This is a genomic window from Arthrobacter sp. efr-133-TYG-118 (genome assembly GCF_030209755.1).
In the GTDB taxonomy this organism is placed as follows: Bacteria; Actinomycetota; Actinomycetes; order Actinomycetales; family Micrococcaceae; genus Arthrobacter.
Genome location: NZ_JARVRH010000022.1, coordinates 1 through 115,343 on the forward strand (window position 1 = coordinate 1; position 115,343 = coordinate 115,343).

Consider the following 115,343-nt stretch of genomic DNA (forward strand, 5'->3'; position numbering starts at 1 on the left):
CACCACAACACCCACCAATCACTCAGGTGTTGCAACGACCCCTTGAACCCGCCGGCGACCCTCATGCACTAAGGAAGGTTCAGGCTTTCCCACCAGGGTGAGCGAGCGTCGCCCCGGAACCGGGCCGCATCCATTCCGCGAGCATCCGCGGGAGTTCTACGGGGTCGCGCCTTAGTCCGCCGGAACGAACTGTCCGTGCCCGGCGGCGACAAGGCCGGCCCGGAGCTTGGCTGCATTGGCATCAAGCCGGGCAGGATCCGGGTGGTGTTCTACGGTTCCGAAGTCGAAGTCGGCCAGGGACGTTGCCGGGAACACATGCACGTGGAAGTGCTCCACTTCGAAGCCGACAACGGACAGGCCTGCCCGGGGTGCGCCGAACGCCTTCACCTGGGCCTGTCCGATTGTTTGCGCAACGGCCATGACTTTGTTGAGGAGCTCAGTGGCGACGTCGGTCCAGCGGTCCACCTCCTGGCGCGGCACCACGAGCGTGTGGCCGTCGGTCAACGGTGCGATGGTCAGGAAGGCCACCACGTCGTTGTCCTTCCAGACAAAACGTCCGGGAATCTCGCCGTTGATGATTTTGGTGAACAGGGTGCTCATACGTCTGCCTTTTCCGAAGCGGGCTGAAGGGTCTTGGTATCGAGGACGAAACGGTATTTGACGTCGCCGGCAACCATGCGGTCGTAGGCTTCATTGAGTTGCCGCGCAGTGACGACTTCGACATCGCTGACTACGCCGTGCTCGGCACAGAAGTCCAGCATTTCCTGTGTCTCGGCAATGCCGCCGATCAACGAGCCTGCGTAGGAGAGCCGGCGTCTGATCAGCGCGCCGGGACTGACAGGCGGCATGTCGGTAGGAGGGAGCCCCAATTGGAAGAGGGCACCGTTCAGCCGCAAGGTGCGGAAGTACGGGTTCAGGTCATGCGGCGCCGCTACGGTGTCGATAATGACGTCGATGGAGCGGTTGGCGCCTTCCATGGCTTCGGGATCCTTCGAGAGGATCACGTCGTCGGCGCCAAGTTCTATTGCCGCCTCGAACTTAGCCTCCGAGGTGGTGAAGACCACGACGTGCGCCCCCATGGCCTTCGCAATCTTGACCGCCATGTGGCCCAGTCCGCCGAGTCCGACGACGCCCACCACGTCCCCCTCCTCGACGTCGAAGTAGCGCAGCGGCGAGTAGGTGGTGATGCCCGCGCACAGCAACGGCGCCGCCGCGGCCGGGTCAAGGCCGTCGGGCACGCGCAGCACGAAGCGGCGGTCAACCACCACTGACGTCGAGTAACCGCCCTGGGTGATGGAGTCGCCGTTCCGGGCATCCTTCACCCCGTAGGTGCCCACGTTTCCGCGTTCGCAATACTGCTCCAAGCCTTCGAGGCAGCTATCGCACTCGCGGCAGGAATCCACCAAGCAGCCGACGCCGACCAGGTCTCCCGGCGCGAAGTCGTCGACGGCGGAGCCCACGCTGCGGACCCGGCCCACGATTTCGTGGCCCGGGACCAACGGATAGCTCTGTGCACCCCATTCGCCCCGTGTCGCGTGGACATCGGAGTGGCAGAGGCCGCAGAAATCGATCTCGATCTCGACGTCGTCTTCCTTGGGGGCCCGGCGGGCCACGGTCAGCGGGACAAGACCGCTGACAGCGGAAGTGGCGCCATACGCAGCCGCGAGCGTCGGCGGGCCCTGCGCGGCCGCGGGTGCTGATGGCGCGGGGTCCGCTGTCTCCTCACTCACGACGAGCGGCTTGCCAAGGGGCGGAGGAACGGGGCGTCCGGGAGTCATGCCTCGACGCTACCCCTGCGGGCTGATTCTTTGCCACTCGGGGCTGCCACGTCTGCCGGCTTCGCCGCAGCCAATGCTCACTGGCCCGAAGTACCTTGGGGCGCTGCTCCGGTGACCACCCGGTTGGAGTCGAGCGAGGACCATTGCGAAAAGGAGCCCGGGAAGAGGGCTGCCCTGAATCCTGCGATTTCGAGGGCAGCGATCTCGTGGGCTGCCGTTACCCCGGAGCCGCAGTAAACCGCTACCTTGCTGCCCTCGTCGATTCCCAACGCAGCAAATCTATTGCGGAGCTGGGCCGCGCGGAGGAACGTGCCGTCCGGTCCGAGGTTTCCGGCTGTGGGGGCGCTCAGCGCGCCCGGAATATGCCCGGCGCGGGGATCAACGGGTTCGATTTCGCCACGGTAGCGCTCCCCGGCCCTGGCATCGAGAAGGATTCCGTGGTGGTGCCAATCCTCTGCCTCGTCCATGGCGATGGCATCCATATGGCCGTGTCCGAGCACCACGTCGCCCGGAACCGGCGGTTGTTCGTCCTGCGCCAACGGGTAGCCGGCCGCGCGCCAGGCACCCAATCCGCCGTCGAGCAGGAAGACGGAATGGAAACCGGCGTCGCGGAGCAGCCACCACAACCGCGCCGCCGCCGTGCTGCCGCTGTCGTCGTACGCAACCACGGTGTCGCCGTCGTTGATGCCCCAGGCCCGGGCGCTCCGCTGCAGCGCAGCGGTGGACGGCAACGGGTGCCTACCCTGGCCCTCGGCCGCGGGATCCGCGAGTTCGTTATGCAAGTCCACATAGACTGCACCCGGAATGTGGGCCTGGCGGAAGTGCGAGTGGCCGTGCGGATCGCCCAACACCCACCGAACGTCGAGCAATACGGTCCGCTTGCCCGCATCCATGCGGTCCTTGAGTGCGGTGACGTTCATGATCGTGGCCATCAAATCTCCTTCGTTTTGCCGTGTCTACCGAACGACGTCGAAGCTGCCGCCGTGCAGCTGCCAACCGGCTACCAGCCTAGCCTTGGGCGGCAGCCGACGCCGGTAGGCTGGATCGGTGAGCACTCTACGCAACCAGGACCGGGCATGGGCCAGCGAGGCAATCCGACGCATCGAAGCCGAGAACAACCGCTCGGCGGATACGCATCTCTACGCGGTGCCGCTCCCTGAACACTGGGGTGTCCAGCTCTACCTCAAGGACGAATCCACGCACCGTTCGGGCAGCCTCAAGCACCGCCTCGCCCGCTCGCTCTTCCTTTACGGCCTGGTCAACGGATGGATCACGGAAGGGACCACCATCGTGGAGGCTTCCAGCGGGAGCACCGCGGTGTCCGAGGCCTACTTCGCCAGGCTGATCGGGCTTCCGTTCATTGCCGTGATGACCCGGACCACCAGTCCTGAAAAGATCGCCCTCATCGAAGAGTTCGGTGGCGCTTGCCTCCTCGTGGACCACGCCTCGGAGGTCTATGCGATGGCGGAGGACGTTGCCCGGACATCGGGCGGTTACTACATGGACCAATTCACTTTTGCTGAGCGCGCCACCGACTGGCGGGGCAACAACAACATCGCGGAATCGATCTTCGAGCAGCTCTCCCTCGAAGAGCATCCGGTGCCCGAGTGGATCGTGGTGGGCGCCGGCACGGGCGGAACCAGCGCCACGATCGGCCGCTACCTGCGGTACCACTGCCACTCAACCCGGCTGGCTGTTGTCGATCCGGAAAATTCCGCGTTCTATCCCGGCTGGCGCGACGGCGTCCCCGACTACTCCACGGGGATGCCGTCCAGGATCGAAGGCATCGGACGGCCGCGCATGGAGCCCAGCTTTGTCCCGGCCGTTATCGACACCATGATCCAGGTTCCCGATGCGGCCTCGGTGGCCGCCATGCGGCACCTCCATCGGCTTGCCGGGCTGCACGCCGGGCCCTCCACGGGCACCAACCTTTGGGGTGTTTGCCAACTGCTTGCCGGGATGGTGGCCCAGGGAAAGCGCGGCAGCATTGTGTCACTTATGTGCGACGCCGGCGATCGCTACGCCGGAAGCTACTACAACCCGGACTGGATTGCCGAGCGTGGCCTGGATCCGGCCCCGTACGAGGCCGTGCTGGCTGACTTCTTCGAGACAGGCACGTGGCCGCTCAGCATTTAGACGGAGCAGGACCCAGGCCACACAGCAAGTTGACGGCGCGGCCGACTCAGCTAGACCTCCACCGATTCTCGCGGCGACAACCTCGCGTAGCTGGTACCGTATTTCGCGCCGATCCGGGTCACGTGGCCTTCCACCAATCCGCGTCCGAGTTCGTTGAGCAGGCCATCGTGGACCGGGTAGGCCTTTGGTGCGCGGACCGCGATCACGAAGTCAACCACCTCGCCCACCTTTGACCAAGGCGCGTGAATGGGCACCAGCAGGGTTTGTACGGCAATACCATCCGGGACAACGAACGAGTCCCCCGGGTGGAAGACGTTTTCGTCCACGAGGTAGCCGATGTTGGCCACTACCGGAATCTGCGGGTGGATGAGGGCATGCTGCCCTCCGAAGGAACGTATCGCGAAGCCCCCGGCTTCAAAGGACGTGCCGGGTTCGACGGCGTGTACCCGATCGCGGTCGTCGCCCGCCTTGGCCGCCAGTTGGGAAGCGACCCCCGAGGGTGCGTGCACCTGGAGTCCGGGGTTTCCCTTGAGGGCCCCGACGACGGCGTCCGCGTCCACATGGTCGGCGTGCTCATGGGTGATCAGCACCGCGTGGGCGCCTGCGAGGGCTTCCTCGGACTCGGAAAAAGTCCCGGGGTCGATCACAAGGACCTGGCTGTCCTTTTGCAGGCGGACACAAGCATGGGTGAACTTGGTGAGCTTCATGCAGCCAGCCTAGGGCGGGCCTCCAATGGTGTCCACGAACCGGCGTCCAAGCGTGGCCGGCTGGTAGCCTTGGTACTTGCGAACATCCACATCGAAATGAGTCCACGAATGTCACAGGGCGCCAATGCCGCCACGTCCGGGCCTGCAGCCCAGTCGCTTCCGGATGCGAAGGATCCCGCCGTCAAGGAGCAGCGCGTCACGAAGCAACGCTTGGCCGTCAGCGCCGCCCTGGACGAACTTGACGATTTCGTGAGCACCCAGGAACTGTACCGGCTGCTCCAGAACCAGGGCGTCTCGGTGTCCCTGGCCACGGCGTACCGCATTCTGCAGTCACTTGCCGACGACGGCCTTATCGACGTGCTGAGGAATGCCGATGGCGAAGCCGTCTACCGCCGCTGTGCGGTCACGGGCCACCACCACCATTTGCTGTGCCGCAATTGCGGCAAGGCCGTCGAAGTGGAGGCTCCGGCGGTCGAGACGTGGGCAGCCCGGGTGGCTGCCGAGAACGGTTACACCGAAGTGGCGCACACCGTGGAGATTTTCGGGCTCTGCCCTGAGTGCACTGCCAAGAAGGCAGCCGGCCGGCTTTAGCCGGCTACCGTCTGGTCTTCCACGGCTTGGCCCACGGCAGCGTGGGGACGGACTATCCTGCCGTTGATTCCCCGTTTGGCGCGCACGTTGCCGATGATCCGGCACACCACATAGATCAGGAACGACAACGTGGTGACATAGGGACTGATGGGAATCCTGCTCCCGAGCGCCAGGAGGATCCCACCTACGGTGGCAGTGATCGCAAAGACCACGCTCAACAAGACCACGAGCCGCGGCGAAGTAGTCACACGCAGGGCGGCAGCCGCGGGGGTGATCAGCAAGGCCAGCACCAGAAGCGCGCCGACTATCTGGATGGACAAGGCAACGCTGACGCCGAGCAACACCATGAAGGCAATCGCCAAGCCACGGACAGGCACTCCCCTGGCTTCCGCCATCTCGGGGTCCACGCTGGCAAAGCTGAGCGGGCGCCATATTCCGGCCAGTGCGAGCATGACCACCACGGCCGTGCCAGCCAGGACCTGGAGCTGGACAGTGTCCACCGAAACGATCTGGCCGGTCAGTAGCCCGAACTTGTTGGCCGCCCGGCCTTGGTAGAGGGCCAGGAACAAGATGCCAAGGCCCAGCCCAAACGGCATGATGACGCCAATGATCGAATTCTTGTCCCGCGCCCGGACGCCCATGAGTCCCAGAAGCAGCGCAGCCGCGACGGATCCCGCGAGCGAACCGAAAATGATGTCCGCCCCGATGAGCAGGGCGAAGGAGGCGCCGGCGAAGGACAACTCCGAAATGCCGTGCACCGCGAAGGCGAGGTCCCGCTTCATGACAAAGGTGCCTATGAGACCGCCGAGCAGGCCGAGGACTGCGCCGGCCCAGATGGAATTCTGGACCAGCGCCAGCAGTTCGCCGTAGTTTTCAAAGTTGAAGATGGTGTGCAGGATGCTGCCGAGATCCATTTAGTGACCTTCCTCCACACCGGCGTGGGCGTCATCGTGGTAGTGGGTCGTCGCGTCCGGAAGGCCGACGACGACGATCCTGCCGTTCGCGCGGATGACCTCAACGCGGCTGTTGTACAGCTCGGACAGGACCTCGGTGGTCATGACCTCCTCGGGTGTTCCCACCCGGAACCTGCCGCCGGCAAGGTAGAGGACGCGGTCTACGTAGTCGATGACCGGGTTGATCTCGTGGGTCACGAACACCACGGCGCTGTTCCGCTCGTGGCACTGCTGGTTGATGAGGGAACTCACGGCCTGCTGGTGGTGCAGGTCCAAGGACAGCAGCGGTTCATCACAGAGCAGGAGGTCAGGCTCCGCGGCAAGGGCTTGCGCAACACGGAGCCGCTGTTGCTCACCGCCGGACAATTGACCAAGCGGCACGCGGGCGTAGTCACTCGCCCCCACTAAATCAAGAAGGGCGTCGACGCGCTCATTGACGGCCTTGGCCTTGATCCGCAGGCCCCAGCGGTGGCCGTCGACGCCGAGGGCAACCAAGTCCCTGGCACGCAAGGGCGTATCGGGAGCAAAGGACTTCTGCTGCGGTATGTAGCCGATCTTCCGGCTGCCACGTTCCACTGCGCGTCCGGCCACAGTCACGGTCCCCGAATGAAGCTGCTGCAAACCGAGGAGGACTTTGAGGAAGCTGGTCTTGCCGCTGCCGTTTGGGCCGAGCACAGCGAAGAACTCACCCGCCTGGATGTCCACGTCGAGGTCCTTCCAGAGGGCCCGTTGGCCAAACTGGAGGCCCGCGCCGCGAAGGCTCACTACCGGTGTCAAAAAGATTCCTCGATCCATGGGGTTAGCGAAGCTATGTCGCTGGTGGCCTGCTCTTGATTGAACAGAGAGGGCCCCGCAGCCGCCCTGTACATCTTAGGACGATTGCGGGGCCCATCTATTTTTTATTGCCGGCGCCGTTTACTTGTTCAGGGCAGCAGCAACGTTGCCCACATTGTCCGTCATCCAGGCGACGTAGTCCTTGCCCTCGGGAAGTGTCTCGGTGAAGCCGATCACCGGAACGCCGGCGGCGCTCGCCTGGGCCTTCAGCTTTTCCGTCTCGGCGCTGGCGGTCTGCTCGTTGTACGCGAGGAAGCGAACGGACTTTGACGTCATCAAATCGCTCGTTTCCTTGACTGCTGCCGGCGGAACGTCCGAGCCGACCTCAATGGCATGGCTGAATTCCTCGGGCGTCTTGTTCTCCAGGCCGGCAGCTTGAAGCAAATAGCCCGGGACGGGCTCGGTGATGGCGACCGGAGCGGAGCCCTTGGATGACTTGATTTCAGCGACTTTGGCGCTGAGTCCGGTCAGCGAGGACTTGAACTTGTCGGCGTTGGCAGTAAAGGTCTTGGCATCGGCCGGGTTCAGGCTTCCGAGCTTCGCAGCGACAGCATCGGCCACTTTCGCCATGGCGGCGAAGTTGTACCAGACGTGCTCGTTGAACCCTTCCGGCACCCCTGCGGGAGATGCGCTGGTTGTCGCCGCTGGAAGGAGCCCCGAAACGTTAACGGCGGTGATGGTCTTGTCCGCAGCGACCTTGCTGTCCTCGGCGAGCTTGCTGAAGAAGTCGTCGTAGCCAGCGCCATTGTCGATCACCAGTTGGGCCTTGGAGACGGCCAGCTTGTCCTGGGTGCTTGCCTCGTAGGAGTGCGGATCCTGGCTGGTCTTGCTGATGATGGACGTGACGGACACCTTGTCACCGCCGATGCTCTTGGCGATGTCGCCGTACACGCTCGTGGAGGCGACCACATCGATCACTCCGGAGGACGACGACGGCGCCGTCGCGGCGGGTGCCCCGCATGCGGCAAGCAGGACGGCGAGGCCGACGGAGGCGGCAAGGGGCGGAACTGCGGCAAGGGAAGGACGGGCGGCGCTACGACGCACGGGAAACCTCGGATCTACCGAATCAAACACAACAGGGGACTCACATGAGTGTACCCACAAATGGGAATGATTCCTATTTAGAATTCCGGGCGGCTCCTGCTGGCTTCCTGGGCCAGCAGGAGCTTACGCTGACTGCGGTCCGCCCAGCCGCCGGATCCCCCTGGCCTGGGTGGCGTCACGGATCTCGCCCACGAGCTGTTCGATGACGTCCTCCAGGAACAACACGCCCAGGGTCGCACCGCCTGTCCCCACAACCCGGCCGAGGTGCGAGCCGGTCCGCTGCATCACGGCCATGGCATCTTCAATCTCGTCCTCGGGTGCAAGGTTCACGAGGGACCGGATCCGGCTCTCCGCGATCGGATGGCGGCGTCCTTCTTCGGGGATGGAAAGCACATCCTTGATGTGCAGATAACCCGTCAGCTCGCCGTCGTCGTCCAACACGGGGAAACGGGAGAAACCGGTACGGCTCACCGCTTTCTCCAGTTCGCGTGGCGTGGACCCGGGCTTGAGCATCACGAGCTTGTCGAGCGGCACCATGATGTGCGCCGCAGTGTGCTCGGAAAACTCCAATGCGCCGCTCAACAGGCCGGCGTCGTCGTCCACGAGCCCGTGACGGGTCGATTCCTGCACGATGGACTGCACTTCTTCGAGCGTGAAGGAAGAGGTCACCTCATCCTTGGGCTCAATCTTCATCAGGCGAAGGATGCGGTTGGCCAGCCAGTTCAGGGTCCAGATAACAGGTTTCACAAATCGGGCGACGTGGACCAACGGCGGCGCCAGCAGCAAGGCCGCCTTGTCTGCGACCGAAACAGAGATGTTCTTGGGAACCATCTCGCCAAATGTCACATGCAGGAAGGTGACTGCCAGCAAGGCAACCGCAAAAGCGATGATGTCTGCCAATTCACCAGGGACGCCCACGGACTCCAGTGGCGCCCCCAGCAAATGGTGGATGGCAGGCTCGGCCACGAGGAGAATCAGCAAGGAACACACGGTGATGCCAAGCTGGGCACACGCCAGCATCAGCGAGACGTGCTCCATCGCATACAGGGTGGTCTGCGCGCGCTTGGACCCGCGTTGCGCCAAAGGCTCAATCTGGCTGCGGCGCGCAGACATCACGGCAAACTCGGCGCCCACAAAGAAGGCGTTGCCGATCAACAGCACCACGAGCCACAGGATTCCTACCCAGTCGCTCATGCGGCACGTCCTTTGCGGCTGGTTTTGGCGACGGGGTTGCCAACGGCATTGCTTGCCGAACCGCCGGAGCCCTTACTCAACCGCTTGCTGGCTTGCTTCGTGCTTTGCCATCCGCTCCCATCGCTTTCCGCGGTGCCTTTATCGTCGTCGCCGCCATCGGGGGTGTCGGGCGCCGTAGGGCGGAAGCAAATGCGGTCGATCCGGCGGCCGTCCATTCGGGTGACGGCCAGGGCGCCGCCGCCGGCCTCGACGACGTCGCCGACCGTCGCGATCCGTCCAAGTTGGCTCATGACGTAACCACCCACGGTTTCGTAGGCGGGGTCGTCGGGAACCGTCAGTCCCGGGATTTGTTCGCTGACCTCGTCCGGACGCAACAGTCCGGGGAAATACCAGTCCCCCGAGGCGCTCTGCAGCAATCCGGGCCGGACCTTGTCGTGCTCATCCGCCACTTCGCCGACGATTTCCTCCACCAGGTCCTCAAGGGTCGCGATACCCGCGGTTCCGCCGTACTCATCAAGCACGACGGCGAGTTGCAGGTTGCCCTCGCGGAGTTCCAACAGCAGGGCGTCAAGATGGATGGTCTCGGGAACGCTCAGGACCTCGGACATAATTGCTCCGGCCTCGAGCCGGCTCCTGCGTTCCGACGGGACGGACACGGCCTTCTTGATATGCACCACACCGCGGATGTCATCAGCCGATTCGCCGATGACCGGGAAACGGGAATATCCGGTCCGCCGGGCCGCCTCGATGATGTCCGATACCGGCTGATCGGCGTCGATCGTTTCCATCCGGATGCGCGGGGTCATGACGTCGGCCGCCGTGCGCGCTGAAAAGTTCAGGGTCCGGGCAACAAAGTTGGCCGTCCCGGCGTCGAGTGTTCCCAGCTCTGCCGAACGGCGCACCAGGGAGGCCAGTTCAGAAGGCGAACGGGCACCCGAGATCTCTTCCTTGGCTTCGAGTCCCACGAGGTTGAGCATCTTGTTCGAGAAGCCATTGAGCACAACGATTGCGGGCTTGAAGACGGCCGTGAACATCAGTTGAGGTCGGGCCAACGCCCTGCCCAGCGGAAATGCCAACGCCAGCGCCATGTTCTTCGGGACGAGTTCGCCGATCAGCATCGACAAGCCGGTGGCGAACGTCATGGCAAGGATGAGCGACAAGGACTGCGCAGCAGCCTCAGGCAGCCCGGCCCAGAGCAGCGGTCCGTGCAAGAGAGAGCCAACGGACGGCTCCATGACGAAGCCGGTCAGCAAGGTGGTGAGGGTGATCCCCAATTGGCAGCTTGAGAGCTGGGTGGAAAGGGATTTCAGGCATTTGAGCAACGCCGCGGCGGCGTGGTCGCCGCCGTCGACCGCCCTTTGGACTGTTGACTGGTCGAGTGCGACGAGGGAGAACTCGACCGCGACAAAGAAGCCAGTGCCCAGAACCAGGAGTACGCCGGCGAGGAGGAAAAGCCACTCCATTAAAGGCCGCCGGACGGTGCGAACGGCTGGAAAAGGGCCTCAGGACGACTATGGGCTGATTGACCCGGCGGGGGTTGGTCGGACGCAGCGGATGAAGGATCCGCCGACCGGCCGGCCTGGAGCTCCGGGGTGCGATGGGCATGTGTACGGGCATTGCCGGCTCGGCGGGCGCGTTGCGCGGAGACTGCCGAACGGCTTCCCCCGCAGCTCCCAGGCCGGCACCTAGAATTACTGTCCATAAGAATTCAAGTCTACAGTCCGGCCGCGGGGCGGCTTCACGCGACTTCACCGGCCGGCGTCGAGGTTTGCGACGCATCAAAACGGCAGGAAAATCCCGCGAAAGAATAGCCCCTCAGGGCGCGGAAGCCGAGGCATATCGCGATTGGCATGATTTAGATCACCACTATTGGCAGATAGCCGCCGCTCGTCACTAGACTGGCTAGGGTCTGAGTTCGCGGGACCCAGACCCTGGCTCGCCTTTGCACCCCCTGCAGTTCCCCGGGCCAGCTGGAAATCAACACTCATGGAAGAGGCGTATTTCAAGTGCCAGAGCAGCCAAGCCACCGTCTACCCGAGGAATTTGGCGGAAACGAGTGGCTCGTTGACGAACTGTACGAGCGGTACCAACAGGACAAGAATTCGGTCGACGCCAAGTGGTGGCCGCTTTTCGAGTCCTTCGACACCGCTGACGGCACTTCTTCCAACGGAACATCCGCAGCCCCTGCAAACCCTCCCACTCGCGAAATTCCTGTCGTGGCACAGGCGGCAGCAACGGCAATGACGCCGGCCGCGCCCGTGGTTGCCCCGGCAGCTGCACCTGCAACCCCCGCACCTGTTCCGGCTGCTCCTGCAGCACCGGTCAAGAAGGCTCCGGCCACTGTCGCCAAGGACGGCGCGCAGAAGCCAACCGACGGCAGCCAGTCCCAGCCGATCCCGGCACAGCTTCCCAAGAGCACCAAGGCTCCCACTCCCCCGGAAGAGGACGTCGTCTCCGTCCTCCGTGGTCCGGCCAAGGCCATTGCGTCCAACATGGTCTTGAGCCTTGAGGTTCCTACCGCCACGAGCGTCAGGGCCGTTCCCGCCAAACTCCTGATCGACAACCGCGTTGTCATCAATTCCAACCTTGCCCGCGCCCGTGGCGGCAAGGTCTCCTTCACCCACCTCATCGGCTACGCAGTGGTCCGCGCCCTGTCCCAGTTCCCGTCGATGAACGTGTACTACGACGAAGTGGATGGCAAGCCCGTTGCCGTGCAGCCCGCGCACGTCAACTTCGGCATCGCCATTGACATGCCCAAGCCCGATGGCACGCGCCTCCTGATGGTTCCCAACATCAAGAAGGCCGAGACCATGAACTTCGCGGAGTTCTGGCACACCTACGAAGACCTCATCAAGCGCGCGCGCAACGGCAAGCTCACAGCGGACGATCACGCGGGCACCACCGTGTCCCTGACAAACCCGGGTGGCATCGGCACCGTGCACTCCGTGCCCCGGCTCTCCAAGGGCCAGGCCGCCATCATCGGCGTCGGAGCCCTCGACTACCCGGCTGAGTGGCAAGGGGCCAGCGAGAAGATCATCGCCCAGAACGCCATCAGCAAGATCCTCACGCTGACGTCCACCTATGACCACCGCGTCATTCAAGGCGCAGGAAGCGGCGAGTTCCTCAAGCTCGTCCACCAGCTCCTCCTCGGCGCCCAGAACTTCTACGACGAGATCTTCGAAGCGCTCCGCATTCCCTACGAGCCCGTCCGTTGGAGCCCCGATCTCCAGGTCGACCCCGCTGACGAGATCAACAAGGTTGCCCGCATCCAGCAGTTGATCCACTCGTACCGGGTCCGCGGCCACCTCATGGCAGACACGAACCCCCTCGAATACGTCCAGCGCAAGCACCCGGACCTCGACGTGCTGACGTATGGCCTCACCTTGTGGGACCTGGACCGCGAGTGGCCCACCGGCGGCTTCGGCGGCAAGCCGATGCTCAAGTTCCGCGACATCCTGGGCGTCCTCCGCGACGCTTACTGCCGCACCACGGGCATTGAGTACATGCACATCCAGGAGCCTGAAGAACGCAAGTGGTTCCAGGACCAGGTGGAGCACCCATACTCCAAGCCGAGCCGCGAAGAGCAGCTGCGCATCGTTTCCAAGCTCAACGCAGCTGAGGCCTTCGAAACCTTCCTGCAGACCAAGTTCGTCGGCCAGAAGCGCTTCTCGCTCGAAGGCGGGGAATCCCTGATTCCGCTGCTGGACACCATCATTTCCGACGCCGCCGACGACGGGCTCGACGAAGTCGCGATCGGCATGGCCCACCGCGGCCGCCTCAACGTGCTCACCAACATCGCGGGCAAGACGTACGCCCAGGTGTTCCGCGAATTCGAAGGCACCCAGGACCCCCGCTCCGTGCAGGGCTCGGGCGACGTCAAGTACCACCTCGGCACTGAAGGCACGTTCACGTCGGACAACGGCAATGAGACCAAGGTCTACCTCGCCGCCAACCCGTCCCACCTTGAAGCGGTCGACTCCGTGCTTGAAGGCATTGTCCGGGCCAAGCAGGACCGGCTGGACCAGGGCGAGGCATTCCCCGTATTGCCCATCATGGTCCACGGCGACGCCGCGTTTGCCGGCCAGGGCGTTGTGGCGGAAACGCTCAACCTGTCCCAGCTGCGTGGTTACCGTACCGGTGGAACCATCCACATCATCGTGAACAACCAGGTCGGCTTCACCACCGCACCGTCGTCGTCGCGCTCCTCGACCTACTCCACCGACGTGGCCAAGATGATCCAGGCCCCGATCTTCCATGTGAACGGTGACGACCCCGAGGCCGTGGTGCGCATCGCGCAGTTGGCCTACGAGTTCCGCCAGCGCTTCCACAAGGACGTCATTGTGGATATGGTGTGCTACCGCCGCCGCGGACACAACGAGGGCGACGACCCCTCGATGACGCAGCCGCTCATGTACAACCTCATCGAAGCCAAGCGCTCCGTCCGCAAGCTCTACACGGAATCCCTCATCGGCCGTGGCGACATCACCGAGGACGAAGCCGAGCAGTTGCTGCGCGACTACCAGGAACGCCTCGAGCGCGTCTTCGCGGAGACCCACGCCGCACAGACTTCGCCCATCCCGATCATTACGGCTGACTCCGCCGCGGTTTCGGACATCGAGCGTCCCATCGCCCAGCAGGCGGACTTCGGCACCAACGCGCCCGCCACCACCGCCATTTCAACCGAAATGCTGCAGAGGATCGGCCAGGCGCACCTCGATATTCCAGAAGGCTTCACGGTCCACTCCAAGCTCAAGCAGCTCCTCGAGAAGCGCGAGCAGATGTCCCGTGAAGGCGGCATCGACTGGGGCTTCGGCGAGATCGCGGCCTTTGGTTCGCTCGTCATGGAGGGCGTACCGGTCCGCCTCGCCGGCCAGGACTCCCGTCGTGGCACGTTCGTGCAGCGTCACGCCGTCTTCCACGACCGCGCGAACGGCAGCGAATGGATGCCGCTGGGCAACCTGAGCGACGAGCAGGCCAAGCTGTGGATCTACGACTCCTTGTTGTCCGAATACGCGGCCATGGGCTTCGAGTACGGCTACTCCGTGGAACGCCCGGACGCCTTGGTGTTGTGGGAAGCCCAGTTCGGTGACTTCGTCAATGGTGCACAGACCATCATCGACGAATTCATCTCCTCGGCCGAACAGAAGTGGGGCCAGCGTTCCTCCCTTGTGCTCATGCTGCCTCACGGCTACGAAGGCCAGGGACCGGACCACTCGTCCGCACGCATCGAGCGCTTCCTGCAGCTTTGTGCCGAAGACAACATGATCGTGGCGAACCCCACCACGGCTGCGTCGCACTTCCACTTGCTGCGCCGTCAGGCCTACAGCCGTCCGCGCAAGCCGCTCATCGTCTTCACCCCGAAGCAGCTTTTGCGCCTCAAGGGTGCGGCTTCCGCGGTGGAGGACTTCACGACAGGCGGCTTTAAGCCGGTCATCGGCGAACACGAGCCCCTCCAGGCCCAGAGCGTTGACCGAGTGATCCTGGTTTCCGGCCGTCTCTACTACGATCTCCTGTCGAACCGCCAGAAGACCGGCGACACCTCGACGGCAATCATCCGCCTGGAGCAGCTGTACCCGCTGCCCCAGGCCCAGATCGAGGCGGAACTGGCCAAGTACCCGAACGCCGACATCGTCTGGGCACAGGATGAACCCGCGAACCAGGGTCCGTGGCCGTTCATCGGCTTGAACCTGCCGCAGGCACTGGACCGCAAGGTCCGACTCGTTTCGCGTCCGGCATCGGCCTCCACGGCAGCAGGTTCCATGAAGCGCCACAGTGCCGAGCAGGCCACGTTGCTCAAGCAGGCATTCGAACGCAAGTAAGACGGCGGCTGCCCGGCTGGAGGTTCAATACCCGCTTCCAGCCGGGCAGTTCTGTTTAATGGGACAAGTGTCCGGTGATCCAGCCGCCCGGCCGGGCACAGTGCAAGGACCGCAACGTTTGGTGAAGAGGTAACTGTGGAAGACAGGAAGCTGCGCATCGCAGCTGTTGGTGATGAACTACTCGCCGGGCTCGGTGACCCCAGGGCCTTGGGCTGGCTCGGAAGGGTTCTTGCGCGGACCCCCCAGGACTCCGTTCTTGTGGAGAGCTACTCCCTTCCCTGCCCTATGGAGGGCACAGAAGGCCTTGCCGCGCGCTGGCTCGACGAAGCCGGGAGACGCTTCAGCAACGTCCACGAAAACCGCTTGGTGATTGGCCTGTCCGGCCGCGACATCGAATTCGGCGTCTCCACAGCACGCAGCCGCCTCAATCTGGCCAATATCCTGGACGGGGCGTCGCAAAGCAACATCGAAGTGTTTGTCGTCGGACCGCCACCCACGCTGGACCCGGCCAAGAACCGCCGGATCGGGGAACTCAACGCCGCATTTGCGGACGTCACCACCCGCCGCAACCACCAGTACGTCGACACATTCTCCCCGTTGCTCAACCACGAACAATGGCGCACGGACCTCTCCGCAAATGGCGGCACCCCGGGCCAGGCGGGTTACGGGCTCATGGCCTGGCTCGTGTTGCACCGCGGCTGGTTCCAGTGGCTGAGGATCGCCCAGCCGGAATAGCCGGGGCAGGAGACGCCCCCATCTCGCATGCGGAACCCATTGCCAACGTCAATATCGCGATATATCGTGAGTACATCAACGCGATATATCGCAATAGTTGTAACGCAGCAATGGAGGGGTCATGTCAGAAGAAAACTGGACCGTTACCGGCCCGCAGACCATCGACGTCGACGGCGTCCGCTCACTCAAGCTGGGGATCGTCAAGGGCCGCTTCGACGTTGTCACGCACGACGACGCAATCACCAGGATCGAAGTCTCGGAAATCGGCGGCGATCCACTGAGCGTCAGCCTCGTTGATGGCCGGCTCGAAGTCCGCCACCAGTTGCACGGCCCCCAAGGCTGGTTCCGCAACCTCATGGGGACCGTCAACAACACCAGCACCAACACGATAGTCATCAGCATTGCGCTGCCTGCCGGCGTCGACGTCGAAGCAGGAACCGTGGGCGGTGACGGCATGGTGTCGGGCGTCACCGGTCATATCCGCCTCAACACGGTGTCCGGGTCAGTTCTCGCGGATGGCACGCGGGGCGAGCTTCACATCAACACCGTCAGCGGCGAAGTCATCGCCCGCAACCACGACGGCGTCATGACCGCCAAGAGCGTCTCGGGCGAAGTCACGGCTTCGGGCCGCTTCAAGAACATCCGGGCCAATACCGTCAGCGGCGACCTCAGCTTCGACCTTCACGGCTACACCCAGGATTTCGGAGCCAATTCCGTTTCAGGCGACGTCACCATCCGCCTGCCGCACGACGTTGGCGTGGACATCGTGGCCAAGACGGCCAGTGGCACCGTGATGATCGATGACCAGCTCTACGCCCAGTCGGGCGGCAGGGTCCAGACCATCGTTGGGCCCGACGAGCGGCTCATGGTGGCGCGTACCAATTCCGTGTCCGGAAAGACCTCCATCATCCATGGCAGTGCGCCAACACCCGGAGCAACCCACTCAGTCCCCGGAGAAGAGGAAGTCTAATGCCGCCCGTCTTTGCCCACGGAGCCCTCAGGCTCTATCTGCTGGCACTCCTGGAATCCGGCCCCAAACACGGCTACGAGCTCATCAAGGCCCTCGGCGAACGCTTCGGCGGGACCTACTCCCCCAGTGCCGGAACCATCTACCCGCGCCTTGGAAAACTCGAGGAAGAAGGACTGGTCGCCACCACCAGCGACGGGCGCCGCACCAACTACTCCATCACCCCGGCCGGGCTGGCGGAGCTCAACAGCCGGCGGCAGGAACTGGCCGACGTCGAGGACAACATCTCCGCCTCCGTGCGGCGGTTGGCCGACAATCTCCGCGACGACATCCGCAGCAACATGCGCGGCCTGCGCGCAGACCTGGCCGCAACCGCCGAAGCCGCACGAGCCAATGCGAAGTCCGCGGAATTCCAGTCATGGGCTGGAAGCTACTCGCCGGAGGGACACCGCATCCTGAAGGAAGCCGAGATGATGGTCCAATCCTTCCGCGATGACATCCGCGTGGAACTGCGACAGCACGCCGGCGCCAAGGCCCTGACCCCGATCGCGCTTGAAACCGTGCGCACCGTCCTGGACCAGGCCAGGATCTCCATCCGGAATTCCCTGCGCGACTGAGTCCGAGTCCCTGCGGGGCTGGCCGGCACGGTTCGCGGGGCGGCCCCGTGATGTGGGAGACTGGAGGGCAGCTTTATTGAGTATCAAGAATCTAAGGAGGCCAGCTATGAGCAAGCGTGCACGTAAGCGTCGTGACCGTAAGCGCGGCGGCGCAAACCACGGCAAGCGTCCCAACACCTAAGCCAGCGGCTTAGCGTAAGACTTAATGCGGAGGGCCCCGGAAACCATCAGGTTTCCGGGGCCCTTGCCGTTCCAGGCTCTTAGACGTCCACGGACTTCATAGCGTGGATCCTGTCCAGGATCGAGTTCTTGAGATTCTCAGGAGCCGCTTCCGTACAGGAGCGTTTGACCACGGTGCGGATGACGCACTCAAGGTCGTATTGCTCGGTGCACTCCGGGCAGTCTTCCAGATGCACTTTGATCTCTGCGATGTCTTCGCGGGTCAACGCACCATCGAGGTATTCGTAGATACGCTGCATCCGAGCATCGTCGCAGTCACCCAATCCTTGGCAGCTCATTTCCTTTTCTCCTGTTTTTTGCTTGTGGCCGCGCCCACGGCCAAGACCTTTTCTTCCGCGCCGGCGCTGATTCCCCGTTCTGCGGCATAGTCCGCCAGCAGATCGCGCAACATTTTCCTGCCGCGATGAAGCCGGGACATGACCGTCCCGATCGGGGTATTCATGATGTCTGATATTTCCTTGTATGCGAAGCCTTCGACGTCAGCGAAGTACACCGCGAGCCGGAATTCCTCCGGAATGGACTGCAGGGCGCTCTTCACGTCTGAGTCCGGCAAATGATCCAGTGCCTCCGCCTCCGCAGAGCGCAGCCCCGCGGACGTATGGGATTCCGCCCGCGCCAGCTGCCAGTCTTCGATGCTGTCCGAGTTCGACTGCAACGGTTCGCGCTGCCGCTTCCGGTAGAGGTTGATGTACGTGTTGGTCAGGATGCGGTACAGCCACGCCTTGAGGTTGGTTCCCGGCTTGTACTGGTGGAAGGCGGAGAAGGCCTTGGTGTAGGCCTCCTGGACCAGGTCCTCGGCATCGGACGGATTCCTGGCCATGCGCATGGCAGCCGAATAGAGCTGGTCGACATACTGCATTGCGTCGCGTTCGAAGCGCGCCCTCCGTTGCTCGGGGGTCTCGGTTGCGAAGTCGACTGCAATCTCGACGTCGGCCTCAACAGTTGCGTCGCCGCCGGACGTTGCGTCCGTGACTTCCGTCGCTGCTTTGTACATGGCCGCTGCGGCCGGATCCATGGTGCTCATTGCATCCAAGTCTACTGTCACCCTCCGGGAGTCCCTTGGCAGCTCCCGCCCAAGCGCCAAGTGTCCCTCACGGTCCTTAACCAAGGCCAAAAAACCATCTCCACTCAAACGACATGAGATGGCGCGGCACAACGCACGCGCCACAACCCAAGGTCCAGCCCACACCGCACCTTCTTCTGACAACGGCAAGCTTCGGGCAAATATTCCGCAAAGATGCAAGACTAGATCCGACTGCACCCCGTGAACACCGCACCACTTGAACGCAGCACCACCTGAACACCGTGGCACGCCATCCAGGAGGCAAAACATGTCCCTCGTCCGTTTTCTCGCAAGGCCAATGTTGGCTTCCAGTTTTGTCGTCGCAGGGCTGGACAAGCTCAAGAACGCGGATGACACTGCCAAACAGCTCTCTCCGCTGCTCCGCCGCGCTTCCGAGTCACTGCCTTTCCCGGCGGACGAGAAGATGCTGGCGCGGGTCATCGGAGGCGCGCAAGTGGGCGCCGGCGCCCTGCTGGCCCTCGGCAAATGCTCCCGGTTCTCGGCAAGCCTGCTTGCCGGCATCTCGGTCCTGAATACCTTTGTTGAGTGGCGTTCAGCCGACATCAGCACCAAGGAAGGCCGGCTCGCCCGCCGAGCCCAGTTGCTCAAGAACATTTCGCTGACGGGCGGCGTTTTCCTTGCCGCCGTGGACACCGCGGGCAAACCGAGCCTGGCATGGCGTGCCGAACACCTCGCCATGGACGCAAAGAAAGCCACGGGCAAGCAGTTCAAGAAAACAGACCGGGCCGTCCGCAAGGCCGTAGACAACGCAGTTGGAGCATAAGGAAGCATGCCAGGAACCCCCGCCACGCAGACAGACGATTCAGGGAGCACCACAGCCTCCGCACTCCCCCTGTGGCCGGCGCCCTTCGCCAGCCACCCTGTGGATGCCACGGTTACGGTTCCTGGTTCGAAGTCCCTGACCAACCGTTATCTGGTCCTGGCGGCATTGGCCGACGGCCCAAGCAGGCTGCGGGCACCCTTGCATTCGCGGGATTCCGCCTTGATGGTCGAGGCCCTGCGCCAGCTTGGCGCCACCATTACCGAGGTTCCCGGCGATGGACACTACGGCCCGGATCTTGAAGTCACCCCCATCGACCCGGTGGCTGCCGCGTCAGAGACCGCCATCGACTGTGGCCTGGCCGGCACGGTCATGCGCTTCGTGCCGCCGCTCGCGGCCCTCCGCAACGGCGCTTCGGTGTTCGACGGCGATCCGCACGCTCGCAAACGTCCCATGGGCACCATCATCGAAGCCCTCCGGACACTCGGAGTGGAAGTCAGCGCCGTGGACGGGCACACTGCGAGCTCCCTGCCGTTCAAGGTTTCCGGCACGGGCTCGGTCCGCGGCGGCCATTTGGTGATCGATGCGAGCGCTTCGTCGCAGTTTGTCTCCGCCCTCCTGCTGGTCGGTGCACGCTTCGAAGAGGGCCTTCATCTGGAGCATGTCGGCAAGCCCGTGCCGAGCCTGGACCACATCAACATGACCGTCTCGGTCCTGCGCGGCGTCGGAGTGCAGGTGGATGACTCCGTGCCGAACCATTGGCGCGTTGCCCCGGGCACTATCCAGGCTTTTGACGAGAGGATCGAGCAGGATCTCTCCAACGCTGGTCCCTTCCTCGCCGCGGCGCTGGCCACAAAGGGAACTATCCGGATCCCGAACTGGCCTGCCAACACTACGCAAGTCGGGGACCTCTGGCGGGACATCCTCGCCACCATGGGTGCCACTGTCACACTGGACCACGGCACGCTGACAGTCACAGGCGGACCGGAGATCCTGGGCGCGGACTTCGACGAAACCAGCGAACTCGCCCCTACGGTGGCGGCTTTGTGCGCCCTGGCTACCGGCCCTTCCCGGCTCACCGGCATCGCGCATTTGCGGGGACACGAAACGGACAGGCTGGCCGCGCTCGTCGCGGAAATCAACCTGCTTGGCGGCGACGCCGAGGAAACCAGCGACGGCCTGGTAATCCGGCCCGCAGCGCTGCACGCCGGCGTCGTGCACAGCTACGCCGACCACCGCATGGCCACCGCGGGCGCCATCCTGGGTCTCGCCGTCGAGGGTGTCGAGGTTGAAGACATCGCGACGACTTCCAAGACCATGCCCGAATTTCCGCAAATCTGGGCATCGATGCTCAGTGCGGGCCAAGCGGCCACGGACACCGCTTCAACGGAGACAAGCAACTGACGATGGCTCGCGACGCAAGCTCCTGGGATGAGTCCGACGTCCGGATCCGCCCCAACAAGAAGGGCACACGCCCCCGTACGAAGGACCGCCCCAGCCACGACGACGCCGTGATCGGGCGCATCATCACAGTTGACCGCGGCCGCTACACCGCGATCGTGGGCGAAAGCTCGGACAAGGAGCGCATCGTCATCGCGGCCCGCGCCCGGGAACTCCGGCGCTCCCCTGTGGTTCCCGGAGACTTCGTTGCCCTCGTCGGCGATGTGTCCGGAGCCCCGGACACCCTCGCGCGCCTCGTGCGGGTCGAGGAGCGCAGGACCCTCCTACGGCGAAGTGCCGATGACACGGATCCGATCGAACGGGCCGTCGTCGCCAACGCCGACCAGCTCGTGGTGGTGGTCGCGGCCGCCAACCCGGAGCCGCGCACCGGATTCATCGACCGCGCGTTGGTGGCAGCGTACGACGCCGGAATCGAGCCGCTGCTGCTCGTCACCAAGGCCGATGTCAAGGATCCGACGGAATTGCTCGCCAACTATGTGAGCCTGGGTTTCCCCATCATCATCAGCCGCACCGCGGACGCAGGGGCCTCCGGCATCGACGCCCGTTCCGACGACGGCCTGTCCGCCCGCCTCGATAGCGACGCGGTCAGCCAATTGCGGGACTACCTCGACGGCAAGGTCACCGTGCTCCTGGGCCATTCCGGCGTCGGGAAGTCCACCATGGTGAATGCCCTCACCGGCGCCGAACGCGCCACGGGCGGGGTCAACGCCGTGACGGGGCGCGGACGCCACACCTCGTCCTCCGCCCTGGCCTTGAAACTCAGCGACGCCCCCGGCGGCAGCTGGATCATCGATACGCCAGGCATCCGCTCCTTCGGCCTCGCCCACGTGAACCCTGACCGCATCCTGCACGCCTTCCCGGATCTGGAACCTGGAACGGAAACGTGCGAGCGAGGCTGCAAGCACGATGCCTCCGCGGTTCGATGCGGACTGGATTCCTGGGTCGCCGACGGCCATGCCGGCGAGGCAGGCCCGGCCCGCTTGGCGTCGTTGCGCCGGCTCCTCGGCGCGGACCCGCGCATGGAAGCCCAAGAGGCGAAGGAACTGGGCACGGTCAACTAACTGCGCGCTTGCCGTCCTACCTCCCCGGCTCACCCGCGAATAGACGGTAGTTTGGAACCATGACCCAACCCGATTCGAGCTACAACGACGACCTGCGGCTGGCACACGTCCTGGCCGACTCCGTCGATTCCCTGACAATGGAGCGGTTCAAGGCACTGGACCTCCAGGTCGAGACCAAACCCGACCTGAGCCCCGTCACCGATGCCGACAAAGCCGCCGAGGAAGCAATCCGCGGGCAGCTCTCCCGTTCCCGTCCCCGCGACGCCGTCCTTGGGGAAGAATTCGGCAGCACGGGCCACGGCTCGAGGCGTTGGATCATCGATCCCATCGACGGGACCAAGAACTTCGTTCGTGGCGTACCCGTCTGGGCTACGCTCATCGCCCTCGTGGACGAGGGCGAGGTGGTAGTCGGGCTCGTGAGCGCTCCGGCGCTCGGCAAGCGTTGGTGGGCGGCAAAGGGCTCGGGCGCCTACATGGGCCGATCGCTGGCCGCAGCCACCCGGCTGAAGGTTTCCAACGTGTCGCGGCTTGAAGATGCGTCGCTTTCCTACTCCGAGCTGTCCGAGTGGAGGCAGCATGGTTCGCTGGACAACTTCCTGGGCCTCGAGAACGATGTCTGGCGCAGCCGGGCGTACGGTGATTTCTGGTCCTACTGCCTGGTGGCCGAGGGCGCCGTGGACATCGCCGCCGAGCCGGAACTCCAGATCTACGACATGGCGGCCTTGGTGCCGATCGTGACCGAGGCCGGGGGACGCTTCACGTCCCTGGACGGCGCGGACGGCCCCTTCGGCGGAAACGCCGTCGCCACTAACTCGATCCTGCACTCCGAGGTCCTCAAGAGGCTCAACCCCGAACTCGACGACCTCCTCTAATCCGTTCTCTTCACTGAATAAACGACGGCGGACGCCCCCTTTTGGTGGCGTCCGCTGCTTTTTCTTCGGCGGAAGGCACATTTTTCCGGCCGTGTAACAATCCGCTTAACAATCCGGGTCACATTGGAACCAGCCTTCCCGGTGTCCTACGCTCTTTACAGGTCACGAGTGCCAGCGCGAAACCCCGGTTTGCTGGCCGGCAACCCTCCATCGCGGCGGGGTGCCCCGGGTGACGACCCGGCCGGTCCGGAACGGATGCGGCAAGCGCGGACCCCCTGCACGCAGGGGTCCCTCTTGAGTGAGGTCCCATGAGCACAGCCACATTTACTTCCCCGGCTCTTTCGCTGAACAACGAATCTGCACAGCAGCGCGCTGAATCCCTGCCCCGGGCATCACGCCCACTGGCCGCGGTCACCGGCGCCGAGTTGCAGGCACCCTTGATCCAGGGCGGCCACATCCGCTACGCCAACCTCGACTACGGCGCGTCCGCACCTGCCCTGACCGTGGTTTCCGCGTACCTCAACGAGATCCTGCCGTACTACGCGAGCGTCCACCGCGGCGCAGGCTATGCCTCCCAAATCAGCACCTCGGTCTACGAAAACGCCCGCAACATCGTCCGTGACTTCGTTGGCGGGCGGCCGGACGATTCGGTCATTTTCACCCGCAACACCACCGATTCCCTCAATCTGCTGGCCGGGTGCTTGCCGGTTGAGGACGGTCGGCATACTGGCGAAGTCCTCTACCTGGACATCGAGCACCACGCCAATCTCCTGCCGTGGCAGGGCGTCCCCCACCGCAGCATCGTTGCCGCGGGAACGTTGTCCGAGACGGTGGCCACCGTCCGCACGGCACTCTCCCACGGTGGCGTCAGCCTCCTGGCAGTCACCGGGGCGTCGAACGTGACCGGCGAGATCCTGCCCATCAAGGATCTCGCTGCCCTGGCCCACGAATTCGGGGCGCGGATTGTGGTGGACGCGGCGCAACTCGCCCCGCATCGCCGGATCGATATCGCCGCCGCGGATGTTGACTACTTGGTTTTCTCGGGGCACAAGCTTTATGCACCGTTCGGCGCCGGTGTCCTGGTGGGCCGTCCCGACTGGCTCGACGCCGGAACGCCGCACCTGGCAGGAGGCGGCGCCGTCCGCGAGGCGCGCCTCGATTCAGTCAGCTGGGCCACGGGACCGGCGAGGCACGAAGGAGGCTCACCGAACGTGCTCGGCGCGGCCACGCTCGCCCGGGCCACGCAGGTCATTGCAAGCCTCGACCACGATGAATGGCACGCCCACGAGGCCGCCATCCGCTCGCATCTGGTCGAGGGCCTCAAGGAAATCGACGGCGTGACCGTGCACCAGATCTTCAGCGACACCGATCCCCAGGACACCATCGGCGTCGTGAACTTCTCGCTCCAGGGCTACGACGCCGGACTCGTCGCGGCCTACCTTGCGGCCGAGCACGGCATTGGCCTGCGCGACGGACGTTTTTGCGCCCACCCGCTGCTCAAGCGCCTCGGCCTTCCCTCCGGATCCCTGCGCGCCAGTTTCGGCGTGGGGTCGCGCTTGGAAGACGCCACCCGGCTCATCGCGGGCATCCAGGCGCTCAAGAACAATGGCCTCGGCTGGGACTACGTGGTGGATGCCGGCCGGTGGGTGCCGGCGAACGACCACCGAAGCTACCCGGAGTGGGCTCCCAACACTCCCGGGACCGCGGGCGCCGCTCCCTGCAGCACCGACTGATTGCGGTAGATTCGTAGGGTATTTTTCCTGTCCTACGAAGGAGTTCCCGCGTGGCCCCGCGACCCCCCAAAGGCACGTCAGCCGGCCCGAAACTCTTTGAGGAACGGCGCCTTGAACTCGGCCAGAGTTTCCAGGACGGCGGAGAACACTATGACCGTGTCCGGCCCGGCTATCCTGCGGATTCGGCTGACTGGCTGCTGCCTGAAGGCGCGCGGGACGCGGCAGACATCGGCGCCGGCACCGGAAAGTTCACCTCGCTCCTCGTCGAGCGAGGGCTCACCGTGTCCGCGGTGGACCCTTCCACGGACATGCTCACTCAGCTTCGCAAAACATACCCACAAGTAATCGCCTTGGAGGGCACGGCCGAGGCAACTGGACTGGCGGACTCAGCATTCGACGTCGTCAGCGTTGCCCAAGCCTGGCACTGGTGCAATCCCCTCGCCGCCAGCACCGAGATCGCCCGGATCCTTCGACCCCACGGCGTTATCGGCTTGATCTGGAACCAATTGGACACTTCAGTGCCCTGGGTCCATCGCTTGTCCCGCATCATGCATGCCGGCGATGTCCACAAACCGGACTTCCGGCCCGTGGTGGGCCCGGAGTTCGGCGGCCTCGAAAGTCACCTGACGCGCTGGGAGGATCCCGTGACTCCGGCCGACATTCTCGAACTCGTGAAGTCGCGCAGCTACTATTTAAGGGCGAATGACCCCACACGGGCCAAGGTCATGGGCAATCTTCAGTGGTACCTCTTCGAACATCTGGGGCATGCCGAGGGCGAGGTCATCCCCTTGCCCTATCTGACGCAGAGCTGGCGGGCGTGGAAAGTCTGATTCGATCGGTTCACGATAGGCTTGGAACCGTGAAGACCAGTGCGCCCTCCTCCTCGATCGAGGACTACGTCAAGGTCATCTACTCCTTCACGGAGTGGCAGGACAAACCCATCACGTCCTCGCAGCTCGCGCAGCGGCTCGGTGTCGCCAATTCCTCCGTCTCGGAGATGGTCCGCAAGCTCAAGGACCAAGGCCTGGTGGACCACCAGCCCTACAGCGCGATTACCTTGACCCCCCAGGGAATGCAGCTTGCCCTGGGCATGGTCCGCCGACACCGCCTGATCGAGACCTACCTCGTGAGGGAGTTGGGCTACAGCTGGGATGAAGTCCACGACGAGGCCGAGATGCTCGAGCACGCCGTCTCGGACACGTTCATCGATCGCATGGCCGCGAAGCTGGGCAACCCCGGACGCGATCCCCATGGTGACCCCATCCCCGCTGCGGACGGTTCGGTGAGCCTGCCGCATGCGCACCGCATGATCGAGCTCGACGACGGCCATTCCGGGAAGATCACCCGGATCAGCGACGAAAACCCGGAGCTGCTGCGCTACCTGTCCGCCGAGGAAATCGACCTTGATGCCAGCGTCCAGGTGATTGGCCGCAAACCGTTCGGCGGTGCGCTGGTGGTCCGGATCGGAAAAGGTCCGGGCAGCCGTGACTACGATCTCGCCGATGAGGTCACCTCGGCGCTCTGGGTAGCCACGGACACCATCCACGAAGGGTGCGTCCTCGCGGAACGCTGACGAAAACCGTCAGGCGCGCTGGGCGGCCGTCCCGCCGTCGTCGGGTGCTGGACCTTCCGGAGAGTCCACCACTGCAGCGCCCAGCACCGGGTTCCGGATCCCGACGGCGGATGCCGCCGCTCCGAGGAAGAACAACACGGCGGTGACCACCACGGCATTCATGAGACCTTGGCGGGTGAAGACCGGGCCGATGATGAGTCCGGCAAATGCTATGCAGATCAAGCCGGCGATGCGGGCCACTGCGTTGTTCACTGCGGAGCCGATCCCCGCCTCCTCGGTGGGTACTGCCCCGAGGATGGCCGCGGTGAGGGGCGCCACCAAGGTGCTGAGGCCGATCCCGAAAACGATCTGCCCGGGCAGCACTTGGGTCCAGTAGTTCAGGGGCTCTTGGACGGCCAAGGTCATGAGAAAACCGATTCCACAGATGAACGGCCCGGCCGTCATGAACCATCGCGGACCGTACTTGCCCGCCAGTCCACCGAAGAATGAGGCCGTGAGCATTAGCAGGACCGTCGCGGGGAGCAACGCGATGCCCGCAGTTGTGGCCTTCATCCCTCCCACTTGCTGCAAGTAGATGCCTACGGCGAAGAAGCCGAGGGACAGGGCGCCGTAAATAGCCAGCGTGGCGATGTTTCCCCAACCGAAATTACGTATGCCGAAGAGCCGCAGGGGCAACATTGGCTCGGGGGTCCTGGCCTCGTGGATCAGGAAGAGGATTAGGCCACCGGCCCCGACGGCGAGCGGCATCCAGACCACCATGTTGTCCCAGCCCATGCGCCCTTGTTCGATGAAAGCGTAGACCGGGCCACCGAGTCCCACCATGGCGAGGAATGCGCCGAGGTAGTCGATCTTCTTGCTCGTGTCCGTCGCGGCATCGGACCTCCGCAGCCCGGCGAGGATCGGCCAGACGGCAACGGCAGGAACCACATTGATGAAGAAGATGACGCGCCAGGACAGCAGGTCGACCGATGCCCCGCCGATCAGCGGGGCGACGATGGCAGCCGCGCTGGTCCAGCCGGACCATTGGCCGATTGCCTTGGACTGCGCGGGCCCTGAGAAGAACGTGACGATCATGGCGAGCGAACTCGGGACAAGCAAGGCACCGGCGATCCCTTGCAGGGCACGCGATACCACCAGCACCTCCCCGTTCCAGGCGAGCCCGCACGTGACGGAGGTGAGGGTGAAGCCGGCGAGTCCCCATTCCAGGATGCGCGCGCGGCCGAAGTGGTCGGAGAGGGATCCGGCGACCAGGATCAGTGCGCCGAGGGTCAAGAGGTAGGCATCCACCACCCATTGCTGGATGACAAGGCCACCACCCAGTTCGCGGCCGATCGCCGGGAGTGCGAGGTTCACCACGAAGCCATCTAAAATGGCGATGAAGGAAGCCACAATAGCCACAACAAGGACCCGCTTTTGAAGCGGAGTGCTTGGCAGCAGGGCCGCTGCGTCGGTCATGAGCACAGCCTACGCCTGCTTGTCCGCTCCCGTCGGGATTCCGGCCCGCTCCTGCCAGGACGAAAGTCCCGTATCGTTGAATGGTGATTAGCAGACGTGACGCCGCACTGGCCCTTGATATTTCGATGGAAATGGCCCAACGCCACGGCATTCCCTCCAGGCTTTCAAAAGCCGAGCTGAGCGAACTGCAAGACAATCCACCGCAGTGGCTCGTCCAATCCCGCGCCAACCGCACCGGCAAACGTCCTGTGTGGGTGCACCTGAGCTGCGTCGTCTGCGGTTACACCGAGGCTGCCCGTCCCAAGAAATGGTGGCCGGAGTTCACCTACGTTTTCTGTGGCCACCACCGGAACAGCGAGGTTCCCGGAATCCTGCCCGGAGAGGTCCGCAGCGAGTACGAAGGAATCGGCTCGCGGTTCGTGGGCATAGTGGACGTCCCCGCTTCCGAGGCCTGATTACTTGAGCGTTTCGCAGCCGGTTGCTTTCGCCTGAAACAGGCGTAGCTTACAGAGAGAGGGCCTTTCAGGACCCTCTTTGCAGGATCTTCACGGAAGATCCGGAGTTAGGGAGCATGACATGCCTGACAAAGCGCCGCACCAGCACGAGACGAAGAAAAGTATCAAGTCCATCAAGGAAAAACGGGCAGTGAAGCGTGCCAAGCACGAATCCGATGCCGCTGTGGATCCGGTGGCCCATTTGAGGATGAGGAAGAAGTAGCAAAAAGCCGGAGCCGTCTTGGCCCCGGCTTTTTAGCGGACTGGTTCCGTCGTGATCCGGGCCCCTCATGAATCCGCATCAGTCATTTCACTGGGCACGGCGACAATCGCGTGGATCTTGCCGTCCCGGAGGACCGTCAGGAGGAACGGCTCCCCTATGGCCTGCGAGAACAAGAGTTTTTGAAGGCTCTCGGCACTGGATACGGCCCGCGATTGCGCACTGAGGACCAGGTCGCCGGCGAGCAGTCCTGCACGCTCCGCCGGAGATCCGGCGATGACTTCCACCACCCGGAGCGCTTCCTTCTGGCCGGTCCGGATCACCGCACTCGCGTCCAGCGGAATAGGGGTGCTCACCAAGCCAAGGTATGCCCGGCGGACCCGGCCGTCCTTCAGCAGGGCGGCGATGATCCGTTGGGTGGTGGTGTTGATGGGCACGGCGAGTCCGAGGCCCAAGCCAGCGACGGCGGTGTTGATCCCCACAATCCGCCCTTTGGTGTCGGCAAGGGCTCCCCCGGAATTGCCCGGGTTCAACGCTGCGTCAGTCTGGATGACGTCCTCGATGACCCTGCTGTGCCGGCCGGACCTGACCGGGATGGAACGTCCGAGCCCGCTGACGACGCCCGCGGTCACTGATCCTGCCAGTCCTAGCGGGTTACCCACGGCGATCACCAGTTGGCCTACGTGCAGTGACTCCGCGTTGCCCAAGGTGGCCGGCGGCGGCGTGTGGTGCCCGCGGACGATTGCGAGATCGGACAAGGGATCGGCACCGACGAGTTCGACGTCGGTATGGGTTCCGTCGGCAAAGATTGCCTGCCCGGAGCGGAGACCCGAGACTACGTGGGCGTTGGTCAGCATAAAGCCATCCCCCGTGAACACGACGGCCGATCCACTTCCGATCCTGACCTGGCCGTTTCTGCGGGCGCTGCTCATCTCCAATGCTGCAACATGCGGCGTGACCGTTTCTGCGACGTGCATCACTGTCCGCGAGTAGGCGTCCAAGGCTTCGTCATCCGACGGGGCGTCGGGGATGTCCTCGGGAAAAACTTGTTCCGGCAACGTACTCATCGTGCACCTCCTGTAACCGGTGGTGTCTATATCAACGAATACGCTGCTGCGGTTAGTCCGTTCCGTCCTACGCCGTGGGTGAACTCTGTCGCGCCACTGATGATTGGGAAACTAACCCCGCAACGCCTAACCCCACAACGCTTTGCGCAGCAGTGCCTTGAGTCGGACGGCTTCCCCGTCGTCCAACGCGGCCAGCACTTCGGATTCTGCGTGGCGGGCCGCAATGGCTGCTTGGGCGAGCAGCTGAGCCCCCTTCGACGTTGCAGTCACCGTCTTGGCCCGGCGGTCCTGCTTGCCTGGTGCCCTGGCCACGAGCTTCCGCTTTTCAAGCTCGTCCACCAAGGCGACGATCTGGCTGGGGTCAAGGCTGAGGAAGTCCGCCAATTCCCGCTGGGTAGGCTCCAGGCCGCTGTTGGCCAGGATCAGGACCGAGTAAGACCTCTCCTTGAGGTCAAACTCAGCAAGCGCCCGGTTATTCAGGACCGAGCCGCCGGCATGGAGCTTGGCCAGGAGGAAACCCACGTCCTGGCTGATAGGAGCGGCGAGCAGCCGGTCCTTCGTGGCAGCCTGTTGCTCGTCCTGCGCCTCGATCGTCATAACAAACTCCAATAATCTTCAAAATCAATCGTTGACATATTCAACTATACGTATTTTCATGGATACAGAACAGCATCCCACGCCGAAGGCTTGGATGCACGGGGATCGAGCAAAGGAGCAGCGATGAGCCTGTCAGGAAAAGTAGCGATTGTCACCGGAAGCGGCCGGGGACTGGGGCTCGCTTACGCCCGGGAACTCGCCCGTCAGGGCGCGGCGGTGGTCATCAACGACGTCGACGCCGGGGTGGCCGGCGAAGCGGTCCGGACCATCGAGGCCGACGGCGGCCGGGCAGTCGCCGTCGTCGCTCCCGTTGGCAGCACAGAAGCAGCGAAGCAGCTGGTGGAGGCGGCCGTCACGGCATTCGGCCGCCTGGACATCCTCGTCACCAACGCTGGCATCCTGCGGGACAAGAGCCTGCTGAAGATGACGGACGAAGACTTCGACCTGGTCATCAACGTCCACCTCCGCGGCACCTTCACGTGCGCCCGCGAGGCCTTCGGCTACTTCAAGGAAAACCGGATCGGCGGCCGCATCATCGCCATCGGCTCCCCGACCGGGCAGCGCGGCAACTTCGGGCAAACAAACTACGCCGCCGCGAAGGCCGGAATCGTGGGCATGGTCCGGACCTGGGCACTGGAAATGAAGAAGGCGGGCGTCACTGCCAACGCCGTCATCCCGGTCGCCGCAACGGCGATGACCAAGACCATCCCGTACTTCCGGAAAGCGGTGGAGGCGGACGAGCGCGGCGAGGCCATGCCGCATTTCTTCCGCCACGAGCTCGGCTTTGGAACGGCCGACGACGTCTCCGGGCTCATTGCCTTCCTCGCCTCCGACGAAGCGGCCGGAATCACCGGCCAGGCCATCGGCGCCGGCGGGGACCGCCTGCAGCTCTGGACCCACCCCGAAGCCGCCGCCACCGAATACCGTGAAGGCGGTTGGGGTTACCAGGACCTCGTGGAGAACTTCGAGCTGTTGTTCGGAGACAAGCTCCAAAGCGTCGGCGAAGAATTCCTGCCGCTCCCGGCGGAACTGCAGCCCGAAGCCGCCCCCGTTGCACAGGTACGCTGACATGGCCGCGCCCCGGCGTTACGAACTCGGCATCGACGCCGCAAAACTTGACGCGATCGACATGCACGTCCATCTCGAAGTGGACGGCCACGGCCACGAATCCCTGCCACCGGCCCTGACGGAAGCTTCAGCCAAGTACTTCAAGGCCGAGGACCGCACGCCCTCGCTGGACCGGATCGCCGAGGTCTACCGCGGACTGAACATGGCCGCCGTCGTCTTCACCGTGGACGCCCGCACGCAACTCAAGCACGAGCCCAACAGCATCCCCGAGCTGATCGCGGGAGCCGCCAGGAACAACGACGTGCTGATCCCGTTCGGCAGCGTGGATCCCCGCACCGGTATCGAAGCCATCCAGGGTGCCAAGCACCAGGCAATTGACCTTGGCGCCCGCGGCTTCAAGTTTCACCCAAGCCTGCAGGGCTTCGATCCTTCCAACGAGCAGTTCTATCCGCTCTGGGAGACGCTGCAGGAACTGGGCCTCCCTGCCATCTTCCACACCGGGCAGAACGGTATGGGCGCCGGCCTGCCCGGCGGCTACGGGATCAAGCTGGCGTACTCCAACCCGCTCCTGCTCGACGCCGTGGCCGCTGACTTCCCCGAGCTGCAGATCATCATGGCCCACCCCTCGGTGCCTTGGCAGGACGAAGCCAACTCCATCGCCACCCACAAATCCAACGTGTTCATCGACCTTTCCGGCTGGTCCCCCAAGTACTTCCCGGAGTCATTGGTGCGCATGTCCAATTCGGTGCTGCAGGACAAGGTCCTGTTCGGCACGGACTTCCCGCTCATCACCCCGCAGAAGTGGCTGGGCGCGTTCGCCGAGCTCCCGCTCAAGGACGAGGTCAGGCCCAAGATCCTCAAGGAGAACGCGGTGCGCCTGCTCGGGCTGGACGGCTGAGATGAGCCTGGAGATCCGCGTGGAGACAGCGGCGGCGGAGCGCCTCTATGGCGTCTGCGACTACTACGATGCCGAGTCCCTCCTCACCGAGGACGAGCGCCGGGTCCTGGGGCGCTTGCGCGACTTCCTGGACCGCGAAGCGAAACCATTGTTGGCCGACTACTGGGAGCGGGGCGAGTTCCCTGCCCAGCTGGCCCGGCCACTCATCGATCTCGACCTGATGGAACCGGCAGAGCTGACTGTTCACGGTCCCGCCCGGGGTATCTACCAAGGCTTCAGGATCTTCGAACTCGCCCGCACGGATGCTTCGCTGGCCACGTGGTACACGGCGCAAGCCGGCCTGTTCCGCACCGCCATCCGGGTGGGCGCCTCGGAGGAGCAGCAGCGCGAGTGGATGCCGCGCGTCATCGATTTTTCGCTCAAGGGCGTCTTTTCCCTGACGGAACCGGAGTCCGGATCGGACATTGCCGGCGGACTCTCCACCACCGCGCGGCGTGATCCCGGGGGTAACGGCGACACCTGGATCCTCAATGGTGCCAAACGCTGGATCGGAGGCGCCTCGACGGCGGATGTCCTGGCCGTGTTCGCCCGGGATGTCGCGGACGGACAGGTCAAGGCGTTCCTGGTGGACCGCGAGGCAGCGGGGGTCACCTTGGAGAAGATCCACCGGAAAACCTCCTTGCGGATGATGCAGAACGCCCACATAACGCTCGACGGCGTGCGGGTCCCTGAATCCATGCGCCTGCACAACGTGAACTCCTTCAAGGACGTGGCGGCGATGCTGAAGGCCATGCGCTCCGATGTCGCCTGGATCGCCACGGGTATCCAGGCAGGTGCCTTCGAAGCAGCCCTCCGCTACGTCCGCGAGCGCCAACAGTTCGGCCGCCCGCTGGGTTCCTTCCAACTGGTGCAGGAGAAGCTGGCCCGCATGCTTGGCAATCTCACGGCAAGCTTGTCCCTCGTGGTCAGGCTGACCGAACAGCAGGCCCACGGGGTCTACCGCGACCAGGACTCCGCGCTCGCCAAGATGCAGAGCTGCCTGGCCATGCGGGAAACAGTCGCCCTGGCGCGCGAGCTGGCAGGTGGCAACGGAATCACACTCGAGAGTGACGTTGCCCGGTTCCACGCCGACGCCGAAGCCGTCTATTCCTACGAAGGAACGCACGAAATCAACGCCCTGATCGTCGGGCGCGCACTTACGGGCGAAAGCGCCTTCGCACGCTAAGCCACACTCTCTTTACCCACCATCATCACAGGAGGCACTAATGCCCAATCTCGTCGTCGACTTCGACAAACTGCTCACCCTCGCCGGAACCGATCTCGGCGTCACCGAATACCGCGAAATCACCCAGGAACAGATCAACAAGTTCGCGGAGGCCACCGGGGATGACCAGTGGATCCACGTCGATCCGGAACGCGCCAAGGACGGCCCGTTCGGCGCCCCGATCGCCCACGGCTTCCTCACGCTCTCGCTCATCATCCCGTTCTGGGGCGAGCTGTTCGACGTCGAAGGCGTCACCACCAAGGTGAACTACGGCCTGGACAAGGTTCGTTTCACGTCCCCGGTCAAAGTGGGCGCGCGGATCCGCATGCAGGCCACCATCGCCGAAGTCACCGAGGTCAAGGGCGGCGCCCAGATCAAAGTGTCCAACACCATCGAAATCGAAGGCCAGGAACGCCCCGCCGTCGTGGCCGAATTCCTCGCCCGTTTCTACAAATAGGCCCGACAAGGCACTCTCCCCCACCCCCTGCTTTAAGGAACAACGATGTCCCAAATATCGCAGCTTCAATCCATGGACGTGGCCACCAGACGCAAGGAAGCACGCACCGTCATTGCTTCCAGCTACCTGGGCAGCACCATCGAGTACTACGACTTCCTGCTTTACGCCACAGCCGCGGCCGTGGTCTTCCCCAAGGTCTTCTTCTCGGGAATGGACGATTGGGTGGGCGTCGTGGCCGCCTACGGAACTTTCGCCGCAGGATATGTGGCGCGCCCGTTGGGTGGGGTCATCTTCGGTCACTTCGGCGACAAGCTGGGACGCAAGGGAATGCTCATTGTCTCCATGTTGGTCATGGGCTTGGCTTCCGCGCTGATCGGCCTTGTCCCGGGCGCCTCCGTGGCCGGTCCGTGGGGCGCCGTGATGCTTGTGGTGCTCCGGGTCTTCCAGGGCATCGCGGTGGGCGGCGAGTGGGGCGGAGCCGCCTTGATGGCGTTGGAGCATTCGGAATCGGGGAAGCGCGGCTTCGCGGCCTCGTTCGTCAATGCCGGCGCGCCGTCGGGTGCCGTGCTGGGCACCCTCATCATGGGCGCCTTCTCGGCGCTGCCAAACTCCCAGTTCCTTGCCTGGGGCTGGCGCGTTCCTTTCCTGCTCTCGTTTGTCTTGCTTGCAGTGGGCATGTTCGTCCGGCTCAAAGTTTCGGAGAGCCCCATCTTCAAAGCCGCCATTGAACAGGAGAGGATGGCCCGGAACGCTGACAACCGTGCAGCCGCGAAGCCCGTCATCCCGCTCCTCCAGGTGCTGCGCCGGCCCAAGACGTTGATCTTCACGATGCTCGCGGGGGCCGCCGGTTTTGCTCTCCAAGTGGTGCTGGCAACGTTCGCGGTCACCTTCGCCGTCTCCAAGGGAGCCGACCGCCAGGGCGTGCTGTACGCCTTCGCGGCCGCTTCTTTCATTTCCATCGCCTTCGTGGTCCTTGGCGGGAGGCTCTCCGACAAACTGGGCCGGAGGCCCGTGATGATCGGCGGGCTCGTACTCTTCATCGCCTATCTCATCCCGATGTTCCAGCTCTTGTCCTCGAACAACATCCTCCTGGTCTTCGTCGCCTTCACCGTCGGCCTGATGATCCACTCAACACTCTTCGGACCACTGGCAGCCTTCGTGTCCGAGCAGTTCGGCACCACCTCCCGCTATACGGGAGCCTCGCTCGGCTACCAGCTCGCGACGCTCCTCGGCGCGGGCTTCACGCCGGGGATCGTGGCCCAGATCTTCAAGGATTCGGGCCAGAACACCGGCTCGGTGGTCTTCTACCTGGCTACGATGTCCGTCGTCTCCATCATCTTCATCCTGTTGACCCGGGAACCGAAGAACAACGATTTGCAGACCGTCCGGCCTTGAGGCCGGGAAGGGTCTAGCTTGGGAATCAGAAAGGAACGTCATGGAGAATTTTGGCATCGGTTCGTGGCTGCAGCGCCGCCGCCCGAAGTCCGGAAGCAAGGTTGCGCTGATCTCCGGAGACCGCCGACTCAGCTATGAGGAATTTGCGGAACGATCGGACAGGCTCGCCAACGCCCTCACATCCGGGGGCGTGGCAAAGGGCGACAGGGTGGCCTATCTCGGGGAAAACCATCCCGCTTTCCTGGAAACGCTTTTTGCTTGTGGGCAGCTCGGCGCGATCTTCGTACCCCTCAACACTCGACTGGCGCCGCCGGAGATCAACTTCCAGCTTGAGGACTGCGGTGCCGTTGCGCTGATCCACTCAGCGAGCCTCAACGGCCTTGCGGCCAGCGGCGCGGAAGGCACCCGTGTGGGCCGGCGGATCGTCGTCGGCGATTCCTTCCCAGGCGAGACCACCGCCGCCCCCGGCGGCACCGGAAGTGAAACCCCGACGGCGGCGGAAGACTACGAGGATGTCGTCGCCTCGGGAGCTTCCCGGCATCTGGACGAGGAAGTCGGGCTCGATGACGGGGCCATGATCCTCTACACGTCCGGAACAACGGGACGCCCCAAGGGAGCACTCCTGACCCACGGAAACATCACCTGGAATTGCATCAACGTGATTGTCGACTTCGATTTCTCCTCCAGCGACGTGGCCCTCATGATCTCGCCGATGTTCCACGTCGCCTCGCTCGACATGGGAGTGTTGCCTACGCTGCTCAAGGGCGGGACCGTGGTCCTGGAGTCGAGGTTCGATCCCCAACGCACCCTCGAGCTCATCGAGCAGCACCGGGCCACCACCATCAGCGGGGTGCCCACCACCTACCAGATGCTCTGCGAGCACCCGGCCTGGCCGACGTCGGACCTTGGCTCCCTCAACAAGCTGACCTGCGGCGGATCGGCAGTTCCCATGCGCGTCCTCGAAGCGTACGAGGCGCGCGGACTGCGCTTCTCGAACGGCTACGGAATGACCGAGACGGCGCCCGGCGCCACCACGCTGCCCGCCGCCAGGTCCCGCGACAAAGCGGGCTCTTCCGGACTCCCGCACTTCTTCAGCGACGTCCGGATCGCCGACATCGCAGGCGGCGTTGCCGGGCAGGGCACGGTGGGCGAAATCCAAATCAAAGGCCCCAACGTCATCCACGAATACTGGAACCGGCCCGACGCCACTGCCGAATCATATGCAGACGGCGGCTGGTTCAAGTCCGGAGACATGGGCTACAAGGACGCAGACGGATTCGTCTTCGTCTCGGACAGGCTCAAGGACATGATCATCTCGGGCGGCGAGAACATCTACCCCGCCGAGGTAGAACAAGCGATCAGTGAACTCGACGCCGTAGGCAGCGTGGCAGTCATCGGCGTGCCGGACGAGAAGTGGGGAGAGGTGCCACGCGCCGTGGTGGTCCTCCGCGAAGGAGCCCTTTTGACCGAGGACGAACTCAAGGAGCATCTGGCCGGCAGGCTGGCACGCTACAAAATCCCTAAGACTGTGGTGTTCGTCGACGACATGCCGCGAACGGCCAGCGGAAAGATCCGCAAAAGCGAGCTCCGCCGAAGCACCGTTTCCTGAGGGATCGGCTTCTAAACGCCGTCGTGACCTTCTTTGAACTGGTTAACAACCACACTCGACGGACCGGAACAGCGGGGGCGTAGGAATCCCCAAAAACAAGTAGGGACTACTCAAGACAGCAATCGCCCGCAGTTCTATCGTGTCGGACAGCGTCCATGCGACAACAGCTGGGCGGATTGCAACGACTGGGCCCGGACCGGCGAGGGGCCGCAGCCAATAAGCAAGGGGGCTTGCTGAATGGACTACCGACAGTTCAAAAACCGGGGTCGGTGCATCGCCTACGCAAAACATCAGGAGAAAGACTGACTCCTTACCAGGCCCGCCCTCCCAGCCTCGGCGGACGGAGCGAGGGCCTTTCCCAGCACAATGCCGGACCCAGCCGAGGGGCTGAGATTGGGGCGAACGTGGACGGGCAACAATGGATATGGGTCGTGATGGTCCTTGTCGGGGCCGCATTGGTAGCCGTTGTGATGGTCTTTGGACACCAGCGGCGGAGGCTGGTTGATCCCAAACGCGCCGCCAAACATCGCGACGGGGAAGCCGGAAGTCCCGCGGACAACGTCGACAGCTCGGATGACGAGCCTGCAACCCGGAGTCCGAACCACTAAGACCGCCCAGGTATTCGCCACCCGCACTCACAGGTGGTCGCCGTCGTCACCCTCAACGATGACAACACCAGCTCGCTCGAAATCGTCCCCCTCACCGGCGGCACTGTTCCATTGCCAAGCCTGGGAACAGTGGCGAACCTCCCGTGCGGCAGGATCCAAGCACCTCATAGGCTTCACCTTCACCGCTCCTTCGGCCACCGGCCAGTACTGGAAAACACTCTTCGTCTAACGCTGCCGGGTCGCACATCCTGGACACCTGCGTATCTCCTGCCGGCGAGGTCCTCGCCGTCAGGAGAGACGCAGGTGAAACAGCAGCACCGCAATACACGGGAGACTAATATCCCGTCCTCCCCGAACCGACCCCCATGCGGACAGACATCGTGGACTTGAATTCGGGCACCGTCCTGAAGAGCGTTCCTGGTTTCCGCCCCAGCTGGTGCGGTTGAGCGAACCGGGCAACGGCTGGTTCCGGAGGCCCGATGCTCCCACCCTGACAAAGAAAAACACCCCGGTCCGAAGACCGGGGTGTAACCGATGACCCGACGCATCCGTGATGGATGTCTGGCCAACAGGCAAAAAGATAACCCCCAGATCTCAAGGATCTAGGGGTTATCTTAGGTGGAGATGGGGGGAATTGAACCCCCGTCCGATGTCGTGTTGTCAGGGCTTCTCCGGGCGCAGTTCGCGTCGGATTTTCTCGGCCCCAGCTATCCTGTGAACAAGTAGCTGATCCGGGCCCAGTCATCTAAGAGTCCCGTTTGCCTCGATGACGAAGGCAAGCAGCAGTGGCTATCTAAATGACGCCAGGATCCGGGGCAATAGCAACCTCGGGCTGACGGACTGTCTTACTGCTTAGGCAGCAAGAGCGAAGTCAGTGCGCTTAGAATTGGCACTTATTGGTTTGCAGACAGCGTTTACGAGATAATTCTGCATCCTCGGCCCGCTTCACCTGTCGCGACTAACATCGTCGAAACCGATCATCCCCGTATTCTGTTATCAATCCCAGCATGACGACCGCCCGAAAACGACCATCCAAAAAAACCTGCCGGGTTAATCATCATAACGCACCGCGGCGCCCGAACATTCCAGGACACGCTTTGGCTGCCGACCCACTTGGCGGCGCTTTCCGCGCAAGTCAGCGGCGGTTGCGCTCGCGCAGTTCACGCAGCGATTCGCGCTTGTCCTGCTGCTCGCGCAAGGTCTGCCTCTTGTCGTAATCCTTCTTGCCTCGAGCCAAAGCAATCTCGACCTTGGCGCGTCCGTCCAGGAAGTACAGCTGGAGCGGGACCACCGTCAGTCCGGTCTCGCGGATCTTGCCGGAGATTTTGTTGAGTTCCTCGCGGTGAAGCAACAGCTTCCGACGGCGGCGCGCGGCGTGGTTGGTCCAGCTCCCCTGGTTGTACTCAGGGATGTGGATGCCCTCCATCCACAACTCGTCATTGTAGAAAGTACAGAAGCCATCCACCATGGAGGCGTGGCCTTCACGCAGCGACTTTACTTCGGTTCCCATGAGGGCAATGCCGGCCTCATAGGTATCCAATATGTGGTAGTCATGCCGAGCCTTGCGATTGGTGGCCACTACCTTACGGCCACTTTCCTTGGGCACGGTAGAACTCCTTGGTTGTCGAAGAATCACACTAGTCTACGCCAGCAGAACCCTGTCGTGTGGGCTACAAAAGGTTCATCGGGTCAACAGCCTGCCCATTCACCCAGGTTTCAAAATGCACGTGGCAACCAGTTGAGTTACCCGTGGTACCTGAATACGCAATGAGCTGACCTTGACTCACCTGCTGTCCGGACGAAACCACCACGCTGGTGTTGTGGTAGTAAACCGTGGTCAGTGAATCGCCATTGATGACTCCATGCGATATTTTGACACGGTTGCCACCGCCATCGTTGCCCCAGCCTGCCGAAAACACGGTGCCGGCAGCAGCTGCGTATACGGGCGTTCCACAGGGAGCACCGAAATCGATACCCGTGTGCATGTAGCCGCCCTGGCCGTAGAAATCGATGGTTCCAGGCGGCGTCGCACGCCAACCGAAGCCTGAGGTGATCGGGATGTTCGCAGGAACCGGGTGGATCAGGCCGAAGTTGGAGCGCGGGTTGCTCGCTGGTGGAACAAAGGGTTGGGAGGCCTGGCCCTGGGCTTGGGCGGCTGCCGCAGCGGCCGCTGCCAGCCGCTGCTGTTCGGCCAACCATGCTTCGCGCAGCTTGCGGTCGCGCTCCGAGATTTCCGCAGCGACCGCGTCCTGATTCGCCTTCACTTGTTGGAGCTGGGCTTGGATCCCGGGCTTGGCTGCTTGAAGCTGGCTGTTGAGACGGGTGGTGTCGGAAATGAGCTTGTCTACCTCCGCCTTTTTGGCAGCGGCATCATCGCGGGCAGCTTTCTCACGCTCAAGTGCCGCGTCCGCTTTCGCCTTGAGATCGCGGATTTCCTGTTCGACGGAAGCGAGCCTGGCTTGCGAGTTCACGTTCGTGGCGCTCTGCTGCGTCAATTTCGTCATCGTGGCGTTCTGGCTGCGCATCGCCTGGTTGGCGAGGTCCATGGTTTCCGTGAGGTTGCCGCCGTCGTTCGCTCCGAACAACAAGGCAACGTTCGTGGGAACGCCACCGGATTTATATGCCTGAGCCGCGATCTGGCCGATGAGCTTCTTGGTGTCGGTGATCTTTTGCTTGTCGTTTTCCAGTTGCTGGGTGATCTGGGCTTTACTTTGCTGCGCCAGATCCACGCGGGCCGCCAGGGCATCAGCTTCCTTCACCGCTGTGGCAACCTTGCCCTGGGCTTCGAGAAGTGCCTGTTGCGCTCCCGGAAGCTGTCCTTGGTAGACCACCAGGTCGCCGGCCGCCTTGGCAATGTTGGCATCAACGAATTCCAAGGACTGCTGGACCCGCGCCGACTCCGCGTTGAGTGCGGCCTGCTGGTCATCGAGGTTGTCAGCGTGTGCCACGGGCGCGGTGCCAAGGCTCGCGGCGAGTACAATGGCCAGCACGGAGCCGGCAACCTTCGCGCGGCCACTAACCATGCGCAGCTGCAGGATAGCCTGGTACTTCCGGGGCATCGGCTGTCCTGTTCGCTGGGGTTCAGTGCTTTTCATGACTACACCTTGAGATATCGACGGAGGGTCAGGAGTGAAGAGATCCCTGCCAGGCCGCCGCCCAACGCTATCAGGACCGGAGCAATCACGAGTACCTGGGCCGAGGAAATGAACGGAGTGTTCAGGAACTGCTTCGACAAGTCTCCATTAAGCCAGAACTGTGCCACTAGCCATAGTGTGCCGGAGGCCAGGACTGCACCCACGACCGCGGCGATGACGCCTTCGAGGATGAACGGCAGTTGAATGACGGTCTTCGACGCTCCAACGAGGCGCATAATGCCGGTCTCCCGCCGCCTGCTAAACGCGGACAACCTGATGGTCGTGGTGATGAGCAGGACCGCGCAGAAGATCATGACTCCCGCGACCACCATTGCCGCCACAGAGGCGCCATTCATCCACTCAAAGATCCGTTCAAGGACCTGGCGTTGATCGCTCACGGTCTCCACCCCGGCCTGGGACGAGAATGTCTCGCTGATGATCTGGTACTTCTGGGGGTCCTTCATGTTGATTCTGAAAGACGAAGGAAGCTGGTCCTGGGTTACCGAATCAACAATCGGAGAGTTGGAGAACTGTTCCTTGAAGTGCTTGAACGCATCCGCCTGCGATTCGAATTGGTAATCGGTGATGTACTGCTTGACTGTCGGCGAATCGAGCATTTTGGCCAGGTTGTCCTGCTGCTCTTTGGTCACCGCACCCGAAGCACATCCCGTCGACGTCGAGGAATCGTTGCAGAGGAAGATGGCGACCTGGACTTTGTCGTACCAGTAACCCTTCATCTGGTTGATCTGCATCTGCAGCATGCCGGCCGCGCCAACAAAGGTGAGGGAGACAAAGGTCACCAGGACGACGGAAATCACCATGGACAGGTTCCGGCGCAGGCCGCTGCCGATCTCGCCCAGGATAAAGGCGAGCCTCACTGCTGGACCCCCTGTGCGCGGTCGATTTCCGCATCGCTCGCGTCCTTCATTCGCCGGGACTCTCCCACCACCGGAATCATCGAGGTGTAGAGGGCCCTTGCCTCATCACGGACCACAACTCCGTTCCGAAGCTCCACCACGCGTTTGCGCATCTCGTTCACAATGTCGTCGTCGTGCGTTGCCATGACCACAGTGGTGCCGTTCTGGTTGATCTTGTCGAGCACGCCCATGATTCCCATCGAGGTAATGGGGTCCAGGTTTCCGGTGGGTTCGTCCGCCAGCAGGATGCCGGGGCGGTTGACGACGGCGCGGGCGATGGCCACGCGCTGCTGCTCACCACCGGACAGCTCGTGGGGCATGCGGCGTTCCTTGCCTTCAAGCCCAACCGTCTTCAGCACCTCCGGAACTGTCTCGCGGATGATGCTGCGGCTCTTGCCGATCACCTGCATGGCGAAGGCCACGTTGGCGAAGACACTCTTCTGCGGCAACAAGCGGAAGTCCTGGAAAACGACGCCGATTCCGCGGCGAAGCTTGGGGACCCGCCAGCTTGAAATGTTGGCTACGTTCTGGCCTGCGACGTAGACAGAACCGGATGTTGCCCGGTCTTCCTTCAGAATGAGCCGTAGGAACGTCGACTTGCCGGAGCCCGAGGCCCCGACGAGGAAGGTGAATTCTCCACGGTCAATCTCAAGGTTGACAGCATCCAGCGCCGGACGGGCATTGGGGTCGTAGACCTTGGTGACATTCTCAAATCGGATCATGACTCTTCAGAACCCCGCCGGACATGCCACGTTCGGCCAGTCCAACCGCCAGCGCACGGGCTTTCGTTGGGGGAAGTTGAGCGCCGGCTCTTCGACTATACGCACGCTCCGCAATGGAATCGCGGGCTTGGAGCGGTGTGTCGCCCAATCAGGCAATCAGCGGGGTGGCCGTTATCCCTCGGCGTTGCGGTTGCCCGTGCGCCAGCGAATGCCGGCGTCGATGAAGTCGTCGATGTCGCCGTCGAACACCGCTGACGTGTTGCCCACTTCGTGTTCAGTCCGCAAGTCCTTGACCATCTGGTACGGATTGAGCACGTACGAACGCATCTGGTCACCCCATGATGCCTTCACGTCACCTGCGAATGCCTTCTTCTCAGCATCTTCCTGCTCCTTTTTCAGGAGGAGGAGCCGCGATTGGAGCACGCGCATTGCGGCTGCGCGGTTCTGCAGCTGGGACTTCTCGTTCTGCATGGAGACGACAATCCCTGAAGGGATATGGGTCAAACGTACTGCGGAGTCCGTCGTGTTGACGGACTGGCCGCCAGGGCCGGAAGAGCGGAAGACATCGACGCGGATCTCGTTGTCCGGAATGTCGATCGAGTCGGTCTGCTCGATGAGCGGGATGACTTCGACGGCGGCAAAGGACGTTTGCCGCCGGCCTTGGTTGTCAAAGGGGCTGATACGGACAAGTCGGTGCGTCCCGGCTTCGACGCTGAGGGTACCGAACGCGTACGGCGCTTTGACCTCGAAAGTGGCTGATTTGAGGCCGGCCTCTTCGGCGTACGAGGTGTCCATGACGGTAGTCGGGTAGCCGTGGCGTTCCGCCCAGCGAAGGTACATGCGCATGAGCATTTCGGCGAAGTCCGCCGCATCAACACCGCCGGCGCCCGCACGAATCGTGACGACCGCTTCGCGTTCGTCGTATTCGCCCGAGAGCAGGGTTACTACTTCAAGTTCCTTGAGGGCCTTGCGGATGGAGTCGAGTTCCGTGGCGGCTTCGACCATGGAGGCGTCGTCGTCCTCGTCCTGGCCGAGCTCGACAAGAACCTCAAGGTCGTCGATACGGCCCGTCAGCCTGTTCAACCGTTCAAGTTCCGACTGCCGGTGGGACAACTTGGACGTAATCACCTGTGCGGCAGCTGGATCGTCCCAGAGGTTCGGTTCACCGGCTCGCTCGCTCAGTTCTGCGATCTCTTCCTTGAGCTTCTCGACATCGGAAACCTGTTCGATGGAGCGGTAGGTGGAGCGAAGCGCGCGGATTTCTGCGGGAAAGTCAATCTGAGCCATGGTTGTTCCAGAGTACGCCATCCGTTGACGGCCTTGGCACGGGGTCTTGACGTGTGACGCTTTGAACTAGCGTGCCAGCCGGGAACGCGCAGTGGAACGGGCCTCGATCGGAACACCGTCGGGAAGCAAAAAACTGACCACAGGCGGATGGGCCACCGCGCTGAGCACCACTTCGGCCGTGGCGCTGTCCGGACTTCCAGTACCCCGTGCGACGGCAAGTTGATCGAACCGTGAATGGGCGCCGTTTTGGCTGAGGTATGACTCGGTGACGCTCCGTACCCGCTCGCTATTGAGGACGGCCCATGGCGTTTCGGCGCCACTGTCCACTTGGCCAAGGGTATAGCTGTCCGCAGCTGCCACCGAAGCTCCGTCCGCCACGGAGAGGAGCTTCTTATGTTCGATGTAGATGGCGGAGGCGGCAGCAACGACCGTTGCCAGCAACAACGCGATCACGACATAACCGATGGTCAAGACCATCAAATGGCCCTCTTCCCCCTCCGATTTCAGGGACCTCTGCATGTCCCTCCTCGCGGGAAGGTCCCTCACCTGAACCGCCCGACGATTTGCGTAGCCGACGCACTCAGATTCGCGGCGTCCAGATTCAGAGTGTCCCCAAAGGGCAGCATGGGCAACGGCACCGTGAGCTTGACCGTCACCGTGACCGCAGCACCCGCCGACAGGCAATCGCCGCGGTCGCACGCGACGTCGACAAATGCCCGCTCCGCGGAATGGCCATAGTCGGCAAGAGTCAGAAGGGCAGCCTGTTCGGCGGCGACACGCCCCTGGGAGGTGTCCTTCTGCATGACGTAGACCTTGGCAGCTTGGTCCGCTGCCCCCACGACGGCGAAGGAACCGCCCTGGATCTGTCCAATAGTGACGATGAAATAGACCACCGGAACCATGAGCAGGAGGGACAAAAGGATGAACTCGACCACAGCGCTTCCCCGCTCAGAGGCACACCGCGGGCCGGTGGATTGCCGGCCCTCAGCGGGTGGCAGGCAGACCGCCTTCCGGAAGCGGGAAAGCGCTGCACGGCCAGGATCAGCCAGGAGTCGCAGCATGCCCCCTCACCTCCAGCGCCGCTCCGGGTCCTATCAGCCCGATGACGGGCAAGGGTGCCCGGACTGTCACTTCCAAGGTGCGGATTCCCTGGAAGCTAGCCTCCGACGTCGAGATATCCCGGGCAAAGTCCGCGTTCAGCGCCGTTCCGATCAGGTCTGCCGTGCGCTCACGTGCATCGGCCGGTGTCCGATCGGCGAGAGTGCCGTAACGGGCTCCGGACGAGGCCGCATCAAGGAGGGTATTGCGTACGTGCATCACCAGGGTCAGTTGAATGACGGCGAGGAAGAACACCGTCAACAGACCGCCGACCAGCACAAAATCCACGACGGCGGAGCCTTGTTCATCGCTGCCACGCACGCCACCGCCATCTTCCGCTCCCCGGCTGCGGAACGGCATGGACTTACTTTCCGACCTTGCTCATGGCCTGGTTGAAGAGTCCCTCAAGAGCCGGGCCGGCCAGCGCCAGGAGGCCCGCCACAAGTGCGGCGGACATCAATGTGATCATGACCCAACCGGGTACGTCGCCCCGCTCGGAATGATCGTCGTCGGGGACCAAACTTTCGTTTGGGGTGGTTCTCAGCGATGGTCCGGACGGCGGGAGAGTCCACAGGTGCCACAGCAAAAGTCCTGAAGCAGGCAGGCTTTGGCGTCCGAGCTTCTTCATTTTTCCCCATTTCATTTTTCACCCATTTCGTTGTGCAGGAATCCGTTGTGGTCCTTGCAGTTTTTTGCTTTGGCATTCAGGCGGATGCCCATGTGATGAATGCGGACAGGCTCTGTGGGAGACCGCCATCAGAAGCCAAGTTCCAGCGCGGCCAAGCCCGGATAGACGGCGAAGATCACGGTGAGTGGAAGGACGCCGAAAACCAGCGGCACCATCATGGCGATTTCCTTGCGGCCCGCCGCTTCCATCAGCTCCCGTTTGGCGGAATCGCGCACATCCGCAGCCTGGGCCCGCAAAACGTCGGCCAAGGGAGTACCGCGTTCGACGGCAACGACAATTCCATCCACGAACCGAACAAGCGGGCCGAGCTCGGTTCGTCCCGAAAACTCGTGCAGGGCTTCGACCAAGGGCGTGCCGGCCCGGGTGGCGGCCAATACCAGGGCAAACTCCTTCGCCAGTTCGCCGCGGGCTGTGCGACACACCCGATCGAGGGCGCCGCTGGCGTTCTCCCCGGCGCCCACCGCGAGGGCCATCAGTTCGGCAAGGCTGGGGAATTCCGCCAGCATCCGCCTTTGCCTTCGTTTGATCCGCACCCCCAGCACGTAGTCGCGGAATAGAAACCCTCCCAGTGCACAAACCAGGACCGAGGCAACTGCGAGCCCCGGACTGAACCGCCCCCCGGTCGCACTCACGACCACCACGACAACCGCTGTGGCAAATCCCGCCGCCGCCCATAGCAACTGCTCCGCGCGGAAGTCCAGCGCGGACTTTCCAGAACCGGCCTTTGCCAGCCTCTTGTTGAGGGACGTGGTACCGAGGTTGAACTTCGCCACATAGCGGAGGGCGTCCCGGAACACCGGCCGCAGAATGCGCTCCAAGGGGCCGAACGGTGCGATGTCCGGGGTTGTGGACAGCAGGCGCGATTCGAGATTCTGGGACCTGAGTTGCGGCTCGATGCGCTCCACGAAGGGAGTGGCCCGCATAAAGGGCATGCGAACAAAGATGAGCCACAATCCGGCTCCCAACAGAAGTCCGCAGAACACGGTCAGGGCAGTCATCGAAGCACCCTTTCATCTTCAGGAAGGGCGGCGATGCGCAGCATGACCCAGTAACAGAAACCCGAGACCAGCAATCCGCCTCCAAGAACGCTGACTCCGGCCGCCGAGTTGTACGCGGCAACCGCTTCCGGCCTGCTGGCCAGCAGCATCAGGACGATCCAGGGGGCGGCAACGGCCAGGCGCGCCCCATTGATGGTCCATGATTGTCGTGCCTCGAGTTCACTGCGGGTCCTCGCGCTCTCACGAAGGAACTCGGCAAGAGTTCCCAAAAGGCGACCGAGATCGGATCCGCCCACATCGCGGGTCAGTCTAAGCGCCTCAATGATCCGGTCGGCAACGGGATCGGCCAAGCGGTCCTTTAACTTGCTCAACGCCGCATCGAAATGGCCACCGGAACGGTAATCCGCACCAAACTCCCGGAAGAGGGATCGCAGCTCTTCAGGGCCCTTGTCCCCGAGCTGGACAAGTGCCTCGGGCAACGAGAGTCCCGCGCGGATTGCCGAGCGCAAATGGTCGACCACATCGGGCCAGAGCTCCCGGAGCATGGCGGTCCGCTTGCGCGCACGCCAGCTCACAATTGCCAAGGGAAGCCACGCACCGAACAGGCCGAAGCACGCTGCGATCGAAAAGGACGCCGTCACGATGTAGATCACCAGAGTGGTGAAAAGACCCAATCCGAGGCACGACGCGATGAATCCCCCGCCGCTCACTTTTTCGATCCCGGCCGTGAGCAACAAAGACTCAAGGCGTTTCTGTTTGGGCTCCTTGCCGGCAAATGGGTGTTGTTCCCATGCCGACCACCAGATGAGGAAAACCCCCAGCCCGCAGAGAACGCCCAGCAGCGGCGCCATCAGGAGCGCTCCAGGAGCGCGGCGACGTCAAAACCTGCCCGGGTGAATTTCTCGGCGGCCGGCATGGAATTCGAAGTGGCTTGGAGTTTGCCGTCCGGCATCGCGAATACCTTGGACGACTCAATGATGCCGTTCTCCACGCGGCGCCCGAGCGAAAGGATCTCGGTGACTTGCCGGCGTCCGTCCGCGTGGCGGCTGCAATGGACCACGAGGTCGATGCAGGATGCCACGGTTGGAACGACGAACGCACTCGAGATGTTGCCGCCAGCCAGCAGCGGCAGGGTGCAAATCTTGGTCACGGCGTCATGGGCAGAGTTCGCATGGACGGTACACATACCGGGAAGGCCGGAATTCAACGCAATAAGCATGTCCAGGCTTTCGGCTTCCCGGACTTCGCCGACCACGAGACGATCCGGCCGCATGCGAAGAGCCTCTTTGACGAGTCGGCGTAAGGGAATTTCCCCGTGACCCTCGAGGTTTGGCTGGCGGCACTGGAGGCCAACGACGTCTCGCAGCGGGAAATGGAGTTCAAAGATCTCTTCGACGGTGATGACCCGCTCCCGGGAGCCGATGTTGGCCGCCAGGCAGTTGAGCATTGTGGTCTTTCCTGCCTGGGTGGCTCCTGAGACGAGAATGTTCAATCCGCTGGCCACCGCGGCTCCCAGGAATCTGGCCGACTCGGGCGTCAACGTTCCCAGCTCAACCAGATGCTCGAGCCGGGTCGCCTTGACCACGAATTTGCGGATATTCACGGCCCAATGGCGGCGGGTGACGTCAGGAATGACGACGTGGAGCCGAGAGCCATCGGGGAGGGCCGCGTCCACAAAGGGTGAGGACAGGTCCAGCCTGCGCCCGGAACTCTTAAGCATCCGCTCAACGAGGTCGCGAACCTGCTGCTCGGTGAGGCTGATCGAGGTAAGTTCGGATTCGCCATTCCGGGCAACGTAGACCTCGTTGGGCGCGTTGAGCCAGACCTCTTCGATGGTGGGGTCATCCAGGAGTGGCTGGAGCTGCCCGAAGCCAGCAACGGCGTCGAACACGTACTTGCGTGCTGTTTCCAAATGTCCCAAAGGAGGCAAGGGGCCCAGAAGCGCCCGCTCGTCGTAGTCATTTACGGCGGCCTCGACGAGCCGGTGAACTTCGACTGCTTGACTCAAAGGATCCAGTCCACGCCGACGAATCAGCTCGCGGACTTCATCCTCGACGATGCGCAAAGCCTCCATGTTCCCCCCAATGCAGCATGCGCCCAGGCGCTGCGGAAACCTTCAACAAGGTCAAGGCTAGGGGAGGTTACAACATGGGACCAAGTCATTTTGGCGGACCTGTGGATAATTGTCTTATCTGCAAGTCACACCAGAAACATGTGAATCTCTGGCCACTCCAGACCCCAAATATCCGGGCAAAGAAGGATCTCATGCCGAAAACACCGCGCGGATATCCCCGCGGCCGCTGGTTCAGCAGGCCCCGCTTGGTGACCGGTGCCGCGGTGCTGATGCTACTGTCCTGGATTGTCACGCCTGCGCAAGCAGAAGAAGGTTCAACCGATCCCCTTCCTGGAACATCGTCGGCATCGGTCTCGCCCCCTCAGCCCACGCCGGCTGCCCAGGCCATGGCACGGTTGAAGGGTCACCGCCATTCGAAGGTATGCGGGGGCGCACCCCCAGGCTATGCATCGTGCCATGCGGAAATCGACGATGAAGTCGCAGGTCCCCTGGCCGCCGGGCAGCTTCTCCCTGCCGGGTACGGGCCCGCGGACCTGCAGTCCGCCTACAGGCTGCCCTCACTCACCGCCGGCATCGGCAGAACCGTAGCGGTAGTCGATCCGTACGATGCACCGACTGTCGAGGCGGATTTGGCTGTCTACCGGACGAGGTACGGGCAGACGCCCTGTTCCTCGGCCTCAGGGTGCTTCCGGAAAGTGGACCAGGACGGCGGAAGCTCCCTGCCGCCCGTCAACGCGGCCTGGGCGCAGGAAACGTCCCTCGATGTCCAAATGGTCTCGGCGGCCTGCCCCAACTGCAGCATCCTGCTCGTCGAGGCCAGGTCGAATTCCCTCACCGATCTGGGCACCGCGGTCAATACCGCGGTCAATCTAGGTGCCAATGCTGTGTCGATGAGCTTCGGCGGCCCCGAGGTCGGCGGGGTCACACGGTTCGACGGCGCTTACTTCAATCACCCAGGGATCCCCCTCGTGGCCAGCTCCGGCGACAACGGCTACACGAACGCCACCGCCCCGCCTACGGTGAACTATCCTGCGTCCTCCCCCAACGTCGTCGCGGTTGGCGGCACCACCCTGACACTCGACACAAGCAAAGTCCGGGGGTGGACCGAACGCGCTTGGGGAGGCGCGGCATCCGGGGCACCTGGACCTGGCAGCGGCTGCTCCGCCTACGAGCCCAAGCCGGCCTGGCAGCATGACACCGGCTGTCCCAACCGCACCGTCGCTGACGTCGCCTCAGTCGCAGACCCGAGCACCGGCGTCGCCGTCTACGACAGCACCCCGAGCAACGGGATGAGCGGGTGGATGGTCTTTGGCGGAACCAGCGCTGCGGCCCCCGTCATTGCAGCCACGTACGCCCTCGCCGGCCCTACGCCTGCGGGAATCTCCCCTGCCCAGCTTGCCTACAGCTCACCCTGGGCGCTGAATGATCTTGCCAACGGTGCGAACGGCACGTGCGCAGTGCCCTATCTGTGCACCGCCGGCTACGGATACGACGGTCCGACCGGGCTCGGGACCGCGCAAGGACTGACAGCATTCACTCCCTCGAGCCCGCCTTCGTTCACCGATATCCCCGCCAGCTACCCCTTCTACGTAGAAGTGACGTGGATGGCCTACAACGGCATCACCACGGGCTACCCCGACGGTACGTTCCGCCCCGTCCAACCCGTCACACGCGAGGCAATGGCCGCTTTCCTCTATCGTCTCAAGGGGAGCCCCACCTACATTCCCCCGGTCATCTCTCCGTTCAGGGACATCGGGCCACTTTCATCGTTCTACAAAGAAATCACCTGGCTGGCCTCCACCGGCATCACCACCGGATACCCCGACGGCACCTACCGTCCCTTGGATCCTGTCAATCGCGACGCCATGGCTGCATTCCTCTACCGACTTGCCGGGAAACCCTCATATACTCCGCCCGGCGCCTCACCGTTCACCGATCTCACACCAGCGAGCCCGTTCTACCTCGAAATCACCTGGCTGGCCTCCACCGGCATCACCACCGGATACGCCGACGGCACCTACCGGCCGCTGAACCCGGTCAACCGCGACGCCATGGCTGCGTTCATGTACCGCTACAACGCCAAAATCGGACGCTGAGGACTGCAGCCAGGTGCAGCTGAATGTGGCGCCAAAGTTGGCGTAGCCGTTGGATAACTGTTCAACCACAAGTCACACCAGCAACACATAAAACTCTGGCCACTTCTGCCACCGAATGCTATGGTGTCCCGGTTAGGAGCTGGCTTTATGGTGCGCTGCAGAGGTGTTCGTTATTGGAGCTGCAGGCGAAGCTTTCACCATGTGCCCTCACAGAGCGGTACCTTGCCGGAATTGAAAATGAAACGAACCACCGCTGTAAAGGCATCTCGATTCCCTGTCGCGCGTGTTGGCGTCGCACTGGGAATCGCGCTCGGCTTGACTCTCACCGTGGCCGGGGCCACCCCGTCGGAAAGCGCGATACCCGCTGCTTCAGAACAGGCGCAGGCTGCGAAAGCGGGAACACCCGCGAGCACGAAACCGGGCCTATCTCCGACGGTTCCTGGCGGCTCCCCTGCTTCTGAAGAGTCTGCACCAGCTAATGCGCTGGGTCCGTTGACCGTTCCCACCGCAGAGACCACGGCGCCAGTCACCACGCCAGCGCCTGTCCCGATGCCAGCGATGCCCGGCAGCGCTCCCATCGTCGGCGACGCGATGAAGCGCGCCATGCTCCAGGCGATTCCGAGCGGTGGAGCCGAAATGGGCCAGCGGTCACCGCGGGTCTTGGCCAACAAAAACCTTCCGTTGAGCGCGGCTCCCACCGGATCGCGCGCAGTGGCAGGGACGCTCGCCATGGCACTTGACACCGGACACTGGTCTCCTTCGATAGGTGTAGCCGGGCAGGATGTCAGCGCGTATCAAGGAAACGTCGACTGGGCGTCCCAGTGGAACCAAGGTTCACGTTTCGCCTATGTGAAGGCCTCGGAGGGCAACTACTACGTCAACGGGAACTTCTCTCAGCAATACGACGGTTCACGCAATGTCGGCATGATTCGTGGTGCGTACCACTTTGCCATTCCGAACTGGTCTTCGGGGGCCGACCAGGCGAGGTACTTCGTCGCAAATGGTGGAGCGTGGAGCCCGGACGGCTACACACTCCCGCCGGTTCTGGACATCGAATACAACCCCTATGAAGGCCAAACGATAGGCGGCTTCTACTTCGGCGACGTATGCTATGGCATGTCGGGTGCGCAGATGAGCAGTTGGATCGCGGATTTTGGTAACACCGTACAAGCTCTGACCGGCCGGTACCCCGTTATTTACAGCACTACCGATTGGTGGGCTCGATGCACGGGAAACTCGGCTTCCTTCAGTGCATACCCACTGTGGATTGCTTCCTACCCCTCTTCCCCAGGCAATTCGCCGGGTGTTTTGCCGGCCAGCTGGAACCAATTCAGCATGTGGCAATACAGCAGCACCGGCCCGTTTCAAGGGGATTCGAACGTGTGGAACGGCTCATACGCGTCGCTCTCCGTCTTTGCCGGCACGATACCGCAGGGTTCTTTCGATTCGGCAGCAGTGGAACGAACGGATACTACCGTTTCAATCAGGGTCAAGGGCTGGGCTGCGGACACGGCACTTCCCCAAAATACGACAGAAGTACATGCCTACGTCACGGATCCGAATAATGTCCAGACCCTTTACAAGATCCCGGCCACCGCGTATCGCCCGGATGTAAACCAAGCCCTTGGACTTGGCGACTACCACGGATTTGACCAGCAAATTCCGGTGACTGTGTCAGGCAACTACAAAATTTGCGTTTATGCGATCGGTAAATTTATCAATCCTGGAATTGGGTGCAAAACTCTCACCGTCCAAGGCGCGGAGCCTCCTCTGGGTTCGTTCGACGAAGCAGTCGAACTCCGAGCTCCGAGTAGCGACTCCATCAAGGTCCGCGGCTGGGCTGTCGATATGAACAACACCGCCAGCACGGCCGAAGCCCAGGTCACCTTGTATGGACCCGACGGAAGTAGCACGCTCTACAAGATTCCGGCGAATTCCTACCGGCCGGATATCAACAAGGTGCTATCGGTTGGTGACAACCATGGATTCCAAACGCAAATGAATATCACCAAAGCGGGGAACTACCGGCTGTGTGCGTCTGCCGTCGGTCAGTATCTTCGTGCAAATCTCGGTTGCAAATCCATCACCATCGCGTCCGCCAGCTCCCCTGTCGGGACGCTGGACGCCGCACAAGTGAAAAAGATCCCCACACAGGCAACGATTGAGGCTCGCGGCTGGGCGGTCGATTTTGGTGACTCGAATGCGCAAATCGCGGTGCACATCTACGTGCAGTCCCCCGACGGAACAACTTCGATTTATCAATTCAACGCAAACCAACCGCGGACTGATGTCAACCGAGTTCTCGGAATATCCGGAAATCACGGATATGAAGCGAGCATCCCAATAAGCAAGCCCGGCAAGTATCGCGTGTGCGCCTACGGAATTGCCCTTAGTCCTGTGTCGGCTGGCAATTCGTTACTCGGATGCAGCGCTGTCGATGCCGGTATCAGTGCGAGCCCTATCGGATATCTGGACTCGATCAAGATCACGTCGTCAAGCGGGCAAACCTCCCTTGTCGGGAGCGGCTGGGCGCTCGACCCCGACATGCCGGCAACATCGATCGGCGTACATGTCTATGTAACGTATCCGGACGGAACGAGGACGAACTATCCCGTGACAGCCGATCTCCAGCGTCCAGATGTCAATCAGGCTCTATCGGTCGTCGGCAATCATGGCTTCACCGCGGCGATTCCTATCACGCAACGAGGCCGCTATACCGTCTGCGCCTTTGGAATCGCGGTCTCCCCGTTCACCACAGGCAATTCGCTATTGGGCTGCCAAGGGCTTACTTACTGATATTCTTCCTGCTTCTCATCCGCCCGCCCGCATCCCAGGAGATGCTGCGGGTGGCGGGGGCGCCGGCGGCCGGGGTGATGGACTGGAGCCGGTGCAGGCGGGCTGCTTGGTGGCGGCGCCGGGATCGCCTGCTCCAGGACTTCAGGGTGCAGCCGAGCACGGACATCTCCGGGATCGAGCAGGACGAGAATGCGGGCACGAGGACCTTGTCAACGGGGTTCCCGGCCCCTCTCCGGAAGACCATGGTAACGGGGCTCTCCGTGGTTCATGGTGAAACGGATTCCGTGTCTTGAAAGCTGAAGGGCTCGTAGCCCCGCTGTGATGGATGTTCTCTACGCATTCATCACGAGTCAGGAGCTCCGGGCCTTGATCGAGCCTACTTCCCCGCGCCCCGATGCTGCCACCGCCCTTTTCAACCTGCCCGACTACCGCGTCACCGATACCGAGGTCCTCGCGGCCGGACAGCGGCGGATCCGCGTCGAAGCCACCGCCGAGGCCGGCTGCCCGTGCTGTGGCGCCATCAGCACCCGCATGCCTTCACGCCGGCCCCAGCGCCTGCGCGACATCCCCGTCGCGGGCCCGGTCGAAGTGGTCTGGGCCAAGCGGAGATTCTTCTGCGATGAGTATCTGTGCCCGCGGCGGACGTTCGCGGAGGAGACCTCCCAGGTGCCGCGCCGTGCCCGGTCCACCCGCCGGCTCCGCGACACCCTCGTGCCCGCCGTCATCGGATCAGGAAGGGCCGCCGCGGAGACCGCCTCCTCGTTCGGTGTCTCATGGTGGCTCGTGCAGCGGGCCCTGGATTCCGCGGCGCTGACACTGCCCGATGTCGACGCCCTGGCGCCGCGGATGCTCGGCATCGAGGAACACCGCTACCGGTCCGTGCGGTTGTTCCGCGACCCGGCCACCAAGGCCTGGAAACGCTACGAACCCTGGATGACCACCATCGTTGATCTGGACAACGGACAGGTGCTCGGGATCGTGGACGGCCGTGACAGCGAAGAAGTCGGGGGACTGGCTGTTCGCCCGGCGGCTGCAGTGGCGCCTGGGCGTGCAGGTCGTCGCGATCGACCCGTCGGCGGCATTCCGCGAGGCCCTGCGGATGTGGCTGCCGCGCACCGCGGTCTCGGTCGACGCGTTCCACCTGGTCAAGCCCGGCGCTCGACATGCTCACCGAAGTCCGGCAAAGGGGCTCTTCAATGATACGAACTCATTTCCCCACCAACCACGAACGGTCTCTAAACCGGTTGGGACATCGCCACCGAAGTACGAAGAGCCAGCAACTGGCGCATTGCTGACGGTAAAATAGTGAGAACCATCACGATTTCACTGAGCATGAATCCCAAAGCGACTCCGCTGGATCCCCAGGCCCGGCCTAGTAGCATCATGACAACAACGCCAACGACGGCTCCAACCGCCGTTCCAACTAGGACGAAGCGGGTCTTTCCTGCCGGAATCAAGATATTTCGGATCAGCGGCGTCGAAAACGAAACCGCCAGGAAAGCCCCGCCATAGCACCACATCGTTGACACATTGGCTCTAACTTCGCTTCCAAAAAGTAGCGCAGTGGCAAACTCACCCAAAATACCCAGTCCAACCATGCCAACGACGCCCAGCACCACATGAGCCCCAATTGCGCGGATTTGGCGCTGCATGCGGTTCTTAGCCGACGGGTCCAGCGTCCATCCCTGGAGGGTATTTCCGACGGTCGTGACTGCCAGCAGGCCGAACCGGTACAGTTTGTCGGCCGAAGCTATCGTGCTTGCGTCCAGGGTAGTGCAATTTGCCCCGGCAAGAGGCACAGGCGCGGAAGTGTAGACGCCACCCATTCCATCTATAAGGGCAACGCCAAGCCGCTTTCGCAAACCAAGCAGCAGGCCGCTCATTGAAGACCCTTTGAATATCCTCGGATTTCCGAGTTTGCGTTGCACGCAGGCCAGCCCGACGAAGGCACTCAACACCCAAAGCACGGGATAAGACCATAACGAATTAGTTTGCGCGATCATGACCGCCGCAAGAAGCGTGGCAATCAATCTCGGCAACATTTCAAATCGCGCAATACTCCCGGGATCGCCGGCCCCGATGAAAAACCAATTAGGCGACAACCCGACCAAGCAGAAAGCCAATGTCATACATGCCGTAAAGAGCTCATAGCCGGCACTAGCCAGGAATATCGAAATCGCGCAAGTTATAGGAATGACGATGACCGAAATTACCAGCCGCTCCCTCAGTGATTCAGTCCAGTAAGCCCGTCTCGTCTTTTCTGACTTAGATGTCGCTATCAAGGCCGGCCCCAAGACATTCCAACCGTAGCTAATCGCGATGCTTCCAAACGTTCCAACGGCCTGCCCGACGGAAAGGCTGTACCAACCATCAACGCCGCCCACTCTTGCGGCGATGGGGAGCAATAGGAGCGGCGCTATAGAGCCGACCAGGGGTACGAATGTAAACCCGGCCATGCGTTTGATCATCCGTGAGCGAGTCATTTGGCCCGTAACCCTGTAGCTAGCGCGAGCGAAGCAAAGCTGCTTCGAAATTAGATGCAGCCTTCTCAGGCGTATATTCCCGCATTCTCAATAATCCTCTGGTCGCAACCGACTGGCAGAGCGCGGGATCGCTCAACAGAGTGTCGACATTTTCAAGCAAAGCCTGCGAATCACCTACCGCAGAAAAAAGTGCCGTCCCATCTGCATATGCTCGAACTCCGCCAATATCAGTGGAGACTACCGCGCAGCCGCTGGACATGGCCTCAGCCGGTGGCAGATGCCAACCTTCCCCGTCACTCGCACAAAGGTATATCCGCGAGGATTGGTACAGGTGACTGATTGTTTCCCTCGACGGAGTGGTCACGTGGGTGATTTGCTCCGCCAGTCCTTCGGGCCTTTCGCACGTTCCAAATGTAACGGCGGAAAATTCTGGATATTTTGCCACGAGGTCGTTCAGTACCTTGACAACCAGATCGGTCCGCTTCCACGGAACATCAGATACCATCGCACATACAGTATGCGGTCGGTCTTGAGTTGGGCCGCCCGCTGGAAATTCGTCCGGATCGATACCGTTGGGTATCAACTCGCACTCTTGCGAGAGGCTTTCCACATGGCGTTTGAGCCACGGAGCGATCACGATCTTCTTCAAATCGAGGGTCCACGTTGCATCGATAAACGTAGGCTCTGCGGACCAGTCTTCATAGTGTTGTATGAAGTAGAATCCGCGAGACCCGGACTGCCTCGACGCAGCGGAAACAAGATTAGCGGTCTGCACTTCAGTAGCAACAACTACATCGCAAGAAGGCACTGCGGAGGGCGCGATATACGGCAGCGTCAATGAACGCACCTTGCCGTCGAGCGCAAACCATTCTGGTCTCCGGAAGGGCCTCAGGGCAGCGAGAACTGAAGCAATGGGGAGTCTGAAATCACTCTTCAAACGTCGAGACCCACGCAGCATCAGGGAATGCAAAATTGTAACATCGTGGCCACGGCGCGCTAGGTAATTCGCATAAGTGTAGACAACCTTGTAGCCGCCTACTGGATGCTTGCTGAAGCCTGGGAGCACAAAGACGATCCGGCGCTTCGCTTCACTTTTAGCTGGTGAATCTTCTTGACTGGATCTACGAAGGCGCTTGAACACATGACTCCCACTGACGTGACATAAACTCAACCATAGTACCCCACCGCCTCTTGACGGGTGGGTTGTCGCCGGCCCGGCTAGTCAGTGCATATCACTTCGAGGCGAAGCGTGCGCAGGGTTAGTGCTTGACGGTCCTTCTAGCAAAGACCTCAACCGGTGTGCCCGCCACGAACTCAACAAAACACGCCAGAGCCACATTGCCGCTACGCAAGCCTGACCACAACACCCTCAGCGTCGGCCCCCACGAGTGGCCGCTGGAAAAGGCAGAAAGCCCGGTCTCCAATTCCGTGGAACTGACGGCAACCCGGGTACTCAGGCAGTCCACCATGGTCCGGCGCCACCCAAAGCTCAGGTCGTTCGACGTCCGCAGCATTGCCAGCAGTCCCTTGCTGCCATGGTATTTCTCCGACATCGACGCAAGGTGCCGCCATGATGACAAGATGCCTCGGCGGTCTTCCACCTCGCCAAGGACATTGCCGCCGTGTTGGACGTAGTCCTGCAGTACATCCTCTACCACCACGGCACCACCGGTGGCGGCGGCGCACACTGCGAGCCAATGGTCGTGGACCTGTGTGATGGTTTCCAGCCGCGGAAAGGGAAGTGCCAGTTCGAGAAGTTCCCTGCGGAAGACGCAAAGGCTTCCAGTCACTTGGTTTTGGGCAACCAACGCGCCAAAGGGAACGTTCTTTCGAGCCGTGGAATCAGCCACAACCTCATGCCCGGGATTTCGAACCACCCTGGCCTGCCCCGAAACTAGCGCTACATCATTCAGCTGCGGAATAAGCGTCTCGAGCTTGGAGGGGTACCACCGATCATCCTGGTCCGCCAATGCCACCCATTGTGCTTCAAAAGGAACGGCTTGGAGAACCCTCTCGAAGTTCCCGTAAAACCCCAGCCTTTCCGGGAATCCGAGAACCCGAAACCGGCTATCGTCGTTGAGCTCCGCTTTGACAAATTCCGCGATCTCCTGGTCCCCGCCATCGGCGGAGATCAGGCAGACAAATTCGGTGTGGCTTTGATCCTGGATAGACCGGAGCTGGGTCCGGAAAAGGTCCCAGTCAGGACGGTATGCGGCGAGGGCCACCACACCGAATGAGGAAGAGTCATAAGCCATCTCGGTCAGCCGCTAGCCGATCGCGGGACTGGTGGCGAGGTAGGCGTCTAGAGCTTCACGTGCGGACCGCGGGTCGAATCCCGCTTCCCGGATCTTGCTCAAGTCCAGGACGCTCTTGAGCGGGCGTGGAGCTGCGGCTTTGCCACGGAAGTACTCTTCGGTGGTGACGCCCGTGACGGAGTCCCGTGCCGCACCGCTGAGCTCGTAGACGTCGGCGGCGATGTCCGCCCAGGACTGCGGCTCTCCGGCGTTGCTGAGGTTGTACGTACCGTAGCTGGCTTTGGAGTCCAGCAAGTGTTTGATTCCCGCGGCGATATCCTCCGTGAAGGTCAAGCGGCCGATCTGATCGTTTACGACGGAAGGTTCAATCCCGCGTGCGGCGAGGGAAGCCATGGTGCGGACGAAATTGTTGCCCTCGCCAATGACCCAGCTGGTGCGAACGATGTAGTGCTTGGGAACGACGCTGACCACCGCGTCGCCGGCGGCCTTCGTCTGCCCGTACACGCCTAGCGGCGAGACTGGCTCGTCTTCCCCATGGGTTTCGGCAGCGCCGTCGAACACATAGTCCGAGGAGACATGCACCAGCGTCAGGTCGTGCTCGACGGCTGCCCGGGCCAGACGTGCGACGGCAGCAACGTTGGTCTCCCAGGCGGCCTGGCGGCCTCCCGGGGTTTCGGCGGCGTCGACGGCGGTGTAAGCGGCAGCGTTGATGACGGCGGAGTAGTTCTTCCAGTTCTTTTGCGCAACCGCATCCGGGGAACTGAGGTCGAACTCGGCGCGGCCGACGAACTCGACCGAGGCATCGCCGTCGTACAGTTCCCGAAGGGCTTTGCCGAGCTGCCCGTTGGCACCTAGAACCAGCGTCTTCTTAGGGCCCATCGGCCGGACCTCCGCCAAGCGCGGATGGGCTTTGTCTTTGTCCGAGAGCTCGGCCCGCTCCAGCGGGATCGGCCAGTCGATGGCCGCTGTCTCGTCGGCCAGGTTCAGGAAGGTGTACTGGCCCTGCGCGTCGGCGCTCCAGTGATCGTTGACCAAGTAGGTGTAAGCAGTGTTGTCCTCCAGGGTCTGGAAAGCGTTGCCCACACCCCGGGGGATGAAAATTGCCTGGCTCGGATCCAACTCGGCGGTGAATACCGCACCGAACGACGGCCCTTCGCGCAAGTCCACCCAGGCGCCGAAGATCTTGCCGGTGGCCACAGAGATGAATTTGTCCCAGGGTTCGGCGTGGATGCCGCGGGTGGTACCGGCTTTTTCGTTGAACGAGATGTTGTTCTGCACCGGTTTGAAGTCCGGAAGCCCCAGGGCCACCATCTTCCCGCGCTGCCAGTTCTCCTTGAACCAACCTCGGTTGTCGCCGTGGACGGGAAGTTCGTACAGAACGACGCCGGGAATCGGCGTTTCGCGGGCACTCAGCTGCTTGGAAAACTCAATCGACATCGTCTATTGGCCCTGTTCCTTGTACTTGGCCTCGGTTTCGGCCTTCTGGGGACGCCACCATGCTTCGTTGTCGCGGTACCACTTGATGGTGTCTTCAATGCCGGCCTCGAAGTTGGAGAACTCGGGTTTCCAGTCCAGCTCGGTGCGCAGCTTCGTGGAATCGATCGCGTAACGGAGGTCATGGCCTGGGCGGTCCACCACGTGGTCGTAGGCGTCGTTTTCCTGGCCCATGTGCGCCAGGATCAGCTCCACGACATCCTTGTTGTTCTTCTCGCCGTCCGCGCCGATGAGGTAAGTTTCCCCGATCCGGCCCTTCTCGATGATCGCCAGAACGGCGGAGGAATGATCGTTCGCGTGGATCCAGTCGCGGACGTTCTCGCCCTTGCCATAGAGCTTCGGGCGGATCCCGTCGATCACGTTGGTGATCTGGCGCGGGATGAACTTTTCGACGTGTTGATACGGGCCGTAGTTGTTCGAGCAGTTGCTGATGGTGGCCTGCAACCCGAAGGAGCGCACCCATGCCCGGACCAGCAGGTCTGAACCGGCCTTCGTCGAGGAGTAGGGGCTGGAGGGGTTGTAGGGCGTGTTCTCGGTGAACCGTTCCGGATCATCCAGCTCGAGGTCGCCGTAGACCTCGTCGGTGGAGATGTGGTGGAAGCGCTTGCCGTGCTTCCGGGCGGCCTCGATCAGCGTGTACGTGCCGATGATGTTGGTGTCCAGGAAGGGACGCGGGTCATGCAGGGAGTTGTCATTGTGCGACTCTGCGGCGTAATGGACCACCACGTCGGTCGACGCCACGAGTCCGTCCACCAGGGCCGCGTCGGCGATATCGCCCTTCACCAGAGTGACGCGGTCTTCCGGCAGGCCGCTGATGGATTCCGGGTTGCCCGCGTAAGTGAGTTTGTCCAACACGGTTACTCGCGCGTCAGTGTTGGCCACAAGATAGTGGACGAAGTTGGAACCGATGAAGCCGGCACCGCCGGTGACAAGGATTTTCTGCATGCAGTCAGCTTACCGGCTGAATATCCCGGGCCCGGTGCCCGGCAGGGCGCTGACTACAGGTGGCCCTCAACGTTGCGATGCGAGGGACCGCCGTCGTGCCTCTAGCATCAGGCGAATCAAGACCAACCTTGCCGCGAGAATGACACGCAGGGACCTCCAACCTCGAGGCGTTGCGTTGTCCTCATGAAGTCGCCGAAGAAGGGTGCTGCGATCCAGGTGTGTGATCGATCCCGATACATTACCGACTATCGCCAGCCATAAGTCGTGCGATTCGCGAAGGTAATCAGGGATTGGGCTGAACAGGTCGAGGATGTCCCGACGGAATGCCATGCCACAGCCATAGTAGGCGCGATAGCCTATGAGGATTCCGAAGAGGTTGCCCAAGTGTCGTCGGCTGTCCGCTGAGTCCAGCTTGGGAATGCTGGGCCTCGGACCCCCACCCAGGACGTCGAAATTACTGGCGACGACTGCGGCCGTCGTCAAGGCCGACAGCATGGAATCAACGCGGCCTTCAGTCCACACGTCATCCTGGTCGGCCAGAAAAATGAACCTGCCTCGACTGGCGAGGACTGCCTGCCCGAAGGACTTGACGTACCCTTGGTTGGTTTCCGCACGAATCAACCTGATGCGCGGATCGGCAACAGCCAAGATCTTCGCGACCGTATCATCCCTTGAAGCATCGTCGACAATGACGACCTCGTCATCGTCGGAGAGCTGGGAAAGGATGGACTCTAGCTGCTCGTGGATAAATTTCGCCCCCATGAACGTAGCCATGCAAACGCTGACTCGGGTGCGCGGCGCGGAATGTTCTTCTGCGTAGTTCATGTCCCCACAGTTCAATCGTGTGAAATAGGTGTTTTGACCGGCAATGGTTGTCTACCAACCGCAGCACCATCCTAGGCGACTGTCCCTGGCACTGCTTGGTCCTGAACCAACGGTCCAGATGTCGTTCAGACGGCAGATTGATATAGTTTGGACAACATGGAACCCTCCCCCACACCGCGCGTCTTGGTGATCATGCCTGCCTGGAACGAGGCTGAAGCCGTTGGTGATACCGTCCTGGAAGTCCTCGCGGCGAGTGACCACTATGACGTACTGGTTGTCAACGACGGGTCCACCGACGACACTGCCACGATTGCCCAGCAGGCTGGCGCCACCGTGTTGAACCTTCCTTTCAACCTTGGAGTTGGAGGCGCGATGCGAGCCGGGTTCAAATACGCTCGCCGCCTCGGCTACCAGCGGGTGATCCAAGTCGACTCGGACGGCCAGCATGACCCGCGCAGCATAGATGAAGTGTTGGCCGGATTGGAGCATGCAGACATTTGCATCGGCGCCCGCTTCGCCGATCGAGGGAACTACAAAGTGGGCGGCCCGCGCAAATGGGCCATGCAGTTCCTTGCGAAGGTCATCTCATCGCTCGCCAAAACTCGCCTGACCGATGTTACGAGCGGATTCCGCGCGGCCAATGACCGCGCGATCACCCAGTATTTGGACCACTACCCGGCGGAGTATCTCGGAGACACGATCGATTCCTTGGTGGTTGCAATTCGATCTGGCTGCACCGTAACCCAAGTGCCGGTGGAGATGAGGATCCGGCAAGGCGGAACGCCTAGTCACAATCCAGTCAAGGCAGCGGTCTATCTGGGAAGATCCGTTTTCGCGCTCCTCTTGGCACTCACCCGGAAACCATCGAGAGTGGCCGTGGTAGCGCCAGGCCTACACGAAATTTCAGGAGTCTAGCGTGACAAATCTCGCCGCTTTCCTGGTAGCGCTCGTTATAGTCGCGCTCGTCGTCGAAATGCTTCGGCGGAAGAAACTCCGCGAAAAGTACGCCGCGCTATGGCTCCTTGTCGGGGGTGCCACGCTTATCCTCGCGGCATTCCCAAGGCTGCTGAATATCGTTGCTGAGCTTGTTGGCGTCCAGCTGCCTTCAAACCTTCTTTTTGCTATGAGCATCCTGTTGCTCCTTGGCGTGTGCCTGCACCTGTCCTGGGAAATCTCCGTCGTGGAAGACGAGACACGGGCTTTGGCCGAGGAGGTAGCGATCCTGCGGACCCAGCTGGAATCGCTCGCTCAAGGCAAGTCTTCCCGCCATGCCAGCACCCGCACGGCTGAGGCCGAGGCCGAGGCTAAGTCCCAAGCCATAGACCAGTTGCGAAACCCTACGGAAAGTTCGGACGCTTAAATGCCACTAGACATCTTTATCCCCTACTGGGGCGATCCTGGCTATATGAAGGAGACCGTCTACAGCGTTCTCCGCCAGGACAACGAGGATTGGCTGCTGACAGTAGTCGACGACGCCTACCCGGGAACCGAAATCAGCGAGTTCATGGCAGGTATCGATGATCCTCGGGTTAAGTACATTCGCAAGGACCAGAACGCTGGCATTACCGAGAACTACCGGACTTGCGTCTCGCTTGCCACCCAGGAAGTGATGGTAATTCTCGGCTGCGACGATGTCCTGCTGCCGAATTACGTGGATGTCATCCTCTCTGCCCATGCCAGCTTCCCCGATGCCGCTCTTATCCAACCCGGCGTCGAAGTCATCGACGAAAATGGCCAGGTCGTGGCCACACTTGTTGACCTGGTGAAGCAAAGGATCATCAAACCCAGAGGCGGCGGTCGACAGCTGGTGGCCGGAGAGTCAATCGCCACCAACCTCATGCACGGAGATTGGCTTTACTGGCCGTCCCTTGCCTTTCGTACGGAGAAGATCCGGAAGGTGGACTTCCGCGACGGCTTCCCGATCATCCAGGATCTCGCCTTGATCATGGACATGATCTTCAACGGCGACCAGCTACTTATCGATCCTGAGCTTTGCTTCCAGTACCGCAGGCATTCGAACAGTGCATCCTCGACGAAACTCGTGGATGGCTCCCGCTTCGCCGGTGAACGGGAGTATTTCGAGGTCGCCGCAGCCCAGGCCGATGACCTCGGTTGGACGAAGGCTGCCCGATCGGCAAGGCTCAGGCTAACGTCCCGGGCACACGCTGCAGCCCTCCTCCCCAAGGCGGCCGCAAGTCGCAATAACGCCGCCGTCAAAGCCCTCGTCCGACATACTTTCGGAAAATAAACTTCCGCTACGAAAGGTCCAATGGTGACTTCTACAACTAGTCCTGCCCGCCCCGGCGGTACTGTCCTCGTCACAGGCGGCGCCGGCTTCATCGGCTGCGCTGTATCCCCCGCCCTGGTCGAGGCCTTCGACCGGGTAGTTGTCGTCGACAACTTGCACCCTCAAATCCATGCTTCTGGTGAGCGGCCTGCGGATCTGCACCCGAAAGCCGAACTCTTCGTCGCCGACGTCGCGGATGCCGCAACCTGGGACACCGTCTTGGCGGACGTGACCCCCGACGTCGTGATCCACCTTGCTGCCGAAACAGGCACAAGCCAGTCTCTCGAAGAGTCGACCCGCCACACTCACGTCAACGTCGTCGGCACTTCCCAGCTTCTCGATGGCCTGAACCGCCATGGCAAGCTCCCGCGACGGATCGTGCTGTCCTCGAGCCGTGCGGTCTACGGCGAGGGCGCGTGGGCCGACGTCGACGGCAAATTGTTCTACCCTGGCCAGCGCACCAGCCAGACCTTGGACAAGGCGCAGTGGGACTTCCCGGGCGCTACCCCAGTGGCTATGAAGGCGTCCGAAACGTTCCCCGCACCGGTCAGTGTATACGGGGCCACCAAGCTTGCCCAAGAGCACGTCCTGCAGGCCTGGGCAAAGTCCTATGGCGTCGAAACGGTCATCCTGCGGCTGCAGAATGTCTACGGCCCAGGCCAATCGCTTATCAACCCCTACACGGGAATCATGAGCCTGTTCTGCAGGATGGCCATGGGGGGCAAGTCAATTCCCCTTTACGAAGACGGTGAGGTCCGCCGTGACTTCATCCTGATCGACGACGTCGCTTCAGCCATCGTCGCGGGGGCGGTCTCCCCCACGGTCCAGGGTGAGCCGATGGACATCGGTTCGGGCGAGTACCAGACCATCGGCACGGCCGCACAGCTTATCGCCGCGCATTACAACGCTCCTGCTCCCCACGTCACCGGGCAATACAGGCAGGGCGACGTTCGTCACGCGTGGGCAGACGTCACGGCCGCGGAAGAGGTGCTCGGCTGGACGCCGCAGTACAACCTGGCCCAAGGCATTGACCGCCTCGCCAGCTGGATCGACGTCCAGCCCGACGTCCAGCCAGCCTGACGAGGACGGAAAAAGACGTTGCCCTCGACTGCCGCTATCGTTTCCCTGTATAATCCGTCCGACGGCGTGCTGGCCAACGCCGCGGCACTTCTCAAACAGGTGAACACCGTGGTCGTAGTGGACGACGGTAGCCCCCACGACCCCACCAGGATCCTTGACGAACTGGCCGGTATGGGTTGCAACGTCGAGCGTCTCACTGAAAACTCCGGAATCGCTGCCGCGCTGAATGCCGGCATTTCTGTCGCCCTTTCGGGGGCCGCTAAGCCGGACTACATCCTCACGATGGATCAGGACTCACTACTCGACGACGGCTACGTCGCCGCCCTGCAATCGGCGGCGACGGCCGCCTCAGCCGCCAATGTCCGCGTGGGCATGGTGGCACCAGGTTCCGTCAGAGGGCTCCCCGTTCGACGCGGACCGGTCGTGAACGGTATTCAGCTGGGCGGAGAACCCATCCAGTCGGGGCTCCTCATACCTGTCCCGGTGTTCGAGCGGCTAGGCATGTTTCAGTCCAGCCTCTTCATCGACGGTGTGGACAGCGAGTTCTACCTTCGGTGTACCGCTGACGGATTGCGCGCTGTCATTGCTCCGGAGGCCGCCCTGGACCACACACTGGGAAGCCCTGCCAGGGCCAGACTTCTTGGCCGGGAGCTGTCCTTCGGCGGTCAACCGCTGAATATCCGTACCGCCGCTGACTGGCGCTACTACTACCTGTTTCGGAACCGGATCCTGCTGGCTCGCCAGTACGGCCGTCGGTTTTCGCTCTGGACCTTGAAGGGGTTCTTAGCGGACTACAGGCACCTTGCCATCGTCACCTTGCTTGCTCCGCACCGGCGTGTCCGTTTGATCAACGCGCTACATGGTGTCATCGACGGCGTGCGTGGCGTTTCTGGTCCCCGGCGTATCGAGAGTGCGACTCGTCCCAGCATCTGAAATTAGAAGAGGATGGTGCGAAGTTCCGACGGCAGACGGCGTCGGGAAGCCCATAAGCGGTAGGACTTCCACATAGTCGAGTGAGAGAGTAGTCACCCACCGCCGCGCCCGAGATCCCCGAGGTTTTAGCGTGCCTCATCGATCACAATATTTGCGGCTAACTGGTCGCAACCGGGCTGAGCACTTCTTTTATCAGCGGGGCAAGTTCTTCCGATGCCAACGCGCTTATGTGGTTGATGTCCGCGTATAGGGCTGTTCCGCCAATAAAGGCCGGACAGCGTCCATCGACGCAAAACCAATCCTTCGTTGGAACGAAGACGGCATTGGCACCGACGCTGGAAATCGCCCGGGCCTCGACCGCGCTTTGGTTGTCAAATTCGGGCTTTCTGACCGTGATGCAGTCGCCTGGAGTACTGAACCGCGTGATGCATTGGCTCGGTTCGGCCTTGGCCGGTGCCGGAGCCTCCAACAATACGTAGCGTGAACCAACCGAAGTCACAAATCTCCCCATCTCACTGATGTTGTGCTGCCACTCGGCGTCCGCAGCAGCGCCGGTCGCCTTACTGGCCAAGTGCCCATCGTTTCGCAGGAATGACGACACTACGGTGTCGGGTCGAAGTCGTTTGATCTCGCCCTGAACCCAAGACTTGAACTTGACGCATTCCTCGGCCGATGCGTCTGCCGCCTGCTGAACCAACGTCGGCGAACATGCGGCCACCGTGTAGATGTAAACTTTCCAGTCCTGGCCCTCCAGCGCCTTGCGTATCCCCGGAACAAAACTCATCGTCGTGGAGTCCCCGAAAACTATGAGCGTCCGTTTCGCGGACTCGGCCCCGTAGATGCACCGCTTCGCGTTCACGGTCACATCTTTGTCATGTGCCAATGGAGACAGAGCACCGCCCAAGCAGCCGTCCTTAATCCACTCAGCAGGTTTGGCCAAAGCGCCGTCGGGACCCATCTCGGCGGGGTTTGGCGTAAGCGTAGGCCAGACGCTGGCCTCCAGGGCTGCTCGCAATTGCTCCTGTCGTCCTGACGCAGTTGCTGCAATTGAGTTCTGCTGGCCCATGGAGTCAGACGTCGCCGGACCAACGGACGCCGATTGTTGAGCGACGGTCGCAAATGCGATCAAAGGAGCGCACACAACGATGGCAGCGAAAACTGCAGCACCGGCTATCGAGCGCCGACGCCGACCAGGTCCGGTGCGCTTAGGCAAAGACGCAGTCCGCTGGGGCGAACCCCAGCGCGACTTTCGAATCGGATCCTCGACAAACTTGAATGATGCGATCGACAGTGCGCCCATCACTGCTACAGCGATCACGTAATATCGTTTGGATTCAACCGGGACAAAGGCAACAAGCAGAACTATGACCGGGAAATGCCAAAGGTAAAGCGAGTAAGAGATCTTACCGATGTACCGACTGACGGGATTGGTCAGAACCCATGCGTGGCGGTCATAGTAGCCGTCATGGGCTCCAGTCCCGGCAAGGATGACCAAGCACGACCCGAGCACTGGGAACAGAGCAAACGGACCGGGAAAAGGTGTCTCGGGCGTGATGATTAGCACCGAAGACAGCAGGACTGCCAGGCCCAACCACAGCAGGGCAACGCGGATTTGCCGGACGAAGCCCTGGAAGGTTGCAGTGAGGACTGCCAATAGGGCGCCTGCAGCCAGCTCCCATCCGCGGGCGAAGGTGGAAAAATAGGCAACCGTGTGGCTGGTTTGCGTTTCCCAAAGCGAGAAAGCAAAAGACAAAGCTAGGGGTAGCCCTATGGCGACGGATAAAATCGTCAGGGTCCCGCGCTTGTTTGCCTTCCAACGACGCGCAAGGAAGAGAGCGGCCAGAATGATCCACGGCCAGACGATATAGAACTGCTCTTCGACGCCCAGAGACCAGTAGTGCTGAATAGGCGATACGGAAGCGCCCGAATTCATGTAGTCGGTCCCAAGAATCGCGAATCGCCAGTTAGCCGAAAAAAGCAACGCCCAGAATGTGTCTCCAGCGACGGCGGCGGCCCGTCCACCGTAAAAAATAATGTAGGCCGCCGTCAAAGTGGCACTAAGTACCAAAACGGCAGCTGGCAAAATGCGTTTGATCCGGCGGATATAGAACTGTTTGAAGGAAATCCGACCAGTGTCCTTAGCCTCCCGAAGGAGTATTCCGGAAATCAAATAGCCGGAAATGACGAAGAAGATATCCACGCCGACAAAGCCACCCTGCGGCCAATGGATCAGATGGTCGAGCACAACTGCTATCACCGCAATGGCGCGGAGACCTTCGATGTCCAGCCGGCGCTTGTGTCCTGAAATTTTTTGCCGATCCCGAGTCGCAGTCCCGACAGCCATTGCTGAAGACATATCTACTAGTTCCACTCATCTCGGCTTCCAGGACCCGTCGATCTTATCAAGCAGACGACCTCTAGTTTGCCGTGGCGGGTCCTATACGGAAGGATTGAGCCCATGCGTGGAATAATCTTGGCCGGCGGAACTGGATCCCGGTTGCACCCGATCACCTTCGGTATCAGCAAGCAACTAGTTCCTGTCTACGACAAGCCCATGATCTATTACCCCCTGTCGACGCTCATTCTGGCTGGGATCCGCGACATCCTCATCATCACCACACCCCACGACGCCGAGCAGTTCCAGCGTCTCCTCGGCGATGGCTCGCAGTTTGGCATTAACCTCAGCTATGTCCAGCAGCCCTCCCCCGACGGCCTTGCCCAGGCCTTCATCCTTGGCGCTGACCACATCGGAAACGACACCGTGGCTTTGGTCCTGGGTGACAATATCTTCTACGGCCAAGGAATGGGGACGCAGTTGCGCCGGCACGCCAACATCGACGGCGGCGCAGTCTTTGGTTACTGGGTCAAGGATCCCAAAGCCTATGGCGTTGTGGAATTCGATGAGGCTGGGAAGGCCATATCCCTTGAGGAGAAGCCTGAAAAGCCGAAATCCCACTACGCTGTCCCAGGCCTGTACTTCTATGACAACGACGTCGTCGACATTGCCAAGAACCTGCAGCCGTCAGCGCGAGGCGAGCTGGAAATAACGGATGTGAACCGCACATACCTCGAGAGAGAGAAACTTCGCGTCGAGATTCTCCCCCGCGGCACGGCCTGGCTTGACACCGGGACGTTCAACGACCTCAATGACGCCTCCAATTTCATCCGTACTGTAGAGAACCGTCAGGGCCTCAAGATCGGCGCCCCGGAGGAGATCTCTTGGCGTCTGGGCTTCCTTAGCGACGACGAGCTCCGGGAAAGAGCGGAACCGCTCGTGAAAAGCGGATACGGGGCTTACCTGCTCGACCTGCTCAACGACTAGTTGCATGGGGCAAGTTGGCGGACTCACTCCGCCGTAATTCGAGTGGAGATTTCATGAGTTGGTATTCGACCCTGCCCTACGTGCTTGCCAGCCTTGGACTTCTGTTCATTCCAGGCGGCATGCTGGCGTTCGCGCTTGGACTGAGAAGCTTCGCCTTCATATCGGTCGCTCCCTTATTTAGCGTGGCTCTTGTTGGTGGCACAGCAATCCTGCTCCCATTCTTGGGCCTTGGCTGGTCACCGCTCAACGTGGCACTAACTTCCGCGGTCCTCTCAGCCGTTACGTTCGGCGTCGTGTACTTGATTTATCGCAACCGTGGCGGAGGTGGAACGTGGCGGGCTGCGTTGCCGCCTGCAAGGCTCTATGCGATTCCGGCGATCGGCTTGCTCGCGGGCGCACTAGCGATAGGGTTCCAGCTCCGGGCCGCTTTCGGTAGTCCGGAAGGTTTTTCCCAGACCTTCGACAATATTTTCCATCTGAACGCCGTGCGCTACATCCTGGACACCGGACAGGCTTCGTCACTCACGATGTCTAGCATGACCAGCGGAGATGCCCCTCCCTACTTCTACCCGGCAGCATGGCATGATCTCGCGTCGCTGCTTATCCAAATCACCGGAGCACCCGTCACTGTGGGTGTGAACGTCCTAAACATCAGCGTGGCCGCTGTGGTCTGGCCCCTCGGGAACATGCTTCTGACCCGAGTCGTGGCTGGAGCCAACCCCTATGCCGTCGGCGCCGCAGGTATATTGTCAGCGGGTTTCGCAGCCTTTCCCCTTTTGCTGCTCGACTTCGGGGTGCTCTACCCCAATTTCCTCTCCGTCAGCATGCTTCCAGCCGGTCTGGCTTGCGTAGCTGCCTTCTTCGGCATCGGAGATAGCCAAGGATTACACGGGCTATCGCGCTATACACTCGCCCCTATCGCAGCATTTGGCATAGCGATCGCGCATCCGAACGGCCTGATGTCCCTCATTGCGTTCTCGGCACCATTGCTCCTGACCAGCTATGTGCGTTTATGCGTACGAAGGCACCGCGAGGGCCTGCCCGCGCGGATGAGCGTCCTGTTTGGGACCGGGCTCCTCCTCGTCGTCGCCCTAGTGGCCGTGATGTGGAGGTTCATCAGACCACCGTCCGAGGCGGCCTTTTGGCCCACTGTGCAAACGGTGGGCCAAGCTATTGGGGAGGTCGTCACCAATTCGGGCATGCAGCATCCGACTGCGTGGGTGGTAAGCGCCCTGATGCTTGTCGGGCTTATCCGGATACTCCGTTGGCCCTCCAGGCTTTGGTTTGCAGGAACTTTCCTCATTGCGGCTGTATTGTTCGTTGTGGTATCTGCCGGAACGGACAAATTCTTACGCAATGCAATCACGGGGGTTTGGTACAACGACAGCTATCGTTTGGCAGCTCTGATGCCGGTGGTAGCCGTGCCCTTGGCTGCCCTGGGGACAGCCTGGCTTATCCGAAAAGTGCAGGCATTGAATTCCTCCTGGAAGTCCAAGCCCTTCCTGGACCGTATGGCGTGGCCACAAGCGCTGTTCGGAAGCAAAGCAGTGTTGCCGCTCATTCTGCTGGGCATCATACTCTTGACACAGTCGATTCCTATGCAAAGCTCGATCGCCGTTGCCCGGAGCCACTATACGGCGAGCCCGAATGCCCCCCTCGTCAGCGCCGACGAACTGAAAATAATCGACGAAGTCGATCAGCTAGTTCCCAAAGATGCCACGATCGCAGTGAGCCCCTGGAACGGCGGTGCCATGGCCTTCGCCTTCGCCGACCGGAACACGACGTCCAAACATACCCTGACGACGTACACCCCGGATGAGTTGCTGCTCAATGACTCTCTCCGCGATGCCGCAAGCAATCCGGCGGTATGCCCCGCGGTCCGGCATCTTGGAGTCAAATTTGCCCTCGACTTTGGTACCAAAGAGGTACACGGCGAGGACCATGGGTTCAAGGGTCTGTTGATTCCTGATTCAGCTCCTGGCTTCCAGCTTGTGGCCCGCGAGGGCGAAGCTAAACTCTTCAAACTGACGGCTTGCGGTTAACACACGATTCTTCGGCCAACTCCGGGCAGATTACTGGTCCAGCCCCAAGGCCTTCTCCAAGGGTGACGCCAAGGTACGGGCAAACGTATTGGTGATGTGGTTGTCACGATAGACGAGCACGTTCCCGATCACAGAAGGACATTGCCCGGCGCGGCAGAAGAACGCGTGCAGGTCGACCATTTCCACCTTGCCTGTCATTTCGGCGGCCAATCGAAGCGGATCGCGGGCGACGCTCCCCGGGTCTTCAGGAATCATGCATGCACCCACCTCCAAGCCCTTCTGCTGTAGACAATCAGGGGCGGAGAAAGGCGGGAGGGGCGTATCGAGGATGACGCTGACTTTGATTCCGGCGGCAACAAGCGGTCTCATCAACTCGCTATAGCCGGCGACCAGTTGCTCGTCGCTCTTCCAACCCCAGTTCAGTTCGCGACGGTAGCCTTCGGGCTGCATCGCGGAAATCACGACCTGTGAAGGTGCCATCTCAAGGATTTTGCGCAGGGAAATTTTGTTCTGCTCAGAGCAGTTCGTAAAGACTGTCGTCTGAGAAGCAGGCGGGGCTGATGTGAAAGGGCAACCGTTTCGCACCATGGCTTTGATTTTCCATCCGTTTCTGGATCCGATAGCCGCCATGGGGTCCACGTACTGGCTCGCGTGGGAATCACCCACGATGACAATCGTGCGTGACGCACTTAAATCCCCGTAGAAGCAATTCTCGTCCGGCGTCGTACTGGGGTTGAAAGTACCGCATCCATCTTTGAAAGTCAGTGGCACATCCCGCGTAGCCAATGCCGGATCGGGGATGACAGGACGATCCGCGGGCACCGGAGCTGGCCGCGGTACGCCGAATGCGAGGGCGCCGGGATAGTCCACCGACGACGTTTCGGCGGTCAAGCTAGCCGTTCTGGCCTCCACAACCCCCCATGGGGCGGCGGCTGCCAGGCAAGTGACCATCACCAGGACCGCTCCAAGCCCGATCGCAGGACCGTATTGGACACTGCCCCTGTACCGCCGCCCACCTTCTGGCTTCCATGTTGTGCCATGTCGGAACCTTTGCTCAATCCACCGGTAAGAAATGACCGCGAAGGCAAGACTGACGAGAGCCAGAACTCCAGACTCCATGAGTCCAGGTCTTCGGCCGAGAAAATGAACTCCGAATACCACGATGGGCCAGTGCCACAGATACAAAGAGTATGAAATGTCACCCAGATACCTCACAGGTCTGGTGCTCAGAAGGCTGCCGGGAAGGAGCCGACTCCCCGCGGCGACCGGAGATTCCGACCCGACGCCGGCTCCAGAGACTAAGAAGAGGACCGCGCCCAGCACAGGCAGTAGCGCGACGTAGCCGGGGAACGCGAGGGCCGTTGTATAGAAAAGCGCCGCCAGAGCGATCATCAGCAAACCGAGCCATCCGAAAATAGCCCTTGAAACAAGGCCGAATCGACGCTTGACAAAACACAGTGCGGTCAATCCACCGAGCCCGAGTTCCCAAACCCTTGTAGAAGACGCGAAATACGCGATGTCATGACTAACAACCGAGAAATGTACGGAATGGCCAAAGGACAGGCCCGTAACGAGAACGAGGACAAGAATGCAGAACCCTCTAATACCAAGTCTGGTGCGTACACCGAATAAGGCTGCCGCTGTCAGAAGAAGCGGGGCAAAAATGTAGAACTGTTCTTCGACCGCAAGCGACCAAAAATGCTGGACCGGAGATACCATGGCCGTTGCCGACTCATAACTCACGGAACCGAACGCTTGGTTCCAGTTCTGGACCTGCAGTGCGGACATCACTACATCGATGGCTATCGGCTGCCAGCGGCCCGATGGAATAAGAACAACGGTTGCCCCGACCGTGGCGAGCAGAACCGCCGTCGATGCTGGAAGCAACCGACGGATTCGACGGCCATAAAACGCCGTCAGGTCGATCCTGCCGTAGGTACTTGCTTCCCGCACCAAGGAGCCAATGATGAGAAAACCGGAGATTACAAAGAAGACGTCCACGCCAACGAAGCCACCGGGTAGGAGATCCGGCCTGAGGTGGTAGGCAACGACAAGGCCAACAGCCAAAGCTCGCAGTCCTTGAATGTCCAGACGGTGCGGGTGAAGGCCACCAGAGGTTCGGGCGTTAGCCATCTCCACGCAGTCGGGCCACGGCGGCATCAATGGGACCGTCGAATCGGACTTTCCCTTGCTCCAGCAGTATGCCCCGCTGGCAAATCCTGGAGACCAAGTCCAAGTCGTGGCTAACGACAACGAGCGTTTTGCCCTCGCCTGCTAGCTCCTTGATTTTGTCAATGCATTTACGTTGGAACGGTTCGTCGCCGACCGCCAGGATTTCATCAACGAGGAAAACCTCCGGATCCGTGTGGACCGCAACGGAAAAGGCGAGCCTCAGATACATTCCTGAGGAGTAGAACTTCACCTCGGTATCAATGAACTGACCGATCTCGGCGAACTCGATGATCGAATCGAAACGCTCGTTGATCTGGGCTTCGCTCATACCGAGGATAGCCCCATTGAGAAAAACGTTATCCCTTCCGGACAAATCAGGATGGAATCCCGCTCCTACTTCAATAAGACCGGCCACGCGCCCACGGGTGTGGACCGTTCCGCTGTCGGGCAGCATGACCCCTGAGATGTGCTTGAGCAGGGTGGACTTGCCAGAGCCGTTGAACCCGAGCAGGGCAACCGTGTCGCCCTGCTCGATGTCAATCGAGACGTCGCTCAGAGCGTAGAACTTCTCCGAAAGATCACCTTTGCGGCCCTTGGCAAGCCAGACTATGGCCTCCTTTATGGACCGCGTGTGCCGGAGCACAAATTGCTTGTCGATATTCCTGATCTCAACTGCGTTGGTCATCGCTAAAGCTCCTGGGCAAATCGGCCCTCAAGGCGGCGGAACGTCAACTGGCCAAGGAACAAGATCACAGCGGACACCACAAGTCCCACCGGAATCCAAAGGGCGAGCAGATTCGGGGGGACAGCTGCAGTGCCGTCCGTCGTCGGATACCAGAACGCATAATGAAACGCCTCAACGCCGATCGTCAGCGGATTCGTTTGATAGATCGCAAATCCCACATCGCCCAATTGGTTCCTGACCATCGGCCATGAGTACATGACGGGGGAGGCCCAGGTGGCCAGCATGAGCAGCATGTCCACGAAGTTCTCCGAGTCCCTGAAGTACACGTTGGCGGATCCAAAGAAAAGGCCAAGCCCGATGGCCAGCATGCCAACCACGAGGAATCCGGCTACGGCAGCAACCAGCTGAAGGAGACTCGGATGCCACCCAGCCATGAAGCAGCCGAGCAGCAGGACAGCCATCTGGGGCACGAAGTGAACCGCTGAAACCCAGACCGACGCCACCGGGAAGAGCTCCCGTGGCAAGTAGATCTTCTTGATCAACCCACCGTTGTTGACGATGGACCGTGCCGCGTTTGCCAGGGCTTCGCTGAAGAAGTTGATCAGCACAATTCCCGAGAACAGATAGACGGCGTAGTTCTGCATTCCCCGTTCGAGGCCGAGGAACAATCCCAGTGCAACGTAGAACACCACAAATTGGACGCCGGGCTTGACGTAGGACCATAACAGTCCAAGTACCGAACCGCGGTAGCGGACCTTTAGCTCCTTGCTGACAAGTAGTCTCAGAAGGAACCGCGAGCGGAAGACATCAGCCAGTCCTGCCCCAAAACCAGGCCTAACCAAGCCTGATTCAGCTGAGCTCATTTGCTGTCGCTTTCGCTGTGGGCCTCGAAGGTCTTCTGCCACGCTTCCATCGAGGTGATGCGCGGAAGGGCCTCACGGTATTCGTCTCGCAACCGCGGCCAGTTGCGCAATAGCTGAGCGTGGATGGACGCGCTCTCAGCGAGGAACCTTCGCACCTGCTCAGGATTCCGCTGGTACCAGGACGCGCCGGTACCTTCCGCGTTAGAAACTACCGCGCTGTCAAACTGCGCCATGCGCCACCATTTGTTGTCCTGGTGCGCGACATTCGCTTGCGGTCGCTGGGAGCTTGACTCAGTGACCGGTTTGACCAGCTGGCGTAGGACGGTCTTTGCCGCCCAGGGGATGACCGAAACCGCGTTGGGCTTGCTGGTGCCGCGGCCGTGGCGCGGTGGCTTGTCCAACTTGGCTGCCGGAAACTCGTCCAGGTTCTTCTTGAACACCGAGTCCGAGTGGCCGCTCATCATCTCACGGATCTCCGGAAGCCTGGTCGGCAACATTTCATGCAACTGATCGGGGCCAGCGAGGAGGTCCCGCAGCGCCCACAGCCGCCCCTGGGTTGTGGCGTACTGCATGGAAATCACGTGTTTGATGTCGTGGTACTGCGACTCGCGAACCACGCGGCCGCCGTGCTCATACGGGCTATGCAACAAGGCAGCCATGGCGCGGTTGCGGGCATGGAAATACGCCTGCCAACCCACCAGGTCATCCTTGTCGATCCAGGACACGTGCCACACTGCAGAGCCAGGCATGGATACGGTCGGGAATCCAGCCGCTTTGGCCCGTAGGCCGTATTCGGCATCGTCCCACTTGATGAAAACGGGAAGAGACAGGCCGATTTCGCGGATCACCTTGGTGGGGATAAGGCACATCCACCAGCCGTTGTAGTCAACGTCGCACCGGCGGTGCAGCCAAGAGGTTTGGCGCAGGTTGGACCCGTGGAAATCGTGGCCCAGGATCATCTCGTCGCTGGGCAGATCCGGCTGGAACCGGTAGGGGTTCACTGTTTCGCCGAAAGTATGCAAAACCGTTCGGTTGTAGAGGTCAAACATGTGCCCGCCAACGATGGTAGGCGTTTTGCAGCGGCCGGCGAACGTCAGCATCCGAGTGATGCTCTCAGGCTCGACGACGACATCATCGTCCATGAGCAGCACATAATCGCTTCCGTTTTGCACGGCCTCGTACATGCCACGGGCGAAGCCGCCGGAACCGCCCAGGTTGGCCTGGTTGATAATCCGTAGCTTTCCACCGAGTGCATCGTTGATCGCGGCGAAGCCCTCGGCGTCGGCAACCTTTTGCGTACCTTGGTCTACCAGCAACACCTCTTGTACGCGTTGCAGCGCCTGCGGGTTCTCTGAAAGGATGCGCAAGTTGTTCAGACAGAAATCAGTCTTGTTCAAGGTGGTGATTTCCAAGGTGACGGATCCTGGCTCGGAACCGTCATGCTGGGTTTGCCACTCGGCTTCCTCGAGCACAAGCGAATCAGCACCGGCAAGAAGGTCGAACCAATACCAACCGCCGTCCCCGAACGGTGCCAGAGTGAGGTCGAAGGTACTCACGGATCGACCCTCGACGCGCTGGGTATCCACGCGCTGAAGAGAACCGCGGGCATTGGACTTGTACACGATTACGGAGCCGGTGCCCTGTGTGACGACGCTGAGCCGTACACTGTCGACATTCGTCCAGCGACGCCAGTAGCTTGCCGGAAAAGCATTGAAGTAAGAGCCGAACGAAACGCGTTCTCCAGCGCGAACCTTGGTTGAGTTCCTGGACAAAAAGTCCTCGACGTGCGCTTCCTTGGAGGGAGCACTGACCCTACTGACGGTACCGGGCTTGCTTGACGGACTTCCGGCAGCTGTTGGCAGTTGCATGCCCATGGCAGAGCCCATATCCACATACAACGGGACAGTGTCCATCTGGGACTGCCCTGGCAGAATCACCCGCTGAAGCGTCTGCCAACGGATGGCTTCACTCTCTCCGGTCGCAGTTTGTTCCTCGGCGGTCTGGCTCATGCGTCCACTCCTCCACTTTCAATTTCTGCGCCGCTTTCGAAGTGCGGACGGATCTTGTTGTCAAACATGGACAGGGCAGAACCGATGGCCATGTGCATATCGAGGTACTTGTAGGTGCCGAGGCGCCCGCCGAACAGCACGTCCTTTTCGGCGGCCGCGAGATCACGGTACTTCAGCAGCTTTTCGCGGTCATCCGGGGTGTTGATCGGGTAGTACGGCTCATCGCCGCTTTCGGCGAACCGGGAAAATTCGCGCATGATGACGGTTTTCTCCGTCTGATAGCCACGCTCCGGGTGGAAATGGCGCGGCTCGATGATCCTGGTGAACGGGACGTCGTCGTCGTTGTAGTTGACAACGGAGGTTCCCTGGAAGTCGCCCATGTCCAGGACTTCCTCTTCGAAATCGATGGTGCGCCAGGACAGATCTCCCGCGACAAAGTCGAAGTAGCGGTCCACGGGTCCCGTGTACACGACGGGAATCTTGCCGACAACCTTGTTTTTTGAGTACTCATGCGACTCATCAAAGAAGTCCGTGTTCAGGCGCACTTCGATGTTCGGGTGCTCGGCCATCTTCTCGATCCATGCCGTGTACCCGTTGGTCGGCAGGCCTTCGTACTTGTCGTTGAAGTATCGGTTGTCGTAGTTGTACCTGACAGGAAGGCGCGAAATGATGCCCGCAGGGAGGTCCTTGGGGTCGGTCTGCCACTGCTTGCCCGTGTAGTGCTTGATGAATGCTTCGTACAGGGGGCGGCCGATCAGCTGGATGCCCTTGTCATTGAGATTCTGCGGATCGGTTCCCGCGAGCTCACCAGCTTGCTCTTTGATCAGGTCCTGCGCCTGGCTAGGAGTCAGGTTGGCGCGGAAGAACTGGTTGATTGTTGCCAGGTTGATGGGGAGGGAGTAGACCTCACCTTTGTGCACGCCGTACACCTTGTGCACGTAGTTGGTGAAGGTCGTAAACCGGTTGACATACTCCCACACTCGCTCGTTTGAGGTGTGGAAGAGGTGTGCACCATAGCGATGCACCTCGATTCCTGTCTGCTTCTCCGTTTCGCTGTAGGCGTTGCCACCGATGTGGTGCCGGCGGTCAATGACAACAACCTTCAAGCCCAGCTCAGTGGCGGCCTGTTCTGCGATTGTCAGGCCAAAAAAGCCCGACCCGACGATGACGAGGTCAGCGGTCACAAATACTCCTGGTTCGAATGCGGGCAGCCTAATGATCTGCATTGGCTGCAGGTCAAGCCTACCTGAGATGCCGCATCCAATTGCCGCCGCGCTAGTTCGCTGCTCGGCGAGCACAACGTTTTCCACATAGGCCAACTGCCCCAGAACACCTGGTCTTCCTCACAAATATCGTGGAAGAAAAGCAGGCGCCAAACGAAGGAGCGGTCAGTGACATTCCATTGCACCCTCGTCCGGGCCCCACGGGCGTTACGGCAAGGTGAACCGATCGAATTGTCCATAGCCGCGGGCAACGGCACCCCGGGCGCCGTCGTCGAGGCTGCAGTCGCGGCCGAGTTCGGAACTGGAAGACTTGCAGTCGATGGACTGCCACTCAGCGGGCTCACGGTTGGCTCGGCGCCGCTCATGTCGGGAGCTGTGTTGGTGGACGGGCCCGATTCGGAGGCGCAAGACACCCGTGATGGCGATCGTAATCCCGCAGCGTTGTCCTTGCTGGTTCACGCCGGACCAGCCGCCGGACTGGTCATACCGCTGGAACGGGGCAATTACAGGATCGGCCGGAGCCACGCCGATATCTGCCTCCCGGATCCTGATGTTTCCCGGGATCACGCCGTCCTGACGATCTCCGAGACAGCGGTCACCATCAGCGACAACGGGAGCGCCAACGGAACGGTGGTGGATGGACGCAAAGTCCGCTCCGCCCCTCTCTCAACCGCCTCCAGGATCCGGTGTGGCGGCTCCGTCATGTCAGTGGTTTTCGGCGACGAAGAATACGGATCGGAGTCGCTGGGGGCAGCGGGCCTGGGAGTCGCCGAGCCGATCCTGGTCCCCCGGCGCCACGATGCGGGCGGCCGCACGCAACTTTTCCTCACGGCCGGGCTCCCGTTCCTGATGGGAGTTGGAATGGCTCTGGCCACTGGCATGTGGATGTTCCTCGGATTCACCGCAATTTCTGCCATCGCGGTCCTTGCCCCGACAATTTCGGGAAGACGTGAGCGCCGCCTTCTGGCTGCCGCGATCGCGGCGGCCGTCGAACAAGACCGGGCCCGACGACGGCGGTGTTCACCGTCCGCTGCTGAGCTCGCCTACGCCGTCAACTCAGTAGCTTTCCCCTCAGGAGAACACGGGCGAATGCAGTTGACGCTTCCAAGAACCATCACAAGGCAAGGACCCGGCACCGAGCAAGGCGCGGGCACGGCGCAAGGCACGGCGGCTTCCCCCGATATCTGGCTCCGGCTCGGCACCAGTCCGCAGAACGCCCGGGTTGCTGTCGATCCCGCGGACCCGGGCTTTAAGCCACCGCGGTTGGGCCCGGTTCCGGTGGTCCTGGATCCCTCGATCCAAGCTGTTTCCCTCACGGGACCCGGAGCCAGAGTGCAAGGAATGTTCAGATTCCTGCTCATGCAGCTGGCGGCCTTTCCCGGCGCGCGCAACGTCGCAGTCCTCATACACGGACCGATAGCCCTCTTGCCGTCAAGCGCCCGGTTCCTCCCCGGCGTCATCTTGACCACGGACGCCTCTTCAGCCTCGGCTGTTCTTTCCGAGCTCGGGGATAGACCGGGAGCACTGTTTCTGGTGGGGCCTGACCGTGATCACGCAGTCGACTCACTCCGGCTGGCGGCGATCAAGTCTGGCTGGAGAATCTTCCAACGCACCGCGGGAGGAGATGAAAGCGGGTCCGCGGTCGAGCTCTGGAACAAACGCGCAGTCCTCCGCTCGCTTCTTTCAGAAACGGAGTTTGACCCCGACCTTGTGCCTCACCCGGTCTTCGACCGCTACTGTCGCGCATCGGCAAGAGTGCCTGGCTTGTCGATTGAAAGAGCGCCCCTTGTCCCCTCTACCTGCCAGCTTGCCGAACTGCTTCCCCCTGAGCCCTCAAGCATCGCTGCCCGCTGGAGCGCTTCTTCTGTGCGCGAAGGGCTATCCGCGGTCATAGGGCAGGGCGCCGACGGTCCCCGTTCCTTGGACCTGGTTTCGGACGGCCCGCATCTCCTTGTTGCTGGAACCACGGGATCGGGAAAGTCAGAGCTTCTGCGCACGATAGTCTCCGCGATCTCGCTGTCCCACGGCCCGGACAGGGTCAACTTCCTGTTTGTTGATTTCAAGGGAGGTTCCGGCCTCGGGCCATTGCTCGACCTCCCGCAATGTGTCGGAATGCTTACGGACCTCAGTGAACACGAGCTCGAACGTACCCTCTCGTCCCTCCGTGCCGAGGTTCGGATGCGGGAAGCGATCCTTGCGAAGGCCGGCGTCCCTGATTTGCCCGCATATTGGGCCACAGCCGGGGGAATCGGGGGCGGGGCGGCTGCGGGACGAAGAAGCCGATTTCCAGTGGTGCCCCGTCTCGTACTTGTGATCGACGAATTCAGGATGCTCATTGAAGACGCCCCGGATGCCTTGGCCGAATTGATGCGGATCGCCACCTTGGGCCGGTCCCTGGGCATTCACCTGATCATGGCAACACAACGTCCGCAAGGCGCGTTAAGTGCGGACATCCGCGCCAACGTCACCACCAGCATTGCTCTCCGCGTCCAATCAGAAATGGAATCCCTGGACATCATCAACTCGCCGGCAGCGGCATCGATTCCGGTATCCCTGCCTGGCCGCGCCTATATGGTTCGCGGAGTGGAAGATCCCGAGCCCTTTCAGTCAGCGACCCTCTCCGGCGGCCAAAAAGCGACGGCGTCACTCACAAAGGCCATTGCCCGGCCGTCAGCAGGGTCCCTTCGCTTCAGCGGTTGGACCGAAACCGCCGACGCAGAGACTCAAGGTGCGGAGGCAACGCCTGCAGAAGCCGCTCGCCCGATTATCAAAGCAATCAACCGGGTTTGGGACATCCACGGGAGTAGACCGCTCCGAAGACCTGTTGCACATCCGCTTCCCGAGTCCATCTCGTTTCATGAATCCCTCGGCACGACGGCAATGGCGGGCAAGCACGCGGCAAGCGGAACGCCGGCTGGCCCAACAGCCTACCTTGGCTTGGCGGACTTGCCCACACAACAACGAGTTGCCGGCCTGTGCTGGACTCCGCTCGTCCACGGGAATCTTGGACTCGTTGGCCCTCCTGGAAGCGGAGTTGAAGATACCTGTCGGGCAGCAGCCGCGCAGCTTGTTGGAAGTGCCGTTGAACTCCATCTCTATGTCCTTGACGGTGACGGTTCGTTCACCGATGTGGCAGCCCAGGGCCGCGTCGGGGCCGTTGCCTCCCCCAACGAGCCCAGAAGGGGCGTCCGCATCCTGGAGAGGCTCGCAGCTGAGATGTCGGCGCGGCAATCCCTGGGAACCGTCGCCGGGCAAGTCCCCCTTCTGCTGGTCATTTCCAGCTGGGGTTCGTGGGTCTCCGAGTTGCGCTCCGGGCCGCTGGCCTGGGCCGAAGACGTTGTCCACGCGATCGTCCGCGATGGACCGAAGGCAGGACTGGCTGTTCTTGTCACGGGTGACCGCGAACTGACCACGTCGCGCATGTTCGCGTCAATCGCCAACCGCGCATACCTTCCCACCGGGACCACAGAAGAAGGGCGGTTGGCGTGGCCCCGATTCGCGGCAATGAAGCCCCTGAAGGGTCGGGCAGTCGTGAGTGGCAACTTGCTTGATGTCGACACAGCAGTCGCACAGCTTGTCGCGACCCCGACAAGCGCGCCCTGGCCGTACTGCGTACCCCCGGAGCCTGCGCGGCGCCCGTTCCGGGTGGATCCCTTGCCGCAATTCATCCGGGCTTCGGATCTCTCTGCGGACGGCCGAACCGAAACAACTGCCGTTTCCCGCGCTCGCGCGCAGGGGTCGGTGCTCCTCGGGGTTGGAGGGGACGAACACGAACCTGCTTGGATCACGCTGCCGCGCTCAGCCGTCCTCCTCGCGCTCGGCACCCCAGGTTCCGGCAAGTCGTCGCTACTCTCCGCATTGGCCGTGCTCAATCCAGGCCATATTTGGTGGACACCGCCGGAAGGGGCCGATCCGGATGCCTTTTGGGCCGAATTCCACCGGGACGCAAGCCGCAGCATCGTGGGAGCAGAAGTCATCCCCCTCGTGGACGACGCCGAACGCCTCAGCAGCGAAACCGCCGTCCTGCTTGCTGAACTTTGCGGTATGGGTTTCTCAGTCGTGGCAACTGCGGGGAGCCCCGCTCTTCTGCAGCGGACGCCCCTTGCTTCCCTGGCCCGGAACCACGGAAGCGGAATTCTCCTCGGCAACGGGCCGCCTGCGGCCGGAGAATTCTTCGGGGTGCGCGTAGATGTCGAACAGGCGCCACCACCCGGTCGTGCTGTCCTCATCGAGAATGGACGAACACGCTCCCTCCAGATCGCCGCTCCCGACTAGCAAGCCGTGCCCAAGTGAAAACGGCTAGAGTGCGGCGCGGGATCCGCCCGCTCTGGAGGCAAACGCAATGACCCGTTTGTCGAACAAGAAGACAATCCCGGCCAAAGCCGGCACCACCATGGCAAGACCGGCGAGGACCAGCCCACCGGTCATGGTGGGAAACCCGATCGTCAGGGCGAACAGCTGGGCAACCAACGCAGGTGCCCGGGTCCAACGGTAGCCACGGAACAGGAAGTGCCCCACGGCAAACAACAATGCAGAAAAGGCCAACAAAAGGCCCAGCGTAAATACGGCTCCCCAGAACGAGGCCACCGGAGCCCCAGTCACGAGTTCGTATATATACAGGACCCCGGCGGTCAATAGTGCGAGGGCTTCCAGCACAACCACAATCGAAATAACAACGATTCCTAGAGGACGCGGTCCTCCACCGGATGCCCGGCCAAAGCCGTCGGTGCCGGTCCCCTGGCCGTCGTCGCCGGGCGCTGCTGGGTCATGGTTAGGGTTCAGAGGGGGTCTTGACACACTGGCACACTACCGGACATAGTCGAATACCTGTGAGTAGACCGGTAGCCAATGTGATGCATCGCTCACGGTTTCAAACGCTTGAACCCCTTGTTTACATGGCGTTAACATGACACGCTTGACTCAGACGACCAAGGGGGCCCAATGGGTCCCCTTTCCTATGAAGCCTCTCGTGAATATTTTCACAAAAGGCTTAACTAGTACTCACGAATGGAGTGACTGATCAGCATGGATTGGCGTAACCGCGCAGCCTGCCTTGACAAGGACCCGGAGCTTTTCTTCCCAGTAGGCAACACCGGCCCTGCGCTTCTCCAGATCGAGGAAGCGAAGAGTGTCTGCCGTCGCTGTCCCGTCGTGGACACATGCCTTCAGTGGGCCCTTGAATCGGGCCAGGACGCTGGCGTCTGGGGCGGTATGAGCGAAGACGAGCGACGCGCCCTCAAGCGCCGCGCAGCCCGCGCCCGCCGCGCTTCCTAGGCGTCCGGGGGCCAACAAAGCACGGCGCCTGAAGCAAAGAGAACATACGAAGATGGCCCGGACCGAAAGGTCCGGGCCATCTTCGTATGTCTGAGCGGTTACCCAAAGAGCGCACTGTCAGCGGCAGGCGTCAGTTTCGCTCCAGGTTCAGGACGATCTCGACGGCGGTCCCACCGCCGTCGCGCGGCCTCCACTGGATGCTGCCACCCAATTCGCTCGTGACAAGTGTCCGCACAATCTGAAGGCCTAGGCCCTCCGTGTACGAGCCCTCGGGCAGTCCGACGCCGTCATCGGCGATGGTCACGGTCAGGAGTTCATCGCCGCGCTCCCCCGTGGAACGATCGGCCATCAGCCATACCGTTCCGGCCCGTCCTTCAAGGCCGTGTTCCACGGCATTTGTCACAAGCTCATTGATGACAAGCGCAAGGGGCGTGGCGAAGTCACTCGGCAATTCGCCGAACAGGCCAGCGCGCTCGGTCCGGACGTGCTGCGAAGGGGATGCTACTTCTGCCGAGAGCCGGAACTGACGTCCGATGAGTTCATCGAAATCAACGCTCTGCGTGAGCCCCTGCGAAAGGGTCTCGTGAACCAAAGCAATGGTCGCCACCCGCCGCATTGCTTGTTCCAGGCCTTGCTTCGCCTCATCGCTGACCATCCGTCGCGACTGCATGCGAAGCAAAGCCGCCACCGTCTGCAGGTTATTTTTGACGCGGTGGTGGATCTCGCGAATCGTCGCGTCCTTGGTCACGAGTTCGAGCTCGCGGCGTCGCAGTTCGGACACGTCGCGGCACAGTACCAAGGCACCGAAGCGATGCTTTTCGTCGCGCAAAGGAATCGCGCGCAACGACAAACTGACACCGCGGGACTCGATTTCGCTCCGCCACGGCATCCGACCGGTAACCACCAGCGGCAACGTCTCGTCCACCATCCGCCGGTCCTTGAGGAGTCCTGCGGTTACTTCCGCGAGGGACCGTCCTTCCAAGGTTTCCACCTCGCCGAGACGGCGGAACGCCGAGACGCCGTTCGGACTCGCATACTGGACGATGCCGTCGGCGTCGAGCCTGATCAGGCCGTCACCCACGCGGGGAGCGCCACGGCGGGAACCCGTCGGTGACGCGAAGTCCGGCCAGAGGCCCAGCGTTCCCATCCGGAGCAGATCGTAGGCGCATTGCCTGTACGTGAGCTCCAGGCGTGAAGGCATCCGTGAACTGGAAAGGTCCATATGCGACGTGACGACAGCAAGGGTCCGTCCGTTCCTGACCATGGGCACTGCCTCAACCCGCAGGGCCATCTCGCTGCTCCAGCTCGTTTCACTGGAACGTTCGATGGAACGGCTTGACCACGCCTTGTCGACTATCGGTTGGAGATCCGAGCGGATGCCTTCCCCGACGAAGTCCGCATGGAACACCGTGTGGCTCGTCGACGGCCTGACGTGTGCAAGCGCGATATAACCGAATTCAGGATGCGGAAACCATAGGGCCAAGTCCGCGAACGCCAGGTCGGCGACCATCTGCCAGTCGCCGACCAGGAGGTGCAGCCATTCAGCATCTCCAGGCCCGAAATCAGCGTGCTCCCTGATGGGGTCTGTAAAGATTGCCACTGCACCTCCATATAACGCCCGGGCTTGTCCCTAGCGTCGAACGATTGACCTCAAGAGCCTCAATGCTACCGACAGGGAAGCCATGTCGTCGGCCTCCAGCGCGTTGACCTCATCAAACATGCTCTTCGCTCGCCCCAACTGCTCGGCGTTGAGGTCCTCCCAAGCCCGCAAACGAGCCTCGGCGTCGAGGCCGGCGTCGCTCGATTCGAGCACCGACGTCGTCATGTCCGCTACGGTCGAGTAGAGGTCGTCGCGCAGGGCTGCGCGGGCAAGCGCCTGCCAGCGGTCATCGCGCGGGAGTGCCGTAATTCGCTCCAGCAACGAATCCACGTGGAAGCGGTCAAACACCGTGTAATAGACGTGGCTGACCTCTTCCACACGGGCCTCGCGGCTTTGCGTGATCTTGGCGATGTCCAAGAGTACGAAACTCTCGAACAGCTCGGCCCAGCGATGGGCGAGCGTGTCCGGAAGGCCCCAAGAACGCGCCTTTTCAAGCCAACCGGTGACCCGCTCTTTGTCGCTGCCGCGCAAGTAGTCGAGCACCCTGGCCCGCATCGGATCCATCATCGGCTTGAATTCCGCGACAATCTCCGAGATCGGCTTCGAGGCGTTACCCTGGCTGAGCAACCAGCGAACAGCCCGGTCCAGAAGCCTCCGGATGTCGAGGTGGACCGTGCTCCAGTGTTCCGTGGGGAACGAAGCCGGCAGGGCATTGAGCTCCCGCACCATCGAGTCGAGTTCGTAGATCTCACGGAGGGCTACGAACGCCTTCGCGACGGCGACCTCGGTAGCCGAGGTCTCCTCCATCGTGCGGAAGGCGAAGGTGATGCCACCCAAGTTGATCATGTCGTTGGCAACCACGGTTGCGATGATCTCGCGACGCAAGGGATGGGTGTCCAGTTCGGCGTCGAACCGTTCGCGGAGCTGCTTCGGGAAATAGGAGCGAATCGTCTTGCGGAACCAGGGATCATCCGCCAGATCACTGTCCCGCAATGCCGAGCCCAATTCGATCTTGGCATAGGCGGCGAGGACGGACAGTTCCGGCGACGTCAGGCCCTGGCCCTGTTCCAGCCGCTCACGAAGGGTATCGGTGGTCGGCAGCGCTTCAAGGTCCCGTTTGAGGTCGGCGGACTTCTCGAGCCAGTCCATCAGGCGCTCGTAGCTCGGGCTCCATTCGGCGACGCGCGTGCGGTCGTTGAGCAACAGGATGTTCTGATCGATGTTGTCTTCGAGCACAAGGCGCCCGACCTCGTCGGTCATGTCGGCGAGGAAGGATGTGCGCTCGGAAGCATCCAGTTTCCCTGCGGCGACCATGCGGTCCACGAAGATCTTGATGTTGACCTCATGGTCGGAACAATCGACGCCGGCCGAGTTGTCGATCGCATCGGTGTTGAGAATGACACCTTGCAGTGCAGCCTCGATGCGTCCGCGCTGCGTCATTCCGAGATTGCCGCCTTCGCCGACAACCTTGACGCGGAGCTCGCGCCCGTTCACGCGGATGACGTCGTTTGCCTTGTCCCCCACCTCGGCGTGGGACTCGGTGCTGGCCTTGATGTACGTTCCGATCCCGCCGTTGTAGAGGAGATCGGCCGGGGCCAGGAGTATTGCACGCAGAAGTTCCGGAGGACTCAGCTGAACTGTTCCGTCAGGCAGGCCGAGGGCCCTGCGGACCTCCGGCGAGATCGGAATGACCTTGGCCTGACGGGGGAAGACCCCGCCGCCTGCGCTGATGAGCGAGCGGTCGTAGTCATCCCAAGAGGAGCGGGGAAGGTCGAAGAGACGCTTCCGCTCGTCGAAGGACGAAGCCGCGTCCGGCGTCGGGTCCAGGAAGATGTGGCGGTGGTCGAAGGCGGCCAGCAGGCGGATGTGCCTGGAGAGCAGCATTCCGTTGCCGAACACGTCGCCGGACATGTCGCCGACGCCGACCACGGTGAATTCCTCGGTCTGGGTGTCAAGGTCCAGCTCACTGAAGTGGCGCTTGACCGACTCCCATGCGCCACGGGCCGTAATGGCCATGGCCTTGTGGTCGTATCCTACGGAGCCACCGGAAGCGAAAGCGTCCCCCAGCCAGAATCCATACTCGGCGGCCAGTCCGTTCGCGGTGTCCGAGAAGGTTGCCGTGCCCTTGTCGGCAGCGACTACCAGGTACGAATCGTCGTCATCCTGACGGACAACGTCCGACGGCGGCACAATCTTCTCGCCGTCGGCTGTGGTCACGAGGTTGTCGGTGAGATCCAGGAGGCCGCGGATGAAGGTCTTGTAGCTTTCGATGCCTTCCGCCATCCAGGCAGCGCGGTCAAGTGCCGGATCCGGAAGTTGTTTCGCGAAGAATCCGCCCTTGGCACCGGTCGGCACAATCACAGCGTTCTTCACCGTCTGTGCCTTGACCAGTCCGAGGATCTCGGTCCGGAAGTCTTCGCGCCGGTCCGACCACCTCAGGCCGCCACGGGCCACTTTGCCGAAGCGCAAGTGCACGCCTTCAACGCGGGGCGAGTACACCCAGATCTCGTACTTTGGCCGCGGGAACGGCAGGCCGTCGATCGTGGTCGGATCGAGCTTGAAGCTGACGTAGGACTTGCCTTGGAAGTAGTTCGTGCGCAGCGTCGACTCGATGAGGTTGACGAAGGTCCGAAGGACGCGGTCGGCGTCGAGCGTGGCAACCTGGTCAATTGCTTCGGCCAGTGTGGCGCGGGCACCCTCCTGGCGGCCCGGACGCGCGGCGTCAGGTGAAGAAGGATCGAAGCGGGCCCCGAAGAGGTCAATCAGGCCGCGGGCAACCTCCGGGTTGGCGAGAAGGGTGTCCGCAATGAACTCGAAGGAGTTGGTGTTCCCCATTTGGCGCATGTACTTCGCATAGGCGCGGAGCATGACAACCTGCCGCCAGTGGATACCTTCCCGGAGCACGAGCCGGTCGAAACTGTCGGATTCCACCGCACCGGTCACCGCGGCGCTGAAGGAGTCCGCCAGCAGCTGGCCCGTAGCCACCGGGTCGACACCGGCAGGGTACTTCAGGCCAAGGTCGTAAAGGAAGAAGTCCCGGTGGTCGGCAGTCTCAATCTCGAAAGGCCGCTCATCGAGAACCTCAAGGCCAAGATTGTGGAAGTAGGGCAGGATCTGGCTCAGGCTCTTGGGCTCCAAAAGGTAGAGCTTGACGCGGGCATCCTCTTCGAGGAGCTCGCCGGCACCGTTGGGCAAGTAGACATGCACTCCGGGGACCGCCTGGACAGCGACGGCGTCGCGATCGGTTGTTGCGGCATACTTCTCGAAACGCTCAATGTCCTTGAGGGCGTCCTCGACTTCGTAGTCGACACGGTAGCCGGCGGGAAACGCATCCGCCCACAGGGCGGACAGTCGCTCGGCATCCAGCCCGCTGGTGTTCTCGCGGAGCACCTCTGCAATACCTTCAGCCCACGACCGCGAAGCCCGGACAAGCCGCTTTTCGAGTTCACCGGCGTCGACGTCGCGAAGCTCAGCCTCCCGCGGCAGCCGGATACGGAAGAACACCCTTGAGAGTGCGGACTCCGTGATCCGGGCCTCGTAGTCAATGCTCTCGGCCTCGAAGGTCTCGCGGAGTTCCTGTTCAATTCGTTGCCGGACGTTGGTGGTGTAGCGGTCACGGGGCAGGTAGACCAGTGCCGACATGAAGCGTCCGTAGATGTCCGGGCGCAGGAAAAGCTTCGTTCGGCGCCGTTCCTGCAGACGCTGGATGCCCAAAGCCGTTGCTGCCAGATCCTCGGTCTCGATCTGGAAGAGTTCATCACGGGGGTAGGTCTCGAGAATACCGACGAGGTCCTTGCCGGAGTGGGAGTCCTGCGGGAAACCGGCCGAGCGGAGCACGGCGTCGACCTTTTCCCGAACGATGGGGATGTTCCTTACGGAACCGGTGTACGCGCTCGTGGCGAAGAGGCCGATGAAGCGGCGCTCGCCGTTGACGTTGCCCGCAACATCGAAGCTCTTGACACCGATGTAGTCCAGGTACGCGGGGCGGTGCACGGTGGACCGCGAGTTGGCTTTGGTGATGACCAAGGCACGCTTCTCGCGCGCCTTCCGGCGTCCGGCGTCGGTGAGGTGCTGGATTTGGTGCGGGTGGTCCCCCGCCCTCAAGAGTCCCAAACCGCTCGCTTCGCGCAACTCAAGGACGTCTTCACCGTTCTCGGTGATGAGGTCGTATTCCCTGTAACCCAGGAACGTGAAGTTGCCGTTGTCCAACCAACGCAGGAGGTCCTGCGCTTGCCTGAGCTCCGCGATGTCTTCCGGGTGGGCCACCTTGTCCAGGGACGATGCCAGCTCGAGCGCCTTGGTGCGCATTTTGGGCCAGTCTTCGACGGCGGCGCGGACGTCGTTCAGGACGCGGTGGATTCCGTCGACGAGTTCCTTCTGGAAGTCGTCGGCCACTCTGTCGACCTCGACAGCAATCCAGGACTCCATGTGGGAGACGTTGTCACCATGCGAGATCAGATGGGCGATGTTCGGCATTGCCGCGGTGTCACCGCTTGAGATGCCGATGTTCGACGGCACCCGGGCGATGTCGGACAGATCGCCAGTGAGGTGATCACGCGAAACCACGAAGAGTGGGTGCATGACAAGCCGGATAGCGCAGTTCTGGCGAACGAGTTCGGCGTTCACCGAGTCCACCAGGAACGGCATGTCGTCCGTGACGATGTACAGAATGCTGCGATCACCCTCGTTGGCAATCCTGACGGTGGCAGTGCCCGGCTTGCGGCTCTGCCCCGTTTCCCGGTGTGCAGCTGCCCTGGAGGTCAATTGCTCGGCAGCGTATCCGCGGGCGTCCTCCTCTGCGAGATGCTCGTAGTAGTCCCCGAAGAACCCTTCCCGGACTACTGCAGGTTTAGAACGATCCTCCACGCTGGATCCTGACGACATCGACAAACGCCTCCATCACATCTCAATTGCTGCGTCCTTGCAGCCCACATGGCGAGCCTAACGCTTTACACGACGCCTTGCTCTGGAATAAATGACAGAGGATTTGCCATTTTGCTGGACAGGTGCACAGACCATTTTGGCGATTGCGAGCCGCAAGGGAGATTCGGGCGCAGCTTCGAAGAGGACGGCACCGGACAACAAGGCTGCGTCGCAAGCTTCAGGATCGGATGGAAGGAATATCTCGATGCCATGACCGGGGCCGTACCGCTCCCATGCTTCGCGGAGTTCACGTTCGGGTGAGCGGCCGGCGGATGCTGCCCGGACCTTGTTCAAGACCACCCGGGGAGCTGCGTGCGGGACTGCCCGTTCCAGTTCCGCGAGGCCACGCACGAGTCGCGGAACCCCGACGGCATCGGCCGCACCGACGGCGTAAACGGTGTCCGCGAGTTCGATACTGCGGAGCGTTGCCGCATTGCGCCGAGGGGCCATGGTGTCGAAGCTGAGTTCCTCGTCCGATTCGAGGCAAAAACCTGCATCGACCACGACGACGTCCGCGATCTCCTTGGAGAGTTCGAGAACTGAGGAGAGCGCGGCGGCCCGGAGTTCCGTCCACCGGTCCGCGCGCGTAATGCCGGTAAGAACCCGGAAACTGGTGGCTTTAGCGAAGACCGGGGCGGCGATCCGCTTGAGGGATTCGGTATCCAACACCCCTTGATCCGCCAGTCGACAAGACTGCGCCAGTCCGGCGGACTCGTCCAGCAAGCCCAGCGACGCCGCGACACTTGCCCCGTAGCTGTCTGCATCGAGAAGGATCACTGAATTGCCTTCAGCCGCCAGCTCTGCGGCAATGTTGACAGCCACAAGGGTCCTGCCAGGTGCCCCGGTGGGCCCCCAGACGGCGATGATCCGGCCAGCCGCCGCCGGAACGGGCTCCGGTTCTTCCAGCGCATCGGTGGGACGGAGTTCCGCGGCGGTGTCGGCGAACCCGGAATCCCGCGGCTCCGCGCGTCGCCTACCTGGTCCGGGCAGCTGGCCCACGGCATCGGAGATCTTGGAAGCCAGCGTTGCCGAATCTACATCCAGGGACGCTGTCACGACGCCGATGCTGCGCAGGCGGCCCTCCTCCTCCGAGTCATCGCTCAGGGCAACGATGGAGACTCCGACAGCCGCCAGCCGGTCGACCAGCGACGCCGTCAATTCCTCGGCACCCTCGGCTATGACCGCTGCGCGCGCGAGACCGCTTTGGCAAGCGGCCAAAACTTCCGCGAGTTCGCCGCACCGACGCACCACCGTCACCGGCCCGTGGAGCCGCTCGAGTCCCCCGACCAAATCTTCCCGGGACTGCCCGACTGTGACAACGGGGATACTCACTTGCCGGCACCGCCCGGATTCCAAACCACGGCAATCTTCGCTTTATTCGCCTGCGCTCCAAGAAGTTTAGGCATCTGCTCATCGGTCACAAGGACGAGAACCACTTTCTCCCTGGACGTTCCGAGGGTGGAGGCACCCTCCGTGACCTGGGCGATCTCCGCAGCGGGCAACAGTAACTGCGGCGTGCCGAAACCGTTGCGCGCATCGGGGAGGGCTACCCAGACGTCAACGCGGGATCCCGCCATAGCCTGGGAAGGCAGTGATTCCTGGATCGCGATCGCCACCGGTTTACGGTCCAGGGTGTCAGCGGCCCCTAGGCTCTGCTGCGGGACGAGTTGGTTCTTGGCAATTCTCTGAACGGCAACTCTTCCTTCGGGCAGACCGTCAGCCAGAGTCACGTAACTGGACTCAATGTCGTCGAGCCTGACTTTGACGATCGCAAGATCCTCCTTGCTGACCCTCTGGCCCACGGCAATCGACTCGCGCGCGGCATACACCTGAATGGTGCGGTCCGCGGTTCCAACGATGGCGATGACTCCGGCCAGCGATGCCAAGACCAGAAGAATCCCCACCAAGAGTCGTGGATCCTTCCATGAGGGTCTCCTGAGCCGCGCTGCAGCGGCCGCGGTAGTTACACCCATCATGCTCCCCCGTTTGCATTGTTTGTCGGCGTCGACCTTCAGTGGCCTTTATTCTGACCGCAAGTGGGTCCCTTCGGGAAGCCAAATGCCTCAAATTACGTCAACCTGTGGATAACTCCGGCAAGTGGGTCGAACAGTGGCAAAATGGATGCATGCCCCGATTCCTCACCCTCGCTGATGTCGCCGAACAGCTTCAGATCAACTCGCCGCAGGCATACGCCTTGGTGCGAAGCGGAGAGCTCAAGGCCATCCAAGTGGGTGGAAGAGGCCAGTGGCGGGTCGAAGAGAAGATGCTGGAGCAGTACATCGAGGAACGCTATGCCGAGGCGAGCAGGATAATCCAAGAGGCCAAATCCAAGTCCTCCTGATCTCCCTACCCCCCAGGTAGCTGGGGTGGGGACGCTGGCCCGGACTACAAGTCTTGGCCCCGCAATGAACGCAGCGCGGCAAGAGACTGGAACGGGATTGTCGCCACAGACACGACGTTTCCGGACCGGCGGACTTCACCCGGCAACATGACAGCGAGATCAAAGTGGTCCCTGCCCACGCGATCAATGACGCCCCGCATCATCCGCTCCTCCCGCGCCGACTCAAGCAGGTGAACCGCCAGTTCCGCCCGGTCGCGGGCGAGCATTCGGAGTGCGCTGGCCAGGCCAAGCCGCTGTGACGCCGTCGATTGGCCTGCCCGCGACCGCCGGCCAAGACCCTGATAGGTCAATGCTGCCGTGACGGGCACCAGCCACTGGTGGCGACCTTCGTCGAGGACCAACGATTCGCTTCCGACATGGCTGAGCGTCCCGGACACCTGCGTCCCGGACCGCAGCGTCACATCAATCTTCTGGCCGATTGCTCCACGCAGCCTGTCGGAGACGTCGATTCCGGCCATCTCCACGCGGGCCCGCTCTGAAATTTCGGATTCAAGTCCCAGCAATCGTTCGGAGGCCAGTTGTGCCTCCATGTCTTCAAACAGTGCATCCCACCGCATTGCGTCAGCCTAAGCGGGCACCCCTCGATGGTCAATCTTTCTTCATCGACAACCAACCCCTAGACAAATATCCCTTGTCGTGATCAAAATTGATCAATCACCATCAAAAAACATTAAACGGCATTAAACGTCATCAACCGGGTAAGGGGAACCCATGGAACAGACGAACAGGATCGTTCGGAACGATGTTGCTATGGCGGCGACCATCCTGTTGCTCGCTCTTTTGCTCGCTGTCACCGGACTGATCTTGGTTGACCGATGGCACTCCGCAGCCGGACGACTCCAGGCACCCATGTTTGAGGACCTCCTGGGATTTGTCGCAACTGCCGCCGGTCTGGGGATCGGGGTCTGGTGGATCGCCACGTTCCTTCTGGCAATGGCCGCCGCGCTCCTCCAGCAATCGGGAAAGGACCGCTGCGCGAGCGCCACCGCCAAGCTCAGCCCTGCCTTCATGCGCAGACTGGCTGTTGCAATTCTGGGCCTGAATCTCGCGGGAATCCCCCTGGCGAATGCGTCACAGGCACAGCTTGAAACAGCGTGGAGCCAGGCAACCGGCTCAGCACCGTCCAGCGGCATCTCCGCCCAGTGGACACCCGCCTCGAGTCCATCTGCCCATCTCCCCGTTGTGCCCTCGCTTGAGTCCGGCCCATCAGAGATCGACCCCCATTGGCAACCTCGCGCACCTGCCGCCGAGCCGGGGCTTCTGGGAACCCGGCCACAGCGGGCCGCGGAACAGTCTGCCTCGCCGAATCAGGGCGAAGTGGTGGTGAGGCGAGGCGATTCACTGTGGTCGATTGCCGCCCGGCAGCTCGGCCCCATGGCAAGCGACGTCGACATCGCCCTCCACTGGCCGAAGTGGTACGCCGCAAACCGGCATGTCGTCGGAGACGACCCGGGTCTCCTTGTCCCGGGTCAGATCCTGCATCCGCCGCCTAGGTAGCTCCCCAACCGAACCACTACCAACCGCCGCCAACCAGCGATCCGTAATCGAGGAAGTCCATGAGCGCATCACCAGCCGGCCACAGCTTGACCAATGCAGTCCTCCAGGCGATTTCGCCACCCATTGACCCCCGTTCAATCGCGGCTTCGCCTCGCGCCAAAGCGAAAATGGACGGCCCGTCCGGCAGGGGGCCGTCTTCTCCCCGCAAAGCGGCCCAAATCCTCAGCCTCGACGGGGAAATCCGCGCGCTGGCCCGCAGCATCGCCCAAGCCGCGGTCGAAGTCCTTGCCGGCACCCGGCCCGCGCAACAGCTCTCACGGACCCTGGACCCCAGATGCCTCAACGCGCTGCAACACCGGGCCGCACTGACTCGGGCCCATGCTGCCACCGCCCAAGGCGGGCAGTCTCGCCTTCACCGAAGTCCGATGGTCCGCTCCGTGCGTGTCTGCGCGGTGAACGACGGAGTGTACGAGGCAAGCTTGGTTGTCTCGGAAGAACTCCGCTCCCGCGCCGTAGCCATGCGGCTTGAAGGGAGCAACGGCGCGTGGAAGGTCACCGCCCTCGAAATCGGCTGACGGCGGAGTTCATCACCAAACAACAAAACGGAGAAGGACCAGAACGCTCTGGTCCTTCTCCGTTTTCGCCGCAGGCATCCGTTGTTGGATGCGTCCGGCGGTTGCGGGCATCCGTCAGCTACATGCGTCAGGGAATCGCAGTGTCAGCGGCGCTTCTTCTTGTTGGATCCGCGCTGCTTGTCATCGGCGGCAGCCTTGGCGGGGTTGCCTGAGCGTCCCGAGGCCCGCCCTTCGACGCGGGTCTGGCTTGCGCCGTCTTCACCGGGTGCCGTGTACTGCAGCTGAACAGGCTTTTCCGGGGCTTCGAGGCCGGCCGCGCGGATCTGCGGATCGTGATGTTCCACGTGACCGCCTTCAGGGCTGCCATCGACCACCACCACGTCTTCAGCGGGCGTTACTTCCACTTCCAGGTTGTAGAGGAAGCCAACGCTCTCCTCGCGGATGGCCTCCATCATGCTCTGGAACATCGTGAATCCTTCACGCTGGTACTCGACCAGGGGATCCCTTTGGGCCATGGCACGCAGGCCAATGCCCTCTTTGAGGTAGTCCATCTCATAAAGGTGTTCCTGCCACTTGCGTCCAAGGACCGAGAGGACAACCCTGCGCTCAAGCTCGCGCATGTTCTCGGCGCCAATGGCTTCTTCCCGCTCCTTGTAAACGAGCTGCGCGTCAGAAAGGATCTCGTTTTTGAGGAATTCAACGGACACGCGAGCCTTGCCGCCGGCTTCGTCAATGATGTCCTGGGCCGTAACGGTTACCGGGTACAGCGTCTTGAGGTTGGTCCACAGCTGGTGGAAGTCCCAATCATCGCCGGTTCCCTCCACTGTCGCGGCATCGATCAGGGCGTTGATGGTGTCTTCGAGGAAGAACTGGACCTTTTCGTGCAGATCGTCGCCTTCCAGGATCCTGCGACGGTCGCCGTAGATGGCTTCACGTTGGCGGTTCAGGACGTCGTCGTACTTGAGGACGTTCTTCCGCTGCTCAGCGTTCCGCCCTTCGACCTGGCCCTGGGCTGAAGCGATTGCGCGGGACACGAGCTTGGATTCGAGGGCAACGTCGTCCGGCACCGAGCTGTTCATAAGGCGCTCGGCGGCACCGGAGTTGAAGAGCCTCATGAGGTCATCGGCCAGCGAAAGGTAGAAGCGGGACTCCCCCGGGTCACCCTGGCGGCCCGAGCGGCCGCGGAGCTGGTTGTCGATGCGACGGGATTCGTGGCGTTCCGTGCCCAGTACATACAGCCCGCCAAGTTCAAGCACTTCCTCATGCTCGTCCTTGACCGCCTGCTTGGCTGCTTCGAGTGCTTCCGGCCACGCGGCCTCGTACTCCTCGGAGTTTTCTTCCGGGTCCAGGCCCAGCTTTGCCAATTCGGCGATGGCCGTGAACTCGGCGTTTCCGCCCAGCATGATGTCAGTACCACGGCCGGCCATGTTGGTAGCGACCGTGACGGCGCCCTTGCGTCCCGCTTGCGCGACAATGGCGGCCTCGCGCGCGTGGTTCTTTGCGTTCAGGACCTCGTGCCGGATGCCTTCCTTGGCCAGCAGCTTGGCGAGGTATTCGCTCTTCTCCACGCTGGTGGTGCCGACGAGCACGGGTTGGCCTTTTTCGTGCCGTTCCGCGATGTCGTTCACGACGGCTTCGAACTTCACGATTTCGTTCTTGTACACGAGGTCGGACTGGTCGATGCGCTGCATGTCCCGGTTGGTGGGAATGGGCACCACGCCAAGCTTGTACGTGCTCATGAACTCTGCGGCTTCCGTTTCAGCGGTACCGGTCATGCCCGAGAGCTTGGAGTACATACGGAAGTAGTTCTGCAGGGTAACGGTGGCGAGGGTCTGGTTCTCAGCCTTGATCTCGACGTTTTCCTTGGCCTCGATCGCCTGGTGCATGCCTTCGTTGTAACGCCGTCCGGCAAGGATACGGCCGGTGTGTTCGTCAACAATGAGGACTTCGCCGTCCAGGATGACGTAGTCCTTGTCCCGCTTGAAGAGCTCTTTGGCCTTGATGGCGTTGTTCAGGAAACCGATGAGTGGGGTGTTGGCGGATTCGTAGAGGTTCTGGATGCCGAGGTAGTCCTCTACCTTCTCGATACCGGCTTCGAGAACACCGACAGTGCGCTTCTTTTCGTCGACCTCGTAGTCGATTTCAGGCTGGAGACGCTGCACGACCTTGGCGAATTCGCTGTACCAGCGGTTGGTGTCACCCTGGGCCGGACCGGAAATAATGAGCGGGGTACGCGCTTCGTCGATGAGGATGGAGTCCACTTCGTCGACAATTGCATAGTGGTGGCCGCGCTGCACAAGCTCGGATTTGTCCCACGCCATGTTGTCGCGCAAGTAGTCGAAGCCGAATTCGTTGTTGGTGCCATAGGTGATGTCTGCCGCGTACATCTGACGGCGCACTTCGGGATCCTGGCTGGACAGGATGCAACCGCTGCTAAGGCCAAGGAAGCGGTAGACGCGGCCCATGAGTTCGGACTGGTATTCGGCGAGGTAGTCGTTGACTGTAACGACGTGCACGCCCTTGCCGGCCAGGGCATTGAGGAAGGCCGGAGCGGTGGCCACAAGGGTCTTTCCTTCACCGGTCTTCATTTCGGCGATATTGCCGAGGTGGAGAGCGGCCCCGCCCATGAGCTGGACATCGAAGTGGCGCATCCCCAGGGTGCGGGAGGAAGCTTCACGCACGGCTGCGAAAGCCTCGGGCAAGAGATCGTCCAGCTTCTCGCCGTCCTCGTGACGGGCGCGCAGCCTGTCCGTCTCCTCGCGCAATTCGGCGTCGGAGAAGGTCTTGAAGGAGTCTTCGAGGGCGTTGATGGAATCGGCATAGGTCCGCAGTTGCCTCAGGGTTTTTTTGTCACCCGTGCGGAGAAGTTTTTCGATAAGTGATGCCACGTAAAGTTGCTCCCAGTCTCAAGCTGCCGAATTCTGGCGGTTTCAGTCTACGGGAGAGACCAACGCCGCGCGGCCTCGTTTCCCTGAGAGCGGAGCGCAGGCGCCCGCAGGCCGCCACCGGAGACTTCTGGACCTCAGCCGCGGGCCACTGCCGAGGCAAGCGCCGGCGAGAGATCGCCCATCGGTGACACGACGACGTCGTCGAGCCCCAGCCACTCGGCCATAAGCCGCAGCTCAGCGGAAAGCTCGACGGCGGTGTCCGCCGGGGCGTCCGGCTCGGCATGGGCGGCACGCACCAGAAGCTGCTTGGCCGAACGATCGGCCTTGAGGTCCACGCGCGCGACCACGGCGTCCCGGAGGAGGAAGGGCAGCACGTAGTAGCCGAACTTTCGCTTATCCGCCGGTGTGTAGATTTCGATCCGGTAGTGGAAGCCGAACAACTCCTCGAGCCTTCTACGCTCAAAGATCAGTGAATCAAACGGGCTGAGCAGCGCGCGGCCCGTGGCGGCCCGGGGAAGCCGGGCATCCGCATGCCGGTACACAGCCCGGTCCCAGCCACGCACCGTGACCGGCTCCAGGCGCCCGGCGGCAACGAGCCTGTCGATCGAGGCTGCAGCGGCCTTCACCGGAGTCCGGAAGTAATCGGCGAAGCAGCGGATTGTTCCGATGCCATGGGCCTGGGCTGCGGCGTCGATCAGCCGGTCCATGGCCGCCGTCGCCATGTCGGAGCCACTGTCCGGGAACGCTCCCGAGCGAGCGGTGGCGGCAGCCATTCCGGGCGGCAGAACCCGCGATGTCAGCGTGTACCGGCGCTCGAACTGCTCTGTCCTCGACGCGGCCGTCACGAGCCCCTCTTCAAACAAGTGCTCCAAAACCCTCTTGACCAGGTTCCAGTTCCAGCCCCAGTTATCGTGCTGCCGGTCTTCTTGGTGCCCCAGGTGCGCGGTCAACTGAGCGGCAGTCATGGGGCGCCCGGTTGCGAGCGAGTCGAGGATCCGCTTGGCCATGTCCTCCCGGATTCCGCGTTCCAAGTGGGCCGCTCCTACCCACGCACGGTTTTGCCAAAGCAGCAGATCCTGGAAGTGTTCCGGGCGGATGAAGCTCGCCTCGTGCGCCCAGTATTCCATCATGCGCCGCGGACTTCGCCCGGCCATCGCATGGAGGATGCTTCGGTCGTAGTTACCAAGCCTGGAGAAGAATGGAAGGTAATGACTGCGTGAGAGGACATTGACGGAGTCGATCTGCACCACCTGGAGCCGGGCAAAGGTGCGGCCCACCGTCCGTGAAGTCACGGGGCCGGTGGGCCGTTCCTTGTCCAGTCCTTGGGCTGCCAATGCAATCCGCCGTGCCTGCAACAGGCTCAGCGAAGCGGCCATGCCAGTCCTTTCATGGGAAATACGAATGCGGCCTAGGCTGTGGCGGCCTGGTCATTCGAACGGTAAGCGTGGATCTTTTCCTCCACGGGTTCGTCTCCTGGTTCGCATGTGGAGTCCAGAGTGATTACTCCATATGTCCAGCCACGGCGGCGGTAGACGACCGACGGCGTGTTGGTTTCCTTGTCCACGAACAGGTAGAAATTGTGGCCCACCAACTCCATGTTGTCCACCGCGTCATCAAGGGTGAGCGAAGCGGCGGGGAAAACCTTGCGACGAATCAGGACCGGGGAATCACCGGCCGGAATGTCGTTGTCGACATCGTAGGGCGAGGTCTCCACCGGTGGCGTCGTTGGCTCCTGGTGGTTGCTGGCCTCTACGTAAATGGGTTCGCTCGCGCTGGCAGGCTCAAGCGTCGCAGTAGCCTCACGAACGGCTTTGGGGGTGTGGCGGCCGTGGTGGACCTTCTTGCGGTCCTTGGCCCTACGGAGTCTTTCCAGCAGTTTGCTATAGGCGAGATCAAAGGCGGCAAATTTGTCAGCGGCGCTTGCTTCGGCCCGGATCACAGGGCCCCGGCCCAGAACTGTCACTTCCACCGTGAGCTGGCCCGGTGTCTGGCGCGGGTTGGTTTCCTTTGAAACCTTCGCGTCAACCCTCTGGACCTTGTCCCCAAGCGATTCAATCTTTGAAATCTTCTCGCCGGCATACTCGCGGAAGCGATCCGAAACGGTCAGATTACGGCCGCTGATCATGAACTCCATGGTGCCCTCCAAACAACTCAGGTGACACGATAAGGGCGCTTCTCGGGGCTGATCTGACGGACAGTCGAGCCCCTTTCCGAGCCGCTATCGACAGGTACATCTGTTCTTGGTACCCATAATCGACGTTAGTTCATCGCCACTGGTAATTCATCCTTTCGTAACTTATTTTTTGTTTGAGTCGGTGTGGGCGGCGTGTCCGGACCGCCCACAGGCGGCTCGCTACCGGCCGGCGGCCGGGTGGCTGCAAGGACCACCGCGCCACACACCACGCCTCCCGCCGCCGAGACTGCCCGGGCGGCTTCGGCGAGGGTGGCACCTGTGGTGAGGACGTCGTCGACGATGACGCATGCCCTACCCTCCAAGGAACCTTTGCGGAACAGGCGAACGGTCATGGAGCCCCGGACACGGCGCGCGCGCTCTCCGCGGCCCAGGCCCTTTTGCCCGTTTCCCCGTCCGGGCGCCTTCTTCAACGCATCCGTCATGTGCAGACCCGGCAAAGCGTCGATGCGCCACAGGCGGCCGAGCAGGAGATGGACCGGACTGAATCCGCGGCGCCGGTAGGCCGCGTTGCTGCTGGGAACAGGTACAAGACAGATGCCCACCCCGTCTCCAACGGCGGCCCGGATGGCCTTGCCCAGTGCGGGCGCGAGCACCGAGGCAAGCCGTCCCTGGCCTAGATGCTTGAAAGAAAGCAGGGCCTGGGCCAGTTCGTCCCGATAGTGTCCGCCCGCGACTACGGGCAGGATCACGGCCCCGTCCACCGTGAGCAATGCCGGCGCCTGTCCTTCAGCGCGGAATGGACGGGTGCACAGAAGGCGCAACCGCCGTGCACAGGCGCCGCAGAGCGCCGTATCCTCGGAACCGCAGCAGACACATTCCACCGGGGCCAGAACGGCCAGCAGCTCGACGAAGGCCTCGCCAACGCCCTGCGCCAGCCTCGCCAATCGCGCGGGATGGACTCCCCGATGGCGCGCGCCCTCACCCCGGACGACGGTGAGGTCAGGGTCACGCGCTCGGTAACCGCTGTCAGTACGCATGCCCCAAGCATCTGGCTCCCCGCCTACGGCCAACACTCCCGAAACGCCCTATGTGGAAAACCGCCCTTCGCGGAGAAAGCCTAGCCCGGGAAGGAAGGGTCTACCGGGCCCTTGAGTTGCAGTTCCCAGCCGTTGCCTACTCGTTGGAACACGCCAGCGCCCGACTGTCCGAAAATCTGCTCCGGTCCATTGCCCGCGCTGATAGTCGTCAGGTTCGGCCATGCCGGCAACAGCTGCGGCTGGCTCGATGTCAGGGACAACAGTTCGGGAACCACGTTCTCAGTTGATGAGGCTTTCATCACCGCGACTGTCGTGGAATTGACCCAAACCCCTTGATCAACGGGAGCGGAAGAGAACAAGGTTATGGGTGCAGTCAAATCCTTGGGGGTGCCGTCAGAATTGCGGACAATACCGGTCACCTGCACCGATGACTTGCCGTTCATTTCCGAGATGACCAGTGCGCGCGTCCCTTCACGGGATATCCGGAAGTCCCTCACCACACGCCCTGCCAACCATGCCGGCGTCATCGTCACCGTGGGGACGGGCTGGCCTTGAGGAACGTTGGACGGTTTGAACGCCACGACCTCGATGGCACCGTTGGCTCCCGGACCTGCCGTCCAGACCCAGTCCTGAGGGCTGAAGGAAGGATGGCTCAGGGTGCTCCTGGTTGTCAGTTGGCGGGCTGGTTGGCCGGGAATCATCGAATACAGGGTGGTTCCGGCACCGTTGAGGAAGGCCACGGCCTGGGACGTCGGAGACTCGGCGGGAGCGCTCGGGTTCAGTGCGGCCACCGGCTGCATATCCGGAAGGGCCGAGACCCTGTTGTTCTCGTAGCGGACGAGTTCGTCGTTGCTGACGGCGATTTGGCGCGCAGGAGCATTCTTCTCAAGCACCGGCGGCAGGACCGAGCCGTTGTCCTCCACGCGGACAAGATCCTGGTCAGCCCGTAACTGAACGTTCACCACGTCCGGTTGGCTACGGAAGGTCAGGGTCAGTTGGTTTTGCATCCGCTGCCGGTCCTCGGCAGACGCATCCACGAGTTCCTTCGCCGAAAGGTCCACTTGGGCTGCTCCCGACACTACCGGCACCGACTCCCGGGCCAGCTTCATGCTCGAAGGAAAAGCACTGACCACCGCACCCTGGAGGTAGGGCGCAGGACCGTCGAGCAAGGCGCTGGTCATCGCCTTGACGGTGTTCTTCTTGATGAACCACCGGACGTCCGGAACCGCATACGTGAATGTGGGGTCGTAGAAATAGATGGGCTGGGCCGCGTAGATGACTTTGAACGTCTCTTCCGGGATCGCGGTGCCGTCCGGGACCGCCGAGATCCGCCATTCGCCGTCGACCTGTTCCAGGGTCACTGGAATTGTCTCGGTGGTTCCTTCCGGGAACTGCGTCGCAACGCCGTCGGCGTCTACCGCGTAGGCGAGGTCCAACTGGTACTTGAACTCGTTTTCCACACCTGTCTTGACGACGGTCGCCTTCCTGAAAACGAGCGTGCGTTTGTCGGACTTCCAGCTGACGGACAGCGCCTGCGTGAGGTACTGCCGGGCTACGGCGTAGTCGCCTTCGTAACCGCTGCCTGCACCGTAGAAGTCTTCGATGATGGACTCGGGGGTGGCGCCGGAGTGTGGCGGCGGAGGGAAGAAGACCGGGGCGTTCGGGTTGCCCGCGCTTTCGTCCTTGCTCTTTCCCACGGGACCGGACCGCGGGATCTGCGCGCAGGAACTGAGGACCACCATGAGGACAGCAAGAACGGCGATCATGGCCCGTAAGAGGTACGGGCGCCGGGACGGGTACGGGCGTCGGGAACTCAAGGTGCCGTCCCCCCCTGGGCTGTGCCGGCGTCGTCGTTGCCCGCCGGAGGCAGTACAGGAGGCAGTACGGCGGGCAGTGCAGGAGGCAGTGCCGGACCATTCTCCGGCCCCGGGTCCGCAGCGGAATCCCGCTCGGGGGGCGGGTCGCCCGCATCCAAAACGAGCATCTGGCGCTCAGGAGCGGCTCCCGGCAAATGGATATCTGCAGGTTCCAGCTGCAACGGTGATTTCACGATGGTGCCTCCCTTCTTGAGAGGCAGGGTCAACCGGAAGTTGGAACCGGATCCCTTGCGCCCCCAAGCCTGCAACCAACCGTTGTGGAGCTTGGTGTCCTCCGCGGCGATGGAAAGTCCCAGTCCGCTGCCGCCCGTGGTCCGCGCACGTGCGGGATCTGCACGCCAGAAACGATCAAAGACCCGCGCGGTTTCCGCCGCGGTCATCCCTATCCCGAAGTCACGCACAGAGATCGCGACTGCTTCGTGGTTGGCCGCAACGGAAACGTGGACAGGCTTCCCCTCGCCGTGTTCGACGGCGTTGAGCAGCAGGTTCCGCAGGATGCGGTCGATCCTGCGGGCGTCCATCTCCACGATGATGCGCTTGTGGCGCGAGGTAAGGCGCACCTCGGAGCCGTACTCCGCGGCAACGGGCGAGGCGCCGTCGATGACATGCGAAACGACCTGGAAGATGTCCGTCGGCTCGGAGTCCAACACCGCGGCCCCGGCGTCGAAGCGTGAAATCTCGAGCAGGTCCGAGAGTAGTGACTGGAAACGTTCCACCTGGTTGTAAAGCAGTTCCGCGGAGCGCTTGTTGACGGGGTCGAAGTCATCGCGGGCATCGAACAACACTTCCGCTGCCATCCGAACGGTCGTGAGCGGTGTCCGCAGTTCATGGGACACATCGGAGACGAAGCGCTGCTGCATCTGGGACAACGTGGCCAGCTGCGTAATCTGTTCCTGCAGGCTCGCGGCCATGTGGTTGAAGGAGGCGCCCAGCCTGGCCACCTCGTCTTCGCCCTTGACCACCATCCTCTCCTGCAACTGGCCAGCGGCCAGCTTCTCGGAGACGACGGCGGCGTGGCTCACCGGACTCACGACGTTCCTGGTCACGTACCAGGCGATACCGCCGATCATCAGGATGAGCGCGGCGCCGCCCGCCCACAGCACATTCTGGATTTCGTCCAAGGTTTGTTGGGCGGTATCCAGGTCATAGAGGAGATAGAGCTCGTAGACCGTGCCGTTGAACGTGACCTTGTTGCCGACGGCGATGCCGGGGTGGTCCTGGTTGCCGACCGGGAACTCGGTGGAAGCCCAGTACTGGTCCTTGCCCGATTCCTGCACCGACTTGCGAAGTGCCGGAGGAATGACGCGGACCGTCAACTGATCCGAAGCGCGCGATTCAACCCAGCGGTTGCGCGGCTTGGTTTGTTCGGGCATCGCTTCGAAGACGTATCGCCGCTGGATGACCGAGCCGTTGCCCTCCACCGCTTTGAGCGTGTCATAGACGAGGGTGATGACGCTTGATTGGTCGTTGGCCTGTGAACCGTCAAAAGTGTCCTGGACTTGCTTGACGTAGTAGCGGCTCTCAGACTCGGCTTGCTTCAACCGCTCCTGGAACAGGTTGTTCGCTATTTGGTTTGAGAGGTAGGCGCCGACCACCGCAAATGACACCATCGACAACACGATCGTCACCGCGACGGTCCTGAATTCGAGGGAGCGGCGCCAACGTCGCAGCAGCGCGCGCCACAAATGCCGGATTCCTGGCCGGATATGGCGAAGTCCGGTCACCACAAGTCGGGAGACACGCAGTGCCAGGATCAGGGCGCGGCGCGTCCATATGCGGGTGCGCTCCAGGATCCACGGGAGATTCAGTGCCCGGGCGTCCGTGTGTTCCGGGACAGGATGTCCTGAAACGGGATGTTTGACCTTGGCCGCCGCCTCTTGATCAGTGCCGGGTTCGCCGGTGGAAGACTCAGGCGCCTGCTTTATATCCGACACCACGAACCGTCAATACAACTTCAGGAGCTTCCGGGTCACGCTCGATCTTGGACCGCAGGCGCTGGACATGGACATTGACCAGCCGGGTGTCGGCAGCGTGGCGGTAGCCCCACACCTGCTCAAGGAGCAGTTCACGGGTGAAGACCTGCCAGGGCTTGCGCGCCAGCGCGACCAAGAGGTCGAATTCCAGGGGCGTCAGCGAAATCCGCTCTCCGCCGCGGGTCACCAAGTGGCCCGCCACGTCGATGGTGACGTCGGCAATCCGCAGGGTCTCGGGCGCCTTCTGGTCTCCCGGGCGCAGCCGGGCGCGGACCCGGGCCACGAGCTCGGCCGGCTTGAAAGGCTTGGGCACGTAGTCGTCAGCACCGGATTCAAGGCCGCGAACGACGTCGGACGTATCCGATTTGGCGGTCAGCATGACGATGGGGACGTCCGACTCCCCGCGGATCTGGCGGCACACTTCGATGCCATCCGATCCGGGCAGCATCAGGTCAAGCAGTACCAGATCTGGTTTGGAGGAACGGAAGACCTCCAGCGCTTGCCCGCCGTCCGCGCAAAAAACCGGGTCGAAGCCGTCGTTCCGCAGCACGATGCCGATCATTTCGGCCAGCGCTTCGTCGTCGTCTACTACCAGGATGCGTGCCTTCATAGTTATATATTCCCTTATCGCCAAGCCTTTGTCCCGTTGAGCCCGATCACGGCATGGCGCGCTGCAGCCCGCAAGCAAATGGGCTATGAGGCCCGACGGCGGAACTATAGGCTGGGGCGAACGGCCCCTTTCGGGGTCCGTGCATTGCTGCGGACGCATCTTTTGGGGAGGAAAACGTGTCACAGCCCGATCCGGGGAACCAAGCTGAAGAGGGACCGCGGCCGCCGTCGGGCGCACCGCAACCAGGCGCCCAGCCCCAGTGGGGCGCCCAGCCCCAGTGGGGCGCCCAGCCGCAATGGGGCACTCCACAGTATCCGGGGCAATCGTGGGGCGCGCCGATCGATCCGCGCTGGCCGGCGGGCGGTCCGCCGCCCTATGGCCAGCCCCGCTATGTGGCTCCCCCGAAACCCGGAATCGTGCCCCTCCGGCCGCTCTTCTTCGGTGAAATCATGGACGGTGCATTCCAGACCATCCGTCGGAACGCCAAAACCATGTTCGGCTCCGCCCTTATTGTCCAGGCAATCTCCGGCGTACTGAGTGAGGTAGCCGCACTGGGCATGCTCGGGATGGTCCAACCGCCCGTAGGAGGATTCTCGAGCCAAGCCGAGGCGATGCGTTATCTTGGCCCGGTCTTTGGCGCCGTTGCCGGGATTATGGGAATCTCCTTGCTCACCATGGTGCTCGCAGCCATCCTTCAGGGCGTCATGGCCATCCCCGTCGCCAGGTCCGCGTTGAACCGGCCCACAGCGTTCAAGCAAATGTGGTCCCTGGCCCGCTCGCGTCTCTGGCCCTTGGTAGGCTTTGCCTCCCTCCTCGTTGCTGGATCATTGCTTTTCTTCCTGGTCCTGTTCTTGCTGGCCGTCCTCATTTTGACCGGATTGGGGCCGCTCGGGGTGCTTTTGCTTCTCCCGTTGGGATTCGGCGCCGCCGTCGCATACGCATGGATCTATACGAAGCTGTTGGTGGCCCCGGCCGCCATCACGATAGAAGAGCTCGGCGTCTTCGCCGGGCTCCGGCGCTCGTGGACGCTGACGAGCCGGAATTGGTGGCGGATCTTCGGAATCACGCTGCTCGTGGCCTTCATGGTGGGTATCATCGGTTCGGTCATCCAGATTCCCCTGGGCTTGGCTTCCGGTGGAATTAACTCCGTGTTCGCACCCCATGCCGGCGCCTCGCAAGTGACGACGACGGCGATTGTCCTGCGGGTGGTTTCGCTGGTCGTAGGGGTTCTCGTGAGTGCGGTCGGCTTCGCCTTCCAAACCTCCGTGGCGGCCCTGATCTACATGGACCTGAGGATGCGGCGCGACGGACTGGACGTGGAGCTCCTGCGCCTTCTGGAAACCGGGGAAGATCCCGACGGCGTTCCGGGCCGCCGCCGGGCACGGCAAGCCGGTGCGCAATCGTGGCCGCCGAACACCGCTCAGGGTTTCCCCAGAGGATGATCCCGGCATCGGCGCCCTTCGCCTTTCTTTTCGCCGCCTCCGAGCCTCCCGTCGATCCCGATCGCGGCGAGGCCCAGCGGTGGGCGGTCGAGGAACTGTCCAAGCCGCGGTATGCATCGGCCAAACCCAGTTGGCTCGCTGAGATCTGGAATCAGTTCGTCGACTGGCTCCGCTCCTTGAACGGCGATTCCATCAGCGGAGCAAATATCGGCGTGCCGCTGATCGGCGCCCTGGCCGTGGTCCTCATCGTGGTTGCCGTGATAGTTGTCAGGCCGAGGCTCAACGCGCGGAAGAAGACGTCGGCGAAGGTTTTCGACGGTGAGCCAGCAGTTGATGCCGACGCGTTCCGCGCCCGGGCATCTGCTGCGGCAAGCCGTGAGGACTGGCAAACGGCCGTCGTCGAACAGTTCCGCGCTGTGGTTCGCTCTGCCGAGGACCGGGCAGTCATTGATATCCAGGCTGGCCGGACCGCGGACGAGGCGGCCGCTCAATTGGGGCGCGCGTTCGGGGCAGCCAGTTCACGGCTTGGGGAAGCGGCCAGGATTTTCGATCGCGTGAAATACGGGAAGGCAACCGCCACCGCTTCCGACCATGCTGCCGTACTGGCACTGGACACCGGGCTATCGGCCATGAAACCTGATTACGCCGGGCAGTCCGCCAACGGTTTGGCGGTGCCGCGATGACAGCCGGCCCGAGGACAACCAGCCCAAGCAAAGCCACGCTCCGGTGGTCGGCGCAGTTGCGGGGCCGGTTGCGCCGCCATATGGCCTGGATCATCATCGGGGCCATCGTCGCGGTACTGGGCTCTGTCACCGTGGCCCAGTCCCCCGCGAACACGGACCCGGCACCCCTCTCGGCCCGCAATCCCGCCCCGGATGGTGCCATGGCCGCGGCCGAAATCCTTCGGCAGCACGGAGTCACGGTCACGGAATCCGATTCGCTCGCGACGACAACCTCGCTGCTGGCCGGGAAACCGGGCGCCACCGTCTTGTTGTATGACCGCAATGGCTATCTCGACTCCGCCCAGTTGCACAGCTTGCTGCAATCGGCCGCCCGCGTGGTGGTCGTGGCCCCCGGCCTCCGGACCCTGACCGGGCTGAGCCGCGAGATCCATAACGCCGGGGTGGTTCCCAACGGGACGTCAACGTTGGAAGCGGGGTGCGGGCAAGCGGATCCACTTGCTGCGGGGCGTGTCTCCAGCAAGGGCGCATTGCTCTACACAGGAGCCGAGGTGACCTGCTACCGGCCTAGCAGCAACGACGGCGGCATGTACGCGGCCAGCGCGGACGGTCGGCTGGTGGTTCTCGGCAGCACAGCCCTTCTCAGCAACGATCTCCTGCAAGTGGAGGGCAACGCCGCATTGGCCCTCCGGACCCTCGGGCCAACGCCGGATCTCGTCTGGTATCTCCCGGGCCTCGGCGACGTACCGAATGACGCCGGACCGCCCACGCTGAACGAATTGGCGCCACCGTGGGTTGGCTTCCTGGGATTGTGGTTGGCGGTGCTCGCGTTGCTCGCTGTGCTGTGGCGGGGCAGGCGGCTTGGTCCGCTCGTGTTCGAACCGCTGCCAGTGGTGGTCAAAGCTGTAGAGACCGCCGAAGGCCGCGCCCGTCTCTACCAGGATTCCCGCGCTGTCAGCCAGGCAGCCGATAATCTCCGGGCCGGCACGTTGACCAGGCTTGCCAAGCACTTCCGGCTCGGCCCCGAGTCCGGCGCACATGCCGTCCTCGATGCCGTGTCCCGAAAGGTCAACCGACCGGCACAGGAGCTGCGAATGCTACTGCTGGACCACCGGCCGCGCACCGAATCAGAACTGGTCCAATGGGCACAAAGCATCGAAAAACTCGAGCAGGAGGCAACAGCCGCATGAGCAATCAAGCAAACAGCTTCACCGACGGCAGCTATGGCTACTCGGGAGGCCCGGCGTCGCAGGGACAGCCAGCGCAAACTCCTCCCCGGTCCGACCCTGCCCGCAAAGCCTTGCTGGACGTCCGTCACGAAGTAGGCAAGGCCGTCGTCGGGCAGGATGCAACAGTGACGGGCATGCTCATCGCGCTGCTCTGCGGGGGCCATGTACTGCTTGAGGGTGTTCCGGGCGTTGCCAAAACCCTGCTGGTGCGTGCCTTGTCCGCGGCGCTGAGCCTGGATACGAAGCGCGTCCAGTTCACTCCGGACCTCATGCCGGGTGACGTCACCGGCTCGCTCGTCTACGACGCGCACACCTCGGAATTCACCTTCCGCGAAGGACCGGTGTTCACCAACATCATGCTGGCGGACGAGATCAACCGAACGCCGCCAAAGACCCAGGCTTCGCTGCTGGAAGCCATGGAGGAGCGCCAGGTATCCGTGGACGGACTCTCCCGGCCCTTGCCGTCGCCGTTCATTGTTGCCGCCACGCAGAATCCCGTCGAGTACGAAGGCACCTATCCGCTGCCCGAGGCCCAACTGGACCGCTTCCTCCTCAAGCTCTCCATGCCGCTGCCCGGACGTGCCGAAGAGATCGAAGTGATCCGCAGGCACTCGGAAGGTTTTGATCCGCGCAATTTGCTGGCTGCGGGAGTCAGGCCGGTGGCAGGCGTCGTCGAACTCCAAAATGCCCGCGAAGCGGTGGCCGAAGTGATAGTGGCCCCCGAGATCCTCGGCTACATTGTGGACGTCGTGCGGGCGACGCGGGCGGCGCCGTCGTTCCAGCTGGGAGTCTCCCCGCGTGGCGCCACAGCGCTGCTGAACACCTCGCGTGCCTGGGCATGGTTGTCCGGACGCAACTTCGTCACCCCCGACGACGTCAAAGCACTCTCCCTGCCGTGTTTGAGGCACCGTGTTGGGCTTCGACCCGAAGCCCAAATGGACGGTGTGCACGTGGATGATGTCCTCGGCAGCATCCTGGCTTCTGTTCCCGTGCCGCGCTGATTGCTCGCCTCATGACTCTCTACTTCAGGCGGTACTGAATGGCGATCACAGGCCGCTTTGTGCTGCTGGTTTTCGCCGCATTGGCCCCCTTGCTGCTGTTTCCCGCCTGGGGTACGGTCCTGCTCACCTCCGCCGTGCTGCTGGCGCTCGTGTTGTCCGACCTCCTGCTGGCCGCCTCGCCGGCCAAGATCGCCCTGCGGCGGAAGGATCCCGGGAATGTCACCCTGCATGCGGAAACGGAATCCGTTCTGACGCTGGAAAACGGCAACCAGCGGACCTTCCGGGGAATGGTGCGTGACGCCTGGCAGCCCTCCGCAGGGACCGTCGCCCCGGTCCAGCGCGTCGAAATCCCGGCTGGTGAGCGGCGGCGAATGTCGGTAGCGCTGAGGCCAACACGGCGCGGCGACCTGACGGCACCGCACGTCACTCTGCGTTCCTTCGGTCCGCTTGGCCTGGCTGCCAGGCAACGTACCGTAGCCCTTCCCGGCCGTCTTCGCGTCCTGCCGCCGTTCCATTCCAAGCGGCATTTGCCGTCCAAGCTGCGGAAACTGCGGGAGCTCGACGGCAAGGCGGCGGTGCAGATCCGCGGGGCCGGCACCGAGTTCGATTCCCTCCGCGATTACGTCCGGGGCGACGACGTGCGCTCCATCGACTGGCGGGCAACCGCCCGGCGCACCGCCGTCGTCGTCCGGACCTGGCGACCCGAACGGGACCGCCGCGTCGTGATCATGCTGGACACCTCGCGCACGGCTGCAGCCCGAATCGACGACGAGCCCCGCCTGGACACCGGGATGGAAGCGGCGCTCCTGCTGGCTGTTCTGGCTGAGCGAGGCGGAGACCGCGTGGACTTCTTCGCCTTCGACAGGCGCGTCCGGGGGCGCGTCGATTCAGCGGCAAAAGGCAATCTCCTCGGCTCCTTGGTCCAGGCCATGGCTCCGCTGGAGGCGGAACTCATCGAGATGGACTGGGCCCAGGTCCCGGCCCAGGTACGGGCCATATCCGCGCACCGTTCCCTCGTAGTCCTGTTGACCTCGCTCGACAGCGGCGCCCCCGAGGAGGGACTCATTCCCTTGGTGGCGCAACTCGTGCGGCAGCACGTCGTGCTGCTTGGATCGGTCCGGGACCCATTACTGGGGCGAATGAAGGAAGAACGCGCGACGGCGAGCCAGGTCTTCCGTGCCTCGGCCGCCGAACGTGCCCTGCTGGACCGTGAGGCCGTGAGCGCCCAATTGCGCCAGCTCGGCGCGGAGGTCGTCGACGCCGAGCCGTTGGAACTGCCGCCGCTCTTGGCGGACGCGTACATTCGGCTGAAGGCTGCGGGCCGCTTGTAGCCTGTGAACGCGCCGAGTCCAGAAATCAACAACCCGAAATCCGAGGAAAGCACATGAACACACCCATCTACGAGCTGGCGCTTGGCCGCAAGTTCCGGCAGTTGCAGCCTGAACTCCAGGACTATTTCTCCCTTGCCCCGGGCTCCGGATCCTACGGAATCGGCGAGGGCGTCTTCGACGTGGTCGGTTGCCGGCAAAAGTGGCTCCGCCCCCTCCTTGCCACGGTTGCAGGGGAAGAGGCCTTCTTCCCGGAGTACGGCGAGCGCGTCCCGTTCCGCATCGAAAACCATGCGCACCTTGATCCGTTCGGACGGTCCAGCCTCACGGCCAGGCGTGAAATTTTCTTTCCCGGGCACACCCGGTTGTTCCATGACACCACTGTCGCGGAGACCACCAACGACGGCGGCACCCGCCTGGTCGACTATGTGGGCCGATACCGCAGGCTTGCCACGGCATTGGATCTGGATGTCACGCCAGAGGGGCGCCTTCGCGGCGTCTCGGGTGCCTCGCGTTTGTTCCTGGGTCCGCTGAGGCTCACCTTGCCGGCTTCCCTTGACGCGAAGGCCTACGCGGAGCAGTGGTGGGATGCGGCAGAAGGCAAGCATCGGATCCAGGTGAAGGTGCTTCAGCCACACGTCGGCCTTGTCCTGGTCTATGCGGGCTCCTTCGACTACCGTTTGGCGCCCTCGCTACCGGCGACGGATGGTGCCGCCGCCGCGCGAACCGCCACCGCCGCCGTCGGGCTCCCCCGCTATGCCGAGCCGGAGCGTTGGGAACGGCGCGTCTAGGCGGGGCCGGACGGCAGGCTAGCCCAGCGCGAGCTGGTTCAGGCCGTCCGCAATCTGGGTCAAGCGGTTCAGAACCTCTTTGGCCCCCGACGGCGAGAATCCGGCCAGCCCGTCCGACGGCGTGACACGCACAGCCCCGAGGCTCGACGCCGGTAGGCCGAGTTGGCGCCACGGCCGCCAGACGGTGTCCACAAGCTCGGCGGTGCGTGGCAGGGTTGCCCGCGGATTCTCTATGGGCAAAGCGCCCGCCCACAGGCGTTTGCCCGCTTCCACCGCGGTGGCAATCTGTTCCCATTGGCGCGTGGTGAGTGCTTTGAGCGGGAGGGCGACCCCGTCGGCTCCGGAGGAGAGGATCTGCTGGATCGGGGCTTCGATTTCCGGAACGGAAACCACGGTCTCCGCCACCCCTGCGGCCCGCAGCGCGTCGATCACCAACCGCCAGGCGCCCGTGACCTCCTCGCCCGGGATGGAGCGCAGGGTGCGGTAGCCGCTCGCCGTCGGAATGGTGCCGGCCAACACGGAAGAGATGTCCGGTTCGTCGAGCTGGACAACTATCCGGGCGCCCGGCACGGCCGCCCGGACCCGGGATACGTGCTCGGCGACGCCGGCGGCCAAGGACTCCGCAATGTCCCTGCGGGCGCCGTAGTCAAGGAGGGCCCGCTCCCCGTTATGCAAGTAGAGACCCGCCGCGAGGCTCAGGGGGCCGCGCAACTGGATCTTCAGCGCCTCGGCGGAGGATTCTTCCAAACCGGCAACGTCGGCCAGGACGTTGATGTCCGTAGCGAGGGCGGATTTCGCGCGCCGCAGGTCTTTCCCCGGGCGGTCGACCAGGCGCCAGCCGTGTGGCTGCACATCGATGGCCAACTCAACCAGGAGGGATGCCGTCCGGCCGAGGGCGTCTGAGCCGACGCCACGGTCCGGAAGTTCGGCGAGAAACGGCAGGTGCGGGCTGCCCAGCTCGCCGCGGATGATCCGGGCTGCCTCGGCAGGATCCGTTCCGGGCCAAGGGCCCAATGCCGTGGCGATGACCTGGTTCTGCGCGGTTTCGACAGGCACGTGTTCAGGCCTGCGCGATGGAAGCCTGGTGGCCTTCGGCGATTGCCTCGTGGTGGCGGATGACCTCACTGATGATGAAATTCAGGAACTTCTCAGCGAAGGCAGGATCGAGGTTCGCCTCTTCGGCGAGCCGGCGGAGCCGCGCAATCTGGGCGGACTCGCGTCCCGGGTCCCCGGCAGGAAGCTTGTGCGTCGCCTTGAGGACGCCCACTTTCTGGGTGGCCTTGAAGCGTTCCGCGAGGAGGAAGACGAGGGTGGCGTCGATGTTGTCGATGCTGGAGCGGATGGAGAGCAACTCGTCCATAACGGCCTGGTCCACGCGGCCGGCGAGGGAGCTGGCGGAAGGATCGAAGGAGTCGGCGTCGGGGAGGGCGTGGTTCTGCTCGGTCATTCCTCCAGTCTAGGGTGTGCCGGCCGGCCCTTGAGGGGCAGAATGGGCATGTCCGCGCCGATGAGAAGGAGAGCACGCATGAAAATCGCAGTTCTTGGCACCGGAATGGTGGGGCACACTCTGGCCGGCAAATTGGTGGCGGTAGGCCACGAGGTCATCATGGGTTCCCGGGAGGCCGGCAATCCCAAGGGGACGGAGTGGGCGGCGCAGGCAGGTCCGGGAGCAAGCTCCGGTTCCTTCGCGCAGGCCGCAGCCATGGCCGAGATCGTGGTCAATGCAACCCCCGGCACGGTCTCGCTCGCTGCGTTGAGTGAAGCCGGGGCGGCGAACCTGGCGGGCAAGGTCCTGGTGGATGTGTCCAACCCGCTGGACTTTTCTGCCGGCTTCCCGCCGTCGCTGTCCGTGTGCAATACCGACAGCATTGCCGAAACCATCCAGCGTTCTTTCCCCAAGGCCCGTGTGGTCAAGGCCCTCAACACCTTGGAGGCGCCGTTGATGGTTGACCCGCTCAGGCTTGCCGATGGCGCCCATGACGTCTTCGTGGCGGGGAACGACGACGATGCGAAGGCCACCGTCGTCGCGCTCCTGCGGGAGTTCGGCTGGCTCCCGGAACACATCCATGACCTGGGCGGGCTCGATGTCGCCCGCGGCCTTGAAATGTGGATGCCGCTGTGGCTCCGGATCTTCATGCGCCAGCCGAAGGACAAGCTCTTCAACATCAGCATCGTGTCCGAATAGCCGCGGCCGAACGGACATGCCCGCCCTTCGCGGAGAAGGGCGGGCATGCGTGTCCTCGCGGAACGGGGCTTGCGTGGCGGGCTAGATGCCCAGCAGCGCGCGGTTCTCTTCCCGGCGTCGGGCCTGTTCTTCAGGGTCCGGCACCGGCAGCGAGGCGATGAGCTTGCGTGTGTAGTCGTGCTGGGGGTTGCCCATGATCTGGCTGCCGATCCCTTGCTCCACGAGCTGGCCCTTGTACAACACGCCCACCCAATGGGAGAGAATGTCCACGACGGCGAGGTCGTGGCTAATGAACAGCGCGGCAAAACCGAACTCTTCCTGTATGTCCTTGAACAGTTCCAGGACCTTTGCCTGCACGGAAACGTCGAGGGCCGAGGTCGGCTCGTCGGCGATCAGGAGGCGCGGGTTGAGCGCGAGCGAACGCGCCAGCGAGGCGCGTTGGCGCTGCCCGCCGGAGAGCTCGTGCGGGAAGCGTTCAGCGTACGACGCCGGCAGCTGCACCGATTCGAGCAACTGCGCCACGCGCAGGCGTGCTTGAGCCGGGCTTGGGTGGGTATGGATCAGCAGCGGTTCCGCGACGCACTCACCGATGGTCAGGTGAGGGTTGAACGAGGCGGCCGGGTCCTGGAAGACAAAGCCGATGTCCTTGCGCAGCGGCTTGAACGTGTGCTCCTTGAAGCCGAGCATTTCGTAGCCGAGGACCTTGAGGCTGCCGCCGGTTGCCCTGTTGAGGCCCGCGATGGCGCGGCCGATGGTGGACTTGCCGGAACCGGACTCGCCAACCAGGCCAAAGACCTCGTTCTCCGAGACCGTGAAGCTGACGTTGTCCACGGCCTTGAACCCTGGCTTGCCAAGGCGGCCCGGATACTCGATGGTGAGGTTCTTTGCCTCAACCAGGATCTTCCCACTTTGGTGCAACCGTTCGGTGGCCCCCTCGGACGCCGAGTTGCGGCCGAGGTGCGGCACGGCGGCCAGCAGCTTCTTGGTGTAATCCTGCTTGGGCTCGGCGAAAAGGACCCTGGCGGTGGCCTCTTCGACGACATCGCCCTGGTACATGACAACGACGCGGTCGGCCAAGTCGGCCACGACACCCATATTGTGCGTAATGAGCACGATCGAGGTGCCGTACTTGTCCCGCAAGTCCCGGAGCAACTGAAGGATCTCGGCCTGGACAGTGACGTCGAGGGCCGTCGTCGGCTCGTCCGCCACGATCAAACCCGGGTTCAAGGCGAGCGCAGCCGCGATGACGACGCGTTGCTTCTGGCCACCGGAAAGCTGGTGGGGATAGTAGTTGACGCGGGTTTCGGGATCGGGGATGCCCACCTTCCGCAGAGCTTCGGTGGCCCGCTTCTTGGCTTCCTTGGCCGAGATACGGTGTCCGTCCGAGGCATGGGCCCGGATGCCTTCGGCGATCTGCCAGCCGACCGTGAACACCGGGTTCAGGGCCGTTGACGGTTCCTGGAAGACCATGGCCACGTCGCGGCCACGGATCTTGCGGAGTTTGGACGCACTGACGCTGATGACGTTGTTGCCGTTGATCAGCACGGCACCGGAGCTGATGGCCGTTTCAGGGAGCAGGCCGAGGATGGTCTTGGCCGTGACAGTCTTGCCGGAACCCGACTCTCCTACGATCGCCAGCACTTCGCCGGCCTTGACCTCGAGGCTGACGTCCTTGACCGCGTAGACGTCGCCGCTGTCGGTGGCAAAGGTGACTTTGAGCCGTTCGATGTCCAGGACGGGCTGCCCGGATGGCAGCGGCTGGTCCGAAATGTTGCCGATATTGGTGGTCATGCCTTACCTGCTTCTGGGCTGCCTGATTCCGGTTTGGGAGCGGTGGTGGCCCCTGTGTTCGTGCCGTCGGTTCCTGCCGCGGCCTTGGAGCGGGAGGCCTTGCCTCCGGCACGCTTGCGGCCGCGTAGGCGGGGATCGTTGAGGTCGTTGATGCTTTCGCCGACCAAAGTCAGCCCCAGCACAGTGAGGACGATCGCGATGCCGGGGAAGACTCCAGTCCACCAAATGCCGGAGGACGCGTCCGCCATGGCCTTGTTGAGGTCGAAGCCCCACTCCGCGGCCGAGGACGGTTCAATGCCGAAGCCCAGGAAGCCAAGGCCGGCAAGGGTCAGGATCGCCTCGGAGGCGTTCAGGGTGAACATCAGCGGAAGCGTCCTGGTGGCGTTCT

The 115,343-nt window shown here is 62.4% G+C and carries 99 protein-coding genes, 1 other RNA gene, 2 pseudogenes and 1 riboswitch (1 of these 103 running past the window's edge); of the genes and pseudogenes, 44 read left to right on the top strand and 58 right to left on the bottom strand.

Annotation, left to right across the window (positions count from 1 at the left end):
• Positions 1-171: 171 nt before the first annotated feature.
• The 3 genes from QRN59_RS16995 to QRN59_RS17005 form a co-directional block, all read right to left on the bottom strand.
• Entirely contained in the window at positions 172-600 is a 429-nt protein-coding gene (locus QRN59_RS16995; protein ID WP_284983662.1) for an HIT family protein, read from the bottom strand.
• Positions 597-1,778, bottom strand: a complete 1,182-nt coding sequence (locus QRN59_RS17000; protein ID WP_284983663.1) for an NAD(P)-dependent alcohol dehydrogenase — start codon at positions 1,776-1,778, stop codon at positions 597-599. Before QRN59_RS17000 ends, QRN59_RS16995 begins: the two co-directional genes overlap by 4 nt.
• 77 nt (positions 1,779-1,855) lie before the next feature.
• Positions 1,856-2,710 (bottom strand): sulfurtransferase, encoded by an 855-nt coding sequence (locus QRN59_RS17005; protein ID WP_284983664.1) that lies wholly within the window; start codon positions 2,708-2,710, stop codon positions 1,856-1,858.
• 115 nt (positions 2,711-2,825) lie between these two features.
• Here QRN59_RS17005 and cds1 point away from each other — a divergent pair, with 115 nt between their 5' ends.
• Positions 2,826-3,914, top strand: a complete 1,089-nt coding sequence (cds1, locus tag QRN59_RS17010; protein WP_284983665.1) for an L-cysteine desulfhydrase Cds1 — start codon at positions 2,826-2,828, stop codon at positions 3,912-3,914.
• Between the two features lie 50 nt (positions 3,915-3,964).
• Here the strand turns inward: cds1 and QRN59_RS17015 are convergent, their stop codons facing one another.
• The gene (locus QRN59_RS17015) at positions 3,965-4,621 is read right to left on the bottom strand and encodes an MBL fold metallo-hydrolase (protein WP_284983666.1); all 657 of its coding nucleotides are present in this window, start codon (positions 4,619-4,621) and stop codon (positions 3,965-3,967) included.
• 108 nt (positions 4,622-4,729) lie between these two features.
• On the opposite strand from QRN59_RS17015, the gene QRN59_RS17020 reads away from it, so the two are divergent.
• Entirely contained in the window at positions 4,730-5,212 is a 483-nt protein-coding gene (locus QRN59_RS17020; RefSeq protein ID WP_284983667.1) for a Fur family transcriptional regulator, read from the top strand.
• Here QRN59_RS17020 and QRN59_RS17025 read toward each other — a convergent pair.
• From QRN59_RS17025 to QRN59_RS17045, 5 genes are all read right to left on the bottom strand, one after another.
• Positions 5,209-6,126, bottom strand: coding sequence for a metal ABC transporter permease (locus QRN59_RS17025; RefSeq protein WP_284983668.1), 918 nt, complete (start codon positions 6,124-6,126; stop codon positions 5,209-5,211). The genes QRN59_RS17020 and QRN59_RS17025 overlap by 4 nt on opposite strands.
• Positions 6,127-6,960 carry a metal ABC transporter ATP-binding protein gene (locus tag QRN59_RS17030; protein ID WP_502871070.1) on the bottom strand — a complete coding sequence of 278 codons (834 nt, stop codon included), beginning with the start codon at positions 6,958-6,960 and terminating at the stop codon, positions 6,127-6,129.
• Between the two features lie 120 nt (positions 6,961-7,080).
• Positions 7,081-8,043, bottom strand: a complete 963-nt coding sequence (locus QRN59_RS17035) for a metal ABC transporter solute-binding protein, Zn/Mn family (RefSeq protein WP_284983670.1) — start codon at positions 8,041-8,043, stop codon at positions 7,081-7,083.
• 123 nt (positions 8,044-8,166) lie between these two features.
• Entirely contained in the window at positions 8,167-9,237 is a 1,071-nt protein-coding gene (locus tag QRN59_RS17040) for a hemolysin family protein (RefSeq protein WP_284983671.1), read from the bottom strand.
• Positions 9,234-10,700 (bottom strand): hemolysin family protein, encoded by a 1,467-nt coding sequence (locus QRN59_RS17045; protein WP_284983672.1) that lies wholly within the window; start codon positions 10,698-10,700, stop codon positions 9,234-9,236. Before QRN59_RS17045 ends, QRN59_RS17040 begins: the two co-directional genes overlap by 4 nt.
• A gap of 543 nt (positions 10,701-11,243) precedes the next feature.
• On the opposite strand from QRN59_RS17045, the gene QRN59_RS17050 reads away from it, so the two are divergent.
• The 5 genes from QRN59_RS17050 to QRN59_RS24660 all read left to right on the top strand — a co-directional run bounded on the left by QRN59_RS17050 (position 11,244) and on the right by QRN59_RS24660 (position 17,556).
• Positions 11,244-15,056: a multifunctional oxoglutarate decarboxylase/oxoglutarate dehydrogenase thiamine pyrophosphate-binding subunit/dihydrolipoyllysine-residue succinyltransferase subunit gene (locus tag QRN59_RS17050; RefSeq protein WP_284983673.1), complete on the top strand. Its 3,813-nt coding sequence runs from the start codon at positions 11,244-11,246 to the stop codon at positions 15,054-15,056.
• 135 nt (positions 15,057-15,191) lie between these two features.
• Positions 15,192-15,791: a GDSL-type esterase/lipase family protein gene (locus QRN59_RS17055; protein WP_284983674.1), complete on the top strand. Its 600-nt coding sequence runs from the start codon at positions 15,192-15,194 to the stop codon at positions 15,789-15,791.
• A gap of 121 nt (positions 15,792-15,912) precedes the next feature.
• Positions 15,913-16,761 carry a DUF4097 family beta strand repeat-containing protein gene (locus QRN59_RS17060; protein ID WP_284983675.1) on the top strand — a complete coding sequence of 283 codons (849 nt, stop codon included), beginning with the start codon at positions 15,913-15,915 and terminating at the stop codon, positions 16,759-16,761.
• Positions 16,761-17,375, top strand: coding sequence for a PadR family transcriptional regulator (locus tag QRN59_RS17065; RefSeq protein ID WP_284983676.1), 615 nt, complete (start codon positions 16,761-16,763; stop codon positions 17,373-17,375). Before QRN59_RS17060 ends, QRN59_RS17065 begins: the two co-directional genes overlap by 1 nt.
• A 106-nt stretch (positions 17,376-17,481) precedes the next feature.
• The gene (locus QRN59_RS24660) at positions 17,482-17,556 is read left to right on the top strand and encodes a 50S ribosomal protein bL37 (protein ID WP_369299106.1); all 75 of its coding nucleotides are present in this window, start codon (positions 17,482-17,484) and stop codon (positions 17,554-17,556) included.
• A gap of 79 nt (positions 17,557-17,635) precedes the next feature.
• Here QRN59_RS24660 and rsrA read toward each other — a convergent pair whose 3' ends face one another.
• Both rsrA and QRN59_RS17075 read right to left on the bottom strand, forming a co-directional pair.
• Positions 17,636-17,893, bottom strand: a complete 258-nt coding sequence (gene rsrA / locus QRN59_RS17070) for a mycothiol system anti-sigma-R factor (RefSeq protein WP_028264789.1) — start codon at positions 17,891-17,893, stop codon at positions 17,636-17,638.
• On the bottom strand, positions 17,890-18,729 hold the full coding sequence (locus QRN59_RS17075) for a sigma-70 family RNA polymerase sigma factor (protein ID WP_502871071.1): 840 nt from the start codon (positions 18,727-18,729) through the stop codon (positions 17,890-17,892). Before QRN59_RS17075 ends, rsrA begins: the two co-directional genes overlap by 4 nt.
• Before the next feature lie 217 nt (positions 18,730-18,946).
• Between QRN59_RS17075 and QRN59_RS17080 the strand changes: the two genes are divergently transcribed.
• From QRN59_RS17080 to QRN59_RS17110, 7 genes are all read left to right on the top strand, one after another.
• On the top strand, positions 18,947-19,462 hold the full coding sequence (locus QRN59_RS17080) for a DoxX family protein (protein ID WP_284983678.1): 516 nt from the start codon (positions 18,947-18,949) through the stop codon (positions 19,460-19,462).
• 6 nt (positions 19,463-19,468) lie between these two features.
• Positions 19,469-20,863, top strand: a complete 1,395-nt coding sequence (gene aroA / locus QRN59_RS17085) for a 3-phosphoshikimate 1-carboxyvinyltransferase (RefSeq protein WP_284983679.1) — start codon at positions 19,469-19,471, stop codon at positions 20,861-20,863.
• A gap of 2 nt (positions 20,864-20,865) precedes the next feature.
• Positions 20,866-21,981 carry a ribosome small subunit-dependent GTPase A gene (gene rsgA / locus QRN59_RS17090; RefSeq protein ID WP_284983680.1) on the top strand — a complete coding sequence of 372 codons (1,116 nt, stop codon included), beginning with the start codon at positions 20,866-20,868 and terminating at the stop codon, positions 21,979-21,981.
• A gap of 59 nt (positions 21,982-22,040) precedes the next feature.
• The gene (gene hisN, locus QRN59_RS17095) at positions 22,041-22,853 is read left to right on the top strand and encodes a histidinol-phosphatase (RefSeq protein ID WP_284983681.1); all 813 of its coding nucleotides are present in this window, start codon (positions 22,041-22,043) and stop codon (positions 22,851-22,853) included.
• Between the two features lie 160 nt (positions 22,854-23,013).
• Positions 23,014-23,126, top strand: a riboswitch (SAM riboswitch).
• Between the two features lie 35 nt (positions 23,127-23,161).
• The gene (locus QRN59_RS17100; RefSeq protein ID WP_284983682.1) at positions 23,162-24,586 is read left to right on the top strand and encodes an aminotransferase class V-fold PLP-dependent enzyme; all 1,425 of its coding nucleotides are present in this window, start codon (positions 23,162-23,164) and stop codon (positions 24,584-24,586) included.
• Positions 24,587-24,636: 50 nt separating this feature from the next.
• On the top strand, positions 24,637-25,416 hold the full coding sequence (locus QRN59_RS17105; RefSeq protein WP_284983683.1) for a class I SAM-dependent methyltransferase: 780 nt from the start codon (positions 24,637-24,639) through the stop codon (positions 25,414-25,416).
• A gap of 29 nt (positions 25,417-25,445) precedes the next feature.
• A complete protein-coding gene (locus QRN59_RS17110) occupies positions 25,446-26,159 on the top strand; it encodes a metal-dependent transcriptional regulator (protein ID WP_284983684.1) in 714 nt (237 codons plus the stop codon).
• 9 nt (positions 26,160-26,168) lie between these two features.
• Here the strand turns inward: QRN59_RS17110 and QRN59_RS17115 are convergent, their stop codons facing one another.
• Entirely contained in the window at positions 26,169-27,614 is a 1,446-nt protein-coding gene (locus QRN59_RS17115; protein WP_284983685.1) for an MFS transporter, read from the bottom strand.
• Between the two features lie 80 nt (positions 27,615-27,694).
• On the opposite strand from QRN59_RS17115, the gene QRN59_RS17120 reads away from it, so the two are divergent.
• Both QRN59_RS17120 and QRN59_RS17125 read left to right on the top strand, forming a co-directional pair.
• Positions 27,695-28,069 carry a hypothetical protein gene (locus QRN59_RS17120; protein WP_269992410.1) on the top strand — a complete coding sequence of 125 codons (375 nt, stop codon included), beginning with the start codon at positions 27,695-27,697 and terminating at the stop codon, positions 28,067-28,069.
• A gap of 121 nt (positions 28,070-28,190) precedes the next feature.
• Positions 28,191-28,331: a hypothetical protein gene (locus QRN59_RS17125; RefSeq protein WP_172465476.1), complete on the top strand. Its 141-nt coding sequence runs from the start codon at positions 28,191-28,193 to the stop codon at positions 28,329-28,331.
• Positions 28,332-28,396: 65 nt separating this feature from the next.
• On the opposite strand, the gene QRN59_RS17130 is transcribed toward QRN59_RS17125, so the two are convergent.
• Together QRN59_RS17130 and QRN59_RS17135 are read right to left on the bottom strand one after the other, a co-directional pair.
• Positions 28,397-29,395: a S1C family serine protease gene (locus QRN59_RS17130; protein ID WP_284983686.1), complete on the bottom strand. Its 999-nt coding sequence runs from the start codon at positions 29,393-29,395 to the stop codon at positions 28,397-28,399.
• Between the two features lie 126 nt (positions 29,396-29,521).
• Positions 29,522-29,992 carry a MarR family winged helix-turn-helix transcriptional regulator gene (locus tag QRN59_RS17135; protein WP_284983687.1) on the bottom strand — a complete coding sequence of 157 codons (471 nt, stop codon included), beginning with the start codon at positions 29,990-29,992 and terminating at the stop codon, positions 29,522-29,524.
• A 123-nt stretch (positions 29,993-30,115) separates the two neighbouring features.
• Between QRN59_RS17135 and QRN59_RS17140 the strand changes: the two genes are divergently transcribed.
• From QRN59_RS17140 to QRN59_RS17165, 6 genes are read left to right on the top strand one after another with little or no spacing between them, the layout of a single operon-like run.
• Positions 30,116-31,060 carry an SDR family NAD(P)-dependent oxidoreductase gene (locus QRN59_RS17140; RefSeq protein ID WP_284983688.1) on the top strand — a complete coding sequence of 315 codons (945 nt, stop codon included), beginning with the start codon at positions 30,116-30,118 and terminating at the stop codon, positions 31,058-31,060.
• A 1-nt stretch (position 31,061) separates the two neighbouring features.
• On the top strand, positions 31,062-31,958 hold the full coding sequence (locus tag QRN59_RS17145; protein WP_284983689.1) for an amidohydrolase family protein: 897 nt from the start codon (positions 31,062-31,064) through the stop codon (positions 31,956-31,958).
• 1 nt (position 31,959) lies between these two features.
• Positions 31,960-33,183, top strand: coding sequence for an acyl-CoA dehydrogenase family protein (locus QRN59_RS17150; RefSeq protein WP_284983690.1), 1,224 nt, complete (start codon positions 31,960-31,962; stop codon positions 33,181-33,183).
• Between the two features lie 40 nt (positions 33,184-33,223).
• Positions 33,224-33,679, top strand: a complete 456-nt coding sequence (locus QRN59_RS17155) for a MaoC family dehydratase (RefSeq protein ID WP_284983691.1) — start codon at positions 33,224-33,226, stop codon at positions 33,677-33,679.
• Between the two features lie 45 nt (positions 33,680-33,724).
• A complete protein-coding gene (locus tag QRN59_RS17160) occupies positions 33,725-35,074 on the top strand; it encodes an MFS transporter (protein ID WP_284983692.1) in 1,350 nt (449 codons plus the stop codon).
• Positions 35,075-35,114: 40 nt separating this feature from the next.
• The gene (locus QRN59_RS17165; protein ID WP_284983693.1) at positions 35,115-36,683 is read left to right on the top strand and encodes an acyl-CoA synthetase; all 1,569 of its coding nucleotides are present in this window, start codon (positions 35,115-35,117) and stop codon (positions 36,681-36,683) included.
• A gap of 1,224 nt (positions 36,684-37,907) precedes the next feature.
• Here the strand turns inward: QRN59_RS17165 and ssrA are convergent.
• The 13 genes from ssrA to QRN59_RS17225 all read right to left on the bottom strand — a co-directional run bounded on the left by ssrA (position 37,908) and on the right by QRN59_RS17225 (position 48,209).
• Positions 37,908-38,276: a transfer-messenger RNA gene (gene ssrA, locus QRN59_RS17170) on the bottom strand.
• Positions 38,277-38,426: 150 nt separating this feature from the next.
• Positions 38,427-38,897 carry an SsrA-binding protein SmpB gene (gene smpB, locus QRN59_RS17175; protein ID WP_028264808.1) on the bottom strand — a complete coding sequence of 157 codons (471 nt, stop codon included), beginning with the start codon at positions 38,895-38,897 and terminating at the stop codon, positions 38,427-38,429.
• Positions 38,898-38,961: 64 nt separating this feature from the next.
• Positions 38,962-40,314, bottom strand: coding sequence for a peptidoglycan DD-metalloendopeptidase family protein (locus tag QRN59_RS17180; protein ID WP_284983789.1), 1,353 nt, complete (start codon positions 40,312-40,314; stop codon positions 38,962-38,964).
• Positions 40,315-40,388: 74 nt separating this feature from the next.
• Positions 40,389-41,303 (bottom strand): permease-like cell division protein FtsX, encoded by a 915-nt coding sequence (gene ftsX, locus QRN59_RS17185; RefSeq protein WP_284983694.1) that lies wholly within the window; start codon positions 41,301-41,303, stop codon positions 40,389-40,391.
• Entirely contained in the window at positions 41,300-42,064 is a 765-nt protein-coding gene (ftsE, locus tag QRN59_RS17190) for a cell division ATP-binding protein FtsE (RefSeq protein ID WP_284983695.1), read from the bottom strand. The genes ftsX and ftsE overlap by 4 nt, the downstream gene beginning before the upstream one ends.
• 171 nt (positions 42,065-42,235) lie before the next feature.
• Entirely contained in the window at positions 42,236-43,351 is a 1,116-nt protein-coding gene (gene prfB, locus QRN59_RS17195) for a peptide chain release factor 2 (RefSeq protein WP_236811830.1), read from the bottom strand.
• Positions 43,352-43,417: 66 nt separating this feature from the next.
• Positions 43,418-43,870 (bottom strand): pilus assembly protein TadG-related protein, encoded by a 453-nt coding sequence (locus tag QRN59_RS17200; protein WP_284983696.1) that lies wholly within the window; start codon positions 43,868-43,870, stop codon positions 43,418-43,420.
• A 23-nt stretch (positions 43,871-43,893) separates the two neighbouring features.
• Positions 43,894-44,286, bottom strand: coding sequence for a hypothetical protein (locus tag QRN59_RS17205; RefSeq protein ID WP_350225240.1), 393 nt, complete (start codon positions 44,284-44,286; stop codon positions 43,894-43,896).
• A gap of 106 nt (positions 44,287-44,392) precedes the next feature.
• Positions 44,393-44,809 carry a TadE family protein gene (locus tag QRN59_RS17210; protein ID WP_284983698.1) on the bottom strand — a complete coding sequence of 139 codons (417 nt, stop codon included), beginning with the start codon at positions 44,807-44,809 and terminating at the stop codon, positions 44,393-44,395.
• A 4-nt stretch (positions 44,810-44,813) separates the two neighbouring features.
• Complete coding sequence (locus tag QRN59_RS24565; protein WP_502871073.1) at positions 44,814-45,077, bottom strand: hypothetical protein; 264 nt, start codon at positions 45,075-45,077, stop codon at positions 44,814-44,816.
• Between the two features lie 128 nt (positions 45,078-45,205).
• Positions 45,206-46,135 (bottom strand): type II secretion system F family protein, encoded by a 930-nt coding sequence (locus tag QRN59_RS17215; RefSeq protein ID WP_284983699.1) that lies wholly within the window; start codon positions 46,133-46,135, stop codon positions 45,206-45,208.
• Positions 46,132-46,986, bottom strand: a complete 855-nt coding sequence (locus QRN59_RS17220) for a type II secretion system F family protein (protein WP_284983700.1) — start codon at positions 46,984-46,986, stop codon at positions 46,132-46,134. Before QRN59_RS17220 ends, QRN59_RS17215 begins: the two co-directional genes overlap by 4 nt.
• Positions 46,986-48,209 carry a TadA family conjugal transfer-associated ATPase gene (locus tag QRN59_RS17225; RefSeq protein WP_284983701.1) on the bottom strand — a complete coding sequence of 408 codons (1,224 nt, stop codon included), beginning with the start codon at positions 48,207-48,209 and terminating at the stop codon, positions 46,986-46,988. Before QRN59_RS17225 ends, QRN59_RS17220 begins: the two co-directional genes overlap by 1 nt.
• 191 nt (positions 48,210-48,400) lie before the next feature.
• Here QRN59_RS17225 and QRN59_RS17230 point away from each other — a divergent pair, with 191 nt between their 5' ends.
• The gene (locus tag QRN59_RS17230; RefSeq protein WP_284983702.1) at positions 48,401-50,305 is read left to right on the top strand and encodes an S-layer homology domain-containing protein; all 1,905 of its coding nucleotides are present in this window, start codon (positions 48,401-48,403) and stop codon (positions 50,303-50,305) included.
• Positions 50,306-50,542: 237 nt separating this feature from the next.
• Complete coding sequence (locus tag QRN59_RS17235; protein WP_284983703.1) at positions 50,543-53,101, top strand: lysozyme; 2,559 nt, start codon at positions 50,543-50,545, stop codon at positions 53,099-53,101.
• On the opposite strand, the gene QRN59_RS17240 is transcribed toward QRN59_RS17235, so the two are convergent.
• Positions 53,091-53,345, bottom strand: coding sequence for a hypothetical protein (locus QRN59_RS17240; RefSeq protein WP_284983704.1), 255 nt, complete (start codon positions 53,343-53,345; stop codon positions 53,091-53,093). The genes QRN59_RS17235 and QRN59_RS17240 overlap by 11 nt on opposite strands.
• Positions 53,346-53,467: 122 nt before the next feature.
• Between QRN59_RS17240 and QRN59_RS24665 the strand changes: the two are divergent.
• Positions 53,468-54,288 (top strand): annotated as a pseudogene (locus QRN59_RS24665) (transposase); the annotation flags it as partial.
• A 48-nt stretch (positions 54,289-54,336) separates the two neighbouring features.
• Here QRN59_RS24665 and QRN59_RS17255 read toward each other — a convergent pair.
• The 7 genes and pseudogenes from QRN59_RS17255 to QRN59_RS17280 all read right to left on the bottom strand — a co-directional run bounded on the left by QRN59_RS17255 (position 54,337) and on the right by QRN59_RS17280 (position 61,103).
• Positions 54,337-55,557, bottom strand: coding sequence for a polysaccharide biosynthesis protein (locus tag QRN59_RS17255; RefSeq protein ID WP_284983706.1), 1,221 nt, complete (start codon positions 55,555-55,557; stop codon positions 54,337-54,339).
• A gap of 46 nt (positions 55,558-55,603) precedes the next feature.
• On the bottom strand, positions 55,604-56,725 hold the full coding sequence (locus tag QRN59_RS17260; RefSeq protein WP_284983707.1) for a glycosyltransferase family 4 protein: 1,122 nt from the start codon (positions 56,723-56,725) through the stop codon (positions 55,604-55,606).
• A gap of 118 nt (positions 56,726-56,843) precedes the next feature.
• Positions 56,844-57,374, bottom strand: a complete 531-nt coding sequence (locus tag QRN59_RS24670; protein WP_502871077.1) for a hypothetical protein — start codon at positions 57,372-57,374, stop codon at positions 56,844-56,846.
• Between the two features lie 132 nt (positions 57,375-57,506).
• Positions 57,507-57,839: pseudogene (locus QRN59_RS24675) on the bottom strand (glycosyltransferase); the annotation flags it as partial.
• Between the two features lie 12 nt (positions 57,840-57,851).
• Positions 57,852-59,276 (bottom strand): sugar nucleotide-binding protein, encoded by a 1,425-nt coding sequence (locus tag QRN59_RS17270; protein ID WP_284983709.1) that lies wholly within the window; start codon positions 59,274-59,276, stop codon positions 57,852-57,854.
• A 3-nt stretch (positions 59,277-59,279) separates the two neighbouring features.
• Positions 59,280-60,278 (bottom strand): dTDP-glucose 4,6-dehydratase, encoded by a 999-nt coding sequence (gene rfbB, locus QRN59_RS17275; RefSeq protein ID WP_284983710.1) that lies wholly within the window; start codon positions 60,276-60,278, stop codon positions 59,280-59,282.
• A gap of 66 nt (positions 60,279-60,344) precedes the next feature.
• Positions 60,345-61,103 (bottom strand): glycosyltransferase, encoded by a 759-nt coding sequence (locus QRN59_RS17280; RefSeq protein ID WP_284983711.1) that lies wholly within the window; start codon positions 61,101-61,103, stop codon positions 60,345-60,347.
• Between the two features lie 156 nt (positions 61,104-61,259).
• Here QRN59_RS17280 and QRN59_RS17285 point away from each other — a divergent pair, with 156 nt between their 5' ends.
• The 5 genes from QRN59_RS17285 to QRN59_RS17305 are packed head-to-tail and all read left to right on the top strand — an operon-like array spanning position 61,260 to position 65,403.
• The gene (locus tag QRN59_RS17285; protein WP_284983712.1) at positions 61,260-62,018 is read left to right on the top strand and encodes a glycosyltransferase family 2 protein; all 759 of its coding nucleotides are present in this window, start codon (positions 61,260-61,262) and stop codon (positions 62,016-62,018) included.
• A gap of 1 nt (position 62,019) precedes the next feature.
• Positions 62,020-62,463 (top strand): DUF2304 domain-containing protein, encoded by a 444-nt coding sequence (locus QRN59_RS17290; RefSeq protein WP_284983713.1) that lies wholly within the window; start codon positions 62,020-62,022, stop codon positions 62,461-62,463.
• The gene (locus tag QRN59_RS17295; protein WP_284983714.1) at positions 62,464-63,351 is read left to right on the top strand and encodes a glycosyltransferase; all 888 of its coding nucleotides are present in this window, start codon (positions 62,464-62,466) and stop codon (positions 63,349-63,351) included.
• Between the two features lie 21 nt (positions 63,352-63,372).
• Positions 63,373-64,470, top strand: a complete 1,098-nt coding sequence (locus QRN59_RS17300) for an NAD-dependent epimerase/dehydratase family protein (protein WP_284983715.1) — start codon at positions 63,373-63,375, stop codon at positions 64,468-64,470.
• Positions 64,471-64,488: 18 nt separating this feature from the next.
• Positions 64,489-65,403, top strand: coding sequence for a glycosyltransferase (locus QRN59_RS17305; RefSeq protein ID WP_284983716.1), 915 nt, complete (start codon positions 64,489-64,491; stop codon positions 65,401-65,403).
• Between the two features lie 157 nt (positions 65,404-65,560).
• Here the strand turns inward: QRN59_RS17305 and QRN59_RS17310 are convergent, their stop codons facing one another.
• On the bottom strand, positions 65,561-67,747 hold the full coding sequence (locus QRN59_RS17310; protein ID WP_284983717.1) for an acyltransferase family protein: 2,187 nt from the start codon (positions 67,745-67,747) through the stop codon (positions 65,561-65,563).
• A 114-nt stretch (positions 67,748-67,861) separates the two neighbouring features.
• On the opposite strand from QRN59_RS17310, the gene rfbA reads away from it, so the two are divergent.
• Together rfbA and QRN59_RS17320 are read left to right on the top strand one after the other, a co-directional pair.
• The gene (gene rfbA, locus QRN59_RS17315; protein ID WP_284983718.1) at positions 67,862-68,725 is read left to right on the top strand and encodes a glucose-1-phosphate thymidylyltransferase RfbA; all 864 of its coding nucleotides are present in this window, start codon (positions 67,862-67,864) and stop codon (positions 68,723-68,725) included.
• A gap of 14 nt (positions 68,726-68,739) precedes the next feature.
• Positions 68,740-70,767 (top strand): DUF6541 family protein, encoded by a 2,028-nt coding sequence (locus QRN59_RS17320; RefSeq protein WP_284983719.1) that lies wholly within the window; start codon positions 68,740-68,742, stop codon positions 70,765-70,767.
• Positions 70,768-70,797: 30 nt separating this feature from the next.
• On the opposite strand, the gene QRN59_RS17325 is transcribed toward QRN59_RS17320, so the two are convergent.
• From QRN59_RS17325 to glf, 5 genes are read right to left on the bottom strand one after another with little or no spacing between them, the layout of a single operon-like run.
• The gene (locus tag QRN59_RS17325) at positions 70,798-72,927 is read right to left on the bottom strand and encodes an acyltransferase family protein (protein ID WP_350225241.1); all 2,130 of its coding nucleotides are present in this window, start codon (positions 72,925-72,927) and stop codon (positions 70,798-70,800) included.
• A complete protein-coding gene (locus tag QRN59_RS17330) occupies positions 72,893-73,624 on the bottom strand; it encodes an ABC transporter ATP-binding protein (RefSeq protein ID WP_284983721.1) in 732 nt (243 codons plus the stop codon). Before QRN59_RS17330 ends, QRN59_RS17325 begins: the two co-directional genes overlap by 35 nt.
• Positions 73,625-73,626: 2 nt before the next feature.
• Complete coding sequence (locus tag QRN59_RS17335; RefSeq protein ID WP_284983722.1) at positions 73,627-74,487, bottom strand: ABC transporter permease; 861 nt, start codon at positions 74,485-74,487, stop codon at positions 73,627-73,629.
• Positions 74,484-76,496 (bottom strand): glycosyltransferase, encoded by a 2,013-nt coding sequence (locus QRN59_RS17340; RefSeq protein WP_284983723.1) that lies wholly within the window; start codon positions 76,494-76,496, stop codon positions 74,484-74,486. Before QRN59_RS17340 ends, QRN59_RS17335 begins: the two co-directional genes overlap by 4 nt.
• Positions 76,493-77,680, bottom strand: a complete 1,188-nt coding sequence (gene glf / locus QRN59_RS17345) for a UDP-galactopyranose mutase (RefSeq protein ID WP_284983724.1) — start codon at positions 77,678-77,680, stop codon at positions 76,493-76,495. The genes QRN59_RS17340 and glf overlap by 4 nt, the downstream gene beginning before the upstream one ends.
• A gap of 207 nt (positions 77,681-77,887) precedes the next feature.
• On the opposite strand from glf, the gene QRN59_RS17350 reads away from it, so the two are divergent.
• Positions 77,888-81,994: a type VII secretion EssC family protein gene (locus tag QRN59_RS17350; protein ID WP_284983725.1), complete on the top strand. Its 4,107-nt coding sequence runs from the start codon at positions 77,888-77,890 to the stop codon at positions 81,992-81,994.
• Between the two features lie 24 nt (positions 81,995-82,018).
• On the opposite strand, the gene QRN59_RS17355 is transcribed toward QRN59_RS17350, so the two are convergent.
• Positions 82,019-82,399 carry a hypothetical protein gene (locus QRN59_RS17355; protein WP_284983790.1) on the bottom strand — a complete coding sequence of 127 codons (381 nt, stop codon included), beginning with the start codon at positions 82,397-82,399 and terminating at the stop codon, positions 82,019-82,021.
• A gap of 345 nt (positions 82,400-82,744) precedes the next feature.
• On the opposite strand from QRN59_RS17355, the gene QRN59_RS17360 reads away from it, so the two are divergent.
• The gene (locus QRN59_RS17360) at positions 82,745-82,993 is read left to right on the top strand and encodes a WhiB family transcriptional regulator (protein WP_003804966.1); all 249 of its coding nucleotides are present in this window, start codon (positions 82,745-82,747) and stop codon (positions 82,991-82,993) included.
• Positions 82,994-83,123: 130 nt separating this feature from the next.
• Here QRN59_RS17360 and QRN59_RS17365 read toward each other — a convergent pair whose 3' ends face one another.
• Genes QRN59_RS17365 through QRN59_RS17380 form a run of 4 tightly spaced genes read right to left on the bottom strand, consistent with a single transcriptional unit; the run spans position 83,124 to position 91,489 of the window.
• Positions 83,124-84,593: a sensor histidine kinase gene (locus QRN59_RS17365; protein ID WP_284983726.1), complete on the bottom strand. Its 1,470-nt coding sequence runs from the start codon at positions 84,591-84,593 to the stop codon at positions 83,124-83,126.
• Between the two features lie 30 nt (positions 84,594-84,623).
• Positions 84,624-89,477, bottom strand: a complete 4,854-nt coding sequence (locus tag QRN59_RS17370) for an NAD-glutamate dehydrogenase (protein ID WP_284983727.1) — start codon at positions 89,475-89,477, stop codon at positions 84,624-84,626.
• Between the two features lie 57 nt (positions 89,478-89,534).
• Entirely contained in the window at positions 89,535-90,848 is a 1,314-nt protein-coding gene (locus QRN59_RS17375) for a CpaE/TadZ family protein (protein WP_284983728.1), read from the bottom strand.
• Complete coding sequence (locus QRN59_RS17380; protein WP_284983791.1) at positions 90,845-91,489, bottom strand: CpaB family protein; 645 nt, start codon at positions 91,487-91,489, stop codon at positions 90,845-90,847. The genes QRN59_RS17375 and QRN59_RS17380 overlap by 4 nt, the downstream gene beginning before the upstream one ends.
• A 152-nt stretch (positions 91,490-91,641) precedes the next feature.
• Here QRN59_RS17380 and QRN59_RS17385 point away from each other — a divergent pair, with 152 nt between their 5' ends.
• The gene (locus QRN59_RS17385) at positions 91,642-91,857 is read left to right on the top strand and encodes a helix-turn-helix domain-containing protein (RefSeq protein ID WP_059387549.1); all 216 of its coding nucleotides are present in this window, start codon (positions 91,642-91,644) and stop codon (positions 91,855-91,857) included.
• A gap of 44 nt (positions 91,858-91,901) precedes the next feature.
• Here QRN59_RS17385 and QRN59_RS17390 read toward each other — a convergent pair whose 3' ends face one another.
• A complete protein-coding gene (locus tag QRN59_RS17390; protein ID WP_284983729.1) occupies positions 91,902-92,474 on the bottom strand; it encodes a hypothetical protein in 573 nt (190 codons plus the stop codon).
• 154 nt (positions 92,475-92,628) lie between these two features.
• Between QRN59_RS17390 and QRN59_RS17395 the strand changes: the two genes are divergently transcribed.
• Together QRN59_RS17395 and QRN59_RS17400 are read left to right on the top strand one after the other, a co-directional pair.
• Positions 92,629-93,414: a LysM peptidoglycan-binding domain-containing protein gene (locus QRN59_RS17395; RefSeq protein ID WP_284983730.1), complete on the top strand. Its 786-nt coding sequence runs from the start codon at positions 92,629-92,631 to the stop codon at positions 93,412-93,414.
• Between the two features lie 59 nt (positions 93,415-93,473).
• On the top strand, positions 93,474-93,989 hold the full coding sequence (locus QRN59_RS17400) for an Rv3235 family protein (RefSeq protein WP_284983731.1): 516 nt from the start codon (positions 93,474-93,476) through the stop codon (positions 93,987-93,989).
• A 143-nt stretch (positions 93,990-94,132) separates the two neighbouring features.
• On the opposite strand, the gene secA is transcribed toward QRN59_RS17400, so the two are convergent.
• From secA to mtrA, 7 genes are all read right to left on the bottom strand, one after another.
• Complete coding sequence (gene secA / locus QRN59_RS17405; protein ID WP_284983732.1) at positions 94,133-96,877, bottom strand: preprotein translocase subunit SecA; 2,745 nt, start codon at positions 96,875-96,877, stop codon at positions 94,133-94,135.
• A gap of 134 nt (positions 96,878-97,011) precedes the next feature.
• Positions 97,012-98,253 (bottom strand): winged helix-turn-helix domain-containing protein, encoded by a 1,242-nt coding sequence (locus tag QRN59_RS17410; protein ID WP_284983733.1) that lies wholly within the window; start codon positions 98,251-98,253, stop codon positions 97,012-97,014.
• Between the two features lie 32 nt (positions 98,254-98,285).
• A complete protein-coding gene (gene hpf, locus QRN59_RS17415) occupies positions 98,286-99,011 on the bottom strand; it encodes a ribosome hibernation-promoting factor, HPF/YfiA family (protein WP_234748144.1) in 726 nt (241 codons plus the stop codon).
• 125 nt (positions 99,012-99,136) lie between these two features.
• Complete coding sequence (locus tag QRN59_RS17420) at positions 99,137-100,048, bottom strand: ComF family protein (protein ID WP_284983734.1); 912 nt, start codon at positions 100,046-100,048, stop codon at positions 99,137-99,139.
• 80 nt (positions 100,049-100,128) lie between these two features.
• Positions 100,129-101,814 (bottom strand): LpqB family beta-propeller domain-containing protein, encoded by a 1,686-nt coding sequence (locus QRN59_RS17425; protein WP_284983792.1) that lies wholly within the window; start codon positions 101,812-101,814, stop codon positions 100,129-100,131.
• 47 nt (positions 101,815-101,861) lie between these two features.
• The gene (gene mtrB / locus QRN59_RS17430) at positions 101,862-103,862 is read right to left on the bottom strand and encodes an MtrAB system histidine kinase MtrB (RefSeq protein WP_502871072.1); all 2,001 of its coding nucleotides are present in this window, start codon (positions 103,860-103,862) and stop codon (positions 101,862-101,864) included.
• Positions 103,834-104,508 (bottom strand): MtrAB system response regulator MtrA, encoded by a 675-nt coding sequence (gene mtrA, locus QRN59_RS17435; RefSeq protein ID WP_059387541.1) that lies wholly within the window; start codon positions 104,506-104,508, stop codon positions 103,834-103,836. Before mtrA ends, mtrB begins: the two co-directional genes overlap by 29 nt.
• A 176-nt stretch (positions 104,509-104,684) precedes the next feature.
• On the opposite strand from mtrA, the gene QRN59_RS17440 reads away from it, so the two are divergent.
• From QRN59_RS17440 to QRN59_RS17465, 6 genes are all read left to right on the top strand, one after another.
• Positions 104,685-105,950 (top strand): DUF7847 domain-containing protein, encoded by a 1,266-nt coding sequence (locus QRN59_RS17440; protein WP_284983735.1) that lies wholly within the window; start codon positions 104,685-104,687, stop codon positions 105,948-105,950.
• Positions 105,947-106,633, top strand: a complete 687-nt coding sequence (locus tag QRN59_RS17445) for a DUF4129 domain-containing protein (protein ID WP_284983736.1) — start codon at positions 105,947-105,949, stop codon at positions 106,631-106,633. Before QRN59_RS17440 ends, QRN59_RS17445 begins: the two co-directional genes overlap by 4 nt.
• A gap of 80 nt (positions 106,634-106,713) precedes the next feature.
• The gene (locus QRN59_RS17450; RefSeq protein ID WP_284983737.1) at positions 106,714-107,820 is read left to right on the top strand and encodes a DUF4350 domain-containing protein; all 1,107 of its coding nucleotides are present in this window, start codon (positions 106,714-106,716) and stop codon (positions 107,818-107,820) included.
• A complete protein-coding gene (locus tag QRN59_RS17455; RefSeq protein ID WP_284983738.1) occupies positions 107,817-108,860 on the top strand; it encodes an AAA family ATPase in 1,044 nt (347 codons plus the stop codon). Before QRN59_RS17450 ends, QRN59_RS17455 begins: the two co-directional genes overlap by 4 nt.
• Positions 108,861-108,898: 38 nt before the next feature.
• Positions 108,899-110,191, top strand: coding sequence for a DUF58 domain-containing protein (locus tag QRN59_RS17460; RefSeq protein ID WP_284983739.1), 1,293 nt, complete (start codon positions 108,899-108,901; stop codon positions 110,189-110,191).
• Positions 110,192-110,244: 53 nt separating this feature from the next.
• Positions 110,245-110,979, top strand: a complete 735-nt coding sequence (locus tag QRN59_RS17465; protein ID WP_284983740.1) for a DUF4166 domain-containing protein — start codon at positions 110,245-110,247, stop codon at positions 110,977-110,979.
• Positions 110,980-110,997: 18 nt separating this feature from the next.
• On the opposite strand, the gene QRN59_RS17470 is transcribed toward QRN59_RS17465, so the two are convergent.
• Positions 110,998-112,035 carry a uroporphyrinogen decarboxylase/cobalamine-independent methonine synthase family protein gene (locus tag QRN59_RS17470; protein WP_284983741.1) on the bottom strand — a complete coding sequence of 346 codons (1,038 nt, stop codon included), beginning with the start codon at positions 112,033-112,035 and terminating at the stop codon, positions 110,998-111,000.
• 4 nt (positions 112,036-112,039) lie between these two features.
• Positions 112,040-112,426, bottom strand: coding sequence for a chorismate mutase (locus QRN59_RS17475; RefSeq protein ID WP_236811919.1), 387 nt, complete (start codon positions 112,424-112,426; stop codon positions 112,040-112,042).
• 78 nt (positions 112,427-112,504) lie between these two features.
• On the opposite strand from QRN59_RS17475, the gene QRN59_RS17480 reads away from it, so the two are divergent.
• Positions 112,505-113,164: an NADPH-dependent F420 reductase gene (locus QRN59_RS17480; protein ID WP_350225242.1), complete on the top strand. Its 660-nt coding sequence runs from the start codon at positions 112,505-112,507 to the stop codon at positions 113,162-113,164.
• Between the two features lie 81 nt (positions 113,165-113,245).
• On the opposite strand, the gene QRN59_RS17485 is transcribed toward QRN59_RS17480, so the two are convergent.
• Positions 113,246-114,955 carry an ABC transporter ATP-binding protein gene (locus tag QRN59_RS17485; RefSeq protein WP_284983742.1) on the bottom strand — a complete coding sequence of 570 codons (1,710 nt, stop codon included), beginning with the start codon at positions 114,953-114,955 and terminating at the stop codon, positions 113,246-113,248.
• A protein-coding gene (locus tag QRN59_RS17490) for an ABC transporter permease (RefSeq protein WP_284983743.1) crosses the window boundary here: on the bottom strand, positions 114,952-115,343 show its 3' portion. 658 nt of this gene lie beyond the right edge of the window; the window shows 392 of its 1,050 coding nt (coding positions 659-1,050); its start codon lies off the right edge, out of view — the gene reads right to left on this strand; the stop codon is at positions 114,952-114,954. The genes QRN59_RS17485 and QRN59_RS17490 overlap by 4 nt, the downstream gene beginning before the upstream one ends.

What these genes read in the sequence shown, in the direction of transcription:
- QRN59_RS17220 (WP_284983700.1), bottom strand. Translation starts at nt 46,986, where the DNA reads ATGGCGCCGCTGCTGGGCGTTCTCTGCGGGCTGGGGGTTTTCCTCATC.
- QRN59_RS17000 (WP_284983663.1), bottom strand. Translation starts at nt 1,778, where the DNA reads ATGACTCCCGGACGCCCCGTTCCTCCGCCCCTTGGCAAGCCGCTCGTC.
- QRN59_RS17285 (WP_284983712.1), top strand. Translation starts at nt 61,260, where the DNA reads ATGGAACCCTCCCCCACACCGCGCGTCTTGGTGATCATGCCTGCCTGG.
- QRN59_RS17160 (WP_284983692.1), top strand. Translation starts at nt 33,725, where the DNA reads ATGTCCCAAATATCGCAGCTTCAATCCATGGACGTGGCCACCAGACGC.
- QRN59_RS17425 (WP_284983792.1), bottom strand. Translation starts at nt 101,814, where the DNA reads ATGATCGCCGTTCTTGCTGTCCTCATGGTGGTCCTCAGTTCCTGCGCG.
- QRN59_RS17180 (WP_284983789.1), bottom strand. Translation starts at nt 40,314, where the DNA reads ATGGTTAGTGGCCGCGCGAAGGTTGCCGGCTCCGTGCTGGCCATTGTA.
- QRN59_RS24565 (WP_502871073.1), bottom strand. Translation starts at nt 45,077, where the DNA reads ATGAAGAAGCTCGGACGCCAAAGCCTGCCTGCTTCAGGACTTTTGCTG.
- QRN59_RS17280 (WP_284983711.1), bottom strand. Translation starts at nt 61,103, where the DNA reads ATGAACTACGCAGAAGAACATTCCGCGCCGCGCACCCGAGTCAGCGTT.
- aroA (WP_284983679.1), top strand. Translation starts at nt 19,469, where the DNA reads ATGCCAGGAACCCCCGCCACGCAGACAGACGATTCAGGGAGCACCACA.
- QRN59_RS17480 (WP_350225242.1), top strand. Translation starts at nt 112,505, where the DNA reads ATGAAAATCGCAGTTCTTGGCACCGGAATGGTGGGGCACACTCTGGCC.
- QRN59_RS17200 (WP_284983696.1), bottom strand. Translation starts at nt 43,870, where the DNA reads ATGCAGAGGTCCCTGAAATCGGAGGGGGAAGAGGGCCATTTGATGGTC.
- rsrA (WP_028264789.1), bottom strand. Translation starts at nt 17,893, where the DNA reads ATGAGCTGCCAAGGATTGGGTGACTGCGACGATGCTCGGATGCAGCGT.
- QRN59_RS17395 (WP_284983730.1), top strand. Translation starts at nt 92,629, where the DNA reads ATGGAACAGACGAACAGGATCGTTCGGAACGATGTTGCTATGGCGGCG.
- QRN59_RS17360 (WP_003804966.1), top strand. Translation starts at nt 82,745, where the DNA reads ATGGATTGGCGTAACCGCGCAGCCTGCCTTGACAAGGACCCGGAGCTT.
- prfB (WP_236811830.1), bottom strand. Translation starts at nt 43,351, where the DNA reads ATGGCTCAGATTGACTTTCCCGCAGAAATCCGCGCGCTTCGCTCCACC.
- QRN59_RS17270 (WP_284983709.1), bottom strand. Translation starts at nt 59,276, where the DNA reads ATGTCGATTGAGTTTTCCAAGCAGCTGAGTGCCCGCGAAACGCCGATT.
- QRN59_RS17130 (WP_284983686.1), bottom strand. Translation starts at nt 29,395, where the DNA reads ATGAGTACGTTGCCGGAACAAGTTTTTCCCGAGGACATCCCCGACGCC.
- QRN59_RS17030 (WP_502871070.1), bottom strand. Translation starts at nt 6,960, where the DNA reads ATGGATCGAGGAATCTTTTTGACACCGGTAGTGAGCCTTCGCGGCGCG.
- QRN59_RS17385 (WP_059387549.1), top strand. Translation starts at nt 91,642, where the DNA reads ATGCCCCGATTCCTCACCCTCGCTGATGTCGCCGAACAGCTTCAGATC.
- QRN59_RS17400 (WP_284983731.1), top strand. Translation starts at nt 93,474, where the DNA reads ATGAGCGCATCACCAGCCGGCCACAGCTTGACCAATGCAGTCCTCCAG.
- QRN59_RS17025 (WP_284983668.1), bottom strand. Translation starts at nt 6,126, where the DNA reads ATGGATCTCGGCAGCATCCTGCACACCATCTTCAACTTTGAAAACTAC.
- QRN59_RS17335 (WP_284983722.1), bottom strand. Translation starts at nt 74,487, where the DNA reads ATGAGCTCAGCTGAATCAGGCTTGGTTAGGCCTGGTTTTGGGGCAGGA.
- QRN59_RS17410 (WP_284983733.1), bottom strand. Translation starts at nt 98,253, where the DNA reads ATGGCCGCTTCGCTGAGCCTGTTGCAGGCACGGCGGATTGCATTGGCA.
- QRN59_RS17135 (WP_284983687.1), bottom strand. Translation starts at nt 29,992, where the DNA reads ATGACGATCGAGGCGCAGGACGAGCAACAGGCTGCCACGAAGGACCGG.
- QRN59_RS17340 (WP_284983723.1), bottom strand. Translation starts at nt 76,496, where the DNA reads ATGAGCCAGACCGCCGAGGAACAAACTGCGACCGGAGAGAGTGAAGCC.
- QRN59_RS17445 (WP_284983736.1), top strand. Translation starts at nt 105,947, where the DNA reads ATGATCCCGGCATCGGCGCCCTTCGCCTTTCTTTTCGCCGCCTCCGAG.
- QRN59_RS16995 (WP_284983662.1), bottom strand. Translation starts at nt 600, where the DNA reads ATGAGCACCCTGTTCACCAAAATCATCAACGGCGAGATTCCCGGACGT.
- QRN59_RS17015 (WP_284983666.1), bottom strand. Translation starts at nt 4,621, where the DNA reads ATGAAGCTCACCAAGTTCACCCATGCTTGTGTCCGCCTGCAAAAGGAC.
- QRN59_RS17040 (WP_284983671.1), bottom strand. Translation starts at nt 9,237, where the DNA reads ATGAGCGACTGGGTAGGAATCCTGTGGCTCGTGGTGCTGTTGATCGGC.
- QRN59_RS17080 (WP_284983678.1), top strand. Translation starts at nt 18,947, where the DNA reads ATGTCCCTCGTCCGTTTTCTCGCAAGGCCAATGTTGGCTTCCAGTTTT.
- QRN59_RS17125 (WP_172465476.1), top strand. Translation starts at nt 28,191, where the DNA reads ATGCCTGACAAAGCGCCGCACCAGCACGAGACGAAGAAAAGTATCAAG.
- QRN59_RS17165 (WP_284983693.1), top strand. Translation starts at nt 35,115, where the DNA reads ATGGAGAATTTTGGCATCGGTTCGTGGCTGCAGCGCCGCCGCCCGAAG.
- QRN59_RS17005 (WP_284983664.1), bottom strand. Translation starts at nt 2,710, where the DNA reads ATGGCCACGATCATGAACGTCACCGCACTCAAGGACCGCATGGATGCG.
- QRN59_RS17380 (WP_284983791.1), bottom strand. Translation starts at nt 91,489, where the DNA reads ATGGGTGTAACTACCGCGGCCGCTGCAGCGCGGCTCAGGAGACCCTCA.
- rfbB (WP_284983710.1), bottom strand. Translation starts at nt 60,278, where the DNA reads ATGCAGAAAATCCTTGTCACCGGCGGTGCCGGCTTCATCGGTTCCAAC.
- QRN59_RS17155 (WP_284983691.1), top strand. Translation starts at nt 33,224, where the DNA reads ATGCCCAATCTCGTCGTCGACTTCGACAAACTGCTCACCCTCGCCGGA.
- QRN59_RS17235 (WP_284983703.1), top strand. Translation starts at nt 50,543, where the DNA reads ATGAAACGAACCACCGCTGTAAAGGCATCTCGATTCCCTGTCGCGCGT.
- QRN59_RS17115 (WP_284983685.1), bottom strand. Translation starts at nt 27,614, where the DNA reads ATGACCGACGCAGCGGCCCTGCTGCCAAGCACTCCGCTTCAAAAGCGG.
- mtrA (WP_059387541.1), bottom strand. Translation starts at nt 104,508, where the DNA reads ATGAAGGCACGCATCCTGGTAGTAGACGACGACGAAGCGCTGGCCGAA.
- QRN59_RS17020 (WP_284983667.1), top strand. Translation starts at nt 4,730, where the DNA reads ATGTCACAGGGCGCCAATGCCGCCACGTCCGGGCCTGCAGCCCAGTCG.
- QRN59_RS17330 (WP_284983721.1), bottom strand. Translation starts at nt 73,624, where the DNA reads ATGACCAACGCAGTTGAGATCAGGAATATCGACAAGCAATTTGTGCTC.
- QRN59_RS17145 (WP_284983689.1), top strand. Translation starts at nt 31,062, where the DNA reads ATGGCCGCGCCCCGGCGTTACGAACTCGGCATCGACGCCGCAAAACTT.
- QRN59_RS17215 (WP_284983699.1), bottom strand. Translation starts at nt 46,135, where the DNA reads ATGACTGCCCTGACCGTGTTCTGCGGACTTCTGTTGGGAGCCGGATTG.
- QRN59_RS17300 (WP_284983715.1), top strand. Translation starts at nt 63,373, where the DNA reads ATGGTGACTTCTACAACTAGTCCTGCCCGCCCCGGCGGTACTGTCCTC.
- QRN59_RS17210 (WP_284983698.1), bottom strand. Translation starts at nt 44,809, where the DNA reads ATGCCGTTCCGCAGCCGGGGAGCGGAAGATGGCGGTGGCGTGCGTGGC.
- QRN59_RS17295 (WP_284983714.1), top strand. Translation starts at nt 62,464, where the DNA reads ATGCCACTAGACATCTTTATCCCCTACTGGGGCGATCCTGGCTATATG.
- QRN59_RS17065 (WP_284983676.1), top strand. Translation starts at nt 16,761, where the DNA reads ATGCCGCCCGTCTTTGCCCACGGAGCCCTCAGGCTCTATCTGCTGGCA.
- QRN59_RS17060 (WP_284983675.1), top strand. Translation starts at nt 15,913, where the DNA reads ATGTCAGAAGAAAACTGGACCGTTACCGGCCCGCAGACCATCGACGTC.
- QRN59_RS17120 (WP_269992410.1), top strand. Translation starts at nt 27,695, where the DNA reads ATGGTGATTAGCAGACGTGACGCCGCACTGGCCCTTGATATTTCGATG.
- hpf (WP_234748144.1), bottom strand. Translation starts at nt 99,011, where the DNA reads ATGGAGTTCATGATCAGCGGCCGTAATCTGACCGTTTCGGATCGCTTC.
- QRN59_RS17325 (WP_350225241.1), bottom strand. Translation starts at nt 72,927, where the DNA reads ATGCCGCCGTGGCCCGACTGCGTGGAGATGGCTAACGCCCGAACCTCT.
- QRN59_RS17225 (WP_284983701.1), bottom strand. Translation starts at nt 48,209, where the DNA reads ATGGAGGCTTTGCGCATCGTCGAGGATGAAGTCCGCGAGCTGATTCGT.
- rfbA (WP_284983718.1), top strand. Translation starts at nt 67,862, where the DNA reads ATGCGTGGAATAATCTTGGCCGGCGGAACTGGATCCCGGTTGCACCCG.
- QRN59_RS17140 (WP_284983688.1), top strand. Translation starts at nt 30,116, where the DNA reads ATGAGCCTGTCAGGAAAAGTAGCGATTGTCACCGGAAGCGGCCGGGGA.
- QRN59_RS17310 (WP_284983717.1), bottom strand. Translation starts at nt 67,747, where the DNA reads ATGGCTGTCGGGACTGCGACTCGGGATCGGCAAAAAATTTCAGGACAC.
- QRN59_RS17370 (WP_284983727.1), bottom strand. Translation starts at nt 89,477, where the DNA reads ATGTCGTCAGGATCCAGCGTGGAGGATCGTTCTAAACCTGCAGTAGTC.
- QRN59_RS17100 (WP_284983682.1), top strand. Translation starts at nt 23,162, where the DNA reads ATGAGCACAGCCACATTTACTTCCCCGGCTCTTTCGCTGAACAACGAA.
- QRN59_RS17465 (WP_284983740.1), top strand. Translation starts at nt 110,245, where the DNA reads ATGAACACACCCATCTACGAGCTGGCGCTTGGCCGCAAGTTCCGGCAG.
- QRN59_RS17150 (WP_284983690.1), top strand. Translation starts at nt 31,960, where the DNA reads ATGAGCCTGGAGATCCGCGTGGAGACAGCGGCGGCGGAGCGCCTCTAT.
- QRN59_RS17485 (WP_284983742.1), bottom strand. Translation starts at nt 114,955, where the DNA reads ATGACCACCAATATCGGCAACATTTCGGACCAGCCGCTGCCATCCGGG.
- QRN59_RS17450 (WP_284983737.1), top strand. Translation starts at nt 106,714, where the DNA reads ATGGCCTGGATCATCATCGGGGCCATCGTCGCGGTACTGGGCTCTGTC.
- QRN59_RS17420 (WP_284983734.1), bottom strand. Translation starts at nt 100,048, where the DNA reads ATGCGTACTGACAGCGGTTACCGAGCGCGTGACCCTGACCTCACCGTC.
- QRN59_RS17390 (WP_284983729.1), bottom strand. Translation starts at nt 92,474, where the DNA reads ATGCGGTGGGATGCACTGTTTGAAGACATGGAGGCACAACTGGCCTCC.
- rsgA (WP_284983680.1), top strand. Translation starts at nt 20,866, where the DNA reads ATGGCTCGCGACGCAAGCTCCTGGGATGAGTCCGACGTCCGGATCCGC.
- QRN59_RS17475 (WP_236811919.1), bottom strand. Translation starts at nt 112,426, where the DNA reads ATGACCGAGCAGAACCACGCCCTCCCCGACGCCGACTCCTTCGATCCT.
- QRN59_RS17230 (WP_284983702.1), top strand. Translation starts at nt 48,401, where the DNA reads ATGCCGAAAACACCGCGCGGATATCCCCGCGGCCGCTGGTTCAGCAGG.
- QRN59_RS17045 (WP_284983672.1), bottom strand. Translation starts at nt 10,700, where the DNA reads ATGGAGTGGCTTTTCCTCCTCGCCGGCGTACTCCTGGTTCTGGGCACT.
- QRN59_RS17255 (WP_284983706.1), bottom strand. Translation starts at nt 55,557, where the DNA reads ATGGCCGGGTTTACATTCGTACCCCTGGTCGGCTCTATAGCGCCGCTC.
- QRN59_RS17455 (WP_284983738.1), top strand. Translation starts at nt 107,817, where the DNA reads ATGAGCAATCAAGCAAACAGCTTCACCGACGGCAGCTATGGCTACTCG.
- ftsE (WP_284983695.1), bottom strand. Translation starts at nt 42,064, where the DNA reads ATGATCCGATTTGAGAATGTCACCAAGGTCTACGACCCCAATGCCCGT.
- QRN59_RS17240 (WP_284983704.1), bottom strand. Translation starts at nt 53,345, where the DNA reads ATGGTCTTCCGGAGAGGGGCCGGGAACCCCGTTGACAAGGTCCTCGTG.
- QRN59_RS17460 (WP_284983739.1), top strand. Translation starts at nt 108,899, where the DNA reads ATGGCGATCACAGGCCGCTTTGTGCTGCTGGTTTTCGCCGCATTGGCC.
- hisN (WP_284983681.1), top strand. Translation starts at nt 22,041, where the DNA reads ATGACCCAACCCGATTCGAGCTACAACGACGACCTGCGGCTGGCACAC.